Source organism: Bradyrhizobium sp. NDS-1 (genome assembly GCF_032918005.1).
Lineage (GTDB): Bacteria > Pseudomonadota > Alphaproteobacteria > Rhizobiales > Xanthobacteraceae > Bradyrhizobium > Bradyrhizobium tunisiense.
In genome coordinates, this window is the sequence record NZ_CP136628.1 from 3,585,762 (window position 1) to 3,695,865 (window position 110,104).

The window sequence follows — 110,104 nt, forward strand, 5'->3', positions numbered from 1 at the left end:
TTTTGCCCGGCACCTGATGCTGGCGTTCGACGGCTGGCGGGCCGATGGCTTTGACGGCGTCGCGCGCGAATATCTGTCCCGCATGCCGCGCGAACGGCAGACCGTCCAGCGCATCGACGATGACGGTGATCTCCTCACGCGCCGGATCGGGGCGGGCACGATTGAACGTCGCAACCTCGTGCCGGCGCTCGCGATCCCGTCCTGGTTCGATCCGGCGCTCGGAGGTCCGCGGCGATGAAGCTCCTGCGGACCATCGCGCTCGATCCTTCCGATACATTCGTGTTCGACGCGGCGGCGGAGCCGGGCGAATGGGCCGTCTCCGGTGCCTTCCGCTTCTGGGATTGCGATGCGGCGACGCTCGAGGGCAAGGCGCGCGCGGCGTTTCGCGGCGGTTTCCTCGGGGTCCAATCCTGGGGCTGGTCGACGCTGGCGCAGATCGTTCCGGCGACCGAGGACGATTATCGCAGCCTGGTCGATCTCCTGGCCAGGCAACTCGTCGATCGCTTCGGTGCGCCGGACGTGGCGACCGCGAAGGCGGCGGCAGAAGAGGAGGTGGCGTTCTCCCAGTCGCTTTGCAGCCATCCGATCAGCTCGCTTATTGCAGTGCACCGCGCGGTGAGCGAGGGCGAGGTCCGCGAGTCTTTCCGCCGGCTGCAACTTCGCGAGGGGCAGGGACACGGCAAGGCCTTCTCGTTCATGGAAATGGAGGATGAGGTCGAGCCTGACAGCAGTCTCAGGCTTGTGGATCTGGGCCGGGGACCAACTGTCAGATGAACGATTTCTGGATCGCCTGCGGCCATCATCTGCTCGATCGCGACGAGGGTGGCGGACTTCGTGTCACCGATGAATTCCTCAAGGCCTATTTTGCCCGCCCCGAATTGATGCCGCCGGAGGATGCGTGCCCGGTCGAACGCCGGTTGCACCGCGAGCTGCTCGCCGATCCGCGTCAGGCGGTCGGCGCCGACGAGATTGCCGCGCTTGTCGACCCCGATGCCCGGGAGAACTGGCAGTTCGTGCTGGGGTTTCGCGATCTGTTGTTGCGGCATCCGACGCTCGAAGCCGCTTATCTCGCGTCGGTACGATCCGGCGGGGGTAACCTTCCGCCGCTCTTCGTCAACCAGCTCCTGCACGTCATTCTGCGTAACGCGCTCGACGGCTGCGACGATCCGTTCGTGCTGCGCGCGGCCGAGCTGTTCTTCCGGATTCAGCGGGTCCTGCCGCATGAACAGGCCGTGCTGCTCGGCGACGAGGAGGTCGTGGGCGGCCGGAGCCCGACCCCGGTGCTGTCCCTGATGTCGATGCTGGGAGCCACCACCGATGCGGTGGTCGACGTGCTGAGCGAAGAGAATGCCGACGCCTATTGGCAGCGCAGCGACCAGTTCGACATGGCTCTCGACCTCACGGCCGGCGGACGCGGACCGGTTGCGCTGGCACAGGTGATGACGCGCTGGATATCTCATCTGCTCGGCATCGACGTCATGATTGAGCCGCTGCGCGCGCTGAAGGACGAAAAGCTCACCTGGTATGTCGGGCTCGACGCCGACGCCACCAGGCTCGGGGACCGCCTCTGGCACGGCGAGGAGCTCGACCAGCGCAGCGCCGACCGGGTGCTCGCACTGTTCCGGCTGACCTTTGCGGACTCGAGCCGCGCGCTCGACGATGTCAGGGGCGAGCCGGTCTACTTGATCTTGTCGATGACGGCGGACCAGAAGGTTCGGTTGAAACCGCAGAATCTGCTGACCGGACTACCGGTGAAGGGCCCGGAGATGGCGACATGAGCCCTGCGGCGCGGCCCTTATTGTCGATTGCCATCGGTGTCGTGGTCGAGCGGCGCAAGGCCGATTCGCCTTGGGTCGATTTCGTCTGGCGCGCGATTGCTGTTTTGCCGGACGAGCCGGACACGCGACCCTGGACCTTGCTGCGCGAGCAGGAGGGCTCGACCCTGTTCTACGCCGGGCGTGGGACCGTAGATCTCTATCCATCCGAGACGGCGCGCTATCGCGACAATCTGGCTTCCGGTCATCCGAGCATATGGACCGTGCTGTCGCCTTCGGAGGGCGTGTGGCCCTATGCGGTCGCCGCGGTGACCGCCGATCCCGCGGAGGGCGAGGGCTTTACCGAAGCCGCCGACAATCTCGTCGAAGCGGTGCCGATGCCCGAGGTGCTGCGCGAGGCAATTGAAAGCTTCGTGGCCGAACACCATGTCGAGCGGGAATTCGTCAAACGCAAGCGGCGCCGCGCCGACCCGGAGGCGCTGGCGCGGCGCGAACATGAGGGCGGACAGGAATGAGCGAGGAGGAGTTCCTTGCACGTTGGTCCCGCCGCAAGCGCGATTCGCGAGCGGAGCCGGCTAAGCCTGCTGCGGCGCAGCCCGCGCCGCCTTCCGCGGTCAATGACGACGAGAGCGAGCTCGATCTCTCGAGCCTGCCGTCGATCGACGAGATCGATGCTGCGACCGACATCACCGCGTTCTTGCGCAAGGGAATCCCGCAGGACCTGGGTCGTGCGGCTCTTCGCCGCGCTTGGGCCGCCGATCCTGCCATTCGCGACTTCGTCGGTCTCGCGGAGAACGCCTGGGACTTCAACGATCCGACCGCGATGCCCGGGTTTGGGCCATTGGATTGTTCCTCGGAGGAACTGGCCGCACTCGTCGACCGGATCGTCGGCGGCGTGCGTGAGGCGGCGCAGTCTCTCCCCGAAGCGTCAATCGAAACGGCGAATTCTTCGGCGCAATTTCATCAAGCCGATGCGATAGCTCCATCCGACGTCGCGAAGTTGCCGGATGAGACGAAGCGGCCGCCAGTCCCTGTTGCAGTGCAGCCAACGGCGGCAGAGAGATTCGCGGATCTCGCTGAGCCTGTCAGGCCGCGAACGCATGGTGGTGCACTGCCGCGCTGAGCGAATAGACCAAAGACTATAGGGCCAGGCTATGAGCAGGCGATTGACGGTCCGCGGAACCACGATTACGCTTCGCCTAGTGCTTTGTAAAAAATAACAATATTCAGCAGACGGGACTCTTGGATGGGAGGTCCACGTGCGTGATGACGGGCTTGAACGCGCGATCGATGCCGCAGGCGGCATCGCTCAGCTTGCGCGCAAAATAGGCATCAGCCAGCCCTCCGTCTCGACTTGGTCCCGCGTGCCCGCACAACGGGTGATTGCAGTCGAAAACGCCACCGGTGTTTCTCGCAACGACCTGCGCCCCGATCTCTACGAACAGGCCATGCCCGCAGAACCCCTCGATCCCGTCGATGCCGCGCGCGGACGGGAATATGCATTGTTGGCGACGTTGCTGTCCGCGCCGCCGTCGAAACGATTGCTGGAACAGCTCGCTGCATTGGCCGGTGACGCAACGCCGCTCGGGCGTGCGCATGCCGCGCTCGCCGACGCCGCCGCAAGCGCAGCCCCAAGTCAAGTCGAGCGGGAATATTTCGATCTGTTCGTCGGGCTCGGTCGCGGCGAATTGCTTCCCTACGCGTCCTACTATCTCACGGGATTCCTCAACGAACGGCCGCTGTCGCGCCTGCGCGCAGACATGGCTGCGCTCGGCATCGAGCGGATCGTCAACAATTCCGAGCCCGAGGATCATGCCGCGATCCTGTGCGAGATCATGTCGGGCCTTGCCGACGGCTGCCTGGATGCTTCGCCCGAGGCTCAGCGCGCCTTCTTCGACAAGCACCTGTCGCCCTGGATGGGGCGGCTATTCGCAGACATGGAGAGCGCCGACAATGCGCGCTTCTATCGCGCCGTCGGTGCGCTCGGCCGCACCTTCATCGAGATCGAGACGGAAGCATTCACATTCGCCAATTGATCGACGCGCGTCGGTCCGGGAGAGATGCGATGAGTGACGAGACGAAAGCAAAGGTGGGACGCCGCGACTTCCTTCGCCAGGTCGGCATCGGCACGGTCGGCGCCGGCGCGACGCTTGCGACACCGCTGGTTGGCTCGGCGCAGGCGGACAGCGAGAACAACGATGAGAAGCGCAAGGCGCGCTACAAGGAATCCGATCACGTGAAGACGTTCTACCGCGTCAACCGTTATCCGGCCTGAGAGGAGGCTGCTCGTGCTTATCAAGCGAACACATCAGCGTTCCGATCGCCGCGGCTCCGTCGCCGAATCCCTTGCCGGCCAGGGCGAGGGACTTGATCGCCGTGCCTTCCTGCGCAGGTCCGGCCTCGCCGGCGGTGCTCTCGCCGCGCTGGGCGCCATGCCGGTCGGCAGCGTTCGGAAGGCCGAAGCGGCCACGGCCGGCCCGCTCGCGGCCGGCGCGGTCGTCAAGAAGAGCATCTGCACGCATTGCGCGGTGGGCTGCACCGTCACGGCCGAAGTGCTCAACGGAGTCTGGATCGGGCAGGAGCCGAGCTGGGATTCCCCGATCAACCGCGGCTCGCATTGCGCCAAGGGCGCCTCGGTGCGCGAGCTCGTGCACAGCGATCGCCGTCTGCGCTTTCCGATGAAGCTCGTGAACGGGCAATGGACGCGCGTGTCCTGGGACACGGCGGTGAACGAGATCGGCGACAAGCTGCTCCAGGTCCGCGAGAAGTCGGGCAGCGATTCCGTGTACTGGCTCGGCTCGGCCAAGATGACCAACGAGGGCTCCTACCTGTTCCGCAAGCTCGGCGCGTTCTGGGGCACCAACAACACCGACCATCAGGCCCGCATCTGCCACTCCACCACCGTCACCGGCGTCGCCAACACCTGGGGCTATGGCGCGATGACGAACAGCATCAACGACATGCGCAACTCCAAGACAATGCTGTTCATCGGCAGCAACGCCGCGGAAGCGCATCCCGTCAGCATGCAGCACCTGCTTGAAGGCAAAGAGCTCAACAAGGCGAACTTCATCGTCTTCGATCCGCGCCTGACCCGCACCGCGGCGCATGCCACCGAGTATGTCCGCATCCGTCCCGGCACCGACATTCCCGTGCTCTACGGCATGATGTGGCACATCCTGAAGAACGGCTGGGAGGACAAGGAGTTCATCGCCCAGCGCGTCTACGGGTTCGACGATCTGCGCAAGGAAGTCGAGAAGTGGAATCCGCAGGAGGTCGAGCGCGTCACCGGCGTGCCCGCAGCCCAGCTCGAACGTGTCGCCAAGGTGTTTGCAACGGTCAAGCCCGCGACCATCATCTGGTGCATGGGCCAGACCCAGCACACGGTCGGCACCGCCAATGTGCGGGCGAGCTGCATTGCCCTGCTGATGACCGGCAATGTCGGCAAGTCGGGCGCCGGCGCCAACATCCTGCGCGGCCATGACAACGTGCAGGGCGCGACGGATGTCGGTCTCGATATCGTGACTCTGCCATTCTATTACGGCCTCGCGGAAGGCGCCTGGAAGCATTGGTCGCGGGTCTGGGAGGTCGATTACGATTATCTGGTCTCCCGCTTCGACGAGAAGAAGCAGATGGAGACGCCAGGCATCCCGCTGACACGCTGGTTCGATGCCGCGCTGCTGCCGAAGGCCGATGTCGCGCAGAAGGACAACGTCAAGGCCGTCTTCGTGCAGGGCCATGCCAGCAACAGCATCACCCGCATTCCGGAATCGATGAAGGGTCTGAAGGCGCTGGACCTGCTGGTGATCGCGGATCCGCATCCGACGACCTGGGCGTCCTTGGCGGTGGAGGCGGGACGCAAGGATGGCGTCTACATCCTGCCTGTGGCAACGCAGTTCGAATGCGCAGGATCGCGCGTCGCCTCCAACCGCTCGATGCAGTGGGGCGAGCAGATCGTCAAGCCGATCTTCGAATCCAAGGATGATCTCGAGATCATCTATCTGCTGGCGAAGAAGTTCGGCTTCGCCGACAAGATGTTCAAGAACATCAAGGTCGAGAACAATCTTCCCGTCGCCGAGGACGTGCTGCGCGAGATCAACCGCGGAAGCTGGTCGACCGGCTATTGCGGACAGTCGCCCGAGCGCATCAAGGCGCACATGAAGAACCAGAACAAGTTCGATCTGGTGACGATGCGCGCGCCCAAGGACGATCCGGAAGTCGGCGGCGACTATTACGGCCTGCCGTGGCCGTGCTGGGGCTCGCCCGAGGTGAAGCACCCGGGATCGCCGCTGCTCTACAACAACAATCTGCACGTGATGGACGGCGGCGGCGCGTTCCGGCCCCGCTTCGGCATCGAACGCGAGGAAAAGCTGCCGGACGGGACGACGCGGAAAGTGAGCCTGCTTGCCGACAAGTCCTTTTCCAAGGGCTCGGAGATCGAGGACGGCTATCCCGAGTTCACGCTCGCCAGCCTGAAGAAGCTCGGTTGGGACAAGGATCTCACCGAGGCCGAAATGGCGACAATCCAGAGGGTCAACCCGGCCAATCCGGACGCGGTGTCCTGGGCGACGGACCTCTCGGGCGGCATCCAGCGCATCGCGCTGAAGCATGGCTGCGTGCCGTTCGGCAACGGCAAGGCGCGCATGAATGCGTTCGGTCTGCCGGATCCGATCCCGGTGCACCGCGAACCGATCTACACGCCGCGTGTCGATCTGGTGGAAAAGTATCCGACACTGCCCGACGCCCGGCAGTTCCGTCTGCCCAATATCGGCTTCTCCGTTCAGAAGGCGGCAGTCGAGAAGGGGATCGCAAAGCAGTTTCCACTCATCCTCTCTTCGGGACGGCTGGTGGAGTACGAGGGCGGCGGCGAGGAGACGCGCACCAACCCATGGCTCGCCGAGTTGCAGCAGGACATGTTCATCGAGATCAGTCCGGCCGATGCCGCCGACCGCGGCATCAAGGACGGCGGCTGGGTCTGGGTGAGCGGCGCCGAGAACAACTCGCGGGCGAGGATGAAGGCGCTCGTGACCGAACGCGTCGGCAAGGGCGTCGCCTGGATGCCGTTCCATTTCGGCGGCTGGCTCGGCGGCGCCGATTTGCGCAAGAACTATCCCGCCGGCACCGACCCGATCGTGCTGGGCGAGAGCGCCAACACGATCACGAGTTACGGCTACGATCCTGCAACCGGCATGCAGGAGCCGAAGGTCACGCTTTGTCAGATCGTCGCAGCTTGAGGAGCAACGAACATGGCTCGAATGAAGTTTCTCTGCGACGCTGATCGCTGCATCGAATGCAATGCCTGCGTCACCGCCTGCAAGAACGAGCATGAGGTGCCCTGGGGCATCAACCGGCGCCGCGTCGTCACCATCAACGACGGCAAGCCGGGCGAGCGCTCGATCTCGATGGCTTGCATGCATTGCACCGACGCGCCTTGCGCGGCGGTGTGCCCGGTGAACTGCTTCTACACCACCGCGGATGCCGTGGTGCTGCACTCCAAGGATCTTTGCATCGGTTGCGGCTATTGCTTCTACGCCTGTCCGTTCGGCGCGCCGCAATACCCGAAGGTCGGAAATTTCGGCTCGCGCGGCAAGATGGACAAATGCACCTATTGCGCCGGCGGTCCGGAAGCCGATGGCAGCAAGGAGGAGTACGAGAAATACGGCGCGAACCGGCTGGCCGAAGGCAAGCTGCCGCTGTGTGCCGAAATGTGCTCGACCAAATCGTTGCTTGCGGGCGACGGCGAGATCATCGCCCAGATCTACAAGGAGCGCGTCATGAAGCGCGGCTATGGCTCGGGCGCATGGGGCTGGAAGACCGCCTATCGCGAGTCGATCGAATCTTGAGCTAGGCAGCTAAGGGCGCGCAAGGCCGGGGAGGACGTGATGGCGTCATTTGGAAGGTTCATTCGCCTGGCTTTTGGCGTTTGCACGCTGCTTTCCTTGGTGATAGCGGCGCCCGCGAGTGCCCAACAGGTCAATCCGACGGCAAGCTCGGTCAAGGAGCAGCAGCTCCTCCAGGAGCTGAACCGGATCCAGGGGCGCGTCAGCATTCCGGATCAGCGGTCCGGCGTTCTCGAGCAGCCGCAGGGACGGGAATGGCGGGAGTTCCGCATGGTGATGCTGCCCTGGATCGGCGGCATTGCCATCGTGGGAATGATCGCCCTGATCATGATCTTCTATTTCACACGCGGCATGGTTCGACTGGAAAGCGGTCGCTCGGGCCGCACCATCGTGCGCTTCAACGGCTTCGAGCGCTTCGTGCACTGGATGACGGCGACATGCTTCATCATCCTGGCGATCTCCGGCCTGAACGTTTCTTTTGGCCGGCAGCTGCTTTTGCCGCTGATCGGCTTCGAGGCTTTCTCGGAGTGGTCGCAATGGGGAAAATACGCCCACAACTATCTGAGCTTCCCGTTCACCCTCGGTGTCATCCTGATCTTCCTGATGTGGATCGGTGGCAATATCCCGAGCAAGGTGGATATCGAATGGGCCAAACGCGGCGGCGGACTGATCGGGCATGATCATCCGCCGGCCCGCCGCTTCAATGGCGGTCAGAAGATGATCTACTGGATCGTCGTGATCGGCGGCGGGCTCGTTGCGGCGAGCGGCTACGCGCTGATGTTCCCATTCTACGGCACGGGGATCGAGGGCATGCAAATGGCCCAGATCGTTCACTCGATCGTGGCGGTCTTGTTCGTCGCGGCCATGATCGGGCACATCTATATCGGCACCATCGGGATGGAGGGTGCGTTCGAGGCCATGGGCTCGGGCGAAGTCGACGTCAACTGGGCGCGCGAGCACCATAGCCTCTGGCTCGACGAGCAGAAGGCGCGAACGGGACCGAACGACGGACGGCCGCAGCCCGCAACGGAGGCGGCGGAGTAACGCGCGCAGCCTGAAGCGGGTAGCCGGCTTTATTGCGCCGGCTCTTTGCCGAACAAGACGGAACGGTCCTGGATGTCCTGTTCGGGGAGCAGGGCCGTTCGACCTGTCTGCATGCTTTGGATGGATGCCATGCCGCTCTGACCGGAACGGAACAGGGCATGCGAATTCAGCACGGTGCTGGCCGCACCGGCCAGAACGAGGGCTGCAATGAGCGGGAGCACGAGGCGTTTCATGCGCGTCTCCGTCTGCCATGTCCACCCGTCACGACTGATAGACGTACATTGTCCGGCCCGATGTGAGCCACTTCACAGGCAGCGGTTCCAATTGCATCGTCTTCCCAGCGGGACGGGATGAAGCGACGCAACTGACCAGCGTCGTGCGAACACACTCGCAAGCGTGCGGCGCGCGCCATGCGAGAGCTGGCTCATGAGGCCTTGGTATTAGCGGGCCGCACGCCGCGATCGTATCGATCAGATCCGCCGGACCTGTGTCGTGCTCGGAACCAAAGCCCTGCCATTGGCATTCAGTCGCTGAAATCGCCGCGTCGATGTCGACTGACGTCGCGCGGCGATGCGCTTGACGGTGGAGAACGATGAGGGACAGCGCTTCGGAAATCGCCGACATCAGGCAGGCCGTTCACCTCTGCATCGACATGCAGAACATTTTCGCCCCCGGCGGTCTGTGGGCGACACCTTGGATGGAGCGGGTTCTGCCGGCGATCGTCTCGATCGTTTCGCGCCACCAGGCCAGAACCGTCTTCACGCGTTTCATCACGCCGCAGGATCCGGAAGATCGTCCCGGTCAGTGGCAGAGCTATTTTCGTCGCTGGCATCAGGCGACCCGCAGGCATCTTCCGCCATCCGCGCTCGAGCTCGTGCCGGCGCTGAACAAGTTCGTTCCGCCGGCCGCCATCATCGACAAGCCGGCCTATTCCGCCTTCAGCAATCCCGCGCTGGCGAGCCTGCTGGCCGACAAGAATGTCGGCACGGTCGTGATATCGGGCGCGGAGACGGACGTCTGCGTGCTCTCGACGGTCCTGAGCGCCGTCGATCTCGGCTTCAGGATCGTCATCGTCGAGGACGCGCTGTGCAGCTCGTCCGACGTCGGGCATGACGCGCTCATGACGATGTACCGCACGCGCTTTCACGGCCAGGTCGACCTGATGACCGCGGAGGAGCTGTCGGAGTTCTGGCGCGAGTAGGGATGGACATCGCCCCAGGTCGAAAGGTGCGTCGCGGCCGATTCACATAGCCTAATGCGCGGCCGCCCCTAAACCGCCAAACTGTACGGGCTGGAAACAGGAAGGGGGCTGGACGGCGATGGATCGCATCGAACAGGCCTTTATCGCGACCGCGATCACGGGATTTCTGGTGATGATGGTGGCGTTCGCCTGGATGATGATGAGCTGACGCGGGAAGGCTTGACGTCTTGCGCGTCGCGCTACCTTACGCCGCGGTCCTGCTCTGCCTGGCGGTGACGGCCTGGCTCGCCTTCGCGCTTGTGTTTTGATCGTCGATCGGCTGCGAGCCCCAGCTGCGACCCCTTGGACCAGTGCTCTCCGGAATTCCGGCTGACCCGGCGCGCTTTCTCGCGGCGTTCCTGCTCCAGCGCGTCGCGCAGGCGCATGGCACTCACCAGATGGTCACGGCGGTGCTGCGTCGCCCGTCGCGGATTGACTGCGGACGAGGCTCGCAAGGTTCTGCACCATGGCCACGATGTCGATCGGCTTCTCCCAGAGCGGCACGTCCTGGAATTCCGGCTCGATGCTGATCCTGTCGTAGCCCGTGGTGAACACGAACGGCACCCGGCGTGCCCTGAGCTCGCGGGCAATCGGAAAGATCGGCTCGGAGCGGATGTTCACGTCGAGAACCGCGGCATCGAGCGCGCCGCCATCGTGCAGCATCTCGACAGCATCCTCGATGTGGCCGACGGGACCGGCGATCTCCGCGCCGAGCGTTCGCAGCGCGTTGCCGATGTCATCGGCGAGAAAATATTCGTCCTCGACCACGAGGATGCGGCGACCATTCAGTGGCACGCGTTGACGAAGCGATTTGGGCGATACCGGCATGATCCCTCCAGCGCTCCCTCCCTCCCAATTAGGAACATAAGGGCCAGAGGGCGCCTTGGTGAAACGATGCAACCGGAGGCGGGTTCCATGAGCCACCGCGACATCATCGTGATCGGGGGCTCCGCCGGAGCCACCCAGCCCTTGAAGCAGATCCTGAGCCGTCTGCCCGCGGACCTTCCGGCCGCCGTCTTCGTCGTCCTGCACATTCCCGCGCATGGCATCGGCATCCTCTCGACGGTTGCCAGCAGCGCCGGCCCGCTTCCGGTCCGGCAGGCCGAGAACGGCATGAAGATCGAGCCGGGCCGGGTCTATCTGGGCGCGCCGGACCATCATCTCCTGCTTGCGGAGGATCACATTTTCCTGGGGCGCGGGCCGCGCGAGAACGTGGTCCGCCCGGCCATCGACGCTCTGTTCCGTTCGGCCGCCCTCTATCACGGTCCCCGCGTGATCGGGGTGCTCCTGAGTGGTTTGTTGTCCGACGGCGCGGCCGGGCTCAACGCCATCAAGCGCTGCGGCGGGATGACCGTGGTCCAGGACCCCGCGGACGCCGTTTCCGACGAGATGCCGCGGCGCGCGATGGAAGCGACCACCGTCGATCTCTGCGTCCCCGGTGCCGGTATGGGCGACGTCCTGTCCGAGCTGGTCCGGGAGCAGGCCGGAGCCGCTTTGCCGATTCCGCCCGAGATCAGGCTCGAGGTCGAGATCGCGGCCGGGGACCGGATCGGCAGCGACAAGCTGGTCTCCATGGCTGAACCCGTTGCGCTGACTTGCCCGGCTTGTGGCGGCGTCATGTCCGAGGTCAAGGAATTGCGCCCGCTGCGCTTCCGTTGCCAGGTCGGTCACGCCTATGCGGCCGACGCGCTTGCCAAGGAGCAGGAGGGGCGCGTGGACGAAGCCCTGCGCGTGGCGCTGCGCATCATCGAGGAACGCGCCGAGCTGGTGCAGCGCATGGCCTCCGATGGTCGGCGGAGCGGGAGGCCCGCGGTCGCCGAGATGTACGAGGCGCGTGCGTCCGAGTATCGCGAATATGCCGACATGATCCGGCGCGTCGTGCTACAAGCGCTCGATCCGCCCCTGCACAAGCGGGAGGCTTAGAGCGCCTCATGGCCATCTCTCTTGCCGAATGGACCGCCCAGCTCAATGCCGAGCAGACTCTCCTGGTGAAAGCCGACAAGGACATCCAGGAAGGCTGGCAGCGCATCCGAAATCAGGAAGACCGGGTGCGCGAACTCATGGCAGGCGGTCACGATACGCGCCAGGCCGAACGGCTGGTCGACCTGCTCAAGCAGACCCTGGTCGAATGGGAGCGCCACCGCATCCTGATCGAGCAGCGTGTCAGGTATCTGCATGAAGCGGTCGAGGCGGGCTAGCCAGCGCGGGCCCCGCTGAATCCGGCACCGGGCTGGACATGGCGGCATATGCTGCTGCTTGGCCTTCGGGCCCCTGTCGCCGGATCGAAACAGGTCCGGCACATTTTTGTCTTTGATCTGTTGGGATAATATCGATTTCTGCTATTTGCAGGGGCCGGGCGGCCGTTGTTCCCGGTCAGCAAAAGAGAGCCACCAGGGTCATGAATGAAGTCGGCGACCAGCCGGTCGATGGAGCGCGCCAGATCAAGGTCCCGCTGATCATTGGCGTCGGCGCTTCCCCCGGTTCTCTGGACAGTATCGAGCGCTTCTTCGCCAAGCTGACCGTCGGCATCGATCAGGCCATCGTGCTGGTGCTTCAGCACCACGAGGCCTTCGATGAGCCGCGGCTGCGCGAGGTCGTGCGAAATTCCAACGGCGGCAAGGTCGCCGAGATTGCCGATGGCGATGCGGTCGAGGGCGGCACGATCTATCTGTGCCCGTCCGCGATGATCACCACCATCCGCGACGGTCGATTTGCGATCCGCAAGGCCGAGCAGGCGCCCGGCGAACGCGCCACGATCGACAGCTTCCTGGTATCGCTCGCGAAGGAGCGCGCCGAGCAATCGATCGGCGTCCTGCTTGCCGGCACCGGCGGTGACGGCACGCTCGGCACTGCGACGCTGAAGGATCACGGTGGTCTCGCCATTGCCGAAAGGGTCCCGGGTCATGAAGATGCCGACCATCTCATCAACGGCAATACCCCCGTTTCCATCGCGGACTACGTGTTGGCGCCCGAGCAGATCCCGGAGCACATCCAGGTCTATGCCCGGCATCTGCGGCGCCTGGAGGAGAAGCAGGGGTTTGACGAGGTTCTGGCCGCGGCCGCAACCTCGCTGTCGCGCATCGCGGATATCCTGCGCAACACGACCGGCAACGACTTTCACGGCTACAAGCAGAATACCTTCCTGCGCCGGGTGCAGCGGCGCATGCAGGTGGTCCAGATCGACGACATTCCCGCCTATGTCGATTTCCTGCGAAACGACAAGGACGAAGCGCAGCATCTTCTCAACGACCTCCTGATCGGTGTCACCGAGTTCTTCCGCGACAAGCGCGAGTTCGAGGTGCTCGAGACCCAGATCGTCCCGAAGATGTTCGAGGGCAAGGGCGCGGGCCAGCAGGTCCGCGTCTGGGTGCTCGGCTGCGCCACCGGCGAGGAGGCCTATTCCATCGGCATTCTCCTGCGCGAGCACATGGCGCGGATGGATTCGGCGCCGCAGGTCCAGATCTTCGCCACCGACATCGACGGACGGGCGCTGGCGACCGCGCGCGTTGGCCGCTACCGCACCAATATCGAGGCCGACATGACCAGCGAGCGCCTGGCGCGCTGGTTCGTCCGCGAGGGCGACACCTATTGCGTGGTCAAGGAGCTGCGCGAGATGTGCATCTTCTCGCAGCACAACGTCATCAAGGATGCGCCGTTTTCCAAGCTCGACCTGGTCTCCTGCCGCAATCTGCTGATCTATCTCAATGCCGAATTGCAGAACCGTGTGATCCCGCTGTTCCATTTCGCGCTGCTGCCCGACCGCTACCTGTTTCTCGGCAATTCCGAGAACGTCACCCGGCATCCCCAGCTGTTCGAGCCGGTCGAGCGCCGCGCCCGCATCTTCAGGAAGCTTGAGACCGGCGCGCGGCTGCCGCCGGAATTTCCGATCTCGACCGGGGCGGGCAGGGCGCCGGTCGAAGTATCGCCGGTTCGCTCCCTCAGCCCCGACGTCGGGCTGGAGCGCCGCGCACAGCGCATCGCGGAGCGCTATGCGCCGGCCTATGTCATCATCGATGACAATTTCCACATCCTGCACTTCTCGGGACGCACCGGCCGCTACATCGAGCCGACGGCGGGCGCGGCCACGCTCGACTTGCTCCAGCTGGTGCACCGCGATCTCCGGCTCGAATTGCGCACCGCCCTCAGCCGCGCGGCGGAGACCAACGAGCTGGCCCATGCAGGCCAAGTGCAGCTCGGTGTGAACGGTCATCGCGTCCTCGTCGACATCACGGTGGAGCCGATCCAGGAAGGGGCTAGCGGCCGCCGCAACTTCGTCGTGCTGTTCAAGGACGGTCCCATCCGCGCAATCGAGGCTGACCAGCACAATCCAAATCTGCTGGTGCGCACCGAGCACGTCGAGCGCCTCGAAGGCGAGCTGCGCACCATGCGCGAGCGTCTCCAGGCGACCATCGAGGAGCTCGAGAGCTCCAACGAAGAGCTGAAATCCTCCAACGAGGAATACCAGTCGCTCAACGAGGAATACCAGTCGCTCAACGAGGAACTTCAGTCGGCCAACGAGGAGCTCGAGACCTCGCGCGAAGAGCTGCAGTCGGTCAACGAGGAATTGACGACGGTCAACGGCGAGCTGGCGCACCGTGTCCAGGAACTGACGCGCGCCACCAGCGATCTCAAGAACTTCCTCGAGAGCACGCAGATCGCAACTGTGTTCCTCGACAACGATTTGCGCGTGATGAACTTCACGCCTGCGATCACGCAGATCCTGCATCTCGTCGAGACCGATGCGGGCCGGCCCATCGCCCACATCAAGGCCCGCATCCCCATCGAGGAGCTCTATGAGGACGTCCGCCGCGTGCTGCGCACGCTTGCCAGCGTCGAACGCGAGCTGAGCGCGCCGGACAGCGGCACGCGCTACATCGTGCGTATTCTGCCTTACCGCAGCATCGACAATTTCATTGCCGGGGTCGTCATTACCTTCATAGACGTCACCGCCATTACCCGCGCCGAGGAGCGCCAGCGCCTGCTGCTGGCCGAGCTCCAGCATCGTGTCCGCAACACGCTCGGTGTGGTGCGCTCGATCGCCCGCCGCTCCGCCGAGACAAGTTCCACCGTCCAGGAATACGCCTCGCATCTCGATGGCCGGATCAACGCATTCGCCCGTACCCAGGCGATGGTGACGCGCGATCCCGAAGGCGGCATCGACCTCGAATACCTCGTGGTCGAGGAGCTTCTGGCTTACAATGCCCATGAGGGTGAGCAGATGCGGGTCTCCGGCCCCAAGGTCCGCTTCCAGGCCAAGGCCGCGGAGACGTTTGCGCTCGCGATCCACGAGCTTGCGACCAACGCACTGAAATATGGCGCCCTGAGCCAGCCGAGCGGACGCATGGAGATCACCTGGCGCCTCGACGAGAGCAGGGAGCCTGCCGAGCTCGTGTTCGAATGGCGCGAGCGCGGCGGGCCGCAGGTCAAGCCGCCGCCGCGCAAGGGTTTCGGTACCGAGCTTCTGGAGCGCACGCTAGCATTCGAGTTCAAGGGGCGCACCGCATTGACATTCGACCCAGCGGGGTTGGAATGCTCGATCACAATTCCCCTCAGCAAGCGCATGTTCCACACACCGGTGGTGGCTGGCTGATGCCGTTGTCGACGCCCGATCGCAATGTGATGGAGCCGGCCATTCGCCGGCTGAGCACGCTGAGGCCATTGACGGCGGAGGCCCGTGCTTCACTCGAATATGCGATGCTCGAAGGGCTGCAACGCGTCGGCGCGGGCGAAGACCTCCTCTCGGAGGGTGATCCTGTCGACAGCGTCCGCATCGTGCTGTCAGGCTGGCTCTGCCGCTACAAAACGCTGGAGGACGGCCGGCGCCAGATCGTCAATTTCATTTTTCCGGGCGAGACTTGCGACGCCCATGCGTTACTGCTCTCGGTGATGGACCATTCCATTGCGACGCTGACGCCGGCGGTCTACGCCGAAATCAAGCGCGCGCGTTTCGAGAGCCTGGTGGCCGGCGACCGCTCGCTCGCCGAAGCGTTCTGGTGCGAGACGGCGGTCAACAACGCGATCCAGCGCGAATGGGCCGTCAATCTCGGCCGGCGCGTGGCGGTGGAGCGCGTGGCCCATCTGTTCTGCGAAATCTTCGAGCGGCTTCGTCCCGTCGGCATGGTCGACGGCAATTCCTGCGTCATGCCGGCGACGCAAATGGATCTCGCCGATGCGACGGGACTGTCGGTGGTCCATCTCAACCGCACCGTCCAGGAGCTGCGGGCGTCGGGCCTGATCGTGCTGCGCGATCGGACGCTGACCATCAGCGATCTCGACGCGCTCAAGGACGCGGCGTTGTACTCGCCGAGCTATCTGCAGCTCTATCGCCGCGGGTAAACCGCGACATGCCCCGGGCGGCCGGTCTCGGCCGAGGATCGATCATTCGACGATCGTGATCTCTTGAAGCGTCTTGACCCTGGGGACCCGCTCCTTGGGGAAGGGCTCGTAGCTCTTGCGGCCGAGAAACGTGTCTGGCGGAGACATCGCGAGCACATCCAACGCCTTGCGGATCGCCTTGCGCGCACGCGCGACGCGCTCTGCGTCAGAGAGCAATGGAACGTGAATGGTCGTTTGCATGGCCGCGCTCCCTGTTGTGCAGGCGGGAGCGCAAGCGGTCTCTCAGTCATCGACGTCTAGGGCAGAGCCTCAGCCGATGATGAGCGAATGATACTCCGATCGCAGCGATTTGGCCATGGAAACCGCAGGCCCTGGTCCATGCTGCTCAAGGCTTTTCGGTCCGTCCTGGCTCGGCCGCCCCAAGCTCCATGCATTCGGCTCGTTTGCGATACTCCTCCGCCATTTCCAGCAGAGCAGTTCGCGTTGCGGAGGAGGAACTGAGAGCGGCCTGATGCTCGCAGCTCTTCTGAAGCTGGCGATAATTGTCCATTTGCGCCAATCCAGGCTGGGCCACGACGTACTCAGTTTAGCAAAAGACGTCATCGGCTGACTTAACTCATGTTACGTTCTTGGCTCAGTTACGCCGTGAAGCGTTCCCGTCCGGGACGGCGCCACGAAACCGTTCCGCGTCTGGAAGGTTGTAGAGGCATCGCTTGCGCGATGATCTCAATCGGTAAGAACGCAACGGAGCGCTCCGACCCAACGATCAGGGAGAACGCCCATGTTGATGCGGCGTCGAGAGAGGCAAATGGATCCGCTGGAGATACGGCTTGCCGCCGAAGCGGAGCGACTGCGCGAACAGGCCGAGTTGCTTCCGCCCGGCGCAACGCGCGACGAGATGTTGCGCAGGGCGCGTCAAGCGGAAACCGGTTCTCAGATGAGCGAGTGGCTGCGGTCGCCGGGCCTGCAGCCACCGGAGTAGCGTCCGCCGAACGCGGCGGTGCTAACGCCGCTTCGCCGTTTTGCTGCGCCGGGTGTAAGGCGAGCGGTTGACCGGCCGCAGCGAAATCCCCTCGCGCTGCGCCTTGCTGCGAATGGCCGCGACCGGGCGCTGCAGCTTGATGCTCATGACGCCGGTCGGCGTGTTGCCTTTCGCGAGCTGCTTCAGCTTGCTCACATCAGCGGGCGTCCACGGTTGCCGCGAACGGCGTTTGTACGCGGGATTGGCCTTGCGCGGTCCCTTGCGGCCGATGGGTGAGCCAGGCCGCTTCCGTGCTGCTTTTGCCATGCTGGTCCTCCTTCAAGTCCTTAAGAACATACGAATCAGCATTTCGGTTCCGCAGCAGTGAGGCGCCGATGCGCGCATCACGCGCCGGTCGCGATCGCAAAATCGCGCGGCGTTAACTTATTGAAATGCTGGAACCGCTCGGTGCGGCGGAAGCTGCCAACCTTGCCGGCGGGGCCGCTCCCGCCGGGACCATTTCCACCCTCCGAAATCCGCTGTGAAAGTCCAATGACCGCAAAACGCAACCGCAGGAAACAGACCCAATCGCTCCAGGAGCGGTTGGCGGCATTCGCCGAAAAGGCTCGCGAGCACGCAAGCAGCCTGCCACCCGGCAAGGAGCGCGAGATGCTGCTTCGGCGTGCGAAACAGAACGAGATGACCTCGAACCTCACCGACTGGCTGAGCGCCCCGGTCTATCCGAGGCGAGGCGGTGACCATGCGTAGCTTCAAGCATTACCGCGCGTTCGAGATCGAGCCGGACGGGCGCGTGTTCGGATGCATCAACCTCGTCTGCGACGACGACGAGCAGGCCAAGCGCGAAGCCGCCGCGCTCGTGCGGGTCCATCACATCGAGCTGTGGCGACTGGATCGGCGGATCGCGCGATTCGATGTGCCGGCGGAAGCGGCTCGCCAGTAGGCGTTGAGGAACCGCGTGCAGCGTCCCGGGTTGGTCGGATACCGACTTCGCCGGGAGCCAGCATGACGGACGCCGAAATTCGCAAGGGGATGCCGCCCGTCAAGCTGTCGCGCGGAGAGTTCGAGCGGCGTTACAACAGCCAGTTCGTCGATCCCGCCTTTGCGCCGCTGCAACGCGAACGCGACGCCATCGTCGGCGCTGCCTGGGACGCCTACAGCCATTCGCGCAAGGCGCCGCTGACGCGAAAGGCGGGCGCGGGCTTCTCCGATCCCGACTACGATCTCGCCATCGACTGGCTCGATGCGCGCGCAAAGATCCTGGAAGCGCAGCGGCGGCATGACGATGCGGAGGAGACGCCGCGCATCCTCGTCATCAACGGCTCGGCCCGCAGCGAGCACACCTGTCCCGGCGAGATGTCCAAGACCTGGCGCCTGGTCAAGCTGGCCGAGCCTGTCTTCACGGAGATGGGGTTCGCCGTCGACGTCCTCGATCTGTCGCGCCTCGCCTCCGAATTCGGCAAGACCATCTATCCCTGCAAATCCTGCGTCGCAACCGCGATGCCGCTCTGCCACTGGCCATGCAGCTGCTATCCCAACCATTCGCTGGGGCAGACCCACGACTGGATGAACGAGATCTATCCGCTGTGGGTCGCCGCTCACGGCATCCTGATCGTGACGCCGGTGAACTGGTACCACGTGCCTTCGGGGCTCAAGGCGATGATGGATCGCATGGTCTGCGCCGACGGCGGCAATCCCGATCCGACCTCGACGCACGGCAAGAAGGCTGCTGAAGCCAAGGCGATGGAGCTGAAGGGCTGGCCCTATCCGCGCCATCTCGCCGGCCGTCATTTCGGCGTCGTCGTCCACGGCGATGCCGTCGGTGCCGAGGGCGTGCGCCGCGCCTTGTCGGACTGGCTGACCGACATGCAGCTGGTCTCGGCGGGGCGCTTCGCCGAGATCGACGGTTATGTCGGCTACATGGAGCCGTACGCCACCTCGCATGGTGCGCTCGATGAAGACAGGAAATTCCAGCAGGAGGTGCAGAACGCGGCGCGCGCGCTGGGCAATGCCGTCCGGCTGGCGAGAAGCGGGCGCCTCCAGGAGCCCGGCGCCGGACTTGCTGACCCGAACCCGAAATGACCGGTGCGCGGCTTGATTGCCTGGTCATCGGCGGCGGCCCTGCCGGGCTTATGGCCGCGATCTATCTGGCGCGCTTCCGCCGCAGCGTCTGTGTCGTTGACGCGGGGGCGAGCCGGGCCGCGCTGATCCCGCGCAGCCACAACGTTCCCGGCTTCGTCCACGGGCTGTCAGGGGCGGATCTGATCGCCCGCATGTCGGCGCAGCTCGACGACCTCGCCGTCGCGCACGTGGAAGCCGAGGTCACCGCGTTGCGGCGGCACGATCTTGGTTTCGAGGCGAGCTGGAACGGCGAGGAGCATGCCGCCGCCACCGTCATTCTCGCCAGCGGCATCGTCGACACCCATCCGCCGTTCCGGGAGTGGCGCGCTGCCGTCGCGGACGGGCTGTTGCGCTATTGTCCTGTCTGCGACGCCTTCGAGGCGGCCGGCCAACGCATCGGCGTCATAGGCCCACTTCACCGCGCGGCCAGCAAGGCGCTGTTCCTGCGCGGCTACTCGCGCGACGTGACGCTGCTCGCGATCGGCCGGGATGACGAACGGAGCGCACCATCGGAGCTGACCGAGGCGGGCGTCGAAATCCTGTTCGCGCCCGATTTGCATCTACGGCGGAGGGGCGGGGGCATCGAGGCCGTCTTCGGCGATGGCCGGACGCTGCAATTCGACACCGTCTATCCGGCGATGGGCGCCGAGGTGCGTTCGCAACTCGCGCTGTCGCTGGGGGCCGAGCATGTCGGAGAAGGCTTTCTGAAAGTCGACGACCATCAACGCACCTCGGTCAGCGGACTCTACGGGATCGGCGACGTCGTCACCGACCTGCACCAGATCTCGGTCGCGTTCGGCCACGCGGCGGTCGCCGCGTGCGCGATCCACCACAGCCTGCCGCGGCGCTTGGCGTGACGGGGAACGAAGCGCGCGGCTTCGCCTTGGTTGAGCGGGACGCGTGACGTCGGCGCGTAGCGCCGGCCTGAAGGAGCAAGCCCATGCTGGAAGAGAAGCTCAAGGAGGCCATCATCGGCGAGTTGCAGCGGCAAGCCGCCAACCGGCCGCAAGCGCTGAAGGTTCAAGGCGCGGACGATGCGAAGGGCTCGGAGGAGCTGATCGTCAATGGCAGGATCGACCTCGGCGCGTTGGCGATGGTGGTTGCGGGATCAGTCGCCGGCGGGCCTTAGCCATATTCCTCGCCGATGCCGTATTCCCGGTAGATCTCCAGCGGGTCGAGATCGGGAAACAGGCGGCATTTGGCCTGGGCGAGGTGCAGGCTCACCGCCGCGGGCTCCTTGCCGTTCGAGAGCATCTTGCGGATGTCGTCCATATGCGCGTTCGGCCGGTGCTTCGGTTCGAGCTGCTCCAGTGCGACCAGGGCGGTCGCGAGGGCCTCGGTCAGAACCCAGTCGTCGTGGCCGGTGATTCCCTTCTTCGGCATCGGCAGACCCCAGCTGTGGCGGCAGGGCGCAGTCTATCGCGACTTCCGCCGAAAAAGCCATTGCTGCCCCAGCGGCGAGAAAAGGGGCGAGGGCGCACTCCGCCTTTGCATTATGGCCGCGTGTGGCTAAAAGGCGGCGACTTGCGGGACGATGGTATCTTTGTCGAAACAAAGTTGGCGTAGACGGGGCGCCACGCATCCAGGTCGGCCGTTCCGGTCTGGGTCCCCGATCCGAATTTCGCAACACCATTGAGTTGCGCCCCTCAAGGTTCGAGCCAGCATGGTTTTCCTCAGCTTCGTCTACCGCTTCATGACCAACTTCGCATTCATGGCGATGGTCTATTTCAGCCTGAACTTCATGGAGAAATACCAGAACCGGGCGATCATCGCGATCCTGGTGCTGGTCTATAGCGGGATGCGTGCGGCCTCGACGCTTCGCGCATTCTATTTCTTCCAGAAGATCGAGAAGCTGGAGGCCGAGACGCGGCGACTGCAGGGCCCGATCAATGACGGCACCGGGGGAACGAACGCGCGCAAGCAGGTGGTCGTCGACGTCGCCCGGCTGCGGCGCGACGGCGAGCTCAAATCCTATATGGACCTGTTCTTCCTGGCGCTGATCGTGCTGCTCTGCGTCGCCGCCATCATGCGGACGTAGAATTCACGCGCGCTTCTTCGCGCTGGTGGCGAGGCGGGTCGGGCGGGGGGCAGCCGTCTTGATCTGTGGGGCCTGCTTCGGTGCGGCCTCCGCGGCATGTGCCGTTCGCCGTCCCTGCGGCTTGGCCTTCTTCTTGGCGGAATGAGGCCCCTCGGCCGCCATTGCCAGCCGCGTCGCAGCACGCCGCGACAATGTCGTCGACAGCAGCACCTCGACCGAGCCCTCGGGAATGGCAAACAGATCGCGACCGGGCACGGGCAGGGTGGCCGCCACATTCGCCTGCGCCATGGTCCGGCGCGGCAGCAGCGGCTGATGCCCGGTCTGCGCGTTGAGATCGGCAAGAGCGGGCGCCGGCAGCGTCCGGGTCTGCGCGAACACGAAGTTCGGCACGCGCGGCCAGCGCGCGATCGGCACAGTCTCCGTCGGCGGATGCAGCAGCCACTCCACCGGAGTAGTCGGCGTCGCCGGCCGGTCGGCGGTCGCCGGCACCACATGCACGATGCGATAGCCGCGCGCCTTGAGGTCGCGGATGATCTTCGGCAGCGCCGCCACGGTGCGGGCCTGGATGTCGTGCAGCAGTAAAATGCCCTTGCCCTTGGCCTCCAGCCGCTGGATCGCGAGCTGATAGACGCGGTCGGACGACACATGGCGCCAGTCGTCGGCCGGGAAGTCGGCGCTCCACACCTGGATGCCGCGCGAGATCAGATGTTGCTCGACGCCTTCGGCGCGCATCAGGCCGGGAATGCGGAAGAACGGCGCCAGCTTGGACGGATCGGTCATCGCGGCCTTGGTCCATTCGATGCCGCCGTTGATCTCGGCCTCGAATTTCTCGACCGGCATCCGGTCGAATGTCAGCGGATGGTCCATGCTGTGCGTGCCGACGGTGTGCCCGGCCGCGACCAGCTTGCGCACGCCTTCCGGATTGGCCTTGGCCTGGTTGCCGACGATGAAGAAGGTGGCCTTGATGCACTCGTCCGCGAGGATCTGGAGCACCTGGTTGGAATATTTCGGTATCGGGCCGTCATCGAAGGTCAGGACCACTTCATGGTCCTTCAGCGGCAACGTCTCGCGGTACTGCATGGTGCCGATCAGCGGATGCTCGCGCGGATCGACCACGAGGGTGCGGGACGTCCCGAGCGCGTCGGGGCGGCCCGGGCAATCGGCCGCAAGCGCCGCCGGCGAAGCGGTGGTCAGCAATCCCAACAACAGGCCAAGGGATAGGCTAAGGGCGGTCCACGATCGCGTCCGCGAAACAACGCTACTTCCGATCATGAACCTTCGTCTGCCCCCATGCGATTGCCGCCCTAATAGGTCGGAGATGCCCCAAAACGGTTCAGCCGTAGCCGCCGTTAACTTGCACGCGGTAGCATGAACAGAGTGTTAATTGGCCCCGGATCACCCCATTTTGCGCCGGCGTGACATTCCGGCATCAATGCGCGTCGGCATTCTTCTGCACTGGGCCCGCTGGCACGATGTGAACCACCCGATACCCGTTCTCCCTCAGATACCGCAGAAACGCCGGCATCATTGCAGCCGTGCGCGCCTTGTTGTCGTGGAAGAGGATGATGCCTTTGCCACTCGCGGCGAGGCGCTCGGTGACGAGCTTCAATTGCTGCTCCGGCGTTATCTCCTCCCAGTCGCTGGCCCATAGATCGGCCCCGAACACGACGACGCCGCGAGTCTCGAGCAGGTCGAGCAGCGCCGGCGTCGATTCGAAATAGGGGAAGCGGAAGAACGGCGTCGAGGGCGTCGTCGTCGAGGTGCCGTGCAGCGCCATTTCGTCTGCGGCAATGCCCCGGTCAATGTCGGCCGTGGCCTTCTCGAACGGAATACGCCCCATGAACGGATGCGAGAAGGAGTGATGGCCGACGGTGTGGCCCTCGCGGGCGATGCGCTTGACCATGTCGGGATGCTCGGAGGCGTGCTGGCCGATCAGGAAGAAGGTCGCGCGCACGCATTCCTGCGCCAGCGCCGCCAGCACCTTCGACGTCGTCGGCGGGTACGGCCCGTCGTCGAAGGTCAGCACGACCTCGCGATCGGCCAGTGCAAGCGTCTGCGGAAAGCTCTTCAAGCCCACGCGCGGCGTGGTCCTGGCATCGACGCTCAGCACGCGTGCGGTGCCGAGTGCGTCCTTGCGCGGGCACTCGGCGGCCTGGATCGAGGCGATGCCGGCGAGAGTGCCGAGGGCCGCGCCCAGCGTCATCGAAGTCCACCTCAGTCGCAGCATCTTTGTCATTGCGCTCGCGATTGCCTTGTGGGTATTGCCTGACCGTCAGCTCAGACCATCTGATCCAACCTGTCAAACGGCGAGGCGCGCCATGGATGAACATATGGACGTTGCCCGATCCGCCGCGGATTCGGTACTCGACCACGTGCCGATGCGCAATGAAGACGGCGATATCAGGCACGAATTCGTAGAGGAAATCGCGCGTGCCATCGAGGCCGGCGACAGCGCGTCGCTGCGCGCCTGTGTCGCCGAGCTGCACGAGGCCGATCTCGGCGATCTGATCGGCGCTCTGGAACCCGACGACCGCGTCCGCCTGGTCGAGCTGACCGGGGCCGACTTCGACTTCTCCGCGCTGAACGAGGTCGACGAGGCCGTCCGCGAGGAGATCCTGGAGGAATTGCCGCCGGAGACGGTCGCCGAGGGTGTCCGTGAGCTCGAATCCGACGACGCGGTCGAGCTGCTGGAGGCCCTCGACCAGGCCGAGCAGGAGGAGATCCTCGAAAAGCTGCCGCTCAAGGAGCGCGTCGCGCTCGAACGCAGCCTGCTCTACCCCGAGAATTCGGCGGGACGCCGGATGCAGACCGAGTTCATCGCGGTGCCCCAGGATTTCACCGTGGGCCAGGCGATCGACTACATGCGCGAGACGCCCGATCTGCCCGACCGCTTCTACGAGATCTACGTCGTCGACAAGGACCAGCACTGGCAGGGCGCCGTTCCCCTCGACGTGCTCCTGCGCACGCGCCGCCCGGTCGCGCTGACCGAGCTGACCGACGAGGACCGCCGCCGCGTCTCCGTCCTGGAGGACCAGGAGGAGGTCGCGCGCATGTTCGGCAAGTACAATCTCGTCGCAGCGCCGGTGCTCGACACCCAGGACCGCCTGGTCGGCGTCATCACCGTCGACGACGTCGTCGACGTCATCGAGGAGGAGGCGGACGAGGACCTCAAGGCCCTCGGCGGCGTCACCAGCGACGAAGAGCTGTCGGACACCTTCCTGACCATCGCGCGCGGCCGCTTCAACTGGCTGCTGGTCAATCTCGCCACCGCCTTCCTGGCATCCGCCGTGCTCGGCCTGTTCGAGGGCCAGCTCGAAAAGATGGTGGCGCTCGCCGTGCTGGCGCCGATCGTCGCGAGCCAGGGCGGCAATGCCGCGACCCAGACCATGACGGTGGCGGTGCGGGCGCTGGCGACGCGCGACCTCGGCGCCTCCAACGCCTGGCGTGTGGTGATGCGCGAGGCGCTGGTGGGTCTGATCAACGGGCTCGCCTTTGCCGTGATCACGGGGATTGCGGCGGTGGCCTGGTTCAAGATTCCCGGCCTCGGCATCGTCATCGGGCTTGCGATGGTCTGCAACCTCGTCGCCGGTGCGCTCGGCGGCATCCTGATCCCGATGGCGCTCGACCGCGTCAGGGCCGATCCGGCGGTAGCCTCCGGTACTTTCGTCACCACCGTGACCGACGTCGTCGGCTTCTTCTCCTTCCTCGGGATCGCGACGTTGTGGTTCGGGCTGAGGTAGGTCTCGCCCCGGCGTCATTCCGGGGCGTGCCACTTGGCGCGAGCCCGGAATCCATTTTTCGGCCTCGCGTGCTGCACGATGGATTCCGGGCTCGCGCTTCGCGCGCCCCGGAATGGCGAAAGCATCTTTAATCCGAACTTAAGCGGCCTGCCGCATCATCGCCCCGCTTGGGGGATTGGACATGCGGTTGCGGCTGAAGGCGGACGGACGGGTCGTCGAGTTGCGGGACGGACAGGAGTTTCCGGTCCAGCCTGCGGCCAATGCCGCGCCGGCCGACACCGGCCCGCTCGCGGTGCGCGATCTGCGCCGCCGCGCCTGCCTGACCCAGATGGAGTTCGCCGCCAAGCTCGGCGTTCCCGTCGAGACCATCCGCAACTGGGAGCAGGGCAAGCGTGCTCCGCGGGGACCGGCCCGTGCGCTGCTCGCGGTCATCGCGCACGCCCCGGACACGGTATTCCAGGCGCTCGCCAAAGCCTGACGCGAAAGCCTGGCGCCAAAGCCTGAGGCCAAAGCCTGGCGCCAAGGGTCTGTGAAGTCACGGGCCAAGCCTGACGCAACCTCCCGTTAGCATTGCGCCAAATATCCCCCGGGACTGCCGCGGCGTCCGTTGGCAGCGTCACGGGCGGGGTCCATAATGAGGCCCGATAACGTCGGGGGCTGTCGCAACGGAAGAGGACTCCTCATGCTGTTCGTCGAGGCCAATGGCGCAAGAATCCCGGCGATCGGGCTCGGGACCTGGGAGCTGAGCGGAAGGTCTGCCGCGCGCGTGGTCGAGCAGGCGCTGCGGTTCGGCTATCGCCACATCGACACCGCGCAGGTCTACGACAATGAACGCGAGGTCGGCGACGGCATGCGCGCCTCCGGCGTGCGCCGCGACGACATCTTCCTCACCACGAAGGTCTGGACCAACCATTTCGCGCCGAACGATCTCGAGCGCTCGGTCAAGGAGAGCCTGGCGCGCTTGCGGCTTCCCTCCGTCGATCTGTTGCTGCTGCACTGGCCCAATCCGCACGTGCCGCTGGCGGAGACGCTCGGCGCACTCTCGCATGCCAAGCGCATGGGCCTGACCCGCCACATCGGCGTTTCCAATTTCACGGTGGCGCTGATCGAGCAGGCGGTGGCGCTGTCGGGCGAGCCGCTCGTCTGCAATCAGGTCGAATACCATCCTTATCTCGACCAGGCGAAGGTGAAGGCGGCCTGCGATCAGCATGGCCTCGCACTCGTCGCCTACAGCCCGATCGCCAAGGGGCGCATCAAGACCGACCAGACGCTAGCCGAGATCGGGCGCACTCACCGCAAGACGCCGGCGCAGGTCTGCCTGCGCTGGCTGGTGCAACAGAATGTCGCTGCGATCCCGCGCACCTCGCGCATCGAGCGCCTGTCCGAAAACATCGAGATCTTCGATTTCGAGCTGTCGGAGGAACAGATGAGCCGGATCGCGGCACTCGCCAACTCCAAGGGCCGCCTGACCGACTTCGGCTTCGCCCCGAAATGGGATTGAGGGGAGACCGCGGTATGCTAACAGCAGGGCGGCAATCCAAGATCGGGCAATGGAACTGCGGACAATCATACGGACGGACGTCGCGGCATCGGCGATCGCCCATCTGACGCTGGTGGGGCTGATCATCCTGATCAGCGAGGTCCATCCGTTCCACGCCGCGCCGCCTGAGACTGTTGCGGTCGACATCGTCACGCCGGAGCAGGTGAAGCAGGAGGAAGAGAAGGCCGAGGAGAAAGCCCAGGAGGAGGCGAAGCAGAAGCCGCCGGAGCCGAAACCCGATCTGAAATTGCCGAAGCTGGATTTCACCGACAACGACAAGGCGGAAGCAGCGCCGAATCCTGCGGCCAAGCAGCAGGCGGCCGCGCCGTCGCCGACACCACGGGCCTCGCCCGAGCCGGCGCAGAAACAGACGCAACCGTTGGAGGCGCCGAAGCAGCGCGAGGCCAACGTGCAACCGCAGCCTCAGCCATCGCCGCCGCAAACCGTGCCCGAGCCGCAGGCCGCGCCGCAGCCGGCCTATCAGGCTCCGCAGCCTGACGTCACCATCAAGTACGGCGTCATGCTCGGCCTGCCGCCTGAATTGCCGGCGGCACTGTCGAAAGACACTCCCAAGGACGATGGCGGCGACGGCAAGGATTCGATTGCAGCCAAGCTGCCGGCCGAAATCATTGCCGCGCTCCGCAGCCACTTGCGGCGGTGTGCGAAATTGCCGGCCGGCCTCAGCCCGACCGACAGCGTCCACATCAAGCTCCGCACGGTGTTCGCCACCGACGGCACGTTGGCGCGCGAGCCGATCCTGCTCCAAGCCCCGCCATCCACAAAAGGGGTGGCCCTCGTGAAGTCCGCAATCAGCGCAGTTCAGGACTGCCAGCCCTATAAGATGCTGCCCGCCAATCTGTACGAGGAATGGAAGGTGCTGGACCTGCCGTTCAGCCCGCGGGATTTCGGCGGGTAGTTTTCGAGCCCTTGTAGCCCGGGTGAGCGCAGCGATGCCGGGACAGTAGGGCGGGCAAAGCGACTTGTCCGCCGTAGCTCGCAGAGCGAAGGCGGAAGCATGCCCACGTCTTTGAAATCGTGAAAGATGGTGGGCACGGCGCTTTGCGCCTCTGCCTATCTTGGGGCACCGTGCCTGTGTCGGCCTCTGTCAATCCAGTGCCGCGAAAATATTCCACTTTACCGAAATTCGGTTTCGGCGTATGTGTCGTGCATCCCGGCTCACTCAAGAGGGGCGATCATGAGGTCGTCATTTTCGCGAGCCGGGTCTGCGGTGGACGCGGCAGCGTCGGCATGAGAGGTGCGGGCAGGGCGGGTAGTCCCCGTGAGCCCGTAACCGCGTGCGGACGACGGCGCTGCCAGGCTTCGTCTCGCCTGTAAGTTCTCAGCTCCGTCGACAGGGCTGGGAATACTGCGGCGACATGGCGGGCCGTGCGTACGGCAAAACCGTGTGGTCCTGGCCGTCGTTGCCACGGTCAAGCCTTCGCGGAGGTGCGAGCGAGCCCAACCGGGCAGACTGCATCATCCAATTCGCGGGGCGAGGGAGGCCAGAGGAAAGTTCGGCTCCCGGGAGAGCACGGCATAAGCCGTCCGACCATCGCGCAGGGAAGGCCGAGTGATCGGCACCACCTGTATGCTGCTGTGCGGTTCTTCCTGCGTGCGCATGTCGCGCAGCGGACCGCGGGTGCCTGTCGGCACCCGGCCTTCCCTGCGCCCTCTTGGTTTTGAGGGTGGAGTGATCAAGCAAAGCTCGGGCGAATTCAGCCGCGAGGCCGACGAGTCATGTCTGTCACCACACACTCACTGTCATCGCCCGGCTTGACCGGGCGAGCCAGTATTCCAGAGACGCTCGCGGTTGAACCGAGAAGCCGCGGCGTACTGGATTCCCCGCCTTCGCGGGGAATGACAGCGTTCCTTGGAGAACGGGCTGCCGCCTCACACTCAGCCTCTCGCAATGACGTCGTTGGGAGAGCATGCGCCACTTCGCTCTCGTGCCCCGGACGCAGCGCGGCGCCGCTTTGGCGGTGCGGCTTGTCCGGGACACCGGCGCTTCAATGACCGCGCCTCATCCCCTCATCCGCGACCACCTCCGGCGCCATCGCCGCCCATGCGCTCGAGGCGAACTGGCGTCGCCACGTCACGACCACCACGGCCGCCGTGGTGACGAACAGCAGCCAGGGGCTGACGAACCAGCCGAGATAGCCGAGTGCGAAGAAGAAGGCGCGCTGGCCGCGGTTGAAGTGGCGGCCGGCGGATTCGAACAGGCGCGAGGTGCGGATCACATGGGCTTCGGCCTCAAGTGTGTCGCGCTGGTCCGCCGGCGGCATGCCGCCGAACAGGATCGCGACGTAATTGAACAGGCGATAGGCCCAGGCGAACTTGAAGAAGGCGTAGACGCAGATCAGCACGAGGCCGACGCATTTCAGCTCCCACATGGCCGGCGAGGTGCTGAGGTCGATCGGCAGCTTGCTCAGAATCGTGATGGCGTCGTTGGTGGCGTGCAGCAGCGCCAGCGCGCCGCCGAGCGCGAACAGGCTGGTGGAGGCGAAGAAGGCGGTGCCGTTCTGAAGCGAGGTCATGATCTGCATGTCGACCATGCGGGTGTCGCGGTCGAGCAGGCGGCGCACCCAGACCTCGCGATAGCGGTTCATGCGCGCCGATAGACTGTCGCGGCCATAGGCCGAATGCTCGAGCGTCAGCGCATAGACCAGCCATTCGATGATGAAGAAGCCGACGGCGGCGATGTCGACCCAATGCCTGCTCATGTCTGTCTCCTGGCGAGGACCGCAACGATTGCCACGCATGGCAGTATGCGGCAACGATTGATTGGCGGCAGGCGATGGCGTTAAAAGCGGCTCCTCTAAGACGTCTCGGGAAGGACTGACGACATGGCTGCGTTGAAACTCGCGATCGGCAACAAGAACTACTCGTCATGGTCGATGCGGCCCTGGCTCGCGCTGCGCGCCAACGACATCCCGTTCGTGGAGACGCTCATCCCGCTCTACACCGATAATCCCGCGGACAAGGAGCAGATCCTGTCCTTCAGCCGCGCCGGCAAGGTGCCGGTCCTGGTCGATGGCGACGTCACGGTGTGGGATTCGCTCGCCATCATCGAATACGTCGCCGAGCGCTATCCGGAAGTGAAGCTGTGGCCGGACGACGTCGCCGCGCGCGCGCATGCCCGATCGGTGTGCGCCGAGATGCACTCCGGATTCGTGGCTCTGCGCAACGAATGCGGCATGAACCTGCACCGGCCAGTGCGGGCCGTGACGCTGTCCGCGGACGCCAAGGCCAACGTCGCGCGGATCGAGGAGATCTGGCGCGAGTGCCGCACGCGCCATGGCGCGGCGGGTCCGTTCCTGTTTGGGCGCTTCGGTGCGGCGGACGCGATGTACGCGCCGGTCGTGCACCGCCTGCGCACCTACGCGATCGACGTCGCGCCGGACACCAGGGCCTACATGGAGACGATGATGGCGCTGCCGGCGTTCCAGGAATGGACCCGCGAGGGGCAGGCCGAAACGCTGGTCATTGCAAAATTCGAGGATGCCTGATCGTCAGGTCTGACGGAGGCCGCCGCCCGGCGGCCTCACAGTCCAGAAGTGACCGGAGCCGCGGATCAAGTGGGGCTGCGACCGACCTGCGACACACCGCTCTGAACGCGCGGCGCCGGCGGTATCATCGGCCCGCCGGTTCCATCGCTATCATTCTGAAAAGACTGCGAGATTTGCGTGTTTGCCATGCGGGCATGGCGCTGGCCAAAACCGCCGGCCGCATGCTATACAGCGCGTGGGTTTCCGGCCGGCCGTCGCAGTGGGACCATGGGCGAGGCAGGCGTTGTTTGAGTGGAGAGGGTGTTGAAGCACAAATTCCCGATTGGAACGCGCGTATTGTTCACGGCCAGCAACGTCGCGCGCCCCGCTGCCAGCGGTTCGTATGAGGTCATCCGTCTGCTGCCGACCGACGGCGACGACTGCCAGTACCGGATCAAGAGCTCGACCGAAGCCTTCGAACGCGTCGCGAAGGAAAGCCAGCTCGCGCTCTCCTAGAGATCGACGTCATCAGCGCATTCGCGCCTCCTGCGGAATTGTGTCCTGCCGCCGTTAAAAGGCCCGCTTCACCTTCAAAAGGTGAGCCGGGGCAGTTACCGGCTCGCGGTGCTCGCTTGACCATTCGCTCTCTGCTCGCGTGAGGGGACGTCGCGCATGAACTGGGCATGGGCCACTTCGCTCGACCAAATCTGGCGCTCGCCGGCCTTTCCGATGTGGATGACGCTGGCCGCTGCCGGATTCTTCGGCTTGATCCTGCTGATCACGCTGCTGCGCGCCGATAGGTCGGTCGCCAACGGCGCGCTGACCGTGATCACGCTGCTGTCCATCGCGATCGCCGGAGCTGCCACCGTGCGCATCTATGGCCCGGCGGGGCACGACTCCCCGACCGAGGCGCGCGCGCAAGGTGCTGTCGTCGCGAGCCTGCCGGCGCTGTCCTGCCTCGACGACCTCGCCGGCGATGCCGTCGCCGTTGGCTGCGAGAGAGCGCTGTTCGGCTCGCCGGACGCTGCGGCTGCGGCCGTGTCCTACACCGCGGCCCGGATCGACCGGCTGACCGCACTCGGTGATTCCGCGACCGCCGAGAAGAGCCTGACGGCGGACATGAAGGCCGTGCGCAAGGCGCTGGAGCGCGACCGCTACGGCCTCGTGGCGCAGGTGCTGGTCGCGCGCGACGGCTGCACGCAGTTCGACTGCGCCGCGTTCCGCGCGCTGACCGACCAGCAGCAGGTCGCCGCCAACATGGAGTCCCACCTCTACGACACGCTGGTCGCGCGCCACGCGCCGACCTGGAACGCGCCAGCAGCGGTGCCGCCGATGCCGGCCAATGCGGCACTCGCTGGGCTGCCGCCCTCGATGCCGACGGGCAAGCCGACCAATGCGGAGTTCCCGAGCGCCTTGTCGACGCCGCCTGTGAGCATCATGAATCCGGAGCCCACTGCGACGACGCGGCAGGCTGCGCCCGCCGCAAACGCAGCGCCGGCGCCGCGCGCGCCAGCGGCTGCCTCCGCACAAGCACCGGCGCCCGCGGCACCACCGGCCGCGAAGAAACCGCCGGCCCCCAAGGCCGCGCGCGCCCCCGCAGCGCCGGTTCCGCTCGCGCCGCCGCCGGCCACGGCGGCCGCTCCCGCGGCTGCGGATAACGAGTAGATCGGCATTCCAAATGCGGTGCTGCCCGGCTAATGCTTGGGCATGCCGCTACATCTGATCAAGCTCGCCGTCGGCTGCGACTCCGTCAAGGAATTGAAGGAGTGGATCGCCGAACGGATGCAGACCGCGAAGAAGAAGGGTCTGCCGCAACATCACATCCACATCACCCGCATGGTGCCCAAGCGCGACGCCGAGATCCTCGCGGGCGGGTCGCTCTATTGGGTGATCAAGGGCGAGATTGCCGCGCGCGAAAAGATCATCGGTATCGAGCCGTTCCGGGACAAGGACGGCATCGGGCGTTGCCGCATCGTGATGCAGCCGAAGGTGATCTCGGTGTCGCCGCGGCCGATGCGCCCGTTCCAGGGCTGGCGCTACCTCACCGACGATTCCGTGCCGTCCGATCTCGGCAAATCCGCCGCCGGCTCGATCGCGGCGATGCCGGAGCCGATGCGGCGCGAATTGCGCGATCTCGGGCTGCTCTAAACTCCGATATTGTCGATCAGCCGGGTGTTGCCGAGCTTGGCCGCGACCAGGATCCGCAAGGGGCCGTCCTCGCGCGAGGCGGCTGGCGCCAGCGTCTCGGCATGGCGGATCTCGTAATAGTCGAGCGCAAAGCCCGCCGCCGTGATCATCTCGGCGCCGCCGGCCATCGCAGGCGCCACGGCATCGCCGGCCTTGATCCGCTGCGCGCTCGCTTTCATGGCACGGTAGAGGACGGTGGCGGTCTGCCGCTCCTCGGGCGACAGATAGACGTTGCGCGAGGACATCGCGAGCCCGTCGCGCTCGCGCACCGTGCGGGAGCCGATCACCTTGACGCCGAGGTCGAGGTCGCGCGCCATCTGCGTCACCACCCGCAACTGCTGAAAGTCCTTTTCGCCGAAGATCGCGAAGTCCGGCCGGACTTGCGTAAACAGCTTGCCGACGACGGTGGCGACGCCGCCGAAGAAGTGCGGGCGGAAACGGTCCTCGAGGCCGGCGAGCGCCGGTCCCTCCGGCACGATTCGGGTGGCGAAGCCGCCGGGATACATGGCCTTGACGTCCGGATGCCAGACGACGTCGACGTCCTCGGCCGCGAGCTTGGCGATGTCGGCCTTCCAGGTGCGCGGATAGGCGCCGAAATCCTCGGTCGGGGCGAACTGGGTCGGGTTGACGAAGATCGAGACCACGACGCGGCTGGCGCGCCGCTTGGCGAGGCGGACGAGGGACACATGCCCGTCATGAAGGGCCCCCATGGTCGGGACCAGTGCGATCGTGGCCTTTCGCTTGCGAAGATTGTCGACGGCGCGGCGCAAGGTCGGGACCGTGCGGACGATCAGGGGGCTTGATGACATCGGGACTCGGTAGGTTGGGAAGCGGCGCGGCACGATGCGGCGCCCGGGGCGGCTAACCTTAACAAGCAGGGATCGTGGACGCCATGCACCCGGATGCGGCACAGCATTCTCCGCAAGCTGGCGCACGACATCGCAACATTGTGGGCTGTATCACAGACGAAGATTGGCGCCGCTATTCATGATGGACAACGGCGCAGTACGATTTGCATAACCCGTCACGCATTTCACTTGACCGTGGACGCGGTCAACTCGAAGATATTCACCAGGGGTGTTGAGGATCGCCATGCTTGTGCAGGCTAGCCAAGGCCAATCCGGCTCGGCGCATGTGGTCGTGCTCGGCAACGAGAAGGGCGGCTCCGGCAAGTCGACCACCGCCCTGCACATCGCGGTCGCGCTCCTGAAGGCCGGCCAGCGCGTCGCCACCATCGACCTCGACTGCCGTCAGCAGAGCTTTACCCACTACATCGGCAACCGTTCTGCCTGGGCGCGCCGCACCAAGCTCGACCTCGAATTGCCGGTACATCGCTGCATCAAGCTCGGCGAGACCATGCAGATCGCCGAGAACGAGAATTCCGAGTTCCAGCAGTTCATGGAGGCGGTCTCGGCAGTCGAGAGCAGCTTCGACTTCATCGTCATCGACACGCCCGGCACAGACAGTTACCTCATGCGGCTCGCGCACTCGATGGCGGACACGCTGGTCACGCCGATCAACGACAGCTTCCTCGATTTCGACGTGCTCGGCACCGTCGATCCCGCGAGCTACGCGGTGACGGGCGAGAGCCACTACGCCGAGATGGTGCGCGACGTCAGGCGCAAGCGCCGTCAGCTCGACGGTTCGACCACCGACTGGATCGTCGTGCGCAACCGCCTGTCGATGCTCGGCTCCCGCAACAAGCAGCTCGTCGCGGAGGGGTTGAAGGATCTGTCGCTGCGGCTCGGCTTCCGCTACGTCGACGGCTTCGCCGAACGCGTGGTCTACCGCGAATTTTTCCCGCGCGGCCTCACCGCCCTCGACGAGATCGACGAGGCCACGCTGGGCATGCGGCCCAATCTCGGCCATCTCACCGCACGCGAAGAGGTGACGAGCCTGCTTCGCCAGCTCAAGCTGCCGCTCGACGAGCGCGGCCGCCGCCGCGCCGCCAACCGGGCCGAGTGGTTCAACCAGATCGACAAGCCGCTCGAAGTCCACGACATTCTGGGCGCCTGAGGCGGTATAAAGCTACTTTCGACTGGTTTTCAGTGCTGGGTTCATGCTGGAACCGTGAGAGCGTTCGGCCGTTTTTATCCTGCGTTTACCGCGAAATTGAACCCGATCGAGACGGATTGCGTCCGATAATGAGCTGCACCTGACGTAGCCACAGAACAACAACGAGGTGCCCAGAAAAGGTGTGCGGCGCACAATGAAAGGGCGGCCGGTTCACAATATTTGGCCTTCCTGTCACGCGCCTGTGACATATATTAGCGAATAGGCGACCAGAGGACGCAGAGCCTCGGAAGAACACGATTTTCAACAGGGATTCAGGCCGCAAGAGCCTGAGGCTGAGGACGAAAATGAAGCGTGGAATTGCCGTTCTGGTTTCGGTCAGTGCTCTCTGCGGCATCGCCTATTTCACGGCGAGCAAGTGGGCGATCAAGCACGAGACCATCACTTTCTACGACGCTTCGCGCGACAACCGTCCTGTCCCCGTCCAGATCGCGGTGCGACGCGACAAGGAAATGCAGGCCAATGCCGGCATGGTTACGCTGCCGGTCGCCGTGATCAATCACGGCAACACTGTCAAGAACACAGAATACGGCTTCCTCGCCAACATCTTCGCTGCGCGCGGCTACATGGTCGTGAGCCCGCAGCACGATCTGCCGACCGATCCTCCGATGGTCACCAAGCCTGGTGAGCTCTATGTCGGCCGGCTGCCGCAGATCCTGCGCGGTGTCGCCAACATCCATCTCGCCATGCAGGAGATGAAGAAGGTTCAGCCCAACGCCGACTACGCCAAGGTGACGATGGTCGGCCACTCCATGGGCGGCGACATCACGATGTATTTCGCCAAGCAGTATCCGGATGAGGTCAAGAAGGTCGTCACGCTCGACAATCTGCGCGTGCCCTTCGTCACCGCGGGCAAGTTCAAGATCCTGTCGTTCCGCTCGCAGGATCCGCAGTTCAAGGCTGATGCGGGCGTGCTCCCGACCGACGAGGAATGCGAGAAGGCCGGTATCCAGGTCGTGAAGACCGAGTTTCAGCACAACGACATGCGTGACACCGGTCCGGACGTCGCCAAGAACTCGATCCAGAGCATGCTCGACAAGTTCCTGAGCTCGACCGATAGCGAGATCGCACCGGTCGATACGCAAACGTCGCCGCCGAATATTCTCGAGCCCGGCCCGGTTGCGCTGATGGCGCCTGCCAAGGGCTGATGCTTGAGGAGCGGGCGGCGTAAGAGCTGCCGTCTCCCTGATCGCCGGTCACGATTGTCAAAGCCTCCGCCGGTCGCCGCCCGCGGGGGCTTTGCACATTGACCGGGCTGCCTGCGCTGACCACATTAGCCGCTCACGCAGGGCCGAGGGATGTCGGGCGAACCCATCAAGCCGAGCCGCGGCGATGCCGTCTCGGCACACGCAGGCGGCGCGGTGCCGCAGGCCGGAACGTCGACCGCGGAGGACATTGCCGCTTTCGTCGCCAAGGCGCGGGCGCTGTCCCCCCATGCGCCGGGCGCGAAGGGGCGGCTGATCTTCGCATTGGATGCGACGTTGAGCCGGCAGCCCACCTGGGACATGGCCTGCGCGCTTCAGGCCGACATGTTTCGCGAGACCGCGGCACTGGGCAGTCTCGATATCCGGCTCGTCTACTATCGAGGCTTGAACGAGTGCCGCGCAACGGGCTGGATCTCCGACAGCACGAGGCTGGCGGCGTTGATGAGCAAGATCGACTGCCGCGGCGGCGACACCCAGATTGGCAAGGTGCTGAGCGAGGTGCGGCGCGAAGCGATCGCATCGGGCGTGCGCGCCGTCGTCTTCGTCGGCGATGCCATGGAGGAGAACGTCGACGAGCTCTGCGCCAAGGCCGGCGAGCTCGGCATGCTGAATGTCCCAGTGTTCGTGTTTCAGGAAGGACATGACGCGGTCGCCGAGCAGGCCTTCCGCGAGATCGCGCGCCTGACCGGCGGCGCCTGGTGCCGGTTTGATCCGGGCGCGGCGGCGCAGTTGCGCGAGCTGCTGCGGGCGGCCGCGGCCTATGCCGCCGGCGGACGCGCGGCATTGTTGAAATTGGCGCAGACCGCGAGCGGAGCGGCCAGGCTGATCGGCCAAATGAAGTAGCACTCAGGCCGTCGCGGCTCGCAGCGGGGCCTTTGCCATGCATTTTGACGCGAGGGTGACTATATTCCGGTCATGACCCTGATCGCCGGCGCTGTCGCCGTTATCACGCTTTACCTGCTGCTCCAGATGTTCCGCGCCGCCAACCCGGCGGCGTTGGCGCGCGCCATCAGGTTCGGTGGCGGCGTGGTGGCGCTGGCGGTCGCAGCATTCACGGGCTTGCGGGGCGAGCTGGCTGTGGCGATCCCGCTGGGGATTTTCGGCGCCGGGCTGCTGGGTTGGAAGCCGCTGGCAAACGCCGGCTTCGGCAATGTCGGCGGGCTGTTCGGCGGCGGTGCTGCACCCGCGTCAGGCCAGGCCTCACGCGTGCGCTCGCAATTCCTGGACATGCGGCTCGACCACGACACCGGCCAGCTTGGCGGGCAGATCGTCGCCGGGCCTCACGCCGGGCGCGATCTCGGCGAGTTCGATCTCGCTGGCCTGCTGGCAATGGTCCCGACATTCGACGCCGAGAGCGTGGCCCTACTTGAAAGCTATCTGGACCGCCGGTTTCCCGCTTGGCGTCAGAACGCGCAGGGCGATGCGGCAGGGGGGCAGCGCCGCACGGCGGCGAGCGGCAAAATGACGGCGGAGGAGGCCTATCAGATCCTTGGCCTGCAGCCGGGGGCGGGGCGCGACGACATCAGCCGGGCGCACAAGTCCCTGATGAAGAAACTCCATCCCGACCAGGGGGGCTCGAACTATCTCGCTGCCCGTGTAAACGAGGCCAAGGATACTCTGCTTCGTACGCATAACGGCTAACTCCGGCACCACGCTACAAACGCCCGTACCGCGTGAACTCCGCTTGCTCCGTTTGCCGTCGCCCCGATGCCCGCCATTGTCGGCGTGGTCGATCCCTTGAGGAAAGTTTTAACCGTAATTTATTGACGAGAGGTTGTCGCGGAACAGCCTTGTCATGAACAGCGCCCGTGTGACCGCGCCCCCAAAACGAAAAATGCCCGCGATAAGCGCGGGCATTTCGTCTCGAACGGGGAAGGAGATCAGTTGCGGACGGTGATGCAGGAGATCTCGGCGCGCTTCAGGGTGCGACAGACGGCTTCGGCCTGGTCGCGCTCGAGGCCGGCGAAGCGGGCGCGGTAGAGCTTGCGATTGTCTTTGGCGACGACAGGCTCGGTGAACGGATCGGCCTTGCTGAGCAGACCGCGGGCCGAGCTGCGCGCGGCATCGATGCGCTGCTGGGCTTCGTTCTCGCTTTCGAGCGCGCCGACCTGGACGATCCAGCCGCTGTGGGTGACGACCGGCTTGGTGGTGGCGCTCATCTGGACCGGCGTCGGATCGGCGGAGGCGAGCTTCGGACCGGCCGGGGCGGGCGCGGCGGCCGTTGCGGCCGGCAGCACCCCGAGGATACCGTTGCCGGAGCCGAAGCCGGCCGGCTGCCTTGGCAATTCGGTGCGGGCGATCTCGGCCTTCGGGGCTTCCGGCTGGCCGACGATCTCGGGCTTGTTGATGAGATCGGCCCGGGCGACGACGGCGCCGGAGGTTTCCGCGACGTCGGAACGGGACGGAATGGCGTTGGTGACCGGCGGGGCGACGTGGGTGGGGGTGGCGGAGGCGACCTTCACGGCGCCGGCCTTGACCTGAACCGTCTTCACCCGAACCGGCTTCATCGGCTCGGACGAGCCGGGGATGATGGCGAGCGGCTGGCTCGAGATCACGCCATTGGTGAGCGGCGCGGGCTCGATCCTGGACTCCGTCGGCCGAACCTCGGGTTTGGACTGGGCCGGCGGCACCGCGGCGGTCGCGGCTGCCAAAGTCGACAGACGCGCCGCGAGACGCGATTGGACGGTCTCGGGAGCAGGAGCGGCCGGAACCTGCGCCGCTGGCCGTGCCGGAGCATCCGATGCGTCGGCGAGCGCGGCATTGGCGTCAGTGCCGTTACGTTCGGTGACCGCGACAACGGTGTGGGTGGTCGCGCCCTTTTCGAGATTTTCGGCGAGCAGGTTGCGCATGATGGCATCGCGCGAGCCGCCGCTGCGGCCGCCGAGCACTACGCCGATCAAATGGCGGTTGCCGCGGCGCATCGAGCTGACGAGGTTGAAGCCGGAGGCGCGGGTGTAGCCGGTCTTGATGCCGTCCACGCCCTCGACGCTGCCGAGCAGGTGATTGTGATTGCGGATCGACTGTCCACGCCAGTTGAACGTCGAGGTTGCGAAATAGCGATAGTAGCGCGGGAAGCGCTCCTGGATGGCGCGGCCGAGCGTGGCCTGGTCGCGCGCGGTCGTGACCTGCTCGTCGTTGGGAAGGCCGTTGGCGTTGCGGTAGACGGTCTTGGACATGCCGAGCGCGCGGGCCTTGCGCGTCATCATCTGGGCGAAGTCGTCCTCGTCGCCGGCGATTGCTTCGGCGATCACCACCGCGGCGTCGTTGGCGGAACGGGTGACGAGGCCCTTGATGGCATCCTCGACACGGATGGTCTGGCCGGCACGCAGGTTCAGCTTGGTCGGATCCTGATCGGCGGCATGCTTGGACACCGGCATCTCGGTGTCGAGTTTCATCTTGCCGGATTCGAGGCGCTCGAACAGCAGATAGAGCGTCATGATCTTGGTCAGCGAGGCGGGGTGGCGGATCGCGTCGGGGCTCGTTGCCTGCAGCACCGCGCCGGAATTGCCGTCGACGATGATCGACGCGAATTTCGAACTCGAGGTGTCCGACACATCGCGCTGCACCTTGTGGTGCGCGTAGTGGCGGCGATGGCGCCGCGCCTCCGCGGCGTCGGTGGTGAAGATGACTGCGGCGGTGACCGTAAGAAGCCCAAAAACGCCAACCCGCGCCAAGCGCGAGGAAGACAAGTTTTTACGAAGCATGGAACCCCGTCCCCGTTTCTGACTAGATCACCGGCTCGTGAGGCGAAATTGTGCCCAATGGACCCGGGATCATTACCTGCTCAGGCTGTCCCTCCGCTGGTGTTCGCCGCGGAGGACGTTTAGCCTGAGCCGCTATTCTGGCTAAGGTGATGTTCTCAAACGGCTTTTGACCGTCTGCGGAAGTTGAACACGTCCAGGGAATCAGGGTAGGGGGCCGGGGTTTCCAAAAGCTTAAGGAACTATTGCGGGAAACCCCGGGAATCTCGGCGATTTGCGTCAATTTTTGTGCGTCGCACAATATTGTTGACTTTTTTGTGCGTTGCACTAATTGTGGGCAGAGTCAGGGAGCCGGGGCTTCCCGACAAGAGCCAGGGAAAAGGATTCCGAAATGTTCAAGGTTGAAGACTTTCAGAACTACGGGAAAGAGCACTTCGAGCAGTACGTCGCCTCCGCGACCTCGGTGCAGCACGGCCTCCAGGCGATCGCCAGCGCCTATGGCGACTATACGAAGAAGTCGTTCGAAGACACCAAGTCCTTCGTCGAGAAGCTTTCCGGCGTGAAGTCGCTGGACAAGGCCATGGAAGCGCAGACCGACTTCGCCCGTTCCTCCTACGAGACCTTCGTTGCGGAATCGCAGAAGATCGCCGGCCTCTACAGCGACCTCGCCAAGCAGGCGTTCAAGCCGGTCGAGACCATCGTGTCGAAGTTCACCCCGGCCGCCCAGTAACGTTTTCAGGACATCCTGGAATCGAAAAGCTCGGCTGAACCAGCCGGGCTTTTTGTTTGCGCGCGGTCAACCGGTCTGGTCAGCGTGCCACGCGGAGCTTCGACAGCGAGGTGCCGATGTCCTTGAACACCGAGACGGTCTGGCTGGCCGAGGTGACCAGATAGAACTTGTCGGTGCCGCTGGCGCAGTATTGCAGCACGCTCGAGGTCGGGTCGCTGCCGGTGTTCACCTGCACCGCGTAGATCGTGATGTTCTCGGCCTTGGCGTTGTCGCAAAGCTTCTTCTGTCGCGCGTCGATCTGGGAAGCATTGCTGTACCAGCGGTTCTGCGTGTTCAGTCCGTCGGACAGGAGCACGATCGCGTCCTTGTAGGTGTAGTTCGGATCCTTGGCCGGCGCATTCATGGGATTGCCGGTCGACAACGTCATCCAGCCCCAGGCGAGGCCGATGCCCTGGTTGGTGTTGCCGGTCGGCTTCATGGCATCGATGCGGCTCTTGAGCGAGCTCCAATCGTAGCTGAGCGGCATGACCGGTTGCAGATAGGACGAGCTGCCGGAGTTGCAGTAGGAATACTGCTCGGCAGGGAAGAGCGTCCCCGTATTGCCGCTCGTCGGCGTGGTGTTCTTGGTGTCGTAGTCCTGGTCGCGATCGGTCACGCAACCGTTCCAGGTGTTGCGGCTGGCCGGCGTCCAATTCCATTTGTTGCAGTTCCAGTTGTTGCCTGCGCTGCAAGTCCAGCTGCCATTGGCCGCATCCCAATCGCTGAAATCGATCCAGCCCTTGTCGTAGTTGCTGGCGCCGACATTGACGTCCTTGGCGAACGGAACGATCGAGACGTAGACGTCGCCATCGGCCTTCGCGAGCTTGCTGAGCTGATCGACCAGGTTCTTGGCGGCCGTCTGCATCGCCGGCATCTTGCCGTCCTGGGCCATGGAGCCGGTGTTGTCGAGCACCAGGGCGACGCGCATGCGGACGTTGCCCCAGGCGCTGGTGGACGTGGTGCCGATGCCGAGCGTCGGAAAGCCGGCGATCTTCATGAAGGTCGTCGTGTAGGTGCCGGTGCCGGTGAGCTGGATCGTGGAGCCCATGCTGGTGCTTGCCGTGTAGGTGGCCGCGACGCTCACCGACGGCAGGGTAGCGGTGCCGGTAAACAGCGCGTTGAAATAGGCTTGTGCCTTCGTATCGATCTGCGACGTGGTGATGGTGCCGGACGACAGATCCTTGGAGAGCATCAGAGTGGCGGAGTCGAGGGCCGCCTGCATGGACGTGCGGGCCTGGGCGGCGCGGCTGTAGTCCACCGCCGCACCGACCATGCTCAGGACCGGGACCAGCGCGATGGCGAAGATCATCGCGACATTACCTTGCTCGGCCGCCGCGAAGCGGGCGAGCCGTCGGCCGATCCGGCTGACAAGCGGCGAGTGAAACATGACGATCCCCGAAATCCGTGGTTTTGCCCGATTTCGAGCCATGCCATTGAATGCCTGGTAAATTGCACCGTAGAAGTCCGGGATATCCCGGTCGAAAGGTCGCAATCGTGTTAAATAACCGGGTTCCTGGTGAACATATTCCAACGGGCGCAGCGGAAATTTTTGTCAAATCGGTCCGGGTTGATTAACCTTGGCTGGATCGCCCGGACCGGGAATCGGGGCTGCCGTGGCCACCTCGGCCGAGTTTTTGCGCGCTTGCGGCGAGCCGGGGGCGGGCCCATATTGCTGACGAACGATCCGGCTTGGACCCGGATTTGTCGGGAGCGGCGATCCACAAGGCGGCGCGCCTGCGCCAGGCTCCGAAGGGCGGGGTCGCGCGGTGACCGCCATTCGCTTCCGTGGGGAACTGAACGCCTGAGCCATGCCGCAATTGACTTCCAGACTCGAACTGTCCGCGCCAGCCGCTGCCTACGCTCCTCGCATGAGCAATGACGAGAACCGTTCGGGCAACCCCTCGGGTCCGAATACTTCGGTCATCACCAAGGTCAAGCCCAAGACCAAACGGCCGAACCTCTACCGCGTGCTGATCCTGAACGACGACTACACGCCGATGGAGTTCGTCGTCCACGTGCTGGAGAAATTCTTCAACAAGGACATCGAGGCCGCGACCAAGATCATGCTGCATGTCCACCATCATGGCATCGGGGAGTGCGGCGTGTTCACCTACGAGATCGCCGAGACCAAGGTGACGCAGGTGATGGATTTCGCCCGCAAGCACCAGCATCCGCTCCAATGCGTGATGGAAAAGAAGTAGTCGCCGTTCAAGTCTTTATAGAGTGGTTCTGTTCGTGTGGTGTGTGACGGCGGCACATCGTGCTGCATGATCCCGAGCACATCGGCATCCGCGTCAAGCCTGCCCAAATGGGTAGTTCTGCCCAAATCGGAACGGGATTTGCATCGAAAATGCCGCTGGTATGTCGCTGCCTGAGTCGCGGAACCGGTCTTTCGCCGCGATCTTGTATAACTATATGTGACAAAGGTTGTTGTTGCCTCACCGGGCGATGGCGATCATGATGATGGGGGCCATAGAGGACGCGAATGCCGACTTTTTCCCAAAGCCTTGAACAATCCCTGCATCGTGCACTGGCGATCGCAAACGAGCGTCATCACCAATACGCGACGCTCGAGCATCTCTTGCTCTCCCTGATCGACGATTCCGATGCAGCCGCCGTCATGCGCGCCTGTAGCGTCGATCTCGACAAGCTCCGCACGAGCCTGGTCAATTATCTTGAGACCGAATTCGAGAACCTGGTGACGGATGGCGCCGACGACGCCAAGCCGACCGCCGGCTTCCAGCGCGTGATCCAGCGCGCGGTGATCCACGTGCAATCCTCCGGTCGTGAAGAGGTGACCGGTGCCAACGTCCTGATCGCGATCTTCGCCGAGCGCGAGAGCCACGCCGCGTATTTCCTGCAGGAGCAGGACATGACGCGCTACGACGCGGTCAACTACATCAGCCATGGCATCGCCAAGCGGCCGGGCGTCTCCGAGGCGCGGCCGGTGCGCGGCGTCGACGAGGAGACCGAGGCCAAGGGCAACGAGGACGCCAAGAAGAAGGGCGAGGCGCTCGAGACTTATTGCGTCAACCTCAACAAGAAGGCGCGCGACGGCAAGATCGATCCGGTGATCGGACGCAATTCCGAAATCAACCGTGCGATCCAGGTGCTGTGCCGCCGGCAGAAGAACAACCCGTTGTTCGTCGGCGAAGCCGGCGTCGGCAAGACCGCGATCGCCGAGGGCCTTGCCAAGCGCATCGTCGACAGCGAAGTGCCGGAGGTGCTGGCGGCCGCCACCGTGTTCTCGCTCGACATGGGCACGCTGCTCGCCGGCACGCGCTATCGCGGCGACTTCGAGGAGCGCCTGAAGCAGGTGCTGAAGGAGCTCGAAGCGCATCCCAACGCCATCCTGTTCATCGACGAAATCCACACCGTGATCGGTGCGGGCGCTACATCGGGCGGGGCGATGGATGCCTCGAACCTGCTCAAGCCCGCGCTTGCCTCGGGCACCATCCGCTGCATGGGCTCGACCACCTACAAGGAATACCGCCAGCACTTCGAGAAGGACCGCGCGCTGGTGCGGCGCTTCCAGAAGATCGACATCAACGAGCCGACGGTCGAGGACGCGATCGCGATCCTCAAGGGCCTCAAGCCGTACTTCGAGGATTACCATCGTCTGAAGTACACCAATGAGGCGATCGAGGCCGCGGTTCAGCTCTCCTCGCGCTACATCCACGACCGCAAGCTGCCGGACAAGGCGATCGACGTGATCGACGAATCCGGTGCGGCACAGATGCTGGTCGCCGAGAACAAGCGCAAGAAGACCATCGGCATCAAGGAGATCGAGACCACGATCGCCTCGATGGCGCGGATTCCGCCGAAGAGCGTGTCGAAGAACGATGCCGAGGTGCTCAAGCATCTCGAGCAGACCCTGAAGCGCACCGTGTTCGGTCAGGACAAGGCCATCGAGTCGCTGGCCGCCTCGATCAAGCTGGCGCGAGCCGGCCTGCGCGAGCCGGAGAAGCCGATCGGCAGCTACTTGTTCTCGGGTCCGACCGGCGTCGGCAAGACCGAGGTCGCAAAGCAGCTTGCGGCGAGCCTCGGCGTCGAGCTGTTGCGTTTCGACATGTCCGAATACATGGAGCGGCACACCGTATCCCGCCTGATCGGCGCGCCTCCCGGCTATGTCGGCTTCGACCAGGGCGGCCTGCTCACCGACGGCGTCGACCAGCATCCGCATTGCGTGGTGCTGCTCGACGAAATCGAGAAGGCGCATCCCGACCTCTACAACGTGCTGCTCCAGATCATGGATCACGGCCGGCTCACCGACCACAACGGCAAGCAGGTCAATTTCCGCAACGTGATCCTGATCATGACCACGAACGCGGGTGCATCCGATCTGGCCAAGCAGGCGTTCGGCTTCACGCGCTCGAAGCGGGAAGGCGACGACCACGAGGCGATCAACCGGCAGTTCGCGCCGGAATTCCGCAACCGCCTCGATGCCATCGTCTCGTTCGGCCATCTCAGCGTCGAGGTGATCGGCACGGTCGTGGAGAAGTTCGTACTGCAGCTCGAGGCGCAGCTCGGCGATCGCGACGTCACCATCGAGCTGTCCGAGCCGGCCAAGGCCTGGCTGGTCCAGCATGGCTACGACGAGCAGATGGGCGCGCGTCCCATGGCCCGCGTGATCCAGGAGCACATCAAGAAGCCGCTGGCTGACGAGGTGCTGTTCGGCAAGCTGAAGGGCGGCGGCCATGTCCGCGTCGTTCTGGTCAAGGACGAGGCCGACGAGACCAAGGACAAGATCGGCTTCGAATTCGTCGAGGGCCCGGTCACGCCGAAGCAGGAGAAGTTGCCCGGCACCCGCAAGCGTCCGCCGGGCAAGTCCAAGCCGGGTGGCCCCGGCGGCTCCAAGGGGCCGACCTCCAAGGGGCCGCTGGTCAAGGCTTGATCCAGCGCATCATCAATCGAAAGGCCGGCTGAAGAGCCGGCCTTTTTGTTTCCGAGGGTGGGTGTGCCTTACGTCCCGGCCTCTGGCGCTGCAGCCGGCGGACGCGGCTTGTGCGGCGCGGCTGGCCGTGCGCTGCGGGCCGGGACCGACGGTTGCATCGTCACGATGACCGGATTGGGCTTGTGATCGGTTGCCGCCCCCGTCGCGGCATCGACGCCCATCCCGACAACGCCGCCGAGCAGGAGATTGCCGGCGAAGCCGGCGGCGCCGGTGCCCGACACTTCCTTGGTGAGTTGCACCGTCTGGGATTGATAGCCTTCCTTTTCGAAGGTGATCGTGATGTCGGCGCTGCGCTTCGCAACGATGGCGCAAGGTGTGGTGCAGGTTGTCGGCACCTCGAGCCCGCTGACGACGGCTTCCACGCCTGACGGTGTCGATGAGATGCTGATATTCTCGGTCGTGCCGCGCGTGACAGACGCGCAGCCGCCCAGCATGACGCTGAGCGCCACAATTCCCAATGAACGCATGAAATGCCCCTTGTTCCCCGCGCCAATGAAGCGCAACCGGAGCGCGAGGGCAATAGGTCATACGTCGGGATAGTTAAGTCGCGCAGGGGCTGTGCACGAAAACAGCGGGCAACTGGATGTGGGAGCGTGCTATTCGCCGCGGAGGCGCTGGTCGTCCTGCACGCGAACGTGCTCGGCGCCCCGCGCGCCGGCGGGAGACAGCCGCATCATGCTCAGCACCGCGCCGCATAGCGCAAAGCCGACGCCGGCGAGGAGCGCCAGCCTTGTCCCCTCAACCGGATACCGTCCGAGCAGCAACGCCACCAGCGCCGCGCCGGTGGTCTGGCCGAGCAGGCGCGCCGTGCCCAGCATGCCGCTGGCCCCGCCGGCGCGCTCGCGCGGAGCGGCCGCGATCATGGTGCGGTTGTTGGGGGTCTGGAACAGACCGAACCCGGCGCCCGCCAGCGCCATCCGCCAGATCACGTCGAACGGCGTTGGGTCCGCAGGGATGAAGGCGAGCGCCGCAAGGCCGCAGGCGAACAGCGTGAGCCCGATGCCGCCGAGCAGGCCGGCCGGATAACGCTCGACCAGTCGGCCGGCGAGGGGCGCTGCGAACGCCACCGCGATCGGCCATGGCGTGATCAGCAGGCCCATATGCACCGCCGAATAGCCGAAGCGGCCCTGGAGATAGAAGGGGATCGCGACGAAGGCGAGCATCTGGCCGCAGAACGAGGCGATCGAGGTCGCAATCGACAGCGCGAACACCGGGATGCGCAACAGGTCGATCGGCAAGAGCGGCGAGGTCATGTGGGTCTCGCGATAGATCAGGAGCGCGCCGGCGACGAGAGCGATGGCGAACTGGATCAGGCAGGCGATCGCGGCCTCGCCATGGCCGACGCTGTCGACCGCGGCAATGCCGACACCGAAGGTGATCGCGGACAGTCCCGCGCTCTGCCAGTCGAAGGAGCGGCTCGCCGGCCTGGTGTGCGGCAGGCTGCGCAGGCCGATCAGCAACGTCACCGCTCCGAGCGGCACGTTGATGGCGAACAGCCAGGGCCAGCTTCCGACCGCGAGGATGCCGGACGCCAGCGTCGGGCCGGCCGCGGCCGAGAAGGCGACCACGAGCGCGTTGAGCCCGATGCCGCGGCCGAGCTGGCTGCGCGGATAGGTGAATCGCACCAGCGCCGCGTTGACGCTCATGATGCCGGCCGCGCCGAAGCCCTGGAGAATGCGCGCCATCGTCAGCAGCGGCAGCGTGTCCGCCAGCGCGCACAGGGCGGAAGCAATCGTGAACAGCACCAGCCCGACCAGGTAGACGCGGCGATAGCCGATGATCTCGCCAAGCGAAGCCAGCGGCAGCAGCGAGATCGTGATCGCAAGCTGATAGCCGTTGACGATCCAGATCGAGAAAGCTGGGCTCGCATCCAGATCGGCCGCGATCGTCGGCAGTGCCACATTGGCGATGGCGCTGTCGACCACCGCCATGATGATGCCCAGCGCAATGGTCAGCACCGCCTGGTTGCGCTGCGGCTGCGGCAGGCCGTCGGCATGCTCGATCGGGGCAGGCGACATGATGGAGGCGCGCTTGATTCGAGCCGTGGTTCATCTCCGAATAGGAAATCGCCGGATCGACCGCAACCCGGCAGGACACGGACAGTTCCTGTGCCGCAAGCGGTCGTTCCGGCATGGGAAGCTGGGTCGGGAGCGCTTCAGGGCCGGGCGGTCACGCGACTGGCCCTTTACACTGCCGGCGGATTGCGGTCGGTGAAGGTCGTGCGCTGATGCCAATAGGGATAGGGCAGCGTCACCTTGCTTGCGGCGTCGAGCTTGGCGATCTGGTCCTTGGTCAGCGACCAGCCGACTGCGCCGAGATTTTCGCGGAGCTGCGTCTCGTTGCGCGCGCCGATGATCAGCGTCGATACCGTGGGGCGCTGCAGCAGCCAGTTCAGTGCGATCTGTGACACACTCTTTCCCGTTTCCTGCGCGACCTCGTCGATGGCCTCGACGACGCGATAGACGTGCTCGTCCGGCACCGGTGGGCCGAAATCGGCCGTCTTGGGCAGGCGGCTCACCTCGGGCTTCGGCTGACCCCGGCGGATCTTGCCGGTGAGGCGGCCCCAACCGAGCGGCGACCAGACCACGGCGCCCAGCCCCTGGTCGAGGCCGAGCGGCATCAGCTCCCATTCGTAGTCGCGTCCGATCAGCGAATAATAGGTCTGGTTGGCGACGTAGCGCGGGAAGCCGTGCTTGTCGGCAACCGAGAGCGACTTCATCAAGTGCCAGCCGGAGAAATTCGAAACGCCGACGTACCGGATCTTGCCGGCGCGCACGAGCACGTCGAGCGTCGAGAGCACCTCTTCGGGCGGGGTGAAGGCGTCGAAGCCATGAAGCTGGAACAGATCGATGTAGTCGGTGCCGAGCCGGCGCAGCGAACCGTCGATGGCCGCGAGCAGGTGTTGGCGCGACGAGCCGATGTCGTTGGGACCGTCGCCGAAGCGGAACGTCGCCTTGGTCGAGACCAGCACCTTGTCGCGGCGGCCCTTGATGGCTTCGCCGAGCACCCGCTCGGACTCGCCGAGCGAATAGACGTCCGCGGTGTCGAACATCGACACGCCGGCTTCGAGGCATATGTCCAGCAGGCGCCGGGCTTCGGTCGCATCCGTCGTGCCCCACGCCGCGAGGCGGCCGACGCCGCCGAACGTGCCGGTGCCGAGACTCAGCGCAGGCACCATGAGGCCGGACCGGCCCAAGCGTCGGAATTCCATCGATATGCTCCTTGGCTGGCCGCCGATTGATCCCTGCGGCTCGATTTCCGAAGGATAGTGCAAGCAGGTGCCGCGTCCTACCGCTCGCTCACATACCGGCCTTGCTCGGAAATAGCCCACTGATGCAGGTGACCGCTCAGTGGGGTGAAATCAGTGCCGCAACTGACTCTGCCTGAAGTCGCGCGGCGACATCCCGAAACGCTCGCGGAAGGCACGGCCGAAATGCGAGAGATCGTTGAAGCCCCAGGCGAAGGCGACCTCGCTGATGTGGCGGTGGGCGAGCACGGGCGAGGCGAGGTCGCGCCGGCATCGGGCGAGACGCTCGGCAAGGACGTAGCGCTGGAACGATGTCTCCTCGTCGGCGAGGAGATCATTGACGTAGCGCGGCGAGATGCCGAGCGCTGCCGCAGTCTCAGGGAGGGAGAGGTCGGGATCGGCGAGATGCGTGCGGATGTGCGCCTTCAGTCGAAACAGCAGGGCGGAGCGATGGGTCGAGGACGGCAGCGACGTCTTGCCGAGCCGTTCGCTCAACGCCATCGCGAGCAGATCGACGGCCTGCTCCGACAGCGCCGCCGCGTTGTTCGGATCGAGCCTGTCTGCGTTCTGGCAGAGCCTGACGATGAAATCATAGGCGAGCCGCTCGAGCGGTGCATCGGTGCCGAACGAAATCGCGGTCAGCGTCTCGGTGCCGCCGAGCCGGCGATGCAGCATCTTGCGCGGCACCTTGAAGATGGTCTGGGTAAAGCTGTCGTTGAACTTCAGCTCATAGGGCCGCGTGGTGTCGTACAGCGCGAACTCACCGGGATGGATCACGGTCTCGCGGCCGTCCTGGGCGACCCCGCCGTCGCCGCGGTTGCCAAGCGCGACCAGGACGAAATCCTGCTCCGAGCGCGCGATGCGCGAGGGCGTGCGGAAGACATGCTGGCGGTCGGAGCAGACCTCCGAGCACACGGCCTTGCCGAGCGAAGCCTGCGTCACTGAGCCGTGAAATGCGCTGCCGAGATCGGACTTGCAGTCGAGCCCGACGAAGACGTCGCAGACGATGTCCTGCCAGAGGGCAAGCCGCCGGTAGCCGGGGCTGCCGTCTGTGGTGAACTGGATTGGCATCAGGACAGCCTCCCTTTCACATCCTGCAAAACCGCATATTGGCGCAGATCGAGCCTCACCGGAGGCAAATTCCGGACCGGGCGATCCCTTTCAGTCGAGTTTTCGTTCCGCTGTGGTCGAGCGCCCCGGCCGCCCGTGCCGCCAAATAGACTGCATCGGACGTGACTTCCGATCAACCGGCAATGGAGGCGGCAATGGGCATCGAACATCCGAAATACAAGGTGGCGGTGGTGCAGGCGGCGCCGGCCTGGCTCGACCTCGATGCCTCGATCGACAAGTCGATCGGGCTGATCAGGGAGGCCGCCGAAAAGGGCGCCAAGCTGATCGCCTTTCCGGAGGCTTTTATCCCCGGCTATCCCTGGCACATCTGGATGGACTCGCCGGCCTGGGCCATCGGTCGCGGCTTCGTGCAGCGCTATTTCGACAATTCGCTGTCCTATGACAGCCCGCAAGCCGAACGCTTGCGCGATGCCGTGCGCAAAGCCAAGCTCACCGCCGTGATCGGCCTGTCCGAGCGCGACGGCGGCAGCCTTTATCTGGCGCAATGGCTGATCGGACCCGACGGCGAGACCATCGCCAAGCGCCGCAAGCTGCGGCCGACCCATGCCGAGCGTACCGTCTATGGCGAGGGCGACGGCAGCGATCTCGCCGTGCATGCGCGGTCCGACATTGGCCGCATCGGCGCGCTGTGCTGCTGGGAGCATCTCCAGCCGCTATCGAAATACGCGATGTACGCCCAGAACGAGCAGGTCCACGTCGCGGCCTGGCCGAGCTTTTCGCTCTACGATCCCTTCGCGCCGGCGCTCGGGGCCGAGGTGAACAATGCGGCTTCGCGCGTCTATGCGGTGGAGGGCTCCTGCTTCGTGCTCGCCCCTTGCGCGACGGTCTCGCAGGCGATGATCGACGAGCTCTGCGACCGGCCGGACAAGCACGGGCTGCTGCATGCCGGCGGCGGGTTCGCCGCGATCTACGGCCCCGACGGCAGCCAGATCGGCGACAAGCTCGCGCCGGACCAGGAGGGTCTGTTGATCGCGGAGATCGACCTCGGCGCGATCGGCGTCGCCAAGAACGCGGCAGATCCGGCCGGACACTATTCGCGGCCCGACGTGACGCGGCTGCTGCTCAACAAGAAGCGCTACCAGCGCGTCGAGCAGTTCGCGCTACCGGTCGACGTGGTCGAGCCGACCGACATCAACGCGGCAGCGAGCTGATCGCGGGAGGGCACGATCGTGGAGTCCGCAATTCCGCTGCATCTCGAGACCCCACGCACGCGCCACAAGCGTGTGCCCGAGGATTACCGGCCGCCATACCCATCCTTCGTGGCGCGCTACAAGCCCGCGATCAGCCGTGTCGTGATGGCTTACTTCGGCGTGCAACATCATGGCACCGCGCCAACGGCAGCAACCGATGCGTTGAACGAACTCGCGCGGTTATTCGCTGCGGAGGGAGGCCCTTCGCATTGGGATCGGGCGTCCTATGCCGATCAGTCCGGCTCTGAGAACATTGTCACCGTCGCCTATTGGGATGACGTCACGCGCTTCGAGGCCTGGTTTGCGCCGGCGCGAGAGGGGTGGACCGGGCGGCAGCGCGACGGCATCGGCACTTTCATCGAGGCGCTGCGTCCCACTGTAGCGCGGCACGAGACGCTGTTCTCCTCGCCCGATCGCCCAGAGGGCGTCGCAGTCGTTGCCGATGGCATGAGCGGCGAGGTGCAGGAGCATGCCTATTGGGGCGGCATGCGCGACCGCATCCCGTTGTCGCAGACCGATGCCATGACGCCCGGCGGCGCTCCGGAGTTGATCCGCGACGGCGCGCGGCTGCGCGTTCTCGCGCATGACAATCTCTGCCTGATCCGCTCCGGACAGGACTGGAGCGATACGGAAGCAGCCGAACGCAAGCTCTATCTCGACGACGTCGAGCCGGTGCTACGCGAGGGCATGGATTTTCTGCGCGATGACGGCTTGGCTATTGGCTGCTACGCCAATCGCTACATGCGTGTGCTCGCGCCTGACGGCAGCATGAGCGAGAAGTCCTACGGCCAGAGCTGGTGGAAAAGCCTCGCCGCGCTGGAACGCTGGGCGGAGTCGCATCCGACTCATGTCAGGATCTTCGGCGCGGCGATGAAATATCTGTCGACCCTCGGGCCGTCGGCCAAGCTGCGGCTCTACCACGAGGTCACGGTGGCGGCCGCCGACGAGCAATTCTTCGAATATCTGAACTGCCATCCGAAGACGGGGATGCTGGCGGCGGTGGAGACCATCAGAACGTAGTTAGGTCAGGCAATGGCCGAGCAGCTCCGGATGCGCGGCGCAGATGTGATGCGCGCCGGCGTCCCGCAGCTCGGCTTCGCTGCCATAGCCGTAGAGAACGCCAATGGCGGTCATGCCGTTGGTGCGGGCGCCGACCACGTCGTGGCTGCGGTCGCCGATCATGATGGCGCTGCTCGCATCGACCCTGGTCTCGTCGAGCGCGTAGCGCAGCAGGTCGCGCTTGTCGACGCGCGTGCCGTCGAGCTCGGAGCCGAACACGCGCTCGAAGTACGGTTTGAGGCCGAAATGATCGACGATGCGGGTGGCGTAGACCGCGGGCTTGCTGGTCGCGACGAACATGCGCGGTGTCGTCGCGGCCAGCGTCGTCAGCGTGTCCACGATGCCGGCATAGGCCTCGTTCTCGAACAGGCCGATATCGCTGAAGCGCTCGCGATAGAGCAGCAGCGCGCGATCGGCGAGCTCGTCGGTTCCGGTGAGCGTCTTCAGGCTGGCATGCAGCGGCGGGCCGATGCACCAGGTCAGTTCGTCCTCGCTCGGCACCGCGACGTCCAGTCGCTCCAGCGCGTACTGGATCGAGCGCGTGATCCCCGGCTTCGGGTTGGTGAGCGTGCCGTCGAGATCAAAAAAGATTGTCACCATTCGGGCGGGACCTGCGTTGATACTGCCGTCTGTTGCTAGTTGGCTGGGGTTCCAAGTCAAGGTCCGATTTTGGTCGATTGCGTCGATGCCATGCGAATAGCTCGGGTTATCGCTGTCTTGTGCCAGGCTCTCGCGCTGTCGCCGACGCTCGCGGAGGAGACGCCGCCGCCCGTCGCGCCTCCGAAGGCGGAGGAGCCCGCGAAGCCGGCGGAGACAAAGGACGCGCGCGAGAGCGACACGCGGGAGTCGATCTGCCTGATCGTGGAGGCGGCTGCGCGCGATGCCAATCTCCCGCTGGAATTCTTCGCCCGGGTGATCTGGCAGGAAAGCCGATTCCAGGCCGATGCGGTCGGCCCCATGACGCGCAGCGGCGAGCACGCGCAGGGGATCGCGCAGTTCATGCCGGGCACCGCCAGCGAGCGCGGGCTGCTCAATCCGTTCAATCCGGTGCAGGCATTGCCGAAGTCGGCGGAGTTTCTGAGCGAACTGCGCAACCAGTTCGGCAATCTCGGGCTTGCCGCCGCCGCCTACAATGCCGGTCCGCGGCGCGTGCAGGAATGGCTCGCCGGCACCGGGCCGATGCCGGAGCAGACCCGCAACTACGTCTACGCCATCACGGGCACGAGCGTCGATGCCTGGGCCAAGGCGGGCAACACCGGCAAGGGACCGCCAAGCTCACCGCCGACGAGTTGCCGTGACCTGATGGCGCTGCTCAAGCGCGCGCCGAACGCCTTCGTCGCCGAGCTCGAGCAGCATGTGGAGCTTGCGGCCGCAAAGGCATGGGGCGTCCAGCTCGCCGCCGGCTTCGACCGCAACAGGGCGCTGGCGATGTATTCCCGCGCCGTGACGCGGCTCAGCACGGTGATCGGCGAGCGCGATCCGAGCCTGCTGTCCTCCGTGATGCGTAGCCGCGGCACACGCGCGTTCTACCAGGTGCGCATCGGCACCGAGACGCGCAGCGAAGCGGATGATCTGTGCAGCCGCATCCGTAAGGCCGGTGGTGCGTGCTTCGTGCTGAGGAACCGGGGTGTGAGCGGGTAGGGGGCGTCACCAACACCCGCGTCATTCCAGGGCGCCCCGGAATGACGGCCTGTGATTGAAGCGTCCTGCATGCCAGCCCCGCCGCGTGTTTTCTTGACGCGAGCCGCCACATTGCCCGTTATGCGGGCACGATTCCGCAAACCCGTCCAAAAAGCCCCGTGGCACTTCCTCCACTCGATTCACCGCAATGGAATAGTCCCTGGCTTGCCTTCGGCTGGGGTCTGCGCTCGATCACGCAGACGATCCTCACCCTCGTGCTGTTCGTGACTTATCTCGGCATCGGCGCGCTCGCCCACGACACCCATTTCAGCCTGCTCTGGGCGCTCTGCTCGACGCTGTTCGTCTGGGCAGGGCCGGCGCAGATCATCCTGATCACCACACTCGGCTCCGGCGCCACCATCATCCAGTCGGCTATCGCGGTCACGGTCAGCGCCATCAGGCTGTTTCCCATGGTGGTCTCCGTGCTGCCGTTGATGCGCATGCCGACGACCAAGCGGCGCGAGCTGTTCTTCGCGGCGCATCTCACCGCCGTGACGCTGTGGGTCGAGTGTCATCGCTTCCTGCCTCAGGTGCCGCGCGAGCGGCGGATTGCCTTCGTTCACGGACTTGGTTTCGGTCTCGTCTCGGTATGCCTGACCGCCAACACGGTCGGCTATTTCCTCGCCGCCAATCTGACGCAGACGCTTGGCGCCGCCATCCTGCTGCTGACGCCGCTGTCGTTCCTGTTCTCGACGGCGCGCAACAGCCGCGAGGCTGCGGATGTCGTCGCACTGGTGCTCGGCGTTCTGCTCTATCCGATCGCGGCGAAGATGAACTCCGGCCTCGACATCCTCGTCAGCGGCCTCATAGCCGGTACGATCGCCTACGGCGTGCATCGGTGGCGGGAGGTGCGCGCATGAGCTACGCGCAGCTAATCGGCGACTGGCATGCACTGGCGGTGCTGTTCGTCGCCGGCATCGTTCCTAACCAGATCTGGCGCATGCTGGGCCTGTGGTTCGGCGGCGGCATCGACGAGGGCTCCGAGCTGCTCGTCTGGGTGCGGGCGGTTGCAACCGCGATCCTGGCTGGCGTCATCGCCCAGATCGTGGTCGAACCGCCGGGCGCGCTGTCCAGCGTGCCGGATGCCCTGCGCTATGGCGCGGTGGCGGCCGGCCTCGTCGCCTTCCTGCTGGCCCGCCGATCGATCTTCGCGGGTGTCGTGACCGGCGAAGTCTTCCTGCTGGCCGGCAAGTGGTGGTTGGGCTAAAACCAGCGGCGAACAGCCAAGGAACAGGAAATATGGTTCGCGAACAGGAGCTCCGCGAGGGCGAGGTCGCCATCGAGCTGCCACCGACGCAAGATGCCGGCCTCGTCTTCATCGGCCGTATCCGCACGCCCTGGGCGTCGCGGCTGGAGACGCCGCGGCAGGGACGCCAGGACGGCCCGGTGTGCCGCCTCGAGATCTTCGAGCCGTTCGTGCCGGCCATCAAGGGCGTCGATTTCTACGGCAATCTCGAAGTGCTCTACTGGCTCGACCAGTCGCGCCGCGACATCATTCTGCAGAGCCCGAAGAACAACGAAAAGACCCGCGGCACGTTTTCGCTGCGTTCGCCGGTGCGTCCCAATCCGATCGGGACCTCGATCGTCAAGCTGGTCGGAATCGAGGGCAATGCGATCCTGGTGCGCGGGCTCGACTGCCTCGACAACACGCCGCTGATCGACATCAAGCCGGATCGTTGCGAGTTCACGCCACTGGCCGCGCCGCAGAAGGGCGATTTCGAGACGGAGTGATCCGTCATTCCGGGGCGCGCCTCTTGGCGCGAGCCCGGAATCCATCGCGCGTCAGAGGTGGTGGTGGAATGGATTCTCAGGTGCGCGATTGCGCACCATAGCTCGCGACTTTGTCGCGCCCCGGAATGACGAGTGGATAGAGCTACCCACCCTTCAACGCCGCGATCAGCTTCGCCGCATTCTCCTCCAGCACCTTGGCGTCTTCCTTGCGGCTCGCGGGCGGCAGCATCGCCACGCCGTCATGGCGCGGCATCACGTGCATGTGCAGGTGAAACACCACCTGCCCACCGGCGGGCTCGTTGAACTGCTGCACGGTGATGCCGTCGGCGTTGAACGCCTTCATCGCGGCGGCCGCGATCTTGTGCGCGCCGCGGGCGACATGGGCGTAGTCGTCGGGCTTGATGTCGAGAATGTTGCGGGCAGGGGCCTTTGGTATCACCAGCGTGTGGCCGGGGACGCGCGGCATGATGTCGAGGAAGGCGAACACGTGCTCGTCCTCGTACACCTTGGAGCAGGGCAGCTCGCCGCGCAGAATCTTCGCGAAGATGTTGTTGGTGTCGTAGGCGGTCATGACGGCTCCCAAGAAACTTTCGAGAACTTTTGCGCTCAGCATTTTGCGCTTACTGTCACCAGCAACGACGAGGCGTCAAGGCGCCTCGTCGATGCCCTTGCGGAACGGGCCGAGCTCGGCGAGCTCCCGTCCGGCTTCCGCGACATAGGCGCGCTCGCGCTTGAGGTAATCGTCGATGGCGCGGCGCAGGCCGGGATCTGCGATGAAGTGGGCGGAATGGGTGGTGCGCGGCAGGTAGCCACGGGCGATCTTGTGCTCGCCCTGCGCGCCGGCCTCGACGTGCTTCAGGCCGCGTTTGATCGCGAAATCGATCGCCTGATAGTAGCAGACCTCGAAATGCAGGAACGGATGATGCTCGACCGCGCCCCAGTTGCGGCCGAACAACGTGTCCGAGCCGATGAAGTTGATCGCGCCCGCGATCCAGCGATCGTTGCGGCGGGCCATCACCAGCAGCACGTCCTCAGCCATGGTCTCGCCGATCAGCGAGAAGAACTCGCGCGTCAGATACGGCCGGCCCCATTTGCGCGAGCCGGTCTCCATGTAGAACATGAAGAATGCATCCCAGGCATCCTCGGTAATGTCCTTGCCCGTGAGCCAGTGGATGGAGATCCCGGCGGAGAGCGCATCGCGCCGCTCGCGCTTGATCGACTTGCGGTGGCGCGAGTTCAGCGTGGCCAGGAAGTCGTCGAAGCCGGTAAAGCCCTCGTTGTTCCAGTGGAACTGCTGGTCGGTGCGCTGCAGGAAGCCGTGCCTGGCGAGCAGCTTCCATTCGGCTTCGGGCGCGAAGGTGACGTGGACGGAGGAGGCCTTGCTGACGCCGCACAGCGCCACCAGCCCGCTCGCCAGAGCCTCCATGATGAGCTCGCGATCCACGCCGTCGCGGACCAGCAGCCGCGGCCCGGTTGCCGGGGTGAACGGAACCGAGACCTGGAGCTTCGGATAATAGCGCCCGCCGGCGCGCTCATAGGCGTCCGCCCAGCCGCGGTCGAAGACGTACTCTCCTTGCGAATGGGATTTCAGATAGCAGGGCACGACGCCGGCGACGCGGCCATCGAGCTTCGCCACGAGATGCCGGGGCCCCCAGCCGGTGCGGATGGTCGCCGAACCCGATGTCTCGACGGCGGACAGAAATGCGTGGGAGACGAAGGGGTTATAGGCGGGTTTTGAGAGACCAAGGGAATCGTCTGCAAGTGCGGATGAGGTTCCGTTGCCAGCCTCATGGCACCGCCCGGCGGGATTGGCGCAGGCGTCCCACTCCTCTGGTGACACATTGCCTATCGAAGGTACGGCCTCGAGCGTGATGTCGGATGATGCCATCGACCCCCAAGATCGTGCATTGCAGCAGCGACTTCAAGGGGGTGGAGGGTACGCCCTCGTGCCCTGGACGCGGCACAGCGCTCCTTCGGCTCTGCGCCGCAACGCTGCGCGTTGCACCTTGTCCGGGACACGGGCAGGGCCTACGGCACGAACCCCTCGAAGATCATCTGATCCGCATGCTGCCCGACCCGCGTCCGCTGCTCGGGCGTCCGCACGGTCCATCCCAGCAGGGCGCAGCCGAAGACGTTGCGGGCGATCCAGGGGGCGGGAGCCGGGAGGTCGTCGACCCGAAAGGCGACGAAGTGGGGTTGGGTCCGGAGGCCGTGGCGCAGATACAGCATGCTGTCGCGCTGCTCCTGAGTCAGGTTGGCCCAGTAATCGTCCTCATAGGTCCGCTGCGCGACGATGCCGCGCGGGCGGCCCGGCAACAGCTCGCGCAGCGCCAGCACCTGGTCGGGATCGAAGGACATGCCGACCGCCGGCCCGTCATAGGACGCCAGCACCTCCGCCATCCGTTTCACCAGCTTGCGGTCGCCGCCAAAATGGCTCTTCACCTCGATCACAAGCGGGACGCGGCCGGCGACGAGGGCGCAGAGGTCGCTGAGCGACATCATTCGCTCCGGCGTGTCCTTGAACTTGATCGCCTTCAACTCCGCCGCGGTCTTTTCGACCACCTCGCCGGACGCCTCGGTGAGGCGGCCGAGGGCATGGTCGTGATGCACCATGGCCTCGCCGTCGGCGGAGAGCTGGATATCGACCTCGATCGAGAAATTGCCTGCGATCGCAGCCTGCACCGCGCCCGGCATGTTTTCGACAATGCCGCGCGAAATGTCGTGCAGGCCGCGATGGGCGACCGGCCGGGCTGTCAGCCAATCCGGAGCGCGCATCCGCCTCAGGCGACCTCGAACACGCCGTCGACCTCGACCGCCGCATCGGCGGGCAGCGAGGCGACGCCGACGGTGGTGCGGGCATGGCGGCCCTTGTCACCGAAGGCGGCGACCATCAGGTCGGAGGCGCCGTTCAGCACCTTCGGCCCGTCCAGGAAGTCCGGCGCCGAGTTGATGAAGCCGCCGAGGCGCACTACCCGGACGACCTTGTCGAGGTCGCCAAGCGCGGCCTTGACCTGGGCGAGCAAATTGACCGCGCAGCCGCGCGCGGCCGCAGCGCCGTCCTCGATGGAGACGCCGGCACCCAGCTTGCCCTTGGCGATCAGCTTGCCGGCGGGATCGAAGCAAACCTGGCCGGATACGAACAGCAGATTGCCGGTGCGCACGAACGGCACGTAATTGGCAACGGGCGTGGGGGCCTCGTGCAGCTTGATGCCCTGTTCCGCCAGCTTCTGCTCGACCGTGCCCGCCATGTTCGACCTCGTTGTCCAGAAAAACATTCGCCCCGGCGTGTCCGCAAAGGCAGCCGGGCGCGCCCTGTTTCGCCCATCGGACCGCCACATGCAAGCAACCGAAGGGGCCGTATTTTGTTGAGGTCGGGCAGCAGGTTCAACGCACGGGCCGCAACTTTACGTGAAACGGCCTCAGTTGCGACGCAATGGAACGGTCATTAAAATGCCGAATCTGCGTTTCCCTAGGGATGAGACATGGTGCACCTTTTCCGGACATCGCTCGGTGTGATGGCGCTCGCCGCGGCCACTGTCGGCCTTGGCGGCGGGGCCCAGGCCGCCAACGGTCCGTTCCTTCCGCACCAGGCGCTCTATGATCTCAGCCTCGTGAAATCGCGCTCCAACTCGGTCAACAGCGCCCGCGGCCGCATCCTCTACAATTTCGCGGGGAACGCCTGCGAGGGCTATACTTCCGAATTCCGCCAGGTCTCCGAGCTCGACAGCGGCGAGGGCAAGGTCACGCTCAGCGACCTCCGTTCCAATTCCTGGGAGGATGCCGCCGGCAAGAGCTACCGCTTCAAGATCGAGACGCGCATGAACGAGACCGATGCCGGCCGCGTCGACGGTTCCGCCGAGCGCGACGGCGACCACATCAACGTCAAGCTGAAGCTGCCGGCGCCGAAGACTTTCACGCTCGACGGCAGCATCGTGTTCCCGACCGAGCAGATCCAGCGCATCATCGCAGCCGCCAAGGACGGCAAGTCGCTGCTCGAGCTTTCCGTCTATGACGGCTCCGACGACGGCCAGAAGGTCTACAACACGCTGACCGTGATCGGCCAGCCGATCCCAGCCGACCGCGCCACGGCGTCCGACCCCTCGACCGCGGACGAGCACATGAAATCGCTCAAACGCTGGCCCGTCACCGTCAGCTATTTCGATCGCGACGCCCAGCAGAAGGAAGGCGAGCAGACGCCGATCTATGCGATGGCGTTCGAGCTCTACGAGAACGGCGTCTCGCGTCAGCTCGTGCTCGACTACAACGATTTCGTCATCTCCGGCGCGATGGGCAAGTTCGACGTGAAGGACAGCAAGCCTTGTAATTGAGGGGCGCGTCCCGGGGCGCGCACCGCGCACTCCACTCGTTCACCGTCCCCCTGAGGTGGCCGCTTCTTCAGCGGCCCTCGAAGGGCGACGGCCCGGATCTCGCAGCGTGGCCGCTCATCCTTTCGAGGCTCGCCGAAGAAGCGAGCACCTCAGGATGACGGAGCGGCGACAGCGCCCGTGGCATCTAGCTCTCGTCACACTCTCCAGCTACGCTCCCTCCCAACCACAAACATCCGGGAGGCAAGCACCATGCCCAAGCTCGATCATCTCCGTCCCAGCGGCCTGCATCACAATCCCGCTTATTCCCACGTCGTGACGGCGACCGGCGCGCGGACCATCTACATCTCCGGCCAGGTATCCGTGGACGAGGAAGGACGCATCGTCGGCGAGGGCGATATTGCTGCGCAGACGACGCAGGTGATGCAGAATCTCGGTCACGCGTTGAAGGCGGCGGGCGCGACCTATTCCAACATCGTCAAGATCACGACCTTCGTCGTGAACTACAAGCCGGAGCTGCGCCCCATCATTGGCAAGGCCCGCTCCGCCTTCTTCGAGGGCATGGAGCCGCCGGCCTCCACGCTGGTCGGCGTCTCCGCGCTCGCGGCGCCGGAATGGCTGATCGAGATCGAGGCGGTGGCGGTCGCGGATTGAAGCCGGGCTACGCTGACGTAGGCTTGGCCATCCCTTAGGACCGCCATTGCCTCGTCGACCCTGTCCGCCGGCACAAAGAGGTGATCGTGATGGAAGGCCGAAACGGCATTCACGCTGATGCCGGCTTCGGCCAGACGTGACGTGACGGCCGCCAGAAAACCCACCGCGTCGAGTGCGGAGTGAACCGTCAGAGTTATCAGGTGCGAGGCAAAGGCGTAGCGCAGTCCCGCGCGCTTGGCGTCTTCACGCCGCATCACAAGTGTCGTGCCTTCACGCTCCCGGAACGTCAGTTGCGGGCGGATGGAATCCGGCACGGGCTGATCGTGCGCAACGGTGCAGAACACGAAGATGTCCGGGTGCAGCTCCGGTTTCATGTCCTTCAACAGGGCGTTGAGATCGAGCTCACCGGCCACGGCGCGTTGCCTTTCCGCGGATGACTTCGCAATCCAGCGACAGTAATCGGTGCTATACGGAGCGCAATGGATTATGAAGCTGCAATCGATAGCTCAGGCGTGTTGCAGACGCTGCTTGCGTTCGACCCGCGTGTCGTCGGCACGCTTCCGCTCGGGCTTGCGGTGCCGGGCAGCGACGTGGATATCGTCTGTCATGCCTTAGATCCCGTCGCCTTTTCCGAGGTGATCTGGCGACGCTATCAGGCCTGCGATGACTTCCTGCTCTATCAGTGGACATCTGCCGGACGCCCGGTGATCGCCCGTTTCGCGTGGGGCGGATGGCCGTTCGAGATATTCGGAGCTCAACGGTCGGTCGACGAGCAGCAAGGATGGCTGCATTTCGAGATCGAACGAAGACTGCTGGCGCTCGACGACGGTCGCCTGCGCGATGCCGTCATTCGGCTGAGATCGCAGGGTGCAAAGACCGAGCCGGCATTCGCCGCCGTGCTCGGGATCGGCGGGGACCCTTATCGCGGGCTGCTCGATCTCGTCCACGAGACGGACGATCAATTGCGGGTCCGGCTGCAGGGGGTGTGACGACAGCTCGCGATCGATCGAGACGATCATTCCTGCGCTTTCGGCCCGTCATAGGCAATCCCGCGGATCACAGCGGCGCTGCCGAACTTCTTGCGCAGGCTGTCCACCGCGCGCTCGGCATGGGCGGCGCGGCGGTCGAGCATGTCGGTGTCGTCGCTGGCCGTGCCGTCGCGCAGCGCGCTGACGCCGGCGCCCATCAGGCGGAAGGCGGTGCCGTCGATCTCTTTCGCCAGCATCTCGCGGCAGATCGCAAAGATCTTGGCGGCGAGCTGGGTTGGGGCTGCGATCGACTGCGAGCGGGTGCGCTGGCGGAAATCGGCGGTTTTCAGCTTGAGCGTGACGGTCGTGCCGGCGAGCTCGCTGCCCTTGAGTCGGGACGATGTCTTTTCGCACAGCCGCCACAAGATCTTCTCCAGCGTCGCGAAATCGCGGATGTCGCTCTCGAAGGTGGTTTCGCTGGAAATCGTCTTGGCGCCGCGATCTGGTTCGATGCGACGGTCATCAATGCCGCGCGCGAGCCGCCACAGCCTGCGGCCGTCGCTCGGAAACTGGCGCATCATCTCGATTTCGTCGGCCTTCTGCAGGTCGGCGATGACGCGGAAGCCGCGCTGCACGAGGCGCTCCTGCGTGGCCGGGCCGACGCCGAAGATGAAGCCGACCGGCTTGTCCGCCAGCATCGCGCGCGCTTCCTCCTGGTCGAGCGTGGCAAATCCGCGCGGCTTGTCGAGGTCGGAGGCGATCTTGGCCAGAAACTTGTTGCAGGACAGGCCGACCGAGACGGAGATGCCGATGTCGCGCTCGACGTCGCGGGCAAAGCGCGCCAGCACCTTTGCCGGGATCATGCCGTGGACCCGCTCGGTGCCGGAGAGATCGAGGAAGGCCTCGTCGATCGAGAGCGGCTCGACCAGCGGCGTTAGCGCCTGCATGGCCTGGCGCACCTGCCGGCCGACGCGGACGTACTTCGCCATGTCGGGGGGGATCACCGTCGCATGCGGGCAGGCTTCGAGTGCCTTGAACATCGGCATGGCGGAGCGCACACCATAGGTGCGGGCGATGTAGCAGGCAGCCGACACCACGCCGCGCTTGCCGCCGCCGATGATGACGGGCTTGTCGGCGATATCCGGGTTATCCCGCTTCTCGACCGTCGCATAGAAGGCGTCGCAGTCGATATGGGCGATGTTCAGCGTAGACAGCGCCCGGTGGCGGACAAGGCGGGGGGAACCACAGGCCGAGCAGCGCCGCACGCCCATATCCAGGTCGGCCAGACAATCCCGGCAGAAGCAGCGGGGCCCGGCCGGATCGGGGACGGTCACGGCACGTCGCGCTCCCAGGAGGGGTCGCCGAGCGCGTCGCCGAGGACCTGCCGCGCAGCGGCAACGTTGGTCGGGTGCAGGTCCACGGAGCTGGCAAAGGCCTTCACAGTGGCGTCATCGCGCAGCACGAAATCGAGCAGGCTGAGCAGGAAATTGGGGTCGGAGGCGGCATTGCGCAGGGTCTCCGGACCGACCCCTGTCTCGGCCAGGAACAGGCCCAGCCGCTCGGGCTCGCTTGCGACAAAGGACAGGGCCTGAATCGCAACGATTTCAGCGACTTCGCGAGGGTTGTGAACAGGCTTTTTCACGAGGCCGGTTTGCCTTTCCGTTAACTTTCAGTGTCTACTTTGGAATCATCATGCCCGAGTCTCGTCCGTGAGTCTTCCGGCCCCAGGCAAGCAACTGGAAACCACATCGTAGAAAGTCGACCCTCGGGTTTAACGAAACTCGAGCGAATCTGAGGCTAGTTTGAATCCAGTTTTCGAAGCGCCGGCGAGCGGCGCCTGAGGCGTCACATGTATCGGTCCTTTGGACCAATCAGGAGGGCGGGATGGCTAAGACCGTCCTGATCGTGGAAGACAACGAGCTCAACATGAAGCTCTTCCGCGACCTGTTGGAGGCGCACGGCTACCAGACCTCCGGCACCAGCAACGGTTACGAGGCGCTCGACCTCGTGCGCAAGATGCGGCCCGACCTCGTGCTGATGGATATCCAATTGCCGCAGGTCTCCGGCCTCGAGGTGACGCGCTGGATCAAGGACGATCCGGAGCTGCGCGCCATTCCCGTCGTCGCGGTCACGGCGTTCGCGATGAAGGGCGACGAAGAGCGCATCCGCGAGGGCGGCTGCGAAGCCTATTTGTCAAAGCCGATATCGGTCGGCAAATTCATCGAGACGGTCCGGCGTTTTATCGGATAGGAAGTGAGTTCACAGTGTCCGCGCGTATCCTGGTTGTCGATGACGTTCCTGCCAACGTCAAACTCCTCGAAGCCCGCCTGTCCGCCGAATATTTCGACGTGATGACCGCCGCGAACGGCACCGAGGCGCTCGCGATCAGCCGGCGCGCCGAATGCGACATCATCCTGCTCGACGTGATGATGCCCGACATGGACGGCTTCGAAGTCTGCCGTCGCCTCAAGACCGATCCGGCCACGCATCACATTCCCGTCGTCATGGTGACGGCGCTCGACAGTCCCTCCGACCGCAACCGCGGGCTCGAGGCCGGCGCCGATGATTTCCTCACAAAACCCGTCTCCGACGTCGTGCTGATCGCGCGCGTGCGCTCGCTGACGCGGCTGAAGATGATGACGGACGAGCTGCGCATGCGCGCCATAACCTCGCTCGAGATCGGCATGCAGGCGCCCGAGCGCAGCGCCATCTCCGACACCGGCAAGGGCGGCCGCGTCCTGCTGGTCGACGACCGTCAGTCCTCCTACGAGCGGCTGGCGACGATCCTCGCCGCCGAGCACACCATCGACGTCGAGCCGAACCCGGCGGAGGCGCTGTTCCACGCTGCCGAGGGCAATTACGATCTCCTGATTGTCTCGCTCGACCTCAACAATTTCGACGGCCTCAGACTCTGCAGCCAGGCACGCTCGCTGGAGCGCACGCGCCACGTGCCGATCCTGGCGATCGCCGACCCCGAGAACTCGACGCGGCTGCTCCGTGGCCTCGAGATCGGCGTCAACGACTATTTGCTGCGTCCCATCGACAAGATCGAGCTCCTGGCGCGCGCCCGCACCCAGATCCGCCGCCGCCGCTACACCGATCATCTCCGCGACAACGTGCAGAACTCGATCGAGATGGCGATCACGGACGCGCTCACCGGGCTGCACAATCGCCGCTACATGGAGAGCCATCTGGCGACACTCGCAGAGCAGGCTGCAGCCCGCGGCAAGCCGCTGGCGCTGATGATCCTGGACATCGACTTCTTCAAGTCGATTAACGACAATTACGGCCACGACGCCGGCGACGACGTGCTGCGCGAATTCGCCGTGCGGGTGCGCAAGTCGATCCGGGGCATTGATCTCGCCTGCCGCTATGGCGGCGAGGAGTTCGTCATCGTGATGCCCGAGACCGATCTCCATGTCGCCGGCATGGTCGCTGAGCGCCTGCGCCGCTCGATCGCGGGCGAGCCGTTCGCGATCCACAAGGGTGCCAAGCGCATCGAGGTCACGATCTCGATCGGCCTGACCACGCTGGAGCAGAAGGGCGAGGCGGTCGCCGACGTGCTCAAGCGCGCCGACACCGCGCTGTATCGCGCCAAGCACGACGGGCGTAATCGCGTGGTGTCGCAGGCGGCGTGACGGCCGGCTTAGCAAAATTTGCGAAAACAACCCCATGCACAGTAGAAGCTGTTAGTGGGATCAATGGGTTAGGCGGTGGACGAAACGGCTCGCGCCGGGGCGCGGATTTTGACGCGTCGGGCAAAACAGGAGCATGTTGGTGGGATCGCAACGGTCCACCAAGCTCCGCTGTCATTCCCCGCGAAAGCGGGGAATCCAGTACGCCGCGGCTTCTCGGTTCAATCACAATCGGCTGTGGAATACTGGATCACCCGCTTTCGCGGGTGATGACACCGGCCGATGCGGCGACGGTGGTCAGTGTGGTGGACGTTTGTTTTGCGTCGTCACAGCCTTCACTGCCTCGCCCCCCACATCCACGCCAGCATTCCGCAGCAGCACTTTCGCCGCTTCCTTCGCGGCCCGCGCCATCGCGGGATCGTCGCGGACGAGGTCCTGGGCGATGGAGCCGTCGACCAGCAGCACGAGCTGCGTGGCGAGCGCGTCCGCGTCCTGCACACCGAGCTCGTTAAGCCGGTCGCGAAACCAGAGACGGCGGCTTTCCTTGAAGGCCACCGCGATCTTCTTCACGGCGCGGTCGGCAGGGCCGAGCTCGGCGACCGCATTCACGAACGGACAGCCGCGAAAATCCTTGGCCGCGAAGCGCCGCTCCAGCGAATCGAACGTGCCGAGAATCTGCTCGGCCGGGGGCTTGTCCGAGGGGCGCTGAGCGACGAAGCGGCGCTCGAGATAGGCCGCGATCAGCGCGTCCTTGGACGGGAAGTGGTTGTAAAGCGTGCGCTTGGAAATGCCGATCTCGGCCGCGATGGTGTCGACGCCGACGGCACGAATGCCTTGCAGATAGAACAGCTTGTCGGCGGTCTGAAGGATCCGCTCTTTCATCGTCTGTGGGGCGGGCGGGGGAGCCATGCAGCGGAATGCGTCCTGTTCGCTTGACAGCACCTGCTATCCATAGCCTATGTAAACAGGTCTGTGTAACCAAAATCAACGGCAAAAGCGGACGACGGCAATTGCGCCGTGCCCAAAAGGGAGAAGAAAAATGCCCCTGCTGCAGGTCCTGCGTCCGACATTGCCCATCCTGATCGGCGCCTCGATCATGCTGACGCTGAGCATGGGGCTGCGGCAGAGCCTCGGCATCTTCATGCAGCCGTTGACTCATGACATCCATATTTCGATCTCGGACTTCACGCTGGCGCTGGCCGTGCAGAACCTCGCCTGGGGCTTTCTCCAGCCGCTCGCCGGCGCAATGACGGTGCGCTACGGCTTCCGTCGCATCATGATCGTGGGTTCGCTGATGTACATCGTGGGCCTCGCGCTGATGGCGACCGCGAACGGGATGATCAGCATCATGATCGGCGCCGGCGTGCTGATCGGGACGTCGCTGGCCTGCACCGCAGCCGCAATCGCGATGTCGGTGGCGGCGCGCGCGGTGCCCGCAACGGTGCGCTCCACCGTGCTCGGCATCGTCTCCGGCGCGGGCTCGCTCGGGGCGTTGTTGTCGGCGCCGATCGGACAGATGCTCAACGAGGGGTTCGGCTGGCGCATCGGCCTTGCCGGTTTCGTCGTCATGTCGGTGCTGATGATTCCGGCTGCCTGGTATGCGGGGCGCGTTGACCAGATCCCGCTGCCGAAGCCGGCCGCCGACGAGATCGACGATGCCTCGGCTGCAGCCGCGGCGAGAACCGCGTTCGGCAATGCCTCCTTCGTGGTGATGACCTGCGCCTATCTCGTCTGCGGCATGCAGCTCGTCTTCCTCACCACGCATCTGCCGTCCTATCTGGCGATCTGCGGCCTCGATCCGATGCTGAGCGCGCAGACGCTCGGCATGATCGGCGGCTTCAACGTGCTGGGCTCGCTGTTCTTCGGCTGGGCCGGCGAGCGCTGGAACAAGCTGGCGCTGCTGGGCGGCATCTACATCCTGCGCTCGGTCGCGCTGGCCTGGTATTTCATGCTGCCGGCAACGCCGTTCTCGACGCTGCTGTTCGGCGCCATCATGGGCTTTCTCTGGATGGGGGTCGGGCCGCTGGTCGCGGGCGCGGTCGCCGAGATGTTCGGCCTGCGCTGGCAGGCGATGATCCAGGGCCTCGCCTTCATGAGCCACCAGATCGGCAGCTTCCTCGGCGCGTATGGGGGAGGGCTACTCTACGACGCGCTTGGCTCCTACACCATGGCCTGGCGCATCGGCGTCGCGCTGGGCCTGGCGGGAGGCGTCGTGCAGGTGGCGTTCGCGCTTGTCAGGCCGTCACAGCCGCCGGCGCCGGTGTTGAAGGCGGCGTAGTACGGAGGGGCTGAGCGGCCCGTGTTGCGATGGAGATGTCATGCCGCAGCAATTGTGGCTCCATCCTGCCCGGGGGCTTCACGCTGCTGTTCCGTTACCCCCGTCGCGTCGATGCACAGCCTGACGGCCTCGCCGATGCTCGTTGCAACGAGATCGGCCTTGGCGCCTTCCCGCAGCGATTCCAGGGCAGCCGGGTCAACGTCTTTGACCCAGCAGCCCAGGATGATGGTTGCCTTCGGCAGTTTCCGTCTCAGACGCCGCACGGAATACCGCATGTGTGCCGCAGCGTGGGCATCCAGATAGACCAGGCAGACGATCGCAACGCCCGTCGTATCCAGACGAAAGACATTGGTCGTGGAAAGCGACGCCGCGCCTTCGACCCGCGCGGCGAGCCCGTGCTCGGTCGAAAGCTGGGCCAGCATGATCGCGGCCGCCTCATCGATCAGCGTGCGTCCGGCCACGCAGAGGACGGGGTGTTCGCCCTGCCAGTCCGGCGGGAGAGTCTCTTTGCGGAGGTAAGGCAGGTGTTCGTTGGCCGCATTCTCCGCAATGCCTTCAACCGCGGATGAGGCTTCGACATCTTTGGTTGAACTGCTCTTCGCGGGGGGCCGGTCGTCCTGTTCGGCAAGATCCGCTGCAAATTCGCTGACGGCGTCTCGAATCTTCGTGAGACGTTCCTGGTCGAGCGCATTGCGCTCCGCGTCGGCTTGCGCCATCTGCAAACCCTTCAGCGCAACCTCGTCATAATACGAAGCCAGCGAGCGCTCTTTCAAAAACTCCTCCGCCTTTTCGGCCGCTTCGGTCGGATCTCCCGCCAGCATCCGCTGATAGAAGATTTCCGGAGGAGAAAGCGCTGGCCGGTCTCCAAACATGACGTCGAGGAATTCCAATCGCTCCACATGCCGCCCGAGCACCACGAGGCAAATCGTGAGGGGAGTCGCAAGGACAAGGCCGATCGGTCCCCAAAGCGCTGTCCAGAACGTTGCCGATGCGACGACGGCAACGGGTGAAAGCCCCGTGCTGCGCCCGTAAACCATCGGCTCGACGACATGGCCTACGATCGGTTCAACCACAAGAAAGAGCGCGAGAGTCCAAAGCAGCATCGACCAGCCGGGATCGATGGCAACTGCGAGTGTCAGCGGAAATGCGGCGGCAATGACGGCGCCGACATAGGGAACGAAACGAAGCGCAGCCGCGAGGATGCCCCAGAGGATCGCGCTGGGAATTCCGATGACCCAGAGGCCGGTGCCGATCACCACGCCGAATGCACCGTTCAGGAGGAGCTGGGTCAGAAACAGCTTGCTGAGGCGGCTCGCTGCATCGTCCAATGCGGCGGTGGTGCGCTGCAGATCCGAGGAGCCCGCTAGCCGAATGAAGCGGTTACGAAGATCCTCGCGTTGAATGAGGATGAAGATGACGAAAATGATGATGATGCCGGTGGTCGCGAGCGGATGAATGAGCGGAGAGATCAGGGTTCGCAGACTCTCCAGCGCGCCGGGATCGGGCTGGCGCACTTCGACTGGTACCGGTGGCGCCGAGGCATTTGAGCCAGCGACCATGCCGGTCCGGGGTGGGGACGGGGCATCCTTTGGTCTATCAAGCTCCTTGCTGAGATCCTTCAGCATGTCGGAAGCACGCTCCAGCGTGCTCCTGCCGGCCTTGGTGTCCCGGAAGGCCTGGATCTTGTCGCTGATCGTGGATTGATATCTGGGCAGGTCCCCAGCGAGTTGCGTCAGTTGGGTGGCGAGAAGGCTTCCTATCGCGAAGATCAGCATGAACGCGACGACAACCACGCTCACGACTGCCAATCCCCGCGGGGCATGGATTCGTTGCAATATTCCGACCAGCGGCGCCAGTACAAAGCTGAGGAGTATGGCCAGCGCAACGGGCACGAAGATATCTCGACCGAAATAGAGCATCGAGATGATGATGACGGTCAGAACCGCGGTTGCTACTGCACCCAGCAGCGCCATGAGTTCTTCAGGGGTGCGAGGTTTGAAGGGCTGTCGCGTTACAGGCCTCATGCTGTCCCTGTCCCGTCGTCCGCTGAGCGTTTACTGAATTCAGCTGCGGGAGTGCAGGACGACACTGCATCGGACAGCCGCTCAGGGCACTGGTCCACGCGGTCTTCATGAGCGGCGGCTGTGCTGCGGCCTCGCCATCGCATGCCAACCGTTCCATCCTGAAAAGGTTCCTGTGAGCGAAAAATGGCACGATGCGCATCTCTGCCGATGGAGGAGCGCTTGGACCAAGGCCGATGTGGAGCCATCTGGCCTCATCACGCCTAAGACCCCGCGACGTTCGCCTTTGAGCAGGACAGAGACCGGACCCCGGGCCAGGCCGGGCGACGCAACGCGGGCTGCCTTCGCGTCGCCATCCTGGGCGTAGGCCCCCTTGGTCGCGGCCGCCATCGCCGAGATGTTCGGTCTGCGCTGGCAGGAGATGATCCAGGGCCTCGCCTTCATGAGCTACCAGATCGGCAGCTTCCTCGGCGCATATGGAGGAGGGCTGCTATACGATGCGCTGGGTTCGTACACGATGGCCTGGCGCATTGGCGTCGCGCTCGGCCTTGTCGGGGGCACCGTCCAGTTGCGTTCGCGCTGGTCCAGCCATCGCAGCCACCGGCGCGGGTGCTGAAGGCGGCCTAGGCGGGGCGCCATCCGAACTCTGGTCTATTTCCGGAACATCGAAATGTTTTCGCTCAACCAATCCACGAGAGACCGCGGCGCGTGGCCCGTCAATTCCCTGACTGTCGTAGTTGTTTCAGCGAGCGCCGACTGGTAAAAGAGGCGGTCCAATCCGAGCAGCAAGTCGGCAACAAATTCATTCAGCCCTGTGCTGAGCAGTTTCTCGCGCTGCTCGGCCGGGCTTCGCTGCCGATATTTAACGGTCCGGCCGAGTAGCTTCGATATCTCTTCGGCGACCTCAGACATGCTTACCGCCCGTGGTCCGGTCAGGTGATAGACGCGCTGAGCGGTCGGGTGCGCGTCGTCCAGAAGAGCAATGCGCGCGGCATCGGCGACATCGCGCGTATCGATCAGGTTGACCACTCCATCGCCCGCTGCCCCGCCCCATGAGTCATCGGCAACCTGAGCGCCGGCTCGCGCAAGGATGTCGACAAAGGTAGAAGGCCGCAAAACCGTGTAGCCGACGCCAACGGTCGCCAGATGCGCCTCGATTTGCATGTGCCAGTCCATCGGATGCAACAGTGAGGGCGGACCCATCGCCGACAATTTCACGATTCGACTCACGCCTGCGGCGGCGGCCGCGTCGATCAGTGCGATCTCATTGGCGACCTGACGAGGTGACGTGCCGTGGGCGAGAAATAGCTGATCGGCGCCGCGCAGGGCGCTGTCGAGCGTAGACGGTACGTCGAAGTCCACAGCCGCGATCGAAACGCCGGAGGGCAAGCGTTCGGCGTCCGGGTTTCGTGTTAGCGCCACAAGGTCCAGGGATTCGGAGGCCAAGCCTGCAATCAGGGCGGAGCCAACGCGGCCTGTGGCTCCGGCCACGGCGATCCGGACGCGGCTGGCGTTGGGCTGGGAGGGCTTGGCCATCTGGGTATCCTTATGTATCTTGGAACGATCAGTCCAAGTATCTTGGAATGATCGTTCCATGATGTCAAGCGAGAGCCCGATGAGCGGAAAGCCCCAATTCGATGACGGTGCCGTGATCAAAGCCGCGATGGAGGTCTTCTGGCGTCACGGCTACGCCGCATCATCGATCGACGAATTGACGACGGCGATGGGTCTGTCACGTTCCAGCCTGTACAAGCGATTTCGGGACAAGGATGGACTGTTCCAGGAGGTGCTTTCGATTTATGCCGGGCGCGTCTTGGAACGGATGAGCGGCGTTCGAGCCGATACAAAGCGCCAACAGCTCGAAGCGCTGTTGCTCGAATTCCTGCCGAGGGCGGGGAAAGCGTCGCGCCCTGCCGGTTGCATGCTGGCTCGATCCTGCGCCGAGATGGACGATTTGCCCCCCGCGGGTCGGTCAGTCGCGCTGGATGGACTGGCAAAACAGCGCGCAATCCTTCGCGAGATTTTGCGCGAGGCGGTCACACTCGGAGAGTTAACCCCAGCCGCCGATATCGATGGCCTGACATGGCACTACCTCGGTGTGTTGCAAGCCATCATGAATTTGCCGCAGGCCGGGGCGACGGCTGGCGAAGTTCGCCGAGTGGTCGAACTCGCGATGCTGGCATGGCCATCCGAAACGACGACCAAGGCGACAATTCGCAAACGCCGAAGCGATTAAAGGCCGGGTTCATCCAGGTCACGTTCGCGCCAATCCGGCCATCGCAGCTACGGGCGCCGGTGTTGCGGACGGCGTAGGCGGACGCGAAGGGCGGAACGTCAGCTTTGCAACAGGAGAAAGCGCTGCGGTCTCAGGTGCATCACATCGTTTCCCGGGCGAATAGCGGATGCAAAGGCGTCAGCTAGCAGCCGCGACCTTCACGTTGACGGGAACAGGCAGCTGGAGACGCAGACCCCGGGCCAAAGCCGGGCGGCGCAACGCCGGCTGCCTTGGCGGAAGCTTGCCAAAGCGCGAGAGGACCTGCATCAGCGCAGACCTGACGACCGGCTCGATCCTCGCGCAAATGAACCAGCAGACCAAGACAAGCAGGCCGAGCGCGATCCAAAGGGCCGAGGTGGCATCGAGGCCGGCATCGACCAGGGCACGAATGATCGCAGCGCCGATGACGTTGTGGGTGAGATAGAGCGGGTAGGTGATCAGCCCGAGCGTCCTCAAATAGGCGGGTGATTCAGCAGCAGGGATGCCGGCCGAACGCCTGCTGCGGATTGCGGCCAAGGCAATGAGCAGCACTGCGGCCGCCCAGACCATGATTGGCACAAGCGCCGATTGATCCGCGATGGCGGGCACCGACGTCAAAAGGAACGAGGCAAAGAAGTAGATTTCCGCCGCGCCCGAAAGGCATGTGACGGCGACCGCGATCTGCTCGAGCGCGGTCAGTTGCCGGTTCGCTGAAATGAACAGCCAGATGCCGAGCGCGAAGAAGCAGCCGTGCGTTAGGAGGAACGCCGCGCAGGGCACCCGGAACATCAACATGATGAGATAGGGCAGGTCGGACGGCGTCGTGCAGGACAGCACCACGAGCGCGATAGCGTTGAAGATCGCGCTGTAGATGGTGAGGCCCAAGGCCAGGTGCCGCAGCGTGATCCTCTTCGTGAGCATCGCGCAGAACACAAGGCCATAGAACGCGATCTCGGCCGCCAGCGTCCAATAGACCTCGTCGAGCCAGTCGCCGGTGACGCCCTTTGGGACCATCAGCATGGCATGAATGTAGGGCAGGATGAATTCGGAGGCCGGCCCGCTCCCGAATATCAGCAGGACCAGGAGAGTGGCGGTGGCGCAGATCCAGACCGCCGGATAAAGCCTGAGCGCGCGGCCGAGCAGAAACGCGCCAGGCGAGGATTGGCAGGCCGAATTCGCAATGACGAAACCGGAGATGACAAAGAAGATCTCGACGCCGACCCAGCCGAACCAGGTGTAGGACGCGGCGGAGGGGTAAAGTACGTCGGCGGCGACGTGACGTTCGAAACCCGGCACGCCGATCGACACCCAGGCCCAGGACCAGAACATCTGGTGGAAAATGGCGACGCCGAGCGCGGCGGCGAAGCGGAGCGGATCCAGCAGGGGCAAATGGCTTTTCACGGCAATAGACCGGATTCATGCGACGATGACGCAGGAGATAGTGAATCCGGTCAGGGTGCTCTGCGAGGTGGGTCACACATGCTCCAGCGCGCCGACCGTGCAGATCTCAGTGTGGGGGTAGGTGTCCTCAGCTCTCGTGTCCCGGACGCAGCGCAGCGTCACGTCCAACAAAGCGCTGCAGAGCCGGGGCCCATGTCTCCCTTGTGCCGTGTTGGCCTCCGGGTCCCGGCTCTGCGCAGCAGCGTTGCACGCTGCAGCGCGTCCGGGACACGAGATGGCACAAAATAAAACGGGGCCCGAAAGGGCCCCGCAAAACTCCTCGACGCTTAAGCCGATCTTACTTGATCTTGGCTTCGCGGAATTCGACGTGCTTGCGCGCAACCGGGTCGTACTTCTTCTTGACCAGCTTGTCGGTCATGGTGCGCGAATTCTTCTTGGCGACGTAGTAGAAGCCGGTGTCGGCCGAGGACACGAGCTTGACCTTGATGGTGACCGCTTTGGCCATGTTCAGAACCTCAGGAATGAAGGGAATCTGGAGCCGGCCAAACGGCCCGCGTTGGCCGGCAACCTAGCCAGAAACCGCCTGATGTCAAGGTTTTACACCCCGAAAACCACTCAAATCGGGCCTATTACGCCTCGAAGAACCGGTTTTTCGGCCGTGGCAGGCCCAGATTCTCTCGCAAAGTGGTCCCTTCATACTCCTTGCGGAAAATCCCGCGCCGCTGCAGCTCCGGGACCACCTTGTCGACGAAATCGTCGAGGCCGGCGGGCAGGAACGGGAACATGATGTTGAAGCCGTCGGAGCCGTGCCCGACCAGCCATTCCTCCATCTGGTCGGCAATGGTCTTGGCGGTGCCGACGAAGGACAGCCCGCCGTAGCCGCCGACGCGCTGGGCGAGCTGGCGCACGGTGAGCTTGTCGCGGGCGGCGAGATCGACCATGCGCTGGCGGCCGCTCTTGCTGGCATTGGTCTCGGGAATGTCGGGGAGGGGACCATCCGGATCGAAGCCGGAAGCATCCGTGCCGAGGATGACGGAGAGCGAGGCGATGGCGCTGTCGTAATGCACGCGGCTGTCGAGCAGCGCGCGCTTCTCCCTGGCTTCATCGACGCTGTCGCCGACCACGACGAAGGCGCCTGGGAGAATCTTGAGATGCTCGGGATCGCGGCCGATCTTCTCCATGCGGCCCTTGATGTCGGCATAGAGCTTCTGCCCGTCGGCGAGGCTGCCGCCGCCGGTGAAGACGGCTTCGGCGGTCTCGGCCGCGAGCTGCTTGCCGTCTTCGGAGGCGCCGGCCTGCACGATCACAGGCCAGCCCTGCACGGGTCGGGCGATGTTGAGGGGGCCGCGCACTTTCAGATATTTGCCGTTGTGGTCGAGCGTGTGCATCTTGGCTGGATCGACGAACAGCCCGCTCTCGACGTCGCGCACGAAGGCATCGTCGGCGAAGGAATCCCAAAGACCGGTGACGACGTCGTAGAACTCGCGGGCGCGCTTGTAACGCTCGGCGTGCTCCATGTGGTCGTCGAGGCCGAAATTCAGCGCCGCGTCCGGGTTCGAGGTGGTGACGATATTCCAGCCGGCGCGGCCGCCGCTGAGATGGTCGAGCGAGGCGAAGCGGCGCGCGACGTGATACGGCTCGTCGAAGGTGGTCGAGCCCGTCGCGATCAGGCCGATGCGCTCGGTGACGGTCGAGAGCGCCGACAGCAGCGTGAATGGCTCGAACGACGTGACGGTGTGGCTGCGCTTCAGCGCGTTGATCGGCATGTTCAGCACGGCGAGGTGATCGGCCATGAAGAAGGCGTCGAACTTGCCGGCCTCTAACTTCTGGATCAGCGTCTTGATGTGCGAGAAGTTGAAATTGGCGTCGGGCCAGGCCCCGGGATAGCGCCAGGCGCCGGTGTGGATGCTGATCGGGCGCATGAATGCGCCAAGCTTGAGTTGCCGTTGTGCCATCGCCCGGGGTCCGTTCTTGGTGACGCTCGGGAAGACATAGGCATGGCGGGGAACTCCGCCATCGGGAGAGGCGGGAAGATTATTTTGTTTTTTGATGTGCGCTCAGCATGTTCTCGTCATTCCGGGGCGCCGCGGAGCGGCGAGCTATGGTGCGCAATTGCGCACCTGAGAATCCATCGGGCCGCGGAGACGGTGGATGAATGGATTCCGGGTTCGCGCGACGCGCGCCCCGGAATGACGAGAGGAGAGAGCTGCGTCCCGCAATGACGAACGAGGGCTTGGCGCCGGACCTAGCCCAAAATGTCCTTCTGCATCTTGCCGCCATAGAAATGGAAGAACGGCACCGGCGCGTCGTGGCGGAGCGGGCCGGTGGCCAGGCGGGTGTCGAGCTCGTTGAGGACGTTACGCGTCATCGGATGCAGATCGGCGAGCGGCTTCGAGCCGAGCTCGACCCAGACCAGCTCGACCAGCTCGGCATCGGCATGGATCACGCCGTCGACGCGGTGGGTGATCGCGGAGGCATCCGCGGTGAAGAAGCGCGTGTCGAAACGCTTGACGCGGCCGGGCGGAGTGATGGCGCGGGCGATCAGGAACAGGCTGGAGGGATCGGGCAGCAGGCCTGCGTCGGCGAACGGCTTCCAGGGGCCGTCGAGCTTCGGCGTCTTGCCCTCGGACCTGCGGCCGAGGCAGAGTCCCGTCTCTTCGCAGGCTTCGCGGATCGCGGCGATGGCCAGCGACTTCGCGCGCGAGGCCGGCGTCTTCGGGCTGCCCTTGGCGAGATTGGTCTCGAGCTCGGCCGTGATCGGCGCCGCACAGGGCACGCGATAGTCGGCCTTGTCGACGCGCCCGCCCGGGAAGACGAACTTTCCGGGCATGAACACCACCTTGTCGTGGCGCTTGCCGACCAGCACTTTCGGAATCGCGCCGCTGCGATCGACCAGGATCAGGGTCGCCGCATCCCTCGGGCGGAAATACGGATGGTGGTCCGCTTCCTTTTCCTCGTGAACCCGGGCTTTCTCCGCAACTTGCGTCGTATCCGTCATGTCCTCACCCAGACCGTTCTTGCTTATTTGGCTTAGACAGGCGGAATACCATCCGGAGGGTTCTCGTCAAACCCGTGCATGCGCAGAGCCCATTGCAAGCCGACCACAGCTCCCTTGACGGGTTGCAGCAGCGCCAGTGAAGCGACGAAGGTGAAGGGCAGATAGGCGGCGAAGCTGATCCAGACCGGCGTGGTATAATTGGTTTCGATCCACAAGACGGCCGGCACCACGATGTGGCCGACGATGACGATCACGAGATAGGCCGGCAGATCGTCGGCGCGATGCGGCGTGAAATCGAGGCCGCATTTGGCGCAATTGTCCGCGGTCTTCAGGAAGGCGCGGAACAGCTTTCCCTCGCCGCAGCGCGGGCAGCGGCCGCGAAAGCCGCGCTTCATTGCCGTCCAGAGATCTCGCTTCTCGACCAGACCCGTCTCGCGCGTCCAGATTTTTGGGGCCGTGCTCGTCGTCACCATGCTTTGCCCTTTTTACCCCCGCCTTTTGCCTTGTTCTTTCCTTTGCCCTTCTTCGGCTTGCCGGACTTCTGTTTTGCCGGCTTGCGTTTTTTATCCGGGCTGCGTCCGGGATGCGCCTTGAACGAGGGGCGGCGTTGCGGGCCGGATGGCCTGCGGCCTCGCGGCGCGCTTTCACTGGCCGACGACAGCAGCTCGAAGCGCAGCGCGCCCGCGATGGGAGCAGCTTCTATCAGGCGGACGTCGACCACGTCGCCGAGCTGATACATGGTGCCGCTGCGCGTGCCGACGAGGGCGTGCCGGCCCTCGTCATAGTTGAAATATTCCGTGCCGAGGGATCGGATCGGGATCAGGCCGTCGGCGCCGGTCTCGGCAAGCTTGACGAACAGGCCGGCGCGCGTGACGCCGGAGACGCGGCCCTGGAAGCTTGAACCGATGCGATCGGCGAGATGGTGGGCGATCAGGCGGTCGACGGTCTCGCGCTCCGCCTTCATCGCGCGGCGTTCCGTCACCGAGATGTGGGCGGCGACCTCGCCGAGGCTTTCAGGCGACTCGCTGTCGGGCAGGGCGCCTTCGCCGAGGCCGAGCGCGCGAACCAGCGCGCGGTGCACGACGAGGTCGGCATAGCGTCGGATCGGCGAGGTGAAGTGCGCGTAGCGGCGCAGGTTCAGGCCGAAATGACCGTAATTCTCGGAGGAATATTCGGCCTGCGCCTGGGCCCGCAGCACCACCTCGCTCACCAACGGGTAATAATCATGGCCTTCGAGCTGGGCCAGCACGCGGTTGAACAGGGTGGGGCGCAGCGCGCCTGATTTGGTGAAGGGGATGTCCAGCGTTTCAAGAAATTCACTGAGCGCGTGGACCTTCTCCAATGTCGGCTCGTCGTGCACGCGGTAGATCAGCGGGAGCGACTTCTTCTCCAGCATCTCGGCCGCGGCGACGTTGGCGAGGATCATGAACTCCTCGATCAGCTTGTGCGCGTCGAGCCTTTCAGGCACGACGACGCGGTCGACCGTGCCGTCGCTCTTCAGGAGGATCTTGCGCTCGGGCAGATCGAGATTGAGCGGATCGCGCTCGTCGCGTGCGCGCTTGGCGCAGGCATAGGCGGCATAGAGCGGCCGCAGGATCGGATCGAGTAGGGGGCCGGTGGCGTCGTCCGGCCGGCCGTCGATCGCGGCCTGCGCCTGCGCGTAGCTCAGCTTTGCGGCGGAGCGCATCAGGATGCGATGAAAACTGTGCGAACGCTTGCGGCCGTCGGGGCCGAGCACCATCCGCACCGCGAGCGCGCCGCGCGGCTCGCCCGGCACCAGCGAGCACAGATTGTTGGAGATGCGCTCGGGCAGCATCGGCACGACGCGGTCGGGGAAGTAGACCGAGTTGCCGCGGTCGAGCGCGTCGCGGTCGAGCGCGGTCCCCGGCCGGACGTAGAAGCTGACATCGGCGATGGCGACGTTGACGATGAAGCCGCCTTTGTTGTTCGGATCAGGATCGGGCTCGGCGTGCACCGCGTCGTCATGATCTTTCGCGTCCGGCGGATCGATGGTGACGAGCGGCACGTCGCGCCAGTCCTCGCGCCCCTTCAGGTTCGCGGGCTCTGCGGCTTCCGCCTCGCGCTCGGCGGCAGGTGAGAATTGCAGGGGGATGTCATGGGCGTAGATTGCGATCAGGCTGATCGCCTTCTCCGACTTGACCGAGCCGAGCTTCTCCTTGACCCGGCCGGACGCAAGCCCAAAGCTGCGCGTGCGGACGATGTCGACGCTGACGAGGTCGCCGTCCTGCGCGCCGTGCGTATCGGCCGCCGCGATGTTCAGTTCGCGGTCGGCGGCCTTCTTGTCGACGGGCACGAGCCGGCCGCCGCCTTCGGGAAGGCTGCGGAACACGCCGAGGATACGGCTCTTGGCCTTGTCGAAGACCTTGATGACGTGGCCGAGATAGGCCGGGCCTTCGGCCTCGTTGCTCGGCTCGACGCGCAGCAGCACGCGGTCGCGAACACCGGCGACGGTGCCCGGCTTTGGCCGGCGCGGCATCTGGATGCGGATCTTCGGCGGCTCGCCGCTTTCGACCTCGTCCCATTCCGCGGGGGAGGCGATCAATTCGCCGTCGGAGTCGCGTCCGGTAATGTCGGCGACAAGGGTCGGCGGCAGCGCGTCCGGCTCGGACACCTTGTGACGTTTTTTCTTGATGGTCCCGTCGTCGGCGAGCTCGCGGAGCATGCGCTTGAGCTCGACGCGATCGGCGTTCTTCAGGCCGAACTCGCGCGCAATTTCGCGAGTCCCGACCTTTCCTGGATTTGCCTTGATGAAGGCGACGATGGCTTGCCTGTCGGGAAAGCCACGGTCATTTTTGCGTTTCACTTAGCCTCTAATTCTTGATCTCAAGTCTTGTTCAAGGCTTGCCGGCACTCTTCTTGGCCGGAGCCTTGCTGGCGGCGGCCTTGGTCGGCGACGTCTTGGCCGACGACGGCACGGCGGCGCGCGCCTTGCTGATGGATTCGGTTTTCGATTTGGCCGCGGCTTTCTTCGCGGCCGGTTTCTTCGGCTTTGGCGCGGCGTCCTCGCCGTCCGCGGCCTTCGCCACAGCCTTCTTGGCCTTGGCCGGCTTTGCGGCCTTTTTCGGCTTCTTGCCGCCGCCCTTGGCCGCGCGCTCGTCGATCAGCGCGATCGCCTGCGGCAGCGTGACGGTGTCCTTTTCGAACTCGGCCGGGATCGTCGCGTTGACGCCGCCGGCGGTGACGTAAGCGCCGTAACGGCCGCTCTTGACGGTGACGGTGCCCAGCGTCGGATGATCGCCGATCGCCTTGCCGGGATCGGCGCCGAAGCGGCGGCTCGGGCCCTTGGCGACCTTCTCCGCGATCAGCGTGACCGCGCGGTTGAGGCCGATGTCGAACACCTCGTCGCCGGCTTCCAGGCTGGCATAGGTCTTCTCGTGCTTCACGAACGGCCCAAAGCGGCCGAGACCCGCGGTGATGGGCTGGCCGGTTTCCGGATGCTTGCCGATCTCGCGCGGCAGCGACAGCAGCTTGAGCGCGAGCTCGAGCTCGACATCGCCGGGCGAGGTACCCTTCGGGATGCCTGCGCGCTTCGGCTTCTCGCCTTCCTCGTAGTCCTTCTGCTCGCCGAGCTGGATGTAGGGGCCGAAGCGGCCGGCCTTGACCCAGACATCGCGACCGGTCTCGGGGTCCTGGCCGAGCGAGCGGTCGGCAGTCGCCTCGCCATCGGCGGCGAGCTGGCGGGTGTAGCGGCACTCAGGATAGTTCGAGCAGCCGACGAAGGCGCCGAACTTGCCGGCCTTGAGATTGAGACGGCCATTGCCGCAGCTGGGGCACTGCCTGATGTCGCCCCCATCGGGCCGCGGCGGATAGATGTGCTGTCCGAGCATGTCGTCGAGCACGTCGAGCACCTGCGCCACGCGCAGATCCTTGATCTCGTCGACGGCGCCGATGAAGCCGGTCCAGAAATCCTTCAGCACCTGCTGCCAGGAGATCTCATTGTTGGAGATGCGGTCGAGCTGCTCTTCCAGATTGGCGGTGAAATCGTATTCGACGTAGCGGGCAAAGAAGCTTTCGAGGAACGCGACCACGACGCGGCCCTTGTCCTCGCCGTGCAGGCGCTTCTTCTCCAGCTTGACGTAGCCGCGGTCCTTCAGCACCTGGAGGATCGAGGCATAGGTCGAGGGCCGGCCGATGCCGAGTTCTTCCATGCGCTTGACGAGCGAGGCCTCGGAGAAGCGCGGCGGCGGCTCGGTGAAATGCTGGGTGACCGACAGGCTCTGCCGCTTGAGCGCGTCGTTCGGGCTCATCGCGGGCAGGCGGCGCGAATCCTCGTCTTCCTCGTCGTCGCGGCCTTCCTGGTAGAGCGCGAGGAAGCCGTCGAACTTGACGACCTGACCGGTGGCGCGCAGCTCGAGCGTGCGGCCACCCGCCTTCGCCGCGATGTCGACGGTGGTGCGCTCCAGCTCGGCGGATTCCATCTGGCTCGCGATGGTGCGCTTCCAGATCAGCTCATAGAGTTTCGCCTGATCGGCATCGAGCCTGCGGCTCATGCTGTCGGGGCGGCGGGACATGTCGGTCGGGCGGATCGCTTCGTGCGCTTCCTGGGCGTTCTTGGCCTTGGCCTGATACTGGCGCGGCGCGTCCGGCACGTAGGCGTTGCCGTAATCCTCGCCGATCACCTTGCGCGCCTGGGTGATCGCGGACGGATCGATCTGCACGCCGTCGGTACGCATATAAGTAATGAGTCCGGTGGTCTCGCCGCCGATGTCGATGCCTTCATAGAGGCGCTGGGCGATGCGCATCGTGTGCGCCGGCGCGAAGCCGTATTTGCGGCTAGCTTCCTGCTGCAGCGTCGAGGTGGTGAAGGGCGCCTGCGGATTGCGCCGGGCCGGCTTTGCGTCGACCGCGGTGACGGCATAGCTGGCGGCTTCCAGCGCCTTCTTGAAGTCTTCGGCTTCCGCGCCGGTGCCGATGTCGAGGCGCTGGATCTTCTTGCCGTCGGCGCCGACGAGGCGGGCCTCGAACGCATCGCCGCGCGGGGTCAAGAGGGTTGCGATCAGCGACCAATATTCGCGCGCGACGAACTTCTCGATCTCGAGCTCGCGGTCGCACACGAGGCGCAGCGCCACCGACTGCACGCGGCCGGCCGAGCGGGCGCCCGGCAGCTTACGCCACAGCACGGGCGAGAGGGTGAAGCCGACCAGATAGTCCAGCGCACGGCGCGCCATATAGGCGTCGACCAGCGCACCGTCGATCTGGCGCGGATGCTTCATCGCGTCCGTGACCGCCTGCTTGGTGATGGCGTTGAACACCACACGCTCGATCTTCTGGTCCTTCAGCGCGCGCTTTTCCTTCAGCACCTCCAGCACGTGCCAGGAGATGGCCTCGCCCTCGCGATCAGGGTCGGTGGCGAGAATCAGGCGATCGGCGTTCTTCAGGGACTTGGCGATGTCGTTGAGCCGGCCGGCCGCCTTGGGGTCGACCTCCCAGATCATCTTGAAATTGGCCTCGGGATCGACGGAGCCGTTCTTGGCGGGCAGGTCGCGGACATGGCCGAACGAAGCCAGGACCTCGTAGGACGAGCCCAGATATTTGTTGATCGTCTTGGCTTTCGCCGGCGACTCCACAATGACGATATTCATGTAGTTCCAGTAACTTATGGGAAAATCTTGGGCCGAAAACGAAAGGACTCGGGTCGGCCGTTTCGACCCGAACATGGGTGGTGAGGTCGTTCCTGTCAAATCGAAGGGTGTTGAAGGCCGCCGCGATGGGAAAAGTTTCATATCGAGAAAGTTGCAGAATACCACCTTGGAGTTGCGGCCGATGTCGGCGTAATGTTTCACCGGGGCATGGATTCGGGGTGGGGTCTGGTGACTAAGCCGGGAAAGAAACGGCCGCGCGTCGCATCAGGCGCGCCGGGGGGCTCGCGCCACGAGGAACCGGGCGAAGGCGGGGCGGATGAGGCGGTCGCCTTCATTGCCGAGCAGAGCGCCGCCCTGCGCAAGCTCGCCGAGCGCCACAAGCTGCACGTGCTACATTATTTATTAGGCATGACGCAGCTCGAGGCCGACGAGCACTTGAGGCTGCGGAGCAAGCGCAAGCTGTCGTGAACATGACATGCTGCTGGTTCCGTGATCCCCGCGCAACGGCAAAGCCGTTGTCGCTGGAGGCGTGAGCGGACGCCCAGGGTGACGGTGACAGATTGAGAGCGCGGGGCTCTGACCTCGCAATGACAGCGTGGTGGCAGCCGTGCGCGTTCAGGCCGATCGCCGTCGCGGAGCCGGCCGCGGCTTCAGCATTGTCTCCGCCGAGCTGAGCAGCCGCCCGTCCTCCGCGCGCATCTCCAGCTTCTTCACCGGGCGGCCCTTCTCGCGATCAACCAGGATGGTCGCGATTTCCTCGGGGCGATCGTCGAATTCCTCACTCCATTGCCGCAGCGCGACCAGGATCGGGAAGGTACCGCGGCCCTTTGGCGTCAGCACATATTCTTGATACGCGCTGCCGTCGGAGGCGGGGGCGGTCGCCAGGATACCGTGATCGACCAACGCGCGCAGCCGCGCCGACAAGATGTTCTTGGCCATGCCGAGCCTGTTCTGAAACTCGCCGAAGCGGCGCTGGCCGGACAGCGCCTCACGGATGATCAGCAGCGACCACCAATCGCCGATCGCGTCCAGCGCCCGTGCGACCGGGCAGGAATCGCTTTCGAAGCTCGTTCGTTTCACCATCGTCCATGTCTCACAGCATTTCGCCAAGTCCGGCGTCGATCACACGCTTGTGTGGTTGCATTATAAAACCATATGCCCTAGATGGCAAATTGGTTTTATTATGCAACCACTGGAGGCTAACGTGAGACTGAAGAACAAGACGGCCCTGATCACCGGCGGCAACAGCGGCATTGGCCTTGCGACCGCAAAGCTGTTCGTGGCCGAGGGCGCGAAAGTGGTGATCACCGGCCGCAACAAGGAGACACTGGAGGCCGCCGCGAAGGAGCTCGGGCCGAACGCCCTCGCGCTCGCTGCCGATGCCACCGACATCGCCGCGACGGACGCTGCGATCAAGCAAGGCGCCGAAAAATTCGGCAAGTTCGACATCGTGTTCGCCAATGCCGGCATCGCCGGCGGCACGCCGCTCGGCTCGGCAACGCTTGATGTCTTCGAGAAAGTCATCAGCACCAACCTGACCAGCGTGTTCTTCACCGTCCAATCCGCGCTGCCTCATCTCAACGACAACGGCTCCATCATCCTCAACGGGTCGGTGATCTCGGTACTCGGCATTCCCGGCTACTCGGCCTACGGTGCCGCGAAGGCCGGCGTGCGCGCGATGGCGCGGATCATGGCATCGGAGCTGTCGCCGCGCGGCATCCGCGTCAATGTCGTGGCGCCCGGTGCGACCCGTACGCCGATCTGGGGACCTGCGACCGCGACGCCAGATGCCGAGAAGGCATTCGAGAAGCGGATCGCGCTGTCGACGCCGCTCGGCCGTCTCGGCGAAACCGATCATGTTGCGAAGACGGTGCTGTTCCTGGCCTCGGATGATTCCGCGCATGTGCAGGGCCAGGAGATCTTCGTCGACGGCGGTGCGGTGGCCTCTCCGAGCGGCGCGCCGATCTATCGCGGTTGATCGGCCCAGCGAACCCGGTCGGGCGCAACACGCGAGTTGCGCCCGACGGGTCAGCTGTCGTGAGCTCTAGGCTGCGCGCAGGCTGATTGCAGCCTGGAGCGCGCCTGCGAGCGCCTTCTCGCGATGGTCCGGTCCGACCTGAATGCCATCGGCGAAGATGAATTCGGGATCGGTGATGCCGATGAAGCCGAACACCCAACGCAGATAGGTCTCGAGATGTTCGCCGGCCGCGTAGGGCGTCTCCGCGCCGTAATAGCCGCCGCGCGAGATCGCCACGATCACGCGCTTTCCGCCGGCAAGGCCCTGCGGTCCATTCGCCCCATAGCTGAATGTCTTGCCCGCAACGAGAATGCGGTCGATCCAGGCCTTGAGCTGGCTCGGAATGGTGAAATTGTACATGGGCGCGCCGATCACGACGATGTCGGCGGCCAGGAACTCGTCCAGCGCGGCAGCGCTGGCGGCGAGGTCGGGCGCCAGTTCAGCCGGCGCCGGCGCGCCTTGCGCGGCTGCGAGGTGGGAGCCGGAGAGATGGGCGAGCGGGATCTGGGTCAGGTCGCGATAGACGATGTCGAGCGCGGGGGTCGCCTGCCGGAGCCGATCGACGATGGCGGCGGAAACCTGCCGGGAGACGGAGTGGGGGCCGAGCACGCTGGAGTCGATATGGAGGAGTTTCATTCGAGGTCACCCTGGTATAAGTTTGTAACCAGAGCTACATGAGTGACTATCGAAATCCCCGCAAGAACGCACTTTTTTGAGCCATGGGCACATTGTTGAAACCTGAGAACACTGATTTGCCTGCCTCGCCGAGGCCAAATCCAGGGTCAGATGCGAGGCCGGATCCCAACCATGCCGACTGCCGCGGGGTCGCCTCCGTGCTGTCCCGCGTCGGCGACAAATGGAGCGTGTTCGTGATCATGATGCTCGGCGGCGGGCCGAAGCGCTTCAATGAGCTCAAACGCATGATCAACGGTATCTCGCAGCGGATGCTGACCCTGACGCTGCGCGGGCTGGAGCGCGACGGCCTCGTCACGCGCACGATCTTTCCGACCATTCCGCCGCGCGTCGATTACGAGCTGACCGATCTCGGCCGCGGGCTGTCGCAGCCGGTCGAGGCCCTCGGCAGATGGGCAATGGAGCATCTGGGGCAGATCGAGGCTGCACGGACACGTTTCGATCAGCGCAACGATAACTAGATCAGCGACACCAACCCGCCGCCATGACGCTCGAGCTTTCCGGCAAGCTCGAGCTCCAGCAGCACGGTGCGCACGATCGCGGGCGAGGCGCCCGACATCCGCACGAGGTCGTCGATCGTCACAGGGGCAGGGCCGAGCAGGCCGGTGATCTGGTCGCGGTCGTGGCCCTGCGGATCGCTCTCGAACGGCTCGCTGTCGGGCTCTTCAGCCGGACGCATCAGCGGCCGCTCCATGATCGGCTGGACCGCGTTGACGATGTCGGCGGCTTCCGTGACCAGCGTTGCGCCCTGCTTGATCAGATCGTTCGCGCCGGCGGCGCGCGGGTCGAGCGGCGAGCCCGGCACGGCGAACACCTCGCGGCCCTGTTCGGCCGCCATGCGCGCGGTGATCAGCGAACCCGAGCGGTGCGCTGCCTCCACCACGACCACGCCGAGCGAGGCGCCCGAGATCAGCCGGTTGCGGCGAGGGAAGTCACGGGCGCGCGGCTCGTGGCCGAGCGGCATCTCGGAGATCGCGGCGCCCGCGTGGTCGAGGATCGCGGTGAGGAGATCGCCATGCTCGGGCGGATAGATGCGATCATGCCCGCCGGCCAGCACTGCGACCGTGCCGCCGTCGACGCTCGTGCGATGCGCGGCCTGATCGACGCCGCGGGCCAGGCCGGAGATGACGACGAAGCCGGCTTCGCCGAGCTCGCGCGCGAGCTGGCCGGCGAACTTCAGCCCCGCGCCGGAGGCATTGCGCGAGCCGACGATCGCAATCATCGGCCGCATCAAGGTTTTCGCGTCACCGCGCACGGCGAGCAGCGGCGGCGCATCGTCGATCATCGCCAGCCGGGCCGGATAGCCGTCCTCGCCCGGCGCAAGCCAGGCGATGCCGAACTTGCGGCTCGCGGCAAGCTCGGCCTTGGCTTCGTCGGCGCTGCAGATGCGCCCCGATCGCTGCGCGCCGCCGCGCCGCGCCAGATCCGGCAGCCGCTCCAGCGCGGCGCGCGCGGTGCCGAAATGATCGAGCAGCGAGCGGAAGGTGCGCGGGCCCACATTGTCGGAACGGATCAGCCGCAGCCGGTCGATCCGCTCAGCCTCGGTCAGCTCCACGCTCGAATTGATGGCGTCCACGGCGTCTCCTTGCAGGCACAGCATGGAACAACCTGAGGGCGTTGCGCAACAGCGGCGTGTGCTTGCGCGACTTCGCCCCGATGTTAAAAGCGATGCCAATAAGAAGGATGTTGCCATGATCTCACTCGCCGACCTCCAGCGCCGCATTGAAGCGGGCGAGTTGTCGCCCGATGCCGCCATCGTCCAGTCGCACGCGGCGATCGAGGCCAAGGAGAAGGACGTCCGTGCCTTCGTCCGCCACGACAAGTCGGCAAGAGCGCAGGCCACGGGTCCCCTGCGCGGCATCGCGGTCGGGATCAAGGACATCATCGACACCGCCAGCATGCCGACCGAGATGGGCTCGGAGATCTATCGTGGCTGGCAGCCGCGCGCCGACGCACCCGTCGTGATGATGCTGAAGCGGGCGGGCGCCACCATCATCGGCAAGACCACGACAACGGCGTTCGCCTCGCGAGATCCAACGCCGACGCTCAATCCGCATAACCTTGGCCACACGCCGGGCGGCTCGTCCTCGGGCTCGGCGGCGGCCGTCGGCGCCGGCATGATCCCGCTGGCGCTGGGCACCCAGACCGGTGGCTCGGTGATCCGGCCCGCCGCCTATTGCGGGACCGCCGCGATCAAGCCGTCATTCCGCATGCTGCCGACGGTCGGCGTGAAGTGCTATTCGTGGGCGCTCGACACCGTCGGCCTGTTTGGATCGCGGGCGGAAGATCTCGCGCGCGGATTGTTGGCCATGACGGGGCGCACCGAATTTGCCGGCATCGTTCCGGCGAAATCGCCTCGCATCGGCGTGGTCAGGCAGGAGTTTGCAGGCAGCGTGGAGCCGGCGGCCGAAGAGGGCTTGCAGGCCGCGATCAAAGCCGCCGAACGTGCCGGTGCCAGTGTGCAGACCATCGATCTGCCTGAGGCCGTGCAGGAGGCCTGGCGCATCCATCCCATCGTCCAGGATTTCGAGGCGCATCGCGCGCTGGCCTGGGAGTTTTCGGAGCGTCACGACGAGATCGCGCCGATGCTGCGGGCAAGCCTCGATGCGACCGCCAATCTGACGCCGAAGGACTATGACAATGCGCGCCGGATCAGCCGTCGTGGCCGCCGCGAGCTCGGCGAGCTGTTCGAGGGCATCGACGTGCTCCTGACCTATTCGGCGCCGGGCACGGCGCCGGCCAAGGAGCTCGCGACGACAGGCGATCCCCGCTACAACCGGCTCTGGACCCTGATGGGCAATCCTTGTGTCAACGTGCCGGTGCTGAAGGTGGGTGGCCTGCCTGTTGGCGTGCAGGTGATCGCGCGCTTCGGCAACGATCCGGTCGCACTCGCTGCGGCGTGGTTCCTGGAGGACGCGCTGGCGAAGTCAGGCTAGCGCCGGTTCGGCCGCGGGCAATTTGCGTTGAGTCTCATTGCTCGTCACGTCTTGCCCGAGCCAGCGCTCGGCAGCGTGACGGCCGCTCCGGTGCAGTTGCCGAATGAAGCCGCGGCCGAGATCGGTCGATGAGCGCTGCGCCAGGCCGTCAACGGAGTCTTCTGCCGCGATCCTGGTGAGGCGCAGCGACGGTGCGGCATGCGCCTTCGCCCATTCGATCGCGGCGATCTCGGCATTGAGCGCCGCGTTGGCCGCGATCTGGTCAAGCCTGCGGTCGATCGCAGCGAGCGTGATCGGCACGTAGCCGTCGCGCGCCGGCGTGACCTGGACCAGCAGGACGTCGGACGTTGTCGTCTCCTGCGCCAGCCGCAGCAGGGGCGGATTGCCGCCGAAGCCGCCGTCCCAATAGGCCTCGCCGTCGATCTCGACGGCACAGTGAACCAGCGGCGGGCAGGTCGAGGCCAGCGCGACGTCGGCGGTGAGGGCGTCGTTGCGGAAGATCTGCTGCTGCCCGTCACGGATCCGCGTCGCCGCGATCAGCAGCTTTGGACAGCGGGCGCCACGCAGCGCGGAAAAGTCGATGTCGCGCGACAACGCCTGCCTGAGCGGATCGAGATCGAACGGATCGAAATGGCCGGAGCGCAAGGTCGGACCGAACGCGACCGAGCTTCCCGCCGGCGAGAAGCCACCGACCAGCATCAGCGAGCGAAACGAGGCCTCATGCATCAGGCGAAGCCAGAACCGGCTCAGCCGGCTACGTGCAGCTTCGCGGCCGCCCTCCGCGAGGCCGGAGCCGAGCAGGAGCGCATTGATCGCGCCGGCACTAGCGCCGCTGATCGTGTCGATCTCGATGGGCTCTTCCAGCAGCCGCTCCAGCACGCCCCACGTGAAGGCGGCAAAGGTGCCGCCGCCCTGGAGCGCCAGCGAGAGTCTTCGCGGCGGCCATTGGTCGGAGCGTGCCTGCGCGGGCCCGACCGGCGCAGCTCTGGTCGCGACCTCGACCGTCGCGGGCGCTTGCGCGATCACATCGAGTTGTGCCGCTGGCGGCAAGTCCGGAAGAGACTTTGGCGGAAGCGAGGGCGAGTCGGACCAGATATTGGTCGTCGAGAGCAGACGGCTTGCTGCGGTGCAGGAAGCACCCAGCGAACCAACTCCGTCATGCGTGCCGACAATCTTCTCGCTCATGCTGAGCAACCGCCGCCATTTCCGCCGTCAGGATGACAGGCTCGGAACCCGCTCGCCAATACAACCGTGATTCGGCCGCGAGTTGCGAACAGGATTTGGGCATATAATGCAGAAGGGTTGCTTCGGTATCCGTAGATGCCCGGCTTCTCTGGAAATGCGCTACGCCTTCTCGCCGATGCGGCTTTCCTTGCCCCCTTGCAACCGCTTGATGTTCTCGCGATGCGCGTAGAACATCAGCAGCGTCAGCACCGCGAACAATGCTGCGAGCGCGAGGTGCCCGAACCACCACAGGAATATCGGCGTGATGAAGGCCGCCACCAGCGCCGAGAGCGACGAATAGCGGGTGGTTAAGGCGGTCGCCAGCCAAAGCAGGCAGAACACCACCATGCCGGGCCAGAACAGGCCGAGCAGGACGCCGATGTAGGTGGCGACGCCCTTGCCACCCCTGAACTTGAGCCAGACCGGGAAGAGATGACCGAGGAACGCTCCGAGCCCGGCCACCATGGCGGCGTTGGGGCCGGCAAGATAGCCGGCAATCACCACAGCCGCGGTGCCCTTGAGCGCATCGAGCAACAGGGTGCCTGCGGCAAGAGCCTTGCTGCCCGTGCGCAGCACGTTGGTGGCGCCGATGCTGCCGGAGCCGATCGAGCGAATATCCTGCGTGCCGGCGAGCCTGGTCAGGACCAGCCCGAACGGAATCGAGCCGAAGAGGTAGCCGATGACGAAAGCCACCGGCAGGAAGGCTTCAAGCCCCATGGCTGAGTCTCCAAAGGCTGAATTGCCTCGAACGATCTTGCACGTCAGACATGCTCGTACACCGTGCGACCGCCGACAATGGTGCGCACCACGCGGCCTGTAAAGCGGGCCTCGTCGAACGGGGTGTTCTTGCAGGGTGATTTGAGGTCGGCGGGATCGACCACCCAGGGCACGTCGGGGTCGATCACAATGACATCGGCCGGGCTGCCCGCGCGCAGGGTTCCACCAGGCAGGCCGAGCAGCTCGGCCGGGCGGGTCGACATTGCCCGGATCAGCGTCTTCAGTTCCAGCTCGCCGTTGTGAACGAGGCGCAGACCCGCCGGCAGCATTGTTTCCAGACCGACGGCGCCGGGAGCGGCTTCCGCGAAGGGCAGGCGCTTGACCTCGACGTCCTGCGGATTGTGGTCGGACATGATGACGTCGAGCAGGCCGGAGGCGGTCGCGGCCACCAGCGCGCGGCGGTCGTCCTCGGTCCGCAGCGGCGGCGACAGCTTCAGGAAGGATCGGTAGGGCCCGATGTCGTTCTCGTTCAGCGCGAGATGGTTGATCGAGACCGAGGCGCTGACGGGGAGGCCGGCATCGCGGGCGCGCTGCAGGATGTCGAGCGAGTCGATGCAGGTCAGCGAGGCCGCGTGATAGCGGCCGCCGGTCAACGCGACGAGGCGCATGTCGCGTTCGAGGATTACCGCCTCGGCGGCATTCGGGATGCCGACCAGGCCGAGCCGCGATGCGAACTCGCCTTCGTTCATCACGCCCTCGCCGACGAGATCGGGGTCCTCGGTGTAGTGGACGATCAGCGCGTCGAAATCGCGCGCGTAGGTCAGCGCGCGGCGCATCACCTGCGCATTGGTCACGCTTCTGGCGCTATCGCAGAAGGCGACGGCGCCCGCGGCCTTGAGCAAGCCGAACTCGGTCATCTCCTGACCGTGCATGCCCTTGGTGAGGGCGGCCATCGGCTGGATGTTGACGATCGCGGTGTCGCGGGCGCGGCGCATCACGAAGTCGACGGTCGCCGAGTTGTCGATGACCGGAGACGTGTCGGGCTGGCAGATGATGGTGGTGATGCCGCCGGTCGCAGCCGCCTGGCTCGCGGTGGCGAAGGTCTCGCGATGGCTGAAGCCGGGCTCGCCGACGAAGGCGCGCATGTCGATCAGGCCGGGCGCGACGACCTTGCCGGAGCAGTTGACGATGTCGGTGCCTTCAGGGACGCCGGCAGCGCCGATGCCGCGACGGGTCTCGCGGATGATGCCGTCGGCGATGAGGACGTCGCCGACACCGTCGAAATCCCTGGAGGGGTCGACGACGCGGGCGTTGGCGAGGAGGATGGGGCGGCGATCGGTCAGCATCGGCATCACGCGTTCGGCAGGTTGCGGGCTAGCGCTTCCAGCACCGCCATGCGCACGGCGACGCCCATTTCCACCTGTTCGCGGATCAGGGACTGCGCGCCGTCGGCCACGATCGAATCGATCTCGACGCCGCGGTTCATGGGGCCGGGATGCATCACCAGGGCATCAGGCTTGGCGTAAGCGAGCTTCTTCTGGTCGAGCCCGAAATAGTGGAAGTATTCGGACGACGACGGTACGAAGGAGCCGTTCATGCGCTCGCGCTGCAGCCGCAGCATCATGACGATATCCGCGCCGTTGAGGCCCTCGCGCATGTCGCGCGCGACCTCGACGCCCATCCGCTCGATGCCGGGCGGCATCAATGTGGTGGGGCCGACCACGCGGACGCGGGCACCCATCGTGTTGAGCAGGATGATGTTGGAGCGGGCGACACGCGAATGCAGCACGTCGCCGCAGATCGCGACCACGAGGCCTTCGATCCGGCCCTTGTTGCGGCGGATGGTGAGTGCGTCGAGCAGGGCCTGCGTCGGATGCTCATGTGCGCCGTCGCCGGCATTGATCACGGAACCGTCAACCTTGCGCGCCAGCAGTTCCACCGCGCCGGAGGCGTGATGGCGCATCACCAGGATGTCCGGGTGCATCGCGTTCAGCGTCATCGCGGTATCGATCAGCGTCTCGCCCTTCTTCATGGACGAGGAGGACACCGACATGTTCATGACGTCCGCCCCGAGCCGCTTGCCGGCGAGCTCGAACGAGGATTGGGTCCGGGTGGAGGCCTCGAAGAAGAGGTTCACCTGCGTCCGTCCCCGCAGGACGGTGCGCTTCTTGTCAACCTGACGGTTGAGCTCGACATATTCTTCGGACAGGTCGAGGAGGCCGGTGATGTCGGCCGCGGAAAGGCCCTCGATGCCCAGCAAATGCCGGTGGCCGAGGACGAAGGTCGATTTCGATGTCATTAAAAGCAGAGCTATAGGGGGGGATGCCGGGGGGAGCAAGCTTCAAATCCGGCCCGCGGACTTATCCACGGCGCTTTGCGGTCGGGAGGACGCTGGCAGCCTGTGTTCGGGGCAGCCGCTTTGCGCTAGACTCGCGCCATTCGTTGCGTCACGGGCTGGATCATGACGAGCACGCGGTATTTTAATCGACTGGCGCGCAATATTGCTGCGCTGAGCGCCGCGTGCCTTGTCGGCCTGGCGACACCGGCGCTGGCGGAGAAGCGCGTGGCGCTCGTCATCGGCAACGACCTCTATCCGAACCTGCCGGCCGACCGGCAATTGAAGAAGGCGGCCAATGACGCAGCGACCGTCGCCGATGCGCTGAGGTCACTTGGATTTGAGATCGTGCTCGGGACCAATCTCGGCCGTCAGGGCATGATCGACCGGCTCGCGGACTTCACGGCGCGGCTCGAGCCGGGCGATACGGCTGCCGTGTTCTATGCAGGGCATGGCGTTGCCATCGCCGGGGTGAACTACCTCGTGCCGAGCGATGTTCCCACCGTCGTCGAGGGCGCCGAAGCACGGGTGCGCGGGGCCTCGATCGCTGAGCCTGACGTGATTGCGGAGCTTCAGGCGAAGTCGGTGCGGGTCGCCTTCATCGTCATCGACGCCTGCCGTGACAATCCGTTTCCGCGCGCCGCCGGCCGTTCGATCGGCAATACGCGCGGGCTCGCTGATGCGCGGCCGGCGCGCGGGATCTTCACGCTCTATTCCGCGGGGATCGGCCAGACGGCGCTCGATCAGCTCAGCAGCAACGATAATGCACATAATTCGGTGTTCACGCGGATATTCATCGAGCAGCTGAAGCGGCCCGAGCTGCACCTCGGCGATCTCGCGGTCGAAGTGCGCGAGCGTGTGGCGGCGCTGGCGCAGACCGCGACGGACGGTGGAGGGCAACCGGCGCCACACGAACAGACGCCGGCCTATTACGACCAGACGCTCGGCGGACGCATCTATCTCTGGAATGCGGGATCGTCGAACGGGGCGAAAGTGGCGGGCATGCTGGTGAAGCCGCCGGCAAGTCCTGCGGTCGCGGAGCGATCGGCCTTTCGTCCGCAGCGCCCGTCCACGGCCGGTGAAAGCTGCGCCCGCAGCGGATTCGAGACCTATTGCGTCAGCTCGATGCTGAAGCCGCAATACGGCAATTCGTACGGCGCTGCGAACCTGTTCGACGCCTCTACAGGGACGGCCTGGGTCGAGGGTGCGTCGGGCAACGGCATCGGCGAATGGATCACGATCGAGTTCGAAACCCTGCGGCTTGTCAAGTCGATCCATGTGCAGAACGGCTATCAGAAGAGCCCCGACATCTTCGCCAAGAACAACAGGGTCCGTCAGATCCGGGTGCTGCTCTCGGGCGGCGAGTCCCGGACTTTCATTCTCGACGACAAGCTGTCGGCGCAGCTCCTGACATTGCGGCCGCCGATTGCGGCCTATTGGCTGCAGTTCATCATCGACGATGTCTGGGCCGGCAACAAATACATGGACACCGCGATCACGAAACTTCTGGTCAGCTCGGATCCGGTGCAATGACCGCAAGGATTGGGATCGCAGCGCGCGCAACGCTGGTCGTGCTGCTTGCAATATCCGTCCCCGCGCCGGCGCGGGCGCAGGCCTTGCCGGGCGGCTTCGCGTACTTGCGCGACATCGACCCCAGCATCATTCAGGACATTCGCTATGCCACGTCGAACAATTTCGTCGGGCGTCCGCTTGCGGGCTATGGCGCCGGAGAGTGCGTGGTCAAAAGGGAGGTGGGACTGCGGCTGAAGGCGGTCCAGGAAGAGCTCGCGGCGCAAAGCCTGTCGCTCAAGATGTTCGATTGCTACCGGCCGGCGCGGGCCTCGCTCGACATGGTCAAGTGGTCGCAGAACGGCCACGAGACCGCCGCCGAGCGGCGCTACAATCCCAAAATTCCCAAGACGGAGCTGTTCCGCCTCGGCTACATCGCCAGCCGTTCGCAGCATTCGACCGGTGCCGCGCTCGATCTCACGTTGGTCGATCTCAAGGCCGACAACACCGCGAAATATGATCCTTCAAAGACCTATGCCGATTGCACCGCGCCGGTCGGGGCGCGCGCGCCCGAAGGCAGCGTCGACATGGGCACCGGCTACGACTGCACCGACACGAAAGGCCATACTGCGGCACCGTCGATCACAGGGGAGCAGCGCACCTGGCGCAGGCGGCTGGTGGCTGCGATGGCCAGGCAAGGCTTTGTGAACTATTCGAAAGAGTGGTGGCATTTTTCCCTGCCGGGGGCGGGTGGGGCAGCCTATGATTTCCCGATCGAGCCGCGCCGGAACTAAAGACCGCGCCGAGGAACTGATGACCCAGCCGAGCTTCGCGACCCACGAGGTCTTCAATCAATCGCCCCCGTTCGAGGATATCGACCTATTCGCCGTGGATCGGCCGCTGGTCGAGGCGGTCAAGGCCAATGGCGGTGGGGCGGCGGAACGCGAGCTGTCGGAGTTCGGCAAGCAATGGGGTTCGGCCGCGATGGCCGATCGCGGGCGCCTCGCCAACGAGAACACGCCAAAGCTGCGCAGCTTCGATGCCAAGGGCAACCGCCGCGACCAGGTCGAGTTTCACCCCGCCTATCATGAGCTGATGGCGCACAGCGCCCATGCCGGCGTGCACAATTCGACCTGGACTGCGAACGGCAAACCTGCGGGCGATGCCGCGGAAGTCATTCGTGCGGCAAAGTTCTACATGGCGGCACAAGTCGAGACCGGCCATCTCTGTCCGATCACGATGACGCGCGCCGCCGTTGGCGCGCTGGCGACGCAGCCGGACCTGCTCGCGCGCGTGATGCCGGTACTGTCGACCAGGAGTTACGATCCCAGCTTTGCGCCGTGGTGGCAGAAGCGCGGCATGACGCTCGGCATGGGGATGACCGAGAAGCAGGGCGGCACCGACGTGCGCACCAACATGACCCGCGCGGTGCGCGAGGGCGAGGCCTATCGCATCACCGGCCACAAATGGTTCATGTCGGCGCCGATGTGCGATGCGTTCCTGGTGCTGGCGCAGGCCGAAGGCGGGCTGACCTGTTTCTTCATGCCGCGCTTCGCGCCGGATGGCGCCGTGAATGCGATTCAGTTCCAGCGGCTGAAGGACAAGCTCGGCAACCGCTCCAATGCCTCCTCCGAGGTCGAATTCGCAGGTGCCTACGCCGAACGGATCGGCGAGGAGGGCAAGGGCATCCGCACCATCATCCAGATGGTGCAGCTGACGCGGCAGGATTGCGCGATCGCCTCCGTCGGCCTGATGCGCTCGGGGCTCGCCCATGCGCTGCATCACGCCCGTCACCGCAGCGTGTTCCAGAAGCATCTCGCCGATCAGCCGCTGATGCAGGCGGTGCTGTCGGATATGGCGCTCCATGTGGAGGCGAGCACGGCTCTGGTGATGCGGCTCTGCCGCGCCTTCGATCGCACCCCGCACGATGCGGCGGAGGCCGCCTATATGCGATTGCTGACGCCGGCGATCAAATACTGGACCTGCAAGAGCGCGCCGCCGTTCCTCTATGAAGCCATGGAATGCCTCGGCGGCAATGGCTATGTCGAGGACGGCATTCTGGCGCGCCACTATCGGGAGTCGCCGGTCAACGCGATCTGGGAAGGCTCGGGCAACGTCATGTGCCTCGACGTGCTCCGCGCGCTCTCGCGTGAACCGGCGCCGGCGATGGCGGTGCTGCAATCGCTCGCGGCCGAGACGAAGGGCTTGCCCGGGGCAGCGGAGGCGGTCACCTTCATCGGCAAGACCTTCCGCCGCGCCGATGGCGAACGCATCGCACGGCTTGCGGTCGAGAAGCTGGCGCTGCTTGCGGCTGCCGCGGCGCTCAACGGCGTGTCACCGCGCAATGCCGAACTGTTCGCGAGCACGCGTCTTACAGCCAATCACGCCAGCATGTATGGCGCGGTGGACCTGGAGAGCGGCGAGGTGCGCGCACTGCTGGAGCGGGCGCTGCCGTGAGCCTCCCCAACGAAAGCCTCCTGATGGACTCCCTCAATCCCGATCACCCCCCGCCGACTGCGACGCCTGCGGAACAGGCGCCGCGCGTCTGGAAGTTCTGGGGCACGGCGCTGTGGGGCCTCTTCATCTTCTTCGCGATGTTCGTCGGGCAGATCGGCGCCGTCGTTCTGCTGGCGGTGCAGCGTGGTCTTCCCATGGACCTCGCCTCGATCCAGCTCGTCGGCCACGAGCCCCAGACGCTCGCGCTTTCGGTCATCATGGGCCTGCCGACGACGCTTTTGGCGGTGTGGCTCGCCATCAGCATCAAGAAGGCCTCCTTCGTCGACTATCTGGCGCTGCATTGGCCGTCCTGGAAGCAGCTCCTGTTCGGTGCGGTCGGGCTGATCGTGATCGTGCTGGTCTGGGAGACGATGTCGCGCGCGCTTGGCCGCGAGGCGACGCCGGGCTTCATGACCGATCTGCTGAAATCCGGTCGCGACAAGGGCGCGGCGCTGCTGCTTCTGTTCGCCTTCAGCGTGGCCGCGCCGATGTCGGAAGAGATTCTGGCGCGCGGCTTCCTCTATCGCGGCTGGTCGGCGAGCTTCCTGCGCGTACCGGGCGCAATCCTGCTGTCGTCGCTGGTGTGGACGATCGTCCATCTGCAATACGACATGTACTTCCTCGCCGAGGTCTTCACCATCGGCCTGTGGTTCGGCTACATGCGTCATCGTGCCAATTCGCTTTGGCTGACGATCGTGCTGCACGCGCTCAACAATCTGACTGCGGTAGTGCTGACGATGTGGCTGGGGAGCTAGGCGACCAGCGCGATCGCGATCGGCATGGTGATTGCCGCCAGGATCGTCTGCAGCGTGATGATCTGCGCTAGCAGTGGCGCGTCGCCGCCCATCTGGCGAGCGAGGACATAGGCGCTGGACGAGGTGGGCACCGCCGAGCAGATCGCCACGATCGCAAGGCTGTTGCCGGACAGTCCGAACCAGACACCGAGCCCAAGGGCGAGCGCCGGCATCAGCACGAGCTTGAAGACGACGCCGACGCCTGCGCCGAGGCTCGGGCGCAATAGCCCTTCGAGATGCAGCCCCGCGCCGGTGACGAGAAGGCCGATGGCGAGCGAGGAACTGCCGAGCGCGTCGGCAACCTCATGCCAGAGCCTCGGCAGCGGCAGATGGGAGACATTCACGGAAAGGCCGATGATGCAGGCCCAGATCAGGGGATTGCGCACCAGGGTCATGACGATGGCGCGGCCGGATTGCTTTTCGGGCGATGCATAACGAGCGAGCACCGCGACGCTGAACACGTTGACGAGGGGAATGATCGCGACCATCGCCACGGAGGCGAGCGCCAGTCCGACATCGCCGAACAAATTGGCGGCGATCGACAGTGCCACAAAGGTCTGCCAGCGCGTCGCGCCCTGGAAGATCGAGGTGAAGGCAGGACCGTCGATACCGAGCCGAGACAGGGCGGGACGCAGCGCGAGGCAGAGCAGCGACATTGCGAGCGCCGACAGCAGCAGCGCTCCGCCGACGCCGGCGACCGGCACCTTGGAGAGGTCGGCCTTCACCAGCGTCTGGATCAGCAGCATCGGAAACAGCACGAAATAGGTCAGCCGTTCCAGGCCGTGCCATTGCGTGTCGAGCCGCATCAGGCTGCGCTTCAGCACGATTCCGAGCACGATCAGGATGAAGACCGGCAGCAGCGCCGCGACGACGACGGCCATGGCTCAGTCGGTCCCCGGGCTGGCGCGAAGATTGGCGAGGCGGTCGAGCGCGCCTTGCAGGATGAAGATCGCGGCATGCTCGTCGATCACCTCGGCGCGCTTGGCGCGGCTGACGTCCATGCCGATCAGCTCGCGCTCGACCGCGGCGGTCGAGAGGCGCTCGTCCCACAAGCCGATGGGCAGCGCGGTCAGGCCGGCAAGGTTGCGGGCAAAGGCACGGGTGGATTGCGCACGCGGACCCTCGCTGCCGTCCATGTTGATGGGCAGGCCCAGCACGAAACCGGCCGCCTTGCGCTCGGCTGCAATCGCGATCAGCCGGGCGGCGTCCTGCTTGAACGCCTTGCGCTGGACCGTCTCGACGCCGGTCGCAAGCCGCCGGTCCGGGTCGGACACGGCAACGCCAATGGTCTTGGTGCCGAGATCGAGCCCGACCAGCGCGCCGCGCGCGGGCCAGTGGGTTGCAGCATCGACGAGAGGCAGGATAAGAGCCGGCATGGCGTAGCGCATATCACGCGTCACGCCGCGGAGTGAACCCGGAACAATGGACGCGCTGACACTATTCGGCCTGTTTGCCGTTACGGCGATGCTGGTCTGTTATGCGATGGAAGATCGCAGCCACTGGTTTGTGCTGTTGTTCGCGGTGTCCTGCGCGCTCGGATCGGCCTATGGCTTCTTGCAGGGCGCCTGGCCATTCGGCCTCGTCGAGGCGATCTGGGCCCTGGTGGCGCTGCGGCGGTGGCACCTCAGGCCGCAGTAAGGAAGGGGGCGAGGGTACGTGCGGTCCTCGCCCTTGAGAAGCTTTGCGCTCAGCGGATCGCGATCGGATTGATCATCGCCTGCACCCCGCCGGTCCAGCGCGGCTGTCCGAGCACGAACAGGAATTCGTAGCCCTTGTCCTTGGCGAGCGCGGCGGTGTCCATGTTCTCGAGGATGTAGGTCCCGTTCATCGCGAGCAGGATCTGGTGCACTTCGAACAGGTTCTTGGATTCGAACGGCACCACCTCGACGCCCCAGGTGTCGGCACCCACCGCGACGACGCCCTTGCCGGTCAAATACTTCGCGCCTTCGACGCCGAGGCCGGGCTCACCGGCCGAATAGCGCTTGTCGTCCTTGCCAACCAGGCCGAGCCAGCCGGTGTGGAAGATGACGACATCGCCCTGGCGGATCTCGACGTTCTGCTGCTTGGCGGCTTCCTCGATCTCCTTGACGTTGAAGGCGGTGCCTTCCTTCACCACGTCGGTCTTGAAATAGGCTGCCATGTCGAGCAGCACGCCGCGCGTGACCATCGGCGGCACCTTCTCGATGCCGAGCTTTTTCAAGCCGGTCGGATCGGCGAAATCGGCGAGCTTGTGGCCGTTGTAATAGACGTGCTCGATGCCGAGATGGCCGAGCCCGTCGAGTTGGCTGCCAACGCCGACCCAGGTATTCAGGATGTCATCGTTGTAGGTCGCCTTGTTCGGACCAAGGCCGCTGCTGCCCGCCTGTCCCGGCTGCACGATCGTGATCTTGTAGTCGCGCGGCGGATAGGCCGGAGTCTTGGAATCGACGGGCATGCCGAGCGCGTAGGTCTTGCCGGACTTTACAAGTGATGCCGCCTTCACCACGAGCTCCGGCGTCATGTAGTTGGCGGCGCCGATCTCGTCGTTCGGCCCCCATTTCGATTTGGTCCAGTCCTGGGCATTTGCGGTGCCTGTGATCGCCGACAATGCAGCGACCCAGCACAACACGAGCGTATTGCGCATCGTTAGTCCTCCCGATGTCTTGCCGATGTTCGGCTTCGTTATGGTTCGCGTTGGTAGTGACGCATCCTAACGTCAAAGAATCGGGTGCTTCAAAATGTTTCAACGCGTTGCGCTGCGGCGGCTGAGCGCAGGGCCGCGGCGATTGATTCAAGTACGACGGATTTGTGGCAGTGAATTTCGTGTTGTGGAACGAAGCGTCGCGTCAGGCCGCAATGACGTCTTCCTCCTGCTTCAGACATCCGGCAAAACCGCAGAGCGCCTTGGTTTGATGTCCGACGCTGCGCTGGATGAAGAGCGTTTCGACGCGCGCGTGCGAGGTACTCAACGTGTGGATCGACACGTTGCTGTTCATCGCGCTGCATTCGACGACCGCGCGCGGCAGCAGCGTCACGCCCATGTCGGCGGCGACGCAGCCGATCATGCCGTCGAGCGTGCCGAGCTCGAAACGCGCTGCCGACGGCCAGCCGAATTCGACGAACACCTGCTCGAGCCGCTGGCGATAGGTGCAGCCGGTGCGGAACACCAGCGCCGTCGGCCCGGACTCCGGCGTGCCGGCGCGCAGTTCGGCCAGCGAAGCCCAGCGCTTCGCGCTGACCAGCACCAGCTCCTCGCGGAAGGCGCTGGTCGCGGTGAGGTCGGCATGCGCAATGGGACCCGCGACGAAGGCACCGTCGAGCGTGCCGTCGAGCACGGCAGCGACGAGGTCGGCGGTCGGCGCGGTGCGCAAGGAGAGCCGCACGGCGGGAAAGCGGCGGTGGAAGTCGGCGAGCAGCGGCGGCAGCCGCACCGCCGCGGTCGTCTCCATCGAGCCGATTGCGAGCGGTCCCTTCGGCTCGCCATCGTCGCAGGCCGCGAGCACGGCCTCGCGCGACAGCGCCGCCATCTTTTGCGCATAAGGGAGGAGGCGCTTGCCGGCGCCGGTCAGCGTCATGCCGCGGCTATGGCGTTCGAACAGCGCCGCGCCGATCTCGGCCTCCAGCGCCTTCACGCGCTGGGTGACGTTGGATTGCACGGTGTTCAGCTCCGCCGCTGCGCGGGTAATGCCGCCGGTGCGGGCGACGGCGGCAAAGGTCTGGAGATCGCTGAGTTCCATGGAATCGTTTCGCTTTTGAGATGGCAACGTTCGCAATAATTCATTTTCAGAGAATGCTAGCCTTCTCTAGTTTCGGTGTCCAGACCGGGGAGGATGTCATGCCGATCGCGACGTCGCTGACCACATTGCTGGATATCAAGCATCCCATCCTGCTGGCGCCGATGGACGTCCTCGCAGGCAGCCGGCTGGTGACGGCCGTGAGCGACGCCGGCGGTTTTGGCATTCTGGGCGGCGGCTATGGCGAGAAAGCGTGGCTGGAGCGGGAGACGGCGAAGCTTGCCGGATTGCGTGAGCCCTTCGGCATCGGCTTCATCACCTGGAGCCTGGCCAAGCGACCCGAGCTTCTCGACGTCGCGCTCGCCGCAAAGCCGTCCGCGATCATGATGTCGTTCGGCGATCCCGCGCCGTTCGCGCCCCGGATCAAGTCGGCGGGTTCACGCCTGATCTGCCAGGTGCAGGACGAGACCATGGCGCTGCAGGCGCTCGATGCCGGTGCGGACATCCTGGTCGCGCAGGGGACGGAGGCGGGCGGCCATGGCGCCTCACGCACCACCATCGACCTCGTGCCCGCCATCGTCGATCTCGCGGCAGGCCGCGTGCCTGTGGTCGCGGCAGGGGGCATCGCCGACGGCCGCGGGCTCGCCGCCATGATGATGCTGGGCGCCAGCGGTGTGCTGCTCGGCACGCGCTTCTACGCGAGCCAGGAGGCCGATGGTCCTGACGAAGCCAAGCGGCGGATCTGCGCGGCGAACAGCGGCTCGACCGTGCGCGGTATCATCTTCGATCTCTCCCGCAACAATGTGTGGCCGGCGCCGTTTACCGGTCGGTGCCTGATCAACGACCATGCCAGACGCTGGATGGGGCGTGAGGTCGAGCTGATGCAGCATGTCGCCACGGTTGCCGCGGAGTACGGCGCGGCCAGGGCCGCCGGCAATTTCGACGTCGCCGCCGTGATCGCGGGCGAGGCGGTCGGGCTGATTCATGATATTCCACCGGCGGCCGAGATCGTCGCGCGGATTGCGGCTGAAGCGGAGCTGCTTTTCTCAGGCCGGCGCAACTCCATTGCTGCCGTCGCCTGAAACACGAGAGAACAACCATGTGGCCTGACCGTCGACTGATCGATCTCTTCAAGACCGAATTCCCGATCGTGCTGGCACCGATGGCCGGCGTGATGGATGCGGAGCTGGTGATTGCGGCTGCGCAAGGCGGAGCGTTGGGCTCGCTGCCTTGCGCGATGATCTCGGCGGAGAAGGCGCGCGAGCAGGTTGGTCTGATCCGCCAGCGCGTGAAGGCGCCGGTCAACATGAACTTCTTCTGCCACATGCCGGTCGAACTGACGACCGAGGCGGAGGCGCGCTGGAAGCAGCGGCTCGCGGGCTATTACACCGAGCATGGACTCGATCCCGCCGCGCCGATCACCGCCGCGAACCGTGCGCCGTTCGATGCGGCGTTCTGCGAGGTGGTCGAGGAGCTGAAGCCGGAAATCGTCAGCTTCCATTTCGGCCTGCCGGAGCAGGCGCTGCTGAAGCGCGTCAAGGCGGCCGGCTGCCGCGTCATCTCGTCGGCGACGACGGTGAAGGAGGCGGTCTGGCTCGAGCAGCACGGCGTCGATGCGGTGATCGCGCAAGGCGCCGAAGCCGGCGGCCATCGCGGCATGTTCCTGACGGACAGGATCGCCGAGCAGCCCGGCACCTTTGCGCTGGTGCCGCAGGTCGTCGATGCCGTGAAGGTGCCTGTGATTGCGGCCGGCGGCATTGCCGACGGGCGCGGCATTGCCGCGGCGTTCGCGCTCGGCGCCTCCGGCGTCCAGATCGGCAGCGCGTATTTGCGCTGTCCGGAGTCCAAGGTCAGCGCGGGCGGTCGCAAGGCGCTCGCCGAAGCTGGGGATGATTCCACCGTCATCACCAACGTCATGACCGGTCGTCCGGCGCGCGGCGTCCAGAACCGCCTGATGCGCGAGGCCGGCCCGATCTCGCCGGATGCGCCGCCGTTTCCCCATGCCGCGACCGCGCTGGGGCCGCTCAAGGCGGCCGCCGAAAAGCAGGGCAGGGTGGATTTCACCAATCTCTGGGCCGGCCAGGCGATTGCCCTTGGCCGCGAGGTACCGGCGGCCGAATTGACCCGGGATCTTGCGAAATCGGCCCTTGCACGCTTGCGCCAGATGGCAGGCTAGCCAGCCGCGCCGGTTGCGGCGCAAAACCGGCCTCTGCTATACGGCACATAGGTTTTGCCGTGAGAGGCCTTATATAATGTCCGTCGACGCCGCTACCGTCCGCCGCATCGCGCATCTGGCGCGCATCGCGGTTTCCGAGGGCGAGGTTCCACATCTGCAGGGCGAGCTCAATGCCATGCTCGCCTTTGTCGAGCAACTCTCGGAGGTGAATGTCGAGGGCGTGGAGCCCATGACCTCGGTCACCCCGATGCAGATGAAGAAGCGGCAGGACGTGGTCGATGACGGCGAGATCGCCGACGATATCGTTGCCAACGCGCCCGCGACCGAAGGTCACTTCTTCCTGGTGCCCAAGGTCGTCGAATAGCATCGCGTTTCCGAGCGAAGTGGAAGCCGGTTCGCGTGAAGAAAACGCGTCAAACTAAAGAGTCTCAGGACCAAGTCCGATGTGTCTGCTTTGCGACGATGAGAAGGCCTATCAGGCCTACATGAATTACCTCGACAAGATGGAGCGGCAGGGCAAGGCTGCCGATCCAAACGTCGCCGTCAATGCCGTGCTCGACGAGATCGAGGCCGCTGCGAAAGCCGCCGCTAAAAAAGACGACCCGGCCAACGACAAGACCCTCTCTCCGTTCTTCTGCAGCCCGATCAATAAATGACCGATTTGACATCGCTGACGCTCGCCGAGGCCCGCAAGGGTCTCGCCGACAAGACTTTCACGTCGCTCGAGTTGACAGACGCGCACCTCTCCGCGATCGAAGCCGCGCGCATGCTCAATGCCTTCGTGATGGAGACGCCGGACCGGGCGCGCGACATGGCGCGCGAGGCCGACGGCAGGATCGCCAAGGGTGAGGCGGGCCCGCTCGCCGGGATCCCGCTCGGCATCAAGGACCTGTTCGCGACCAAGGGCGTGCGCACCACGGCCTGCTCGAAGATCCTCGGTAATTTCGTGCCGACCTATGAGTCCACGGTGACCTCGCAGCTCTGGCGCGACGGCGCGGTGATGCTCGGCAAGCTGAACAACGACGAGTTCGCGATGGGCTCGGCCAACGAGACCTCGTGCTTCGGCCCCGTCGGCAATCCCTGGCGGCGCGAGGGAAGCAACGCGACGCTGGTGCCGGGGGGCTCGTCCGGCGGCTCGGCCTCGGCCGTGGCGGCGCTGCTGTGCATGGGCGCAACCGCGACCGACACCGGCGGCTCGATCCGACAGCCGGCGGCCTTCACCGCGACCGTCGGCATCAAGCCGACCTATGGCCGCTGCTCGCGCTGGGGCATCGTCGCCTTTGCCTCCTCGCTCGACCAGGCCGGTCCGATCGCGCGCAGCGTCCGCGACAGCGCGATGCTGCTGCGCTCGATGGCCGGCCACGATCCAAAGGACACGACCTCCGTCGACGTTCCCGTGCCGGACTACGAGGCCACGATCGGCAAATCCGTGAAGGGCATGAGGATCGGCATCCCCAAGGAATATCGTCTCGACGGCATGCCGGCCGAGATCGAGAAGCTCTGGAGCGAGGGCGCCAAGTGGCTCACGGACGCGGGGGCCGAGCTCGTCCCTGTGTCGCTGCCGCACACCAAATACGCGCTGCCGGCCTATTACATCGTGGCGCCTGCGGAGGCGTCTTCCAACCTCGCGCGCTATGACGGCGTCCGCTACGGCCTGCGCGAGCAGGGCAGGAACATCATCGAGCAATACGAGAACACCCGCGCCGAAGGGTTTGGTGCCGAGGTGCGCCGCCGTGTCATGATCGGCACCTACGTGCTCTCGGCCGGCTATTACGATGCGTATTACTTGCGCGCCCAGAAGGTGCGCACGCTGATCAAGAAGGATTTCGAGGACTGCTTCGCTGCGGGAGTCGACGCGATCCTGACCCCGGCGACGCCGTCGGCCGCCTTCGGCATCGGCGAGAAGGGCGGCGCCGATCCGGTCGAGATGTACCTCAACGACATCTTCACGGTGACCGTGAACATGGCGGGCCTGCCCGGCATCGCCGTGCCCGCCGGCAAGGACGCGCAGGGCCTGCCGCTCGGTCTGCAGCTGATCGGACGTCCTTTCGACGAGGAGACGCTGTTCTCCCTCGGCGAGGTGATCGAGCAGGCCGCCGGCCGCTTCACGCCGGCGAGGTGGTGGTGAATGCCGCCGCGTTCATCGCGAGCCTCGACGGCGCGGCGCCCGCGCCGGACCTGAACGCGCCGCTCAGAGGTCTCTGGTGGGCCGCCAAGGGCGACTGGGATCGCGCGCACGAGATCGTTCAGGACGAGAGCAGCCGCGAGGCGGCCTGGGTGCACGCCTACCTGCACCGCGTCGAAGGCGATCTCGGCAACGCCGGCTACTGGTACCGCCAGGCTGGGCAGGTCGTGGCGAAGGATTCATTGGAAGCGGAGTGGGAGCGGATGGTGTCCGCGCTGCTCGGGGATGGAAAAGCATGAACGCGTCAGTCAGACAGGGAAAACTGATCAAGGGTCAGACCGGCGACTGGGAGGTCGTGATCGGCATGGAGGTGCATGCTCAGGTCACCTCGCAATCCAAACTGTTCTCCGGGGCCTCGACCGAGTTCGGCGGCGAGCCGAACAGTCATGTCTCGCTGGTCGATGCGGCGATGCCGGGTATGCTGCCTGTCATCAACGAGGAGTGCGTCAGGCAGGCTGTCCGAACCGGGCTCGGCCTCAACGCCGCGATCAATTTGCGCTCGGTGTTCGACCGCAAGAACTATTTCTATCCGGACTCGCCGCAAGGCTACCAGATCAGCCAGTACAAGTCGCCGATCGTCGGCGAGGGCGAAGTCGTCGTCGAACTGGACGGCGGCAAGGTCGCCACCATCGGGATCGAGCGGCTGCATCTGGAGCAGGATGCAGGCAAATTGCTGCATGATCAGGCGCCGACGATGTCCTTTGTCGACCTCAATCGCTGCGGCGTGGCGTTGATGGAGATCGTGTCGAAGCCCGACATCCGCGACGCCGAGCAGGCCAAGGCCTATGTGACCAAGCTGCGCTCGATCCTGCGCTATCTCGGCACCTGCGACGGCGACATGGAGAAGGGAAGCTTGCGCGCCGACGTCAACGTCTCCGTGCGCAAGCCCGGCGCGCCGCTCGGCACCCGCTGCGAGATCAAGAACATGAACTCGATCACCTTCATCGGCCAGGCGATCGAGTATGAGGCGCGGCGCCAGATCGAGATCCTCGAGGACGGGGGCGCCATCGACCAGGAGACGCGGCTCTACGATCCCAACAAGGGCGAGACGCGCTCGATGCGCTCCAAGGAAGAGGCGCATGACTACCGCTACTTCCCCGATCCCGACCTGCTGCCGCTGGAATTCAACCAGGCGTTCGTCGACGCGCTGAAGGCGGAGCTGCCGGAGCTGCCCGACCAGAAGAAGACGCGCTTCGTCGCCGATCTCGGCCTGTCGGCCTATGATGCGAGCGTGCTGGTCGCCGAGCGCGAGAGCGCGGTGTTCTACGAGACCGTGCTCGACAGGCTCGCCAACCGCGCGCGCGACGGCAAGATGGCGGCGAACTGGGTGATCAACGAGCTGTTCGGCCGTCTCAACAAGGAAGGCCGGGATATTACGGACTCTCCCGTCAACGCCGAGCAACTGGCTGCGATCATCGACCTGATCGGCGAGGGCACGATCTCCGGCAAAATCGCCAAGGATCTGTTCGAGATCGTCTGGCAGGAGGGCGGAGATCCCCGCGCTCTGGTGGAAAGCCGCGGCATGAAGCAGGTCACCGACCTCTCGGCGATCGAGAAGGTGGTCGACGACATCATCGCGGCCAATCCCGACAAGGCCGCGCAGGTCAAGGACAAGCCGCAGTCGCTCGGCTGGTTTGTCGGTCAGGTGATGAAGGCGTCCGGCGGCAAGGCCAACCCGCAGAGCGTCAACGACCTGCTCAAGTCCAAGCTCGGCGTCTAGCGTCGCGCGTTCGAACGAGGTGATGGAGCGTGTCCGTCACCTCGCTTTCCGTCCGCGGCGCGACGCGCGACTGCGTCCTCGGCGGCAAATTTCATCCCGATCATCAGCGATCTGACGACCGAATCGCCAATACGCGATTCGCGCAAAACGGCGGCTCGCGCACGCTTCGACGAGCGCTTGCGGCGTTAAGCACGAAAATATTTTCGTTGCCAAAAGTCGCGACTCAGAGTCCGCGGAGCGCCCTTGCGAGGTCGTCGCGGGTTTTCCGACGCACCTCATCGCGATGATCGCGCGCGCTGTGCGCTTACAGAAAAATACTTGCTGCATAGTGTTTTCTTGCAATCGCATATGCCGCGAACATCGATGTCGCGAGCACTCTTCGCGGTCCATCGCACGCGTCATGCAGTGCGCTTGCGTCGCGCTCGCCAAGCGCACGCGCGTTGCGTCGTCAACACTTCTTTAAGTGAGAAGCTGTTTTTTTCGTCGTGTTGGTGTATTCGGGATGAGTGTGCATTCGATCCCCGACTGCATGCAGCGATTAAAGCCATCTCACACATCGGAGGGCAACATGGCCAAGAAAGCGAAGAAGGCGAAGGCGAAGAAGGCGAAGAGCGCAGTGAAGAAGACTGCGAAGAAGACCCGCAAGGTCGCCAAGAAGAAGAAGTAACTTCGACTTCTGAAGTTGCCGGCTCCAGTAGCCGGCACGTCATCAGCGCCTCGAGGTTCTGATCGACGATAGAGGGTGTCGGCGAGACATCAGGTCAACGGTCGGATCGTTCTTTCACGGTCCGGCAGAAGAAACGAGTTTTCTTCGTTCGGTGCGGTGCTCCCCGCGAGGGGGTCCGCAATTTCACAGGCGGCCTTCGGGCCAACGTGAAATCTGGTCCTGACGTGTTCGCCGACGCCCTCGTTCTCCTGAGGCCGGGGTATTGCCGGCATTCCTTTCCCAGACATTGCCGATCTGACCGCGACGCGGCCGCACTGACGTCTTGCTCTGTCCTTGTGCAGGCGAGGGCGGCGGCTTGATTGCAATGCTCGACCGCTGCCGCATCGCCATTCGCGGTGTCTCCGCCCGGCCGTGACCGGGCCATCCGGCGGGTTCTCGGCGGGCGGCTGCTGCTTCCGAAAGACTGGATCCCCACCTGCGTGGTGACGACGAAGACCGGCGCACAGAGCGCGACCGGGCGCATCCGACCGCGCGCGATGGTTATCGTTCTCCCAAAATCGCAGGGTAAACCGAATCTGACGAATCGCGGAAGTGCCCGTCAAACAGGGACTTTTCCAATTCTTCGCACCCGCGCCGCGCGTCCGCGTTTACGTCTGCTTCATCGCGATGCTTAAACTGCCATTCAAATTTGCCCGCCATCATCCGCTCCAACAAGCCGGCAAACGGCGATGGGGATGAGTTGAACAGTGCACGATCCCGGGAAGGATCATGCGGAATCAGAGTTGGACGGGAGCCGCGCTCGGGGGAACGAGGCGGCACAAGAAAAAAGGGGATGCGTGATGTTTCAGGGTACTTTCGATATGGACACGGCAACGCCGATCGACGCGAGCGCGCTGTCGGACGTGCTGTTCGAACGCGGGATTTATTGGGCGAGCGGCCGCTCCGGCCTCGTCGATCTCGTCGCCGCTCATAAATGGTTCAACCTCGCCGCGCTGAAGGGCCGCAAGGACGCCGTGGCGCTGCGCCAGGAAGTCGCCGGGCAGATGTCGGAGATCGAGATCTCGGCCGCGCAGCGTGAGGCGAGGGCGTGGGTTTCCGCCCACTGAACCTCGGCGCATCCACACCCGTGTTCGCACGGGTGGGCGCGGTTGCGCTGAATCAAGTTTCTTCGTCGTGGCGCCACATAAGACCCGAGCGGCATGAGCGACCCCGACACGCATGGACGATGGCTCCCGATTCAGATCGCTCCCGATGAGTGCGACCTGGAACTCGGGCGTCGGCACAAGACTGGAATTCTGCCCTGGTCGTTTCCGTGCCGGCGCAGGTCCGGCGTATGGTTCAACACCTGGGCGGATGAAGCGGTGCTGATTGCGCCGTCGCACTGGCGGATCTGGCGGTTCCCCCGCTAGACGCGGACCACACATATATAAAGGACGGTGCGAATCGCGTTGGGCGCACCGCGCCGATCCTTGCGCCGGGTTTTCGCGCCGGCCTCACGATCGCTTCAGGTGAAACGCCCGGACTTCGGTTGATTCTGCCGCTGGGTGGCGGAGAGGGAGGGATTCGAACCCTCGATACAGCTTGAGACCGTATGACGCTTTAGCAAAGCGTTGCCTTCAGCCACTCGGCCACCTCTCCGGTGCGAGCCTTATGCCTCTAATTGCTTGGGCCGGTCAATTTGGAAGCGTGTGTTTTCGCTCGAATATTCCCAGCGATTTTCGAAACAAGACGACTTGGCCGCCGCGCGTGAACGCAACATTGGGAGAATGGGCACCGAGGGAGAAGTGCCTGGCACGATGTTCCGCATTCGGAGCCCGTCGATCTCACGTAAGACGCTGAGTTTACGGGAATATTTGATCGGGCGGGGAGGCGGCCCGTCGAAAGTCGATTCGCCTGCCTCCGGCCAGCCGGCCCCCATAATCCTGCGCTTTCATAATAGAGTGTTCGCTGCAGGTGTGCCGCGCGCCCCGAGGTCCGTCCCTGCGTGAAGCTGGAGAGTCGTCGCGCAGGTCGGTGCGCTTTTCGCCGTGAGTCTCCCTTTGATTCCAGGATTCGAGCACCTCCAAGCCCCTTCAGGCCAAGGTCCTCATCTGCGGTGCCTTAAGTGAGGAACTTTGATGGCAAGCGGAACCGTCTCAAAAAAGTAAATGATAACAATAGCTTGCAAAGGCGCTTCGATCACATCTGCGTGTTATTTGTGCAACACCCGTCGGAAAACAAGCCTCATAGGCCCGCTTCGAAGCGTTCTGTTGTTGTGTGTGCAAGGACGTTCGGTAATTGTGACTGAGCGACGGAGGGGGGCATCCCGAGGTCGTCCCGTTTAGGTCATTCGCTTAAGTCCCTCGCGTTCATGCGGGTGTGTCCGAAGACGCGAAGGAGCCAAAAGCGGTGATTTAGAGGGGGTTGGGGAATTGGCCGTCCGGTCAGTGACCTTCCCTGAAGAGCAACTTGGAGGTTTAACATGAAGTTGGTTAAGAGCCTTTTGCTCGGCTCAGCGGCGGGTCTGATCGCCGTGAGCGGAGCGCAGGCAGCCGATCTCCCCGTGAAGGCCAAGGCGGTCGAATACGTGAAGATCTGCTCGCTGTACGGCGCGGGTTTCTACTACATCCCGGGCACCGACACTTGCATCAAGCTGGGTGGCTACGTGCGCGCTGACGCGCTCGCGAACACCAACAGCGACTACGGCATCGGCCAGGGCGCTCCCGCTGGTGCGAAGAACCGCCTGAGCGGTTACTACACGACCCGCGCTCGTATGGACTTCACGGTCGATACGCGTACGGCGACCGAATACGGCGTGGTGCGTACCTACGCCGATATGGTGTTCTCCTACGACACCCCGTCCGTCACCGGCAGCGGCGGCGGCACGACGGCCCCGACCGGTGCGGCTTCGCTCGGCCTCTACCACGCGTTCGTCCAGTTCGCTGGTTTCACCTTCGGTCGTACGGTCTCGATCTTCGACGCTCCGTGGCAGAGCTATCCTGCTGGCGGTCCCGACTTCCTTCCGGGCGGCAGCAACTACGTCACTGGTATCAACCAGGTCGCCTATACGGCCGACTTCGGTCAGGGCATCACCGGTTCGCTGGCGTTGCAGGATCAGTCGACGGGTGCCGGCGGTCAGTCGAACCTCTGGAACGCCACGGCGTTCGCGGCTTCCGGTTCGGTTAGCAGCACGGGCGTCGTCACTGTGACCCCGGCGGCGGCAGCTGCGGCTGCGGCCATGATCCAGGGCCAGTACGGTGTGTCGGACTGGGGTGGTACGCGCGTGCCCGATATCGTCGGTCAGGTTCGTGTCGATCAGGCCTGGGGCCTGTTCCAGCTGTCGGCCGTCGCGCACAACATTCACTCGGGCTACTATGGCGCGACTGAAGTTACCGGCCATCCCGACGACAAGTGGGGCTGGGCTGTGCAGGCTGCTCTGTCGATCAAGAACATCCCGACTGGTGCGGGTGACTCGATCAACTTGCAGGCTGTCTACACCGACGGTGCCTCGCACTACAACTTCCAGAGCTTGTTCCCGCAGACTCTGTTCATGTATGGCGGCAGCGGCGTCGGCGCGTATCAGAGCCTCGCATTCGCTGGTATCGCTGACGGCATCTACGGTGCCGGCACCGGCATCGACACCGTCAAGACCTGGGGCTTCCGCGGTGGTTACACCCACAACTGGGCTCCGGGTTGGGCGTCGGGCATCTACGGTGCCTATGCTCAGCTCAAGTACGGCAACAC

General features: G+C 64.9%; 112 protein-coding genes, 1 tRNA gene and 2 pseudogenes (2 of these 115 only partly in view). 69 read left to right on the forward strand and 46 right to left on the reverse strand.

The window, feature by feature from the left end; genetic code table 11:
• From RX330_RS16845 to RX330_RS16890, 10 genes are all read left to right on the forward strand, one after another.
• Window positions 1-238: the 3' end of a biotin/lipoate--protein ligase family protein gene (locus RX330_RS16845; protein ID WP_317243915.1), read on the forward strand. Its footprint begins 449 nt before the window's first position; 238 of the gene's 687 nt are visible here — the last part of the coding sequence; its start codon lies off the left edge, out of view; the stop codon is at window positions 236-238.
• Window positions 235-774, forward strand: coding sequence for a DUF6505 family protein (locus tag RX330_RS16850; RefSeq protein WP_317243710.1), 540 nt, complete (start codon window positions 235-237; stop codon window positions 772-774). Before RX330_RS16845 ends, RX330_RS16850 begins: the two co-directional genes overlap by 4 nt.
• Entirely contained in the window at window positions 771-1,778 is a 1,008-nt protein-coding gene (locus RX330_RS16855) for a DUF6352 family protein (RefSeq protein WP_212092872.1), read from the forward strand. The genes RX330_RS16850 and RX330_RS16855 overlap by 4 nt, the downstream gene beginning before the upstream one ends.
• A complete protein-coding gene (locus RX330_RS16860) occupies window positions 1,775-2,290 on the forward strand; it encodes a DUF3305 domain-containing protein (RefSeq protein WP_212092873.1) in 516 nt (171 codons plus the stop codon). The genes RX330_RS16855 and RX330_RS16860 overlap by 4 nt, the downstream gene beginning before the upstream one ends.
• The gene (locus tag RX330_RS16865) at window positions 2,287-2,898 is read left to right on the forward strand and encodes a DUF3306 domain-containing protein (RefSeq protein WP_317243711.1); all 612 of its coding nucleotides are present in this window, start codon (window positions 2,287-2,289) and stop codon (window positions 2,896-2,898) included. Before RX330_RS16860 ends, RX330_RS16865 begins: the two co-directional genes overlap by 4 nt.
• Window positions 2,899-3,034: 136 nt before the next feature.
• Window positions 3,035-3,811 (forward strand): molecular chaperone TorD family protein, encoded by a 777-nt coding sequence (locus RX330_RS16870; RefSeq protein ID WP_212092875.1) that lies wholly within the window; start codon window positions 3,035-3,037, stop codon window positions 3,809-3,811.
• Between the two features lie 29 nt (window positions 3,812-3,840).
• On the forward strand, window positions 3,841-4,050 hold the full coding sequence (locus RX330_RS16875) for a twin-arginine translocation signal domain-containing protein (protein WP_061848651.1): 210 nt from the start codon (window positions 3,841-3,843) through the stop codon (window positions 4,048-4,050).
• A gap of 13 nt (window positions 4,051-4,063) precedes the next feature.
• Window positions 4,064-7,006 (forward strand): formate dehydrogenase subunit alpha, encoded by a 2,943-nt coding sequence (locus tag RX330_RS16880; protein WP_317243712.1) that lies wholly within the window; start codon window positions 4,064-4,066, stop codon window positions 7,004-7,006.
• 12 nt (window positions 7,007-7,018) lie between these two features.
• Entirely contained in the window at window positions 7,019-7,615 is a 597-nt protein-coding gene (fdh3B, locus tag RX330_RS16885) for a formate dehydrogenase FDH3 subunit beta (protein WP_008553076.1), read from the forward strand.
• Window positions 7,616-7,654: 39 nt separating this feature from the next.
• Window positions 7,655-8,656: a formate dehydrogenase subunit gamma gene (locus tag RX330_RS16890; RefSeq protein ID WP_317243713.1), complete on the forward strand. Its 1,002-nt coding sequence runs from the start codon at window positions 7,655-7,657 to the stop codon at window positions 8,654-8,656.
• A 29-nt stretch (window positions 8,657-8,685) separates the two neighbouring features.
• Here RX330_RS16890 and RX330_RS16895 read toward each other — a convergent pair whose 3' ends face one another.
• Window positions 8,686-8,889 carry a hypothetical protein gene (locus RX330_RS16895; protein ID WP_317243714.1) on the reverse strand — a complete coding sequence of 68 codons (204 nt, stop codon included), beginning with the start codon at window positions 8,887-8,889 and terminating at the stop codon, window positions 8,686-8,688.
• Between the two features lie 359 nt (window positions 8,890-9,248).
• On the opposite strand from RX330_RS16895, the gene RX330_RS16900 reads away from it, so the two are divergent.
• Window positions 9,249-9,857: a cysteine hydrolase family protein gene (locus RX330_RS16900; RefSeq protein WP_317243715.1), complete on the forward strand. Its 609-nt coding sequence runs from the start codon at window positions 9,249-9,251 to the stop codon at window positions 9,855-9,857.
• A gap of 239 nt (window positions 9,858-10,096) precedes the next feature.
• Here RX330_RS16900 and RX330_RS16905 read toward each other — a convergent pair whose 3' ends face one another.
• Together RX330_RS16905 and RX330_RS16910 are read right to left on the reverse strand one after the other, a co-directional pair.
• Complete coding sequence (locus tag RX330_RS16905) at window positions 10,097-10,282, reverse strand: hypothetical protein (protein ID WP_317243716.1); 186 nt, start codon at window positions 10,280-10,282, stop codon at window positions 10,097-10,099.
• A gap of 16 nt (window positions 10,283-10,298) precedes the next feature.
• Window positions 10,299-10,724, reverse strand: a complete 426-nt coding sequence (locus RX330_RS16910) for a response regulator (RefSeq protein WP_317243717.1) — start codon at window positions 10,722-10,724, stop codon at window positions 10,299-10,301.
• Window positions 10,725-10,811: 87 nt separating this feature from the next.
• Between RX330_RS16910 and RX330_RS16915 the strand changes: the two genes are divergently transcribed.
• The 4 genes from RX330_RS16915 to RX330_RS16930 all read left to right on the forward strand — a co-directional run bounded on the left by RX330_RS16915 (window position 10,812) and on the right by RX330_RS16930 (window position 16,232).
• Window positions 10,812-11,819 carry a chemotaxis protein CheB gene (locus RX330_RS16915; protein WP_317243718.1) on the forward strand — a complete coding sequence of 336 codons (1,008 nt, stop codon included), beginning with the start codon at window positions 10,812-10,814 and terminating at the stop codon, window positions 11,817-11,819.
• A gap of 8 nt (window positions 11,820-11,827) precedes the next feature.
• A complete protein-coding gene (locus RX330_RS16920) occupies window positions 11,828-12,094 on the forward strand; it encodes a hypothetical protein (protein ID WP_317243719.1) in 267 nt (88 codons plus the stop codon).
• A gap of 200 nt (window positions 12,095-12,294) precedes the next feature.
• Window positions 12,295-15,486 (forward strand): CheR family methyltransferase, encoded by a 3,192-nt coding sequence (locus RX330_RS16925; protein WP_317243720.1) that lies wholly within the window; start codon window positions 12,295-12,297, stop codon window positions 15,484-15,486.
• Window positions 15,486-16,232 carry a Crp/Fnr family transcriptional regulator gene (locus tag RX330_RS16930; RefSeq protein ID WP_317243721.1) on the forward strand — a complete coding sequence of 249 codons (747 nt, stop codon included), beginning with the start codon at window positions 15,486-15,488 and terminating at the stop codon, window positions 16,230-16,232. The genes RX330_RS16925 and RX330_RS16930 overlap by 1 nt, the downstream gene beginning before the upstream one ends.
• Window positions 16,233-16,274: 42 nt before the next feature.
• Here the strand turns inward: RX330_RS16930 and RX330_RS16935 are convergent, their stop codons facing one another.
• Window positions 16,275-16,472 (reverse strand): hypothetical protein, encoded by a 198-nt coding sequence (locus RX330_RS16935; RefSeq protein WP_317243722.1) that lies wholly within the window; start codon window positions 16,470-16,472, stop codon window positions 16,275-16,277.
• 541 nt (window positions 16,473-17,013) lie between these two features.
• Here RX330_RS16935 and RX330_RS16940 point away from each other — a divergent pair.
• Window positions 17,014-17,214 carry a hypothetical protein gene (locus RX330_RS16940; protein WP_212092885.1) on the forward strand — a complete coding sequence of 67 codons (201 nt, stop codon included), beginning with the start codon at window positions 17,014-17,016 and terminating at the stop codon, window positions 17,212-17,214.
• 21 nt (window positions 17,215-17,235) lie between these two features.
• Here RX330_RS16940 and RX330_RS16945 read toward each other — a convergent pair whose 3' ends face one another.
• Window positions 17,236-17,520, reverse strand: a complete 285-nt coding sequence (locus tag RX330_RS16945) for a hypothetical protein (protein WP_212092886.1) — start codon at window positions 17,518-17,520, stop codon at window positions 17,236-17,238.
• Between the two features lie 225 nt (window positions 17,521-17,745).
• Here RX330_RS16945 and RX330_RS16950 point away from each other — a divergent pair, with 225 nt between their 5' ends.
• The 5 genes from RX330_RS16950 (at window position 17,746) to RX330_RS16970 (ending at window position 20,461) form a co-directional block, all read left to right on the forward strand.
• Entirely contained in the window at window positions 17,746-17,961 is a 216-nt protein-coding gene (locus tag RX330_RS16950; RefSeq protein WP_212092887.1) for a hypothetical protein, read from the forward strand.
• A complete protein-coding gene (locus RX330_RS16955; RefSeq protein ID WP_212092888.1) occupies window positions 17,954-18,154 on the forward strand; it encodes a hypothetical protein in 201 nt (66 codons plus the stop codon). The genes RX330_RS16950 and RX330_RS16955 overlap by 8 nt, the downstream gene beginning before the upstream one ends.
• Window positions 18,155-18,216: 62 nt before the next feature.
• Window positions 18,217-19,293 carry a flavodoxin family protein gene (locus RX330_RS16960; RefSeq protein WP_317243723.1) on the forward strand — a complete coding sequence of 359 codons (1,077 nt, stop codon included), beginning with the start codon at window positions 18,217-18,219 and terminating at the stop codon, window positions 19,291-19,293.
• The gene (locus RX330_RS16965) at window positions 19,290-20,189 is read left to right on the forward strand and encodes an NAD(P)/FAD-dependent oxidoreductase (protein ID WP_317243724.1); all 900 of its coding nucleotides are present in this window, start codon (window positions 19,290-19,292) and stop codon (window positions 20,187-20,189) included. The genes RX330_RS16960 and RX330_RS16965 overlap by 4 nt, the downstream gene beginning before the upstream one ends.
• Window positions 20,190-20,272: 83 nt before the next feature.
• Window positions 20,273-20,461: a hypothetical protein gene (locus RX330_RS16970; RefSeq protein WP_317243725.1), complete on the forward strand. Its 189-nt coding sequence runs from the start codon at window positions 20,273-20,275 to the stop codon at window positions 20,459-20,461.
• Here the strand turns inward: RX330_RS16970 and RX330_RS16975 are convergent.
• Window positions 20,458-20,715 (reverse strand): hypothetical protein, encoded by a 258-nt coding sequence (locus tag RX330_RS16975; RefSeq protein ID WP_212092892.1) that lies wholly within the window; start codon window positions 20,713-20,715, stop codon window positions 20,458-20,460. The genes RX330_RS16970 and RX330_RS16975 overlap by 4 nt on opposite strands.
• A 280-nt stretch (window positions 20,716-20,995) precedes the next feature.
• Here RX330_RS16975 and RX330_RS16980 point away from each other — a divergent pair, with 280 nt between their 5' ends.
• On the forward strand, window positions 20,996-21,370 hold the full coding sequence (locus RX330_RS16980; RefSeq protein WP_212092893.1) for a hypothetical protein: 375 nt from the start codon (window positions 20,996-20,998) through the stop codon (window positions 21,368-21,370).
• A 3-nt stretch (window positions 21,371-21,373) separates the two neighbouring features.
• Here RX330_RS16980 and RX330_RS16985 read toward each other — a convergent pair whose 3' ends face one another.
• Together RX330_RS16985 and RX330_RS16990 are read right to left on the reverse strand one after the other, a co-directional pair.
• Complete coding sequence (locus tag RX330_RS16985; protein ID WP_317243726.1) at window positions 21,374-22,642, reverse strand: polysaccharide deacetylase family protein; 1,269 nt, start codon at window positions 22,640-22,642, stop codon at window positions 21,374-21,376.
• A gap of 157 nt (window positions 22,643-22,799) precedes the next feature.
• The gene (locus RX330_RS16990) at window positions 22,800-23,573 is read right to left on the reverse strand and encodes a polysaccharide deacetylase family protein (RefSeq protein WP_249154120.1); all 774 of its coding nucleotides are present in this window, start codon (window positions 23,571-23,573) and stop codon (window positions 22,800-22,802) included.
• A gap of 115 nt (window positions 23,574-23,688) precedes the next feature.
• Here RX330_RS16990 and mgtE point away from each other — a divergent pair, with 115 nt between their 5' ends.
• The 4 genes from mgtE to RX330_RS17010 all read left to right on the forward strand — a co-directional run bounded on the left by mgtE (window position 23,689) and on the right by RX330_RS17010 (window position 27,566).
• Complete coding sequence (mgtE, locus tag RX330_RS16995) at window positions 23,689-25,110, forward strand: magnesium transporter (RefSeq protein WP_212092896.1); 1,422 nt, start codon at window positions 23,689-23,691, stop codon at window positions 25,108-25,110.
• Between the two features lie 181 nt (window positions 25,111-25,291).
• A complete protein-coding gene (locus RX330_RS17000; protein WP_212092897.1) occupies window positions 25,292-25,588 on the forward strand; it encodes a helix-turn-helix domain-containing protein in 297 nt (98 codons plus the stop codon).
• A gap of 204 nt (window positions 25,589-25,792) precedes the next feature.
• Window positions 25,793-26,611, forward strand: coding sequence for an aldo/keto reductase (locus RX330_RS17005; protein ID WP_212092898.1), 819 nt, complete (start codon window positions 25,793-25,795; stop codon window positions 26,609-26,611).
• A gap of 49 nt (window positions 26,612-26,660) precedes the next feature.
• Window positions 26,661-27,566, forward strand: coding sequence for a hypothetical protein (locus RX330_RS17010; protein WP_317243727.1), 906 nt, complete (start codon window positions 26,661-26,663; stop codon window positions 27,564-27,566).
• Window positions 27,567-28,656: 1,090 nt separating this feature from the next.
• Here RX330_RS17010 and RX330_RS17015 read toward each other — a convergent pair.
• Window positions 28,657-29,370, reverse strand: a complete 714-nt coding sequence (locus RX330_RS17015; protein WP_317243728.1) for a DUF599 domain-containing protein — start codon at window positions 29,368-29,370, stop codon at window positions 28,657-28,659.
• 123 nt (window positions 29,371-29,493) lie between these two features.
• Here RX330_RS17015 and RX330_RS17020 point away from each other — a divergent pair, with 123 nt between their 5' ends.
• The 4 genes from RX330_RS17020 to RX330_RS17035 all read left to right on the forward strand — a co-directional run bounded on the left by RX330_RS17020 (window position 29,494) and on the right by RX330_RS17035 (window position 32,283).
• Complete coding sequence (locus RX330_RS17020; protein WP_317243729.1) at window positions 29,494-30,156, forward strand: glutathione S-transferase family protein; 663 nt, start codon at window positions 29,494-29,496, stop codon at window positions 30,154-30,156.
• Window positions 30,157-30,459: 303 nt separating this feature from the next.
• Window positions 30,460-30,651, forward strand: coding sequence for a hypothetical protein (locus RX330_RS17025; protein WP_026202495.1), 192 nt, complete (start codon window positions 30,460-30,462; stop codon window positions 30,649-30,651).
• Window positions 30,652-30,807: 156 nt separating this feature from the next.
• Window positions 30,808-31,800 carry a hypothetical protein gene (locus RX330_RS17030; protein ID WP_317243730.1) on the forward strand — a complete coding sequence of 331 codons (993 nt, stop codon included), beginning with the start codon at window positions 30,808-30,810 and terminating at the stop codon, window positions 31,798-31,800.
• Window positions 31,801-31,842: 42 nt separating this feature from the next.
• Entirely contained in the window at window positions 31,843-32,283 is a 441-nt protein-coding gene (locus RX330_RS17035; protein ID WP_212089486.1) for a DUF1489 family protein, read from the forward strand.
• Here the strand turns inward: RX330_RS17035 and panC are convergent.
• Complete coding sequence (panC, locus tag RX330_RS17040) at window positions 32,280-33,131, reverse strand: pantoate--beta-alanine ligase (RefSeq protein WP_317243731.1); 852 nt, start codon at window positions 33,129-33,131, stop codon at window positions 32,280-32,282. The two genes, RX330_RS17035 and panC, sit on opposite strands and share 4 nt — an antisense overlap.
• Before the next feature lie 283 nt (window positions 33,132-33,414).
• Here panC and RX330_RS17045 point away from each other — a divergent pair, with 283 nt between their 5' ends.
• The 4 genes from RX330_RS17045 to RX330_RS17060 all read left to right on the forward strand — a co-directional run bounded on the left by RX330_RS17045 (window position 33,415) and on the right by RX330_RS17060 (window position 37,241).
• Window positions 33,415-34,338 carry a division plane positioning ATPase MipZ gene (locus RX330_RS17045; protein WP_212089490.1) on the forward strand — a complete coding sequence of 308 codons (924 nt, stop codon included), beginning with the start codon at window positions 33,415-33,417 and terminating at the stop codon, window positions 34,336-34,338.
• 344 nt (window positions 34,339-34,682) lie between these two features.
• Window positions 34,683-35,543, forward strand: a complete 861-nt coding sequence (locus RX330_RS17050; RefSeq protein WP_317243732.1) for an alpha/beta fold hydrolase — start codon at window positions 34,683-34,685, stop codon at window positions 35,541-35,543.
• 150 nt (window positions 35,544-35,693) lie between these two features.
• The gene (locus RX330_RS17055) at window positions 35,694-36,443 is read left to right on the forward strand and encodes a VWA domain-containing protein (protein WP_212089494.1); all 750 of its coding nucleotides are present in this window, start codon (window positions 35,694-35,696) and stop codon (window positions 36,441-36,443) included.
• Between the two features lie 72 nt (window positions 36,444-36,515).
• Window positions 36,516-37,241: a DnaJ domain-containing protein gene (locus RX330_RS17060; RefSeq protein WP_212089496.1), complete on the forward strand. Its 726-nt coding sequence runs from the start codon at window positions 36,516-36,518 to the stop codon at window positions 37,239-37,241.
• A gap of 239 nt (window positions 37,242-37,480) precedes the next feature.
• Here the strand turns inward: RX330_RS17060 and RX330_RS17065 are convergent, their stop codons facing one another.
• Window positions 37,481-39,304, reverse strand: coding sequence for a D-alanyl-D-alanine carboxypeptidase (locus RX330_RS17065; protein WP_317243733.1), 1,824 nt, complete (start codon window positions 39,302-39,304; stop codon window positions 37,481-37,483).
• 388 nt (window positions 39,305-39,692) lie between these two features.
• Between RX330_RS17065 and RX330_RS17070 the strand changes: the two genes are divergently transcribed.
• Entirely contained in the window at window positions 39,693-40,031 is a 339-nt protein-coding gene (locus RX330_RS17070; protein WP_028143975.1) for a phasin family protein, read from the forward strand.
• Window positions 40,032-40,110: 79 nt separating this feature from the next.
• Here the strand turns inward: RX330_RS17070 and RX330_RS17075 are convergent, their stop codons facing one another.
• A complete protein-coding gene (locus RX330_RS17075) occupies window positions 40,111-41,457 on the reverse strand; it encodes a TadE/TadG family type IV pilus assembly protein (protein ID WP_317243734.1) in 1,347 nt (448 codons plus the stop codon).
• 481 nt (window positions 41,458-41,938) lie between these two features.
• On the opposite strand from RX330_RS17075, the gene clpS reads away from it, so the two are divergent.
• On the forward strand, window positions 41,939-42,271 hold the full coding sequence (clpS, locus tag RX330_RS17080) for an ATP-dependent Clp protease adapter ClpS (protein WP_026202494.1): 333 nt from the start codon (window positions 41,939-41,941) through the stop codon (window positions 42,269-42,271).
• A 284-nt stretch (window positions 42,272-42,555) separates the two neighbouring features.
• On the forward strand, window positions 42,556-44,964 hold the full coding sequence (gene clpA / locus RX330_RS17085) for an ATP-dependent Clp protease ATP-binding subunit ClpA (RefSeq protein WP_212089502.1): 2,409 nt from the start codon (window positions 42,556-42,558) through the stop codon (window positions 44,962-44,964).
• 68 nt (window positions 44,965-45,032) lie between these two features.
• Here clpA and RX330_RS17090 read toward each other — a convergent pair whose 3' ends face one another.
• The 4 genes from RX330_RS17090 to RX330_RS17105 all read right to left on the reverse strand — a co-directional run bounded on the left by RX330_RS17090 (window position 45,033) and on the right by RX330_RS17105 (window position 49,342).
• Entirely contained in the window at window positions 45,033-45,491 is a 459-nt protein-coding gene (locus RX330_RS17090) for a PEGA domain-containing protein (protein ID WP_212089504.1), read from the reverse strand.
• 129 nt (window positions 45,492-45,620) lie between these two features.
• Complete coding sequence (locus RX330_RS17095) at window positions 45,621-47,042, reverse strand: MFS transporter (RefSeq protein ID WP_212089506.1); 1,422 nt, start codon at window positions 47,040-47,042, stop codon at window positions 45,621-45,623.
• Between the two features lie 167 nt (window positions 47,043-47,209).
• Window positions 47,210-48,235: an aldo/keto reductase gene (locus RX330_RS17100; protein ID WP_212089508.1), complete on the reverse strand. Its 1,026-nt coding sequence runs from the start codon at window positions 48,233-48,235 to the stop codon at window positions 47,210-47,212.
• Between the two features lie 150 nt (window positions 48,236-48,385).
• On the reverse strand, window positions 48,386-49,342 hold the full coding sequence (locus RX330_RS17105; protein WP_212089510.1) for a helix-turn-helix domain-containing protein: 957 nt from the start codon (window positions 49,340-49,342) through the stop codon (window positions 48,386-48,388).
• Between the two features lie 194 nt (window positions 49,343-49,536).
• Between RX330_RS17105 and RX330_RS17110 the strand changes: the two genes are divergently transcribed.
• Together RX330_RS17110 and RX330_RS17115 are read left to right on the forward strand one after the other, a co-directional pair.
• A complete protein-coding gene (locus RX330_RS17110; RefSeq protein WP_317243735.1) occupies window positions 49,537-50,553 on the forward strand; it encodes a carbon-nitrogen hydrolase family protein in 1,017 nt (338 codons plus the stop codon).
• Between the two features lie 18 nt (window positions 50,554-50,571).
• The gene (locus tag RX330_RS17115; RefSeq protein ID WP_317243736.1) at window positions 50,572-51,612 is read left to right on the forward strand and encodes a phenylacetaldoxime dehydratase family protein; all 1,041 of its coding nucleotides are present in this window, start codon (window positions 50,572-50,574) and stop codon (window positions 51,610-51,612) included.
• On the opposite strand, the gene RX330_RS17120 is transcribed toward RX330_RS17115, so the two are convergent.
• Window positions 51,613-52,251 (reverse strand): HAD family hydrolase, encoded by a 639-nt coding sequence (locus tag RX330_RS17120; RefSeq protein WP_317243737.1) that lies wholly within the window; start codon window positions 52,249-52,251, stop codon window positions 51,613-51,615.
• A gap of 90 nt (window positions 52,252-52,341) precedes the next feature.
• On the opposite strand from RX330_RS17120, the gene RX330_RS17125 reads away from it, so the two are divergent.
• The 4 genes from RX330_RS17125 (at window position 52,342) to tsaA (ending at window position 55,062) form a co-directional block, all read left to right on the forward strand.
• Window positions 52,342-53,292, forward strand: a complete 951-nt coding sequence (locus tag RX330_RS17125; protein WP_317243738.1) for a lytic transglycosylase domain-containing protein — start codon at window positions 52,342-52,344, stop codon at window positions 53,290-53,292.
• Between the two features lie 158 nt (window positions 53,293-53,450).
• The gene (locus tag RX330_RS17130) at window positions 53,451-54,191 is read left to right on the forward strand and encodes an AzlC family ABC transporter permease (RefSeq protein ID WP_317243739.1); all 741 of its coding nucleotides are present in this window, start codon (window positions 53,451-53,453) and stop codon (window positions 54,189-54,191) included.
• Window positions 54,188-54,538 (forward strand): AzlD domain-containing protein, encoded by a 351-nt coding sequence (locus RX330_RS17135; protein ID WP_317243740.1) that lies wholly within the window; start codon window positions 54,188-54,190, stop codon window positions 54,536-54,538. Before RX330_RS17130 ends, RX330_RS17135 begins: the two co-directional genes overlap by 4 nt.
• 32 nt (window positions 54,539-54,570) lie before the next feature.
• Complete coding sequence (gene tsaA, locus RX330_RS17140; RefSeq protein WP_212089524.1) at window positions 54,571-55,062, forward strand: tRNA (N6-threonylcarbamoyladenosine(37)-N6)-methyltransferase TrmO; 492 nt, start codon at window positions 54,571-54,573, stop codon at window positions 55,060-55,062.
• A 142-nt stretch (window positions 55,063-55,204) separates the two neighbouring features.
• On the opposite strand, the gene RX330_RS17145 is transcribed toward tsaA, so the two are convergent.
• The 4 genes from RX330_RS17145 to RX330_RS17160 all read right to left on the reverse strand — a co-directional run bounded on the left by RX330_RS17145 (window position 55,205) and on the right by RX330_RS17160 (window position 58,310).
• Window positions 55,205-55,633 (reverse strand): HIT family protein, encoded by a 429-nt coding sequence (locus RX330_RS17145; protein WP_212089528.1) that lies wholly within the window; start codon window positions 55,631-55,633, stop codon window positions 55,205-55,207.
• A gap of 75 nt (window positions 55,634-55,708) precedes the next feature.
• The gene (locus tag RX330_RS17150) at window positions 55,709-56,950 is read right to left on the reverse strand and encodes a GNAT family N-acetyltransferase (RefSeq protein ID WP_212089530.1); all 1,242 of its coding nucleotides are present in this window, start codon (window positions 56,948-56,950) and stop codon (window positions 55,709-55,711) included.
• A gap of 140 nt (window positions 56,951-57,090) precedes the next feature.
• Complete coding sequence (locus RX330_RS17155) at window positions 57,091-57,837, reverse strand: glycerophosphodiester phosphodiesterase (protein WP_317243741.1); 747 nt, start codon at window positions 57,835-57,837, stop codon at window positions 57,091-57,093.
• A 5-nt stretch (window positions 57,838-57,842) separates the two neighbouring features.
• Window positions 57,843-58,310: a RidA family protein gene (locus RX330_RS17160; protein ID WP_018321130.1), complete on the reverse strand. Its 468-nt coding sequence runs from the start codon at window positions 58,308-58,310 to the stop codon at window positions 57,843-57,845.
• Window positions 58,311-58,544: 234 nt separating this feature from the next.
• Here RX330_RS17160 and RX330_RS17165 point away from each other — a divergent pair, with 234 nt between their 5' ends.
• Entirely contained in the window at window positions 58,545-59,390 is an 846-nt protein-coding gene (locus RX330_RS17165; RefSeq protein WP_212089533.1) for a cell envelope integrity EipB family protein, read from the forward strand.
• Between the two features lie 249 nt (window positions 59,391-59,639).
• On the forward strand, window positions 59,640-60,041 hold the full coding sequence (locus tag RX330_RS17170) for a RidA family protein (RefSeq protein WP_212089535.1): 402 nt from the start codon (window positions 59,640-59,642) through the stop codon (window positions 60,039-60,041).
• 29 nt (window positions 60,042-60,070) lie between these two features.
• Here the strand turns inward: RX330_RS17170 and RX330_RS17175 are convergent.
• Window positions 60,071-60,454, reverse strand: a pseudogene (locus RX330_RS17175) (ACT domain-containing protein); the annotation flags it as partial.
• 66 nt (window positions 60,455-60,520) lie between these two features.
• Between RX330_RS17175 and RX330_RS17180 the strand changes: the two are divergent.
• The gene (locus tag RX330_RS17180; RefSeq protein ID WP_317243742.1) at window positions 60,521-61,030 is read left to right on the forward strand and encodes a DUF4269 domain-containing protein; all 510 of its coding nucleotides are present in this window, start codon (window positions 60,521-60,523) and stop codon (window positions 61,028-61,030) included.
• 26 nt (window positions 61,031-61,056) lie between these two features.
• Here RX330_RS17180 and RX330_RS17185 read toward each other — a convergent pair whose 3' ends face one another.
• Complete coding sequence (locus tag RX330_RS17185) at window positions 61,057-62,343, reverse strand: DNA polymerase IV (protein WP_317243743.1); 1,287 nt, start codon at window positions 62,341-62,343, stop codon at window positions 61,057-61,059.
• Window positions 62,340-62,651, reverse strand: coding sequence for a DUF3572 domain-containing protein (locus RX330_RS17190; protein WP_317243744.1), 312 nt, complete (start codon window positions 62,649-62,651; stop codon window positions 62,340-62,342). The genes RX330_RS17185 and RX330_RS17190 overlap by 4 nt, the downstream gene beginning before the upstream one ends.
• Window positions 62,652-62,893: 242 nt before the next feature.
• Between RX330_RS17190 and RX330_RS17195 the strand changes: the two genes are divergently transcribed.
• Together RX330_RS17195 and RX330_RS17200 are read left to right on the forward strand one after the other, a co-directional pair.
• On the forward strand, window positions 62,894-63,259 hold the full coding sequence (locus tag RX330_RS17195) for a response regulator (protein ID WP_008566616.1): 366 nt from the start codon (window positions 62,894-62,896) through the stop codon (window positions 63,257-63,259).
• Between the two features lie 14 nt (window positions 63,260-63,273).
• Window positions 63,274-64,647, forward strand: a complete 1,374-nt coding sequence (locus RX330_RS17200; RefSeq protein ID WP_317243745.1) for a PleD family two-component system response regulator — start codon at window positions 63,274-63,276, stop codon at window positions 64,645-64,647.
• Window positions 64,648-64,941: 294 nt separating this feature from the next.
• Here RX330_RS17200 and RX330_RS17205 read toward each other — a convergent pair whose 3' ends face one another.
• A complete protein-coding gene (locus RX330_RS17205) occupies window positions 64,942-65,553 on the reverse strand; it encodes a TetR/AcrR family transcriptional regulator (RefSeq protein WP_317243746.1) in 612 nt (203 codons plus the stop codon).
• Window positions 65,554-65,683: 130 nt separating this feature from the next.
• Between RX330_RS17205 and RX330_RS17210 the strand changes: the two genes are divergently transcribed.
• A complete protein-coding gene (locus RX330_RS17210; protein ID WP_317243747.1) occupies window positions 65,684-66,922 on the forward strand; it encodes an MFS transporter in 1,239 nt (412 codons plus the stop codon).
• Between the two features lie 38 nt (window positions 66,923-66,960).
• Here RX330_RS17210 and RX330_RS17215 read toward each other — a convergent pair whose 3' ends face one another.
• Window positions 66,961-68,895 (reverse strand): AI-2E family transporter, encoded by a 1,935-nt coding sequence (locus RX330_RS17215; protein WP_212089547.1) that lies wholly within the window; start codon window positions 68,893-68,895, stop codon window positions 66,961-66,963.
• A 418-nt stretch (window positions 68,896-69,313) separates the two neighbouring features.
• Between RX330_RS17215 and RX330_RS17220 the strand changes: the two are divergent.
• A pseudogene (locus RX330_RS17220) lies at window positions 69,314-69,570 on the forward strand (MFS transporter); the annotation flags it as partial.
• Window positions 69,571-69,594: 24 nt separating this feature from the next.
• On the opposite strand, the gene RX330_RS17225 reads toward RX330_RS17220, so the two are convergent.
• The gene (locus RX330_RS17225; protein ID WP_212089548.1) at window positions 69,595-70,479 is read right to left on the reverse strand and encodes an SDR family oxidoreductase; all 885 of its coding nucleotides are present in this window, start codon (window positions 70,477-70,479) and stop codon (window positions 69,595-69,597) included.
• 79 nt (window positions 70,480-70,558) lie between these two features.
• Between RX330_RS17225 and RX330_RS17230 the strand changes: the two genes are divergently transcribed.
• Window positions 70,559-71,179 (forward strand): TetR/AcrR family transcriptional regulator, encoded by a 621-nt coding sequence (locus RX330_RS17230; RefSeq protein ID WP_317243748.1) that lies wholly within the window; start codon window positions 70,559-70,561, stop codon window positions 71,177-71,179.
• 177 nt (window positions 71,180-71,356) lie between these two features.
• Here RX330_RS17230 and RX330_RS17235 read toward each other — a convergent pair whose 3' ends face one another.
• From RX330_RS17235 to topA, 7 genes are all read right to left on the reverse strand, one after another.
• On the reverse strand, window positions 71,357-72,598 hold the full coding sequence (locus RX330_RS17235; RefSeq protein ID WP_317243749.1) for an acyltransferase family protein: 1,242 nt from the start codon (window positions 72,596-72,598) through the stop codon (window positions 71,357-71,359).
• 337 nt (window positions 72,599-72,935) lie between these two features.
• Window positions 72,936-73,103, reverse strand: coding sequence for a 50S ribosomal protein L33 (rpmG, locus tag RX330_RS17240; protein ID WP_007603295.1), 168 nt, complete (start codon window positions 73,101-73,103; stop codon window positions 72,936-72,938).
• Between the two features lie 124 nt (window positions 73,104-73,227).
• Window positions 73,228-74,553, reverse strand: coding sequence for an LLM class flavin-dependent oxidoreductase (locus tag RX330_RS17245; protein WP_317243750.1), 1,326 nt, complete (start codon window positions 74,551-74,553; stop codon window positions 73,228-73,230).
• Window positions 74,554-74,843: 290 nt separating this feature from the next.
• Entirely contained in the window at window positions 74,844-75,596 is a 753-nt protein-coding gene (locus RX330_RS17250; protein WP_317243751.1) for an NUDIX hydrolase, read from the reverse strand.
• A gap of 32 nt (window positions 75,597-75,628) precedes the next feature.
• Window positions 75,629-76,069 carry a DUF983 domain-containing protein gene (locus tag RX330_RS17255; protein ID WP_212089555.1) on the reverse strand — a complete coding sequence of 147 codons (441 nt, stop codon included), beginning with the start codon at window positions 76,067-76,069 and terminating at the stop codon, window positions 75,629-75,631.
• Window positions 76,063-78,420, reverse strand: a complete 2,358-nt coding sequence (gene rnr, locus RX330_RS17260; protein ID WP_317243752.1) for a ribonuclease R — start codon at window positions 78,418-78,420, stop codon at window positions 76,063-76,065. Before rnr ends, RX330_RS17255 begins: the two co-directional genes overlap by 7 nt.
• 31 nt (window positions 78,421-78,451) lie before the next feature.
• The gene (gene topA / locus RX330_RS17265; RefSeq protein ID WP_317243753.1) at window positions 78,452-81,199 is read right to left on the reverse strand and encodes a type I DNA topoisomerase; all 2,748 of its coding nucleotides are present in this window, start codon (window positions 81,197-81,199) and stop codon (window positions 78,452-78,454) included.
• A gap of 228 nt (window positions 81,200-81,427) precedes the next feature.
• Here topA and RX330_RS17270 point away from each other — a divergent pair, with 228 nt between their 5' ends.
• Window positions 81,428-81,667, forward strand: a complete 240-nt coding sequence (locus RX330_RS17270) for a hypothetical protein (RefSeq protein ID WP_212089558.1) — start codon at window positions 81,428-81,430, stop codon at window positions 81,665-81,667.
• Between the two features lie 147 nt (window positions 81,668-81,814).
• On the opposite strand, the gene RX330_RS17275 is transcribed toward RX330_RS17270, so the two are convergent.
• A complete protein-coding gene (locus tag RX330_RS17275) occupies window positions 81,815-82,282 on the reverse strand; it encodes a winged helix-turn-helix transcriptional regulator (protein ID WP_317243754.1) in 468 nt (155 codons plus the stop codon).
• 121 nt (window positions 82,283-82,403) lie between these two features.
• On the opposite strand from RX330_RS17275, the gene RX330_RS17280 reads away from it, so the two are divergent.
• Window positions 82,404-83,177 (forward strand): SDR family oxidoreductase, encoded by a 774-nt coding sequence (locus RX330_RS17280; RefSeq protein WP_317243755.1) that lies wholly within the window; start codon window positions 82,404-82,406, stop codon window positions 83,175-83,177.
• A gap of 66 nt (window positions 83,178-83,243) precedes the next feature.
• On the opposite strand, the gene RX330_RS17285 is transcribed toward RX330_RS17280, so the two are convergent.
• The gene (locus tag RX330_RS17285) at window positions 83,244-83,852 is read right to left on the reverse strand and encodes an FMN-dependent NADH-azoreductase (RefSeq protein WP_317243756.1); all 609 of its coding nucleotides are present in this window, start codon (window positions 83,850-83,852) and stop codon (window positions 83,244-83,246) included.
• An 83-nt stretch (window positions 83,853-83,935) separates the two neighbouring features.
• On the opposite strand from RX330_RS17285, the gene RX330_RS17290 reads away from it, so the two are divergent.
• Window positions 83,936-84,370 (forward strand): winged helix-turn-helix transcriptional regulator, encoded by a 435-nt coding sequence (locus tag RX330_RS17290; protein ID WP_317243757.1) that lies wholly within the window; start codon window positions 83,936-83,938, stop codon window positions 84,368-84,370.
• Here RX330_RS17290 and dprA read toward each other — a convergent pair.
• Window positions 84,367-85,509 carry a DNA-processing protein DprA gene (gene dprA, locus RX330_RS17295; RefSeq protein WP_317243758.1) on the reverse strand — a complete coding sequence of 381 codons (1,143 nt, stop codon included), beginning with the start codon at window positions 85,507-85,509 and terminating at the stop codon, window positions 84,367-84,369. The genes RX330_RS17290 and dprA overlap by 4 nt on opposite strands.
• A 91-nt stretch (window positions 85,510-85,600) precedes the next feature.
• Between dprA and RX330_RS17300 the strand changes: the two genes are divergently transcribed.
• A complete protein-coding gene (locus RX330_RS17300) occupies window positions 85,601-86,845 on the forward strand; it encodes an amidase (RefSeq protein ID WP_317243759.1) in 1,245 nt (414 codons plus the stop codon).
• Here the strand turns inward: RX330_RS17300 and RX330_RS17305 are convergent.
• From RX330_RS17305 to RX330_RS17320, 4 genes are all read right to left on the reverse strand, one after another.
• Window positions 86,837-88,030, reverse strand: coding sequence for a patatin-like phospholipase family protein (locus RX330_RS17305; protein ID WP_317243760.1), 1,194 nt, complete (start codon window positions 88,028-88,030; stop codon window positions 86,837-86,839). The genes RX330_RS17300 and RX330_RS17305 overlap by 9 nt on opposite strands.
• Window positions 88,031-88,189: 159 nt before the next feature.
• The gene (gene plsY, locus RX330_RS17310; RefSeq protein WP_212089571.1) at window positions 88,190-88,786 is read right to left on the reverse strand and encodes a glycerol-3-phosphate 1-O-acyltransferase PlsY; all 597 of its coding nucleotides are present in this window, start codon (window positions 88,784-88,786) and stop codon (window positions 88,190-88,192) included.
• Between the two features lie 44 nt (window positions 88,787-88,830).
• Window positions 88,831-90,132: a dihydroorotase gene (locus RX330_RS17315; protein WP_317243916.1), complete on the reverse strand. Its 1,302-nt coding sequence runs from the start codon at window positions 90,130-90,132 to the stop codon at window positions 88,831-88,833.
• Window positions 90,133-90,137: 5 nt separating this feature from the next.
• Window positions 90,138-91,085 carry an aspartate carbamoyltransferase catalytic subunit gene (locus RX330_RS17320; protein ID WP_212089576.1) on the reverse strand — a complete coding sequence of 316 codons (948 nt, stop codon included), beginning with the start codon at window positions 91,083-91,085 and terminating at the stop codon, window positions 90,138-90,140.
• A gap of 162 nt (window positions 91,086-91,247) precedes the next feature.
• Between RX330_RS17320 and RX330_RS17325 the strand changes: the two genes are divergently transcribed.
• Genes RX330_RS17325 through RX330_RS17340 form a run of 4 tightly spaced genes read left to right on the forward strand, consistent with a single transcriptional unit; the run spans window position 91,248 to window position 95,881 of the window.
• Window positions 91,248-92,654 carry an NADase-type glycan-binding domain-containing protein gene (locus RX330_RS17325; RefSeq protein ID WP_317243761.1) on the forward strand — a complete coding sequence of 469 codons (1,407 nt, stop codon included), beginning with the start codon at window positions 91,248-91,250 and terminating at the stop codon, window positions 92,652-92,654.
• The gene (locus RX330_RS17330; protein WP_317243762.1) at window positions 92,651-93,424 is read left to right on the forward strand and encodes a M15 family metallopeptidase; all 774 of its coding nucleotides are present in this window, start codon (window positions 92,651-92,653) and stop codon (window positions 93,422-93,424) included. Before RX330_RS17325 ends, RX330_RS17330 begins: the two co-directional genes overlap by 4 nt.
• Before the next feature lie 19 nt (window positions 93,425-93,443).
• Window positions 93,444-95,087, forward strand: a complete 1,644-nt coding sequence (locus RX330_RS17335) for an isovaleryl-CoA dehydrogenase (RefSeq protein ID WP_317243763.1) — start codon at window positions 93,444-93,446, stop codon at window positions 95,085-95,087.
• 23 nt (window positions 95,088-95,110) lie between these two features.
• Window positions 95,111-95,881 (forward strand): CPBP family intramembrane glutamic endopeptidase, encoded by a 771-nt coding sequence (locus RX330_RS17340; protein WP_212090362.1) that lies wholly within the window; start codon window positions 95,111-95,113, stop codon window positions 95,879-95,881.
• Here the strand turns inward: RX330_RS17340 and RX330_RS17345 are convergent.
• Window positions 95,878-96,801 carry an AEC family transporter gene (locus RX330_RS17345; RefSeq protein ID WP_317243764.1) on the reverse strand — a complete coding sequence of 308 codons (924 nt, stop codon included), beginning with the start codon at window positions 96,799-96,801 and terminating at the stop codon, window positions 95,878-95,880. The genes RX330_RS17340 and RX330_RS17345 overlap by 4 nt on opposite strands.
• 3 nt (window positions 96,802-96,804) lie before the next feature.
• Complete coding sequence (gene ruvX / locus RX330_RS17350) at window positions 96,805-97,296, reverse strand: Holliday junction resolvase RuvX (RefSeq protein WP_317243765.1); 492 nt, start codon at window positions 97,294-97,296, stop codon at window positions 96,805-96,807.
• A 46-nt stretch (window positions 97,297-97,342) separates the two neighbouring features.
• On the opposite strand from ruvX, the gene RX330_RS17355 reads away from it, so the two are divergent.
• Window positions 97,343-97,558, forward strand: a complete 216-nt coding sequence (locus tag RX330_RS17355) for a hypothetical protein (protein WP_212089587.1) — start codon at window positions 97,343-97,345, stop codon at window positions 97,556-97,558.
• 49 nt (window positions 97,559-97,607) lie between these two features.
• On the opposite strand, the gene RX330_RS17360 is transcribed toward RX330_RS17355, so the two are convergent.
• Both RX330_RS17360 and RX330_RS17365 read right to left on the reverse strand, forming a co-directional pair.
• Window positions 97,608-98,543, reverse strand: coding sequence for a cyclase family protein (locus RX330_RS17360; protein ID WP_317243766.1), 936 nt, complete (start codon window positions 98,541-98,543; stop codon window positions 97,608-97,610).
• Between the two features lie 202 nt (window positions 98,544-98,745).
• On the reverse strand, window positions 98,746-99,636 hold the full coding sequence (locus RX330_RS17365) for a LysR family transcriptional regulator (protein WP_317243767.1): 891 nt from the start codon (window positions 99,634-99,636) through the stop codon (window positions 98,746-98,748).
• Between the two features lie 98 nt (window positions 99,637-99,734).
• Between RX330_RS17365 and RX330_RS17370 the strand changes: the two genes are divergently transcribed.
• The 8 genes from RX330_RS17370 to RX330_RS17405 all read left to right on the forward strand — a co-directional run bounded on the left by RX330_RS17370 (window position 99,735) and on the right by RX330_RS17405 (window position 107,487).
• Window positions 99,735-100,715, forward strand: coding sequence for an NAD(P)H-dependent flavin oxidoreductase (locus RX330_RS17370; protein ID WP_212089593.1), 981 nt, complete (start codon window positions 99,735-99,737; stop codon window positions 100,713-100,715).
• Window positions 100,716-100,732: 17 nt separating this feature from the next.
• Entirely contained in the window at window positions 100,733-101,809 is a 1,077-nt protein-coding gene (locus RX330_RS17375) for a nitronate monooxygenase family protein (protein WP_317243768.1), read from the forward strand.
• A gap of 76 nt (window positions 101,810-101,885) precedes the next feature.
• On the forward strand, window positions 101,886-102,173 hold the full coding sequence (gene gatC / locus RX330_RS17380) for an Asp-tRNA(Asn)/Glu-tRNA(Gln) amidotransferase subunit GatC (RefSeq protein ID WP_028143922.1): 288 nt from the start codon (window positions 101,886-101,888) through the stop codon (window positions 102,171-102,173).
• Between the two features lie 79 nt (window positions 102,174-102,252).
• A complete protein-coding gene (locus RX330_RS17385; protein WP_027547180.1) occupies window positions 102,253-102,465 on the forward strand; it encodes a hypothetical protein in 213 nt (70 codons plus the stop codon).
• Complete coding sequence (gene gatA / locus RX330_RS17390; protein WP_317243769.1) at window positions 102,462-103,937, forward strand: Asp-tRNA(Asn)/Glu-tRNA(Gln) amidotransferase subunit GatA; 1,476 nt, start codon at window positions 102,462-102,464, stop codon at window positions 103,935-103,937. The genes RX330_RS17385 and gatA overlap by 4 nt, the downstream gene beginning before the upstream one ends.
• Window positions 103,928-104,233, forward strand: a complete 306-nt coding sequence (locus RX330_RS17395) for a hypothetical protein (protein ID WP_212089605.1) — start codon at window positions 103,928-103,930, stop codon at window positions 104,231-104,233. Before gatA ends, RX330_RS17395 begins: the two co-directional genes overlap by 10 nt.
• Window positions 104,230-105,714: an Asp-tRNA(Asn)/Glu-tRNA(Gln) amidotransferase subunit GatB gene (gene gatB, locus RX330_RS17400; protein WP_317243770.1), complete on the forward strand. Its 1,485-nt coding sequence runs from the start codon at window positions 104,230-104,232 to the stop codon at window positions 105,712-105,714. The genes RX330_RS17395 and gatB overlap by 4 nt, the downstream gene beginning before the upstream one ends.
• Before the next feature lie 1,506 nt (window positions 105,715-107,220).
• A complete protein-coding gene (locus RX330_RS17405) occupies window positions 107,221-107,487 on the forward strand; it encodes a hypothetical protein (RefSeq protein ID WP_212089611.1) in 267 nt (88 codons plus the stop codon).
• 439 nt (window positions 107,488-107,926) lie between these two features.
• On the opposite strand, the gene RX330_RS17410 is transcribed toward RX330_RS17405, so the two are convergent.
• Window positions 107,927-108,019, reverse strand: a tRNA-Ser gene (locus RX330_RS17410).
• Window positions 108,020-108,842: 823 nt separating this feature from the next.
• On the opposite strand from RX330_RS17410, the gene RX330_RS17415 reads away from it, so the two are divergent.
• Window positions 108,843-110,104, forward strand: partial view of a porin gene (locus RX330_RS17415; RefSeq protein WP_212089613.1) — the 5' portion only. The gene runs 289 nt beyond the window's last position; the window shows 1,262 of its 1,551 coding nt (coding positions 1-1,262); the start codon lies at window positions 108,843-108,845; its stop codon lies beyond the right edge, outside the window.

Excerpts from the sequence above, each read along its gene's own strand:
- RX330_RS16850 (WP_317243710.1), top strand. The coding sequence starts at position 235 with ATGAAGCTCCTGCGGACCATCGCGCTCGATCCTTCCGATACATTCGTG.
- RX330_RS16855 (WP_212092872.1), top strand. The coding sequence starts at position 771 with ATGAACGATTTCTGGATCGCCTGCGGCCATCATCTGCTCGATCGCGAC.
- RX330_RS16860 (WP_212092873.1), top strand. The coding sequence starts at position 1,775 with ATGAGCCCTGCGGCGCGGCCCTTATTGTCGATTGCCATCGGTGTCGTG.
- RX330_RS16865 (WP_317243711.1), top strand. The coding sequence starts at position 2,287 with ATGAGCGAGGAGGAGTTCCTTGCACGTTGGTCCCGCCGCAAGCGCGAT.
- RX330_RS16875 (WP_061848651.1), top strand. The coding sequence starts at position 3,841 with ATGAGTGACGAGACGAAAGCAAAGGTGGGACGCCGCGACTTCCTTCGC.
- fdh3B (WP_008553076.1), top strand. The coding sequence starts at position 7,019 with ATGGCTCGAATGAAGTTTCTCTGCGACGCTGATCGCTGCATCGAATGC.
- RX330_RS16890 (WP_317243713.1), top strand. The coding sequence starts at position 7,655 with ATGGCGTCATTTGGAAGGTTCATTCGCCTGGCTTTTGGCGTTTGCACG.
- RX330_RS16895 (WP_317243714.1), bottom strand. The coding sequence starts at position 8,889 with ATGAAACGCCTCGTGCTCCCGCTCATTGCAGCCCTCGTTCTGGCCGGT.
- RX330_RS16900 (WP_317243715.1), top strand. The coding sequence starts at position 9,249 with ATGAGGGACAGCGCTTCGGAAATCGCCGACATCAGGCAGGCCGTTCAC.
- RX330_RS16905 (WP_317243716.1), bottom strand. The coding sequence starts at position 10,282 with ATGCGCCTGCGCGACGCGCTGGAGCAGGAACGCCGCGAGAAAGCGCGC.
- RX330_RS16910 (WP_317243717.1), bottom strand. The coding sequence starts at position 10,724 with ATGCCGGTATCGCCCAAATCGCTTCGTCAACGCGTGCCACTGAATGGT.
- RX330_RS16915 (WP_317243718.1), top strand. The coding sequence starts at position 10,812 with ATGAGCCACCGCGACATCATCGTGATCGGGGGCTCCGCCGGAGCCACC.
- RX330_RS16920 (WP_317243719.1), top strand. The coding sequence starts at position 11,828 with ATGGCCATCTCTCTTGCCGAATGGACCGCCCAGCTCAATGCCGAGCAG.
- RX330_RS16925 (WP_317243720.1), top strand. The coding sequence starts at position 12,295 with ATGAATGAAGTCGGCGACCAGCCGGTCGATGGAGCGCGCCAGATCAAG.
- RX330_RS16930 (WP_317243721.1), top strand. The coding sequence starts at position 15,486 with ATGCCGTTGTCGACGCCCGATCGCAATGTGATGGAGCCGGCCATTCGC.
- RX330_RS16935 (WP_317243722.1), bottom strand. The coding sequence starts at position 16,472 with ATGCAAACGACCATTCACGTTCCATTGCTCTCTGACGCAGAGCGCGTC.
- RX330_RS16940 (WP_212092885.1), top strand. The coding sequence starts at position 17,014 with ATGTTGATGCGGCGTCGAGAGAGGCAAATGGATCCGCTGGAGATACGG.
- RX330_RS16945 (WP_212092886.1), bottom strand. The coding sequence starts at position 17,520 with ATGGCAAAAGCAGCACGGAAGCGGCCTGGCTCACCCATCGGCCGCAAG.
- RX330_RS16950 (WP_212092887.1), top strand. The coding sequence starts at position 17,746 with ATGACCGCAAAACGCAACCGCAGGAAACAGACCCAATCGCTCCAGGAG.
- RX330_RS16955 (WP_212092888.1), top strand. The coding sequence starts at position 17,954 with ATGCGTAGCTTCAAGCATTACCGCGCGTTCGAGATCGAGCCGGACGGG.
- RX330_RS16960 (WP_317243723.1), top strand. The coding sequence starts at position 18,217 with ATGACGGACGCCGAAATTCGCAAGGGGATGCCGCCCGTCAAGCTGTCG.
- RX330_RS16965 (WP_317243724.1), top strand. The coding sequence starts at position 19,290 with ATGACCGGTGCGCGGCTTGATTGCCTGGTCATCGGCGGCGGCCCTGCC.
- RX330_RS16970 (WP_317243725.1), top strand. The coding sequence starts at position 20,273 with ATGCTGGAAGAGAAGCTCAAGGAGGCCATCATCGGCGAGTTGCAGCGG.
- RX330_RS16975 (WP_212092892.1), bottom strand. The coding sequence starts at position 20,715 with ATGCCGAAGAAGGGAATCACCGGCCACGACGACTGGGTTCTGACCGAG.
- RX330_RS16980 (WP_212092893.1), top strand. The coding sequence starts at position 20,996 with ATGGTTTTCCTCAGCTTCGTCTACCGCTTCATGACCAACTTCGCATTC.
- RX330_RS16985 (WP_317243726.1), bottom strand. The coding sequence starts at position 22,642 with ATGATCGGAAGTAGCGTTGTTTCGCGGACGCGATCGTGGACCGCCCTT.
- RX330_RS16990 (WP_249154120.1), bottom strand. The coding sequence starts at position 23,573 with ATGACGCTGGGCGCGGCCCTCGGCACTCTCGCCGGCATCGCCTCGATC.
- mgtE (WP_212092896.1), top strand. The coding sequence starts at position 23,689 with ATGGATGAACATATGGACGTTGCCCGATCCGCCGCGGATTCGGTACTC.
- RX330_RS17000 (WP_212092897.1), top strand. The coding sequence starts at position 25,292 with ATGCGGTTGCGGCTGAAGGCGGACGGACGGGTCGTCGAGTTGCGGGAC.
- RX330_RS17005 (WP_212092898.1), top strand. The coding sequence starts at position 25,793 with ATGCTGTTCGTCGAGGCCAATGGCGCAAGAATCCCGGCGATCGGGCTC.
- RX330_RS17010 (WP_317243727.1), top strand. The coding sequence starts at position 26,661 with ATGGAACTGCGGACAATCATACGGACGGACGTCGCGGCATCGGCGATC.
- RX330_RS17015 (WP_317243728.1), bottom strand. The coding sequence starts at position 29,370 with ATGAGCAGGCATTGGGTCGACATCGCCGCCGTCGGCTTCTTCATCATC.
- RX330_RS17020 (WP_317243729.1), top strand. The coding sequence starts at position 29,494 with ATGGCTGCGTTGAAACTCGCGATCGGCAACAAGAACTACTCGTCATGG.
- RX330_RS17030 (WP_317243730.1), top strand. The coding sequence starts at position 30,808 with ATGAACTGGGCATGGGCCACTTCGCTCGACCAAATCTGGCGCTCGCCG.
- RX330_RS17035 (WP_212089486.1), top strand. The coding sequence starts at position 31,843 with ATGCCGCTACATCTGATCAAGCTCGCCGTCGGCTGCGACTCCGTCAAG.
- panC (WP_317243731.1), bottom strand. The coding sequence starts at position 33,131 with ATGTCATCAAGCCCCCTGATCGTCCGCACGGTCCCGACCTTGCGCCGC.
- RX330_RS17045 (WP_212089490.1), top strand. The coding sequence starts at position 33,415 with ATGCTTGTGCAGGCTAGCCAAGGCCAATCCGGCTCGGCGCATGTGGTC.
- RX330_RS17050 (WP_317243732.1), top strand. The coding sequence starts at position 34,683 with ATGAAGCGTGGAATTGCCGTTCTGGTTTCGGTCAGTGCTCTCTGCGGC.
- RX330_RS17055 (WP_212089494.1), top strand. The coding sequence starts at position 35,694 with ATGTCGGGCGAACCCATCAAGCCGAGCCGCGGCGATGCCGTCTCGGCA.
- RX330_RS17060 (WP_212089496.1), top strand. The coding sequence starts at position 36,516 with ATGACCCTGATCGCCGGCGCTGTCGCCGTTATCACGCTTTACCTGCTG.
- RX330_RS17065 (WP_317243733.1), bottom strand. The coding sequence starts at position 39,304 with ATGCTTCGTAAAAACTTGTCTTCCTCGCGCTTGGCGCGGGTTGGCGTT.
- RX330_RS17070 (WP_028143975.1), top strand. The coding sequence starts at position 39,693 with ATGTTCAAGGTTGAAGACTTTCAGAACTACGGGAAAGAGCACTTCGAG.
- RX330_RS17075 (WP_317243734.1), bottom strand. The coding sequence starts at position 41,457 with ATGTTTCACTCGCCGCTTGTCAGCCGGATCGGCCGACGGCTCGCCCGC.
- clpS (WP_026202494.1), top strand. The coding sequence starts at position 41,939 with ATGAGCAATGACGAGAACCGTTCGGGCAACCCCTCGGGTCCGAATACT.
- clpA (WP_212089502.1), top strand. The coding sequence starts at position 42,556 with ATGCCGACTTTTTCCCAAAGCCTTGAACAATCCCTGCATCGTGCACTG.
- RX330_RS17090 (WP_212089504.1), bottom strand. The coding sequence starts at position 45,491 with ATGCGTTCATTGGGAATTGTGGCGCTCAGCGTCATGCTGGGCGGCTGC.
- RX330_RS17095 (WP_212089506.1), bottom strand. The coding sequence starts at position 47,042 with ATGTCGCCTGCCCCGATCGAGCATGCCGACGGCCTGCCGCAGCCGCAG.
- RX330_RS17100 (WP_212089508.1), bottom strand. The coding sequence starts at position 48,235 with ATGGAATTCCGACGCTTGGGCCGGTCCGGCCTCATGGTGCCTGCGCTG.
- RX330_RS17105 (WP_212089510.1), bottom strand. The coding sequence starts at position 49,342 with ATGCCAATCCAGTTCACCACAGACGGCAGCCCCGGCTACCGGCGGCTT.
- RX330_RS17110 (WP_317243735.1), top strand. The coding sequence starts at position 49,537 with ATGGGCATCGAACATCCGAAATACAAGGTGGCGGTGGTGCAGGCGGCG.
- RX330_RS17120 (WP_317243737.1), bottom strand. The coding sequence starts at position 52,251 with ATGGTGACAATCTTTTTTGATCTCGACGGCACGCTCACCAACCCGAAG.
- RX330_RS17125 (WP_317243738.1), top strand. The coding sequence starts at position 52,342 with ATGCGAATAGCTCGGGTTATCGCTGTCTTGTGCCAGGCTCTCGCGCTG.
- RX330_RS17135 (WP_317243740.1), top strand. The coding sequence starts at position 54,188 with ATGAGCTACGCGCAGCTAATCGGCGACTGGCATGCACTGGCGGTGCTG.
- tsaA (WP_212089524.1), top strand. The coding sequence starts at position 54,571 with ATGGTTCGCGAACAGGAGCTCCGCGAGGGCGAGGTCGCCATCGAGCTG.
- RX330_RS17145 (WP_212089528.1), bottom strand. The coding sequence starts at position 55,633 with ATGACCGCCTACGACACCAACAACATCTTCGCGAAGATTCTGCGCGGC.
- RX330_RS17150 (WP_212089530.1), bottom strand. The coding sequence starts at position 56,950 with ATGGCATCATCCGACATCACGCTCGAGGCCGTACCTTCGATAGGCAAT.
- RX330_RS17155 (WP_317243741.1), bottom strand. The coding sequence starts at position 57,837 with ATGCGCGCTCCGGATTGGCTGACAGCCCGGCCGGTCGCCCATCGCGGC.
- RX330_RS17160 (WP_018321130.1), bottom strand. The coding sequence starts at position 58,310 with ATGGCGGGCACGGTCGAGCAGAAGCTGGCGGAACAGGGCATCAAGCTG.
- RX330_RS17165 (WP_212089533.1), top strand. The coding sequence starts at position 58,545 with ATGGTGCACCTTTTCCGGACATCGCTCGGTGTGATGGCGCTCGCCGCG.
- RX330_RS17170 (WP_212089535.1), top strand. The coding sequence starts at position 59,640 with ATGCCCAAGCTCGATCATCTCCGTCCCAGCGGCCTGCATCACAATCCC.
- RX330_RS17180 (WP_317243742.1), top strand. The coding sequence starts at position 60,521 with ATGGATTATGAAGCTGCAATCGATAGCTCAGGCGTGTTGCAGACGCTG.
- RX330_RS17195 (WP_008566616.1), top strand. The coding sequence starts at position 62,894 with ATGGCTAAGACCGTCCTGATCGTGGAAGACAACGAGCTCAACATGAAG.
- RX330_RS17205 (WP_317243746.1), bottom strand. The coding sequence starts at position 65,553 with ATGGCTCCCCCGCCCGCCCCACAGACGATGAAAGAGCGGATCCTTCAG.
- RX330_RS17210 (WP_317243747.1), top strand. The coding sequence starts at position 65,684 with ATGCCCCTGCTGCAGGTCCTGCGTCCGACATTGCCCATCCTGATCGGC.
- RX330_RS17215 (WP_212089547.1), bottom strand. The coding sequence starts at position 68,895 with ATGGCGCTGCTGGGTGCAGTAGCAACCGCGGTTCTGACCGTCATCATC.
- RX330_RS17225 (WP_212089548.1), bottom strand. The coding sequence starts at position 70,479 with ATGGCCAAGCCCTCCCAGCCCAACGCCAGCCGCGTCCGGATCGCCGTG.
- RX330_RS17230 (WP_317243748.1), top strand. The coding sequence starts at position 70,559 with ATGAGCGGAAAGCCCCAATTCGATGACGGTGCCGTGATCAAAGCCGCG.
- rpmG (WP_007603295.1), bottom strand. The coding sequence starts at position 73,103 with ATGGCCAAAGCGGTCACCATCAAGGTCAAGCTCGTGTCCTCGGCCGAC.
- RX330_RS17245 (WP_317243750.1), bottom strand. The coding sequence starts at position 74,553 with ATGGCACAACGGCAACTCAAGCTTGGCGCATTCATGCGCCCGATCAGC.
- RX330_RS17250 (WP_317243751.1), bottom strand. The coding sequence starts at position 75,596 with ATGACGGATACGACGCAAGTTGCGGAGAAAGCCCGGGTTCACGAGGAA.
- RX330_RS17255 (WP_212089555.1), bottom strand. The coding sequence starts at position 76,069 with ATGGTGACGACGAGCACGGCCCCAAAAATCTGGACGCGCGAGACGGGT.
- topA (WP_317243753.1), bottom strand. The coding sequence starts at position 81,199 with ATGAATATCGTCATTGTGGAGTCGCCGGCGAAAGCCAAGACGATCAAC.
- RX330_RS17275 (WP_317243754.1), bottom strand. The coding sequence starts at position 82,282 with ATGGTGAAACGAACGAGCTTCGAAAGCGATTCCTGCCCGGTCGCACGG.
- RX330_RS17285 (WP_317243756.1), bottom strand. The coding sequence starts at position 83,852 with ATGAAACTCCTCCATATCGACTCCAGCGTGCTCGGCCCCCACTCCGTC.
- RX330_RS17290 (WP_317243757.1), top strand. The coding sequence starts at position 83,936 with ATGGGCACATTGTTGAAACCTGAGAACACTGATTTGCCTGCCTCGCCG.
- dprA (WP_317243758.1), bottom strand. The coding sequence starts at position 85,509 with ATGCTGTGCCTGCAAGGAGACGCCGTGGACGCCATCAATTCGAGCGTG.
- RX330_RS17300 (WP_317243759.1), top strand. The coding sequence starts at position 85,601 with ATGATCTCACTCGCCGACCTCCAGCGCCGCATTGAAGCGGGCGAGTTG.
- RX330_RS17305 (WP_317243760.1), bottom strand. The coding sequence starts at position 88,030 with ATGAGCGAGAAGATTGTCGGCACGCATGACGGAGTTGGTTCGCTGGGT.
- plsY (WP_212089571.1), bottom strand. The coding sequence starts at position 88,786 with ATGGGGCTTGAAGCCTTCCTGCCGGTGGCTTTCGTCATCGGCTACCTC.
- RX330_RS17315 (WP_317243916.1), bottom strand. The coding sequence starts at position 90,132 with ATGCTGACCGATCGCCGCCCCATCCTCCTCGCCAACGCCCGCGTCGTC.
- RX330_RS17320 (WP_212089576.1), bottom strand. The coding sequence starts at position 91,085 with ATGACATCGAAATCGACCTTCGTCCTCGGCCACCGGCATTTGCTGGGC.
- RX330_RS17325 (WP_317243761.1), top strand. The coding sequence starts at position 91,248 with ATGACGAGCACGCGGTATTTTAATCGACTGGCGCGCAATATTGCTGCG.
- RX330_RS17330 (WP_317243762.1), top strand. The coding sequence starts at position 92,651 with ATGACCGCAAGGATTGGGATCGCAGCGCGCGCAACGCTGGTCGTGCTG.
- RX330_RS17335 (WP_317243763.1), top strand. The coding sequence starts at position 93,444 with ATGACCCAGCCGAGCTTCGCGACCCACGAGGTCTTCAATCAATCGCCC.
- RX330_RS17340 (WP_212090362.1), top strand. The coding sequence starts at position 95,111 with ATGGACTCCCTCAATCCCGATCACCCCCCGCCGACTGCGACGCCTGCG.
- RX330_RS17345 (WP_317243764.1), bottom strand. The coding sequence starts at position 96,801 with ATGGCCGTCGTCGTCGCGGCGCTGCTGCCGGTCTTCATCCTGATCGTG.
- ruvX (WP_317243765.1), bottom strand. The coding sequence starts at position 97,296 with ATGCCGGCTCTTATCCTGCCTCTCGTCGATGCTGCAACCCACTGGCCC.
- RX330_RS17355 (WP_212089587.1), top strand. The coding sequence starts at position 97,343 with ATGGACGCGCTGACACTATTCGGCCTGTTTGCCGTTACGGCGATGCTG.
- RX330_RS17360 (WP_317243766.1), bottom strand. The coding sequence starts at position 98,543 with ATGCGCAATACGCTCGTGTTGTGCTGGGTCGCTGCATTGTCGGCGATC.
- RX330_RS17365 (WP_317243767.1), bottom strand. The coding sequence starts at position 99,636 with ATGGAACTCAGCGATCTCCAGACCTTTGCCGCCGTCGCCCGCACCGGC.
- RX330_RS17370 (WP_212089593.1), top strand. The coding sequence starts at position 99,735 with ATGCCGATCGCGACGTCGCTGACCACATTGCTGGATATCAAGCATCCC.
- RX330_RS17375 (WP_317243768.1), top strand. The coding sequence starts at position 100,733 with ATGTGGCCTGACCGTCGACTGATCGATCTCTTCAAGACCGAATTCCCG.
- gatC (WP_028143922.1), top strand. The coding sequence starts at position 101,886 with ATGTCCGTCGACGCCGCTACCGTCCGCCGCATCGCGCATCTGGCGCGC.
- RX330_RS17385 (WP_027547180.1), top strand. The coding sequence starts at position 102,253 with ATGTGTCTGCTTTGCGACGATGAGAAGGCCTATCAGGCCTACATGAAT.
- gatA (WP_317243769.1), top strand. The coding sequence starts at position 102,462 with ATGACCGATTTGACATCGCTGACGCTCGCCGAGGCCCGCAAGGGTCTC.
- gatB (WP_317243770.1), top strand. The coding sequence starts at position 104,230 with ATGAACGCGTCAGTCAGACAGGGAAAACTGATCAAGGGTCAGACCGGC.
- RX330_RS17405 (WP_212089611.1), top strand. The coding sequence starts at position 107,221 with ATGTTTCAGGGTACTTTCGATATGGACACGGCAACGCCGATCGACGCG.